Source organism: Frondihabitans sp. PAMC 28766 (assembly GCF_001577365.1).
Lineage (GTDB): Bacteria > Actinomycetota > Actinomycetes > Actinomycetales > Microbacteriaceae > Frondihabitans.
In genome coordinates this window covers 619,607-729,390 of the sequence record NZ_CP014513.1, presented here as the reverse complement: position 1 = coordinate 729,390, position 109,784 = coordinate 619,607, and the positions used below count along the sequence as shown (strand labels likewise).

General features: G+C 69.9%; 121 protein-coding genes and 1 pseudogene (1 of these 122 cut by a window edge). 65 read left to right on the top strand and 57 right to left on the bottom strand.

Features of this window, described 5'->3' with window-relative positions; genetic code table 11:
- The 3 genes from AX769_RS03575 to AX769_RS23625 form a co-directional block, all read left to right on the top strand.
- Positions 1–601, top strand: partial view of an iron ABC transporter permease gene (locus tag AX769_RS03575; RefSeq protein WP_066276042.1) — the final stretch only. The gene continues 1,169 nt to the left of window position 1, outside the view; 601 of the gene's 1,770 nt are visible here — the last part of the coding sequence; its start codon lies beyond the left edge, outside the window; the stop codon is at positions 599–601.
- Positions 598–1,749: an ABC transporter ATP-binding protein gene (locus tag AX769_RS03570; RefSeq protein ID WP_066276039.1), complete on the top strand. Its 1,152-nt coding sequence runs from the start codon at positions 598–600 to the stop codon at positions 1,747–1,749. Before AX769_RS03575 ends, AX769_RS03570 begins: the two co-directional genes overlap by 4 nt.
- 102 nt (positions 1,750–1,851) lie before the next feature.
- The gene (locus AX769_RS23625; protein ID WP_157887423.1) at positions 1,852–3,003 is read left to right on the top strand and encodes a COG4280 domain-containing protein; all 1,152 of its coding nucleotides are present in this window, start codon (positions 1,852–1,854) and stop codon (positions 3,001–3,003) included.
- A gap of 44 nt (positions 3,004–3,047) precedes the next feature.
- On the opposite strand, the gene AX769_RS03560 is transcribed toward AX769_RS23625, so the two are convergent.
- Genes AX769_RS03560 through AX769_RS25645 form a run of 4 tightly spaced genes read right to left on the bottom strand, consistent with a single transcriptional unit; the run spans position 3,048 to position 4,471 of the window.
- Entirely contained in the window at positions 3,048–3,617 is a 570-nt protein-coding gene (locus AX769_RS03560; RefSeq protein ID WP_066276037.1) for a Chromate resistance protein ChrB, read from the bottom strand.
- 55 nt (positions 3,618–3,672) lie between these two features.
- Positions 3,673–3,978 (bottom strand): hypothetical protein, encoded by a 306-nt coding sequence (locus AX769_RS03555; RefSeq protein ID WP_066276034.1) that lies wholly within the window; start codon positions 3,976–3,978, stop codon positions 3,673–3,675.
- A gap of 11 nt (positions 3,979–3,989) precedes the next feature.
- On the bottom strand, positions 3,990–4,304 hold the full coding sequence (locus AX769_RS03550) for an alkaline phosphatase family protein (RefSeq protein WP_066276027.1): 315 nt from the start codon (positions 4,302–4,304) through the stop codon (positions 3,990–3,992).
- Positions 4,305–4,342: 38 nt separating this feature from the next.
- Entirely contained in the window at positions 4,343–4,471 is a 129-nt protein-coding gene (locus AX769_RS25645; RefSeq protein WP_255359419.1) for a hypothetical protein, read from the bottom strand.
- A 221-nt stretch (positions 4,472–4,692) separates the two neighbouring features.
- Here AX769_RS25645 and AX769_RS03545 point away from each other — a divergent pair, with 221 nt between their 5' ends.
- The 7 genes and pseudogenes from AX769_RS03545 to AX769_RS03515 all read left to right on the top strand — a co-directional run bounded on the left by AX769_RS03545 (position 4,693) and on the right by AX769_RS03515 (position 13,157).
- On the top strand, positions 4,693–5,130 hold the full coding sequence (locus AX769_RS03545) for a response regulator (protein WP_066276024.1): 438 nt from the start codon (positions 4,693–4,695) through the stop codon (positions 5,128–5,130).
- A gap of 270 nt (positions 5,131–5,400) precedes the next feature.
- Positions 5,401–5,487, top strand: coding sequence for a K(+)-transporting ATPase subunit F (gene kdpF / locus AX769_RS03540; protein WP_066276023.1), 87 nt, complete (start codon positions 5,401–5,403; stop codon positions 5,485–5,487).
- Positions 5,487–7,166 carry a potassium-transporting ATPase subunit KdpA gene (kdpA, locus tag AX769_RS03535; protein WP_066276020.1) on the top strand — a complete coding sequence of 560 codons (1,680 nt, stop codon included), beginning with the start codon at positions 5,487–5,489 and terminating at the stop codon, positions 7,164–7,166. Before kdpF ends, kdpA begins: the two co-directional genes overlap by 1 nt.
- 86 nt (positions 7,167–7,252) lie before the next feature.
- Positions 7,253–9,321: pseudogene (kdpB, locus tag AX769_RS03530) on the top strand (potassium-transporting ATPase subunit KdpB).
- 26 nt (positions 9,322–9,347) lie between these two features.
- Entirely contained in the window at positions 9,348–9,953 is a 606-nt protein-coding gene (gene kdpC, locus AX769_RS03525) for a potassium-transporting ATPase subunit KdpC (RefSeq protein ID WP_066276018.1), read from the top strand.
- A gap of 5 nt (positions 9,954–9,958) precedes the next feature.
- Positions 9,959–12,457 carry an ATP-binding protein gene (locus tag AX769_RS03520; RefSeq protein ID WP_066276016.1) on the top strand — a complete coding sequence of 833 codons (2,499 nt, stop codon included), beginning with the start codon at positions 9,959–9,961 and terminating at the stop codon, positions 12,455–12,457.
- A 1-nt stretch (position 12,458) separates the two neighbouring features.
- Positions 12,459–13,157 (top strand): response regulator, encoded by a 699-nt coding sequence (locus AX769_RS03515; RefSeq protein WP_066276013.1) that lies wholly within the window; start codon positions 12,459–12,461, stop codon positions 13,155–13,157.
- 8 nt (positions 13,158–13,165) lie between these two features.
- Here AX769_RS03515 and AX769_RS03510 read toward each other — a convergent pair whose 3' ends face one another.
- Complete coding sequence (locus tag AX769_RS03510) at positions 13,166–13,708, bottom strand: DUF6611 family protein (protein WP_066276012.1); 543 nt, start codon at positions 13,706–13,708, stop codon at positions 13,166–13,168.
- Positions 13,709–14,144: 436 nt separating this feature from the next.
- Between AX769_RS03510 and AX769_RS03505 the strand changes: the two genes are divergently transcribed.
- Positions 14,145–14,981 (top strand): alpha/beta fold hydrolase, encoded by an 837-nt coding sequence (locus AX769_RS03505; protein ID WP_066276010.1) that lies wholly within the window; start codon positions 14,145–14,147, stop codon positions 14,979–14,981.
- Between the two features lie 58 nt (positions 14,982–15,039).
- On the opposite strand, the gene AX769_RS03500 is transcribed toward AX769_RS03505, so the two are convergent.
- Positions 15,040–15,645: a TetR/AcrR family transcriptional regulator gene (locus tag AX769_RS03500; protein WP_066276009.1), complete on the bottom strand. Its 606-nt coding sequence runs from the start codon at positions 15,643–15,645 to the stop codon at positions 15,040–15,042.
- Between the two features lie 55 nt (positions 15,646–15,700).
- Positions 15,701–15,916, bottom strand: coding sequence for a hypothetical protein (locus AX769_RS24495; protein ID WP_066276006.1), 216 nt, complete (start codon positions 15,914–15,916; stop codon positions 15,701–15,703).
- Between the two features lie 218 nt (positions 15,917–16,134).
- Here AX769_RS24495 and AX769_RS03490 point away from each other — a divergent pair, with 218 nt between their 5' ends.
- On the top strand, positions 16,135–17,091 hold the full coding sequence (locus tag AX769_RS03490) for a helix-turn-helix domain-containing protein (RefSeq protein ID WP_162269004.1): 957 nt from the start codon (positions 16,135–16,137) through the stop codon (positions 17,089–17,091).
- Here AX769_RS03490 and AX769_RS03485 read toward each other — a convergent pair.
- Entirely contained in the window at positions 17,088–18,017 is a 930-nt protein-coding gene (locus AX769_RS03485; protein WP_204249310.1) for a heavy metal-binding domain-containing protein, read from the bottom strand. The genes AX769_RS03490 and AX769_RS03485 overlap by 4 nt on opposite strands.
- Positions 18,018–18,141: 124 nt before the next feature.
- Between AX769_RS03485 and AX769_RS03480 the strand changes: the two genes are divergently transcribed.
- Entirely contained in the window at positions 18,142–18,609 is a 468-nt protein-coding gene (locus AX769_RS03480) for a VOC family protein (RefSeq protein WP_066283141.1), read from the top strand.
- Positions 18,610–18,697: 88 nt separating this feature from the next.
- Here the strand turns inward: AX769_RS03480 and AX769_RS03475 are convergent, their stop codons facing one another.
- The gene (locus AX769_RS03475; RefSeq protein WP_066276001.1) at positions 18,698–19,315 is read right to left on the bottom strand and encodes a TetR/AcrR family transcriptional regulator; all 618 of its coding nucleotides are present in this window, start codon (positions 19,313–19,315) and stop codon (positions 18,698–18,700) included.
- 83 nt (positions 19,316–19,398) lie between these two features.
- On the opposite strand from AX769_RS03475, the gene AX769_RS03470 reads away from it, so the two are divergent.
- Both AX769_RS03470 and AX769_RS03465 read left to right on the top strand, forming a co-directional pair.
- On the top strand, positions 19,399–20,907 hold the full coding sequence (locus tag AX769_RS03470; RefSeq protein ID WP_066275998.1) for an FAD-dependent monooxygenase: 1,509 nt from the start codon (positions 19,399–19,401) through the stop codon (positions 20,905–20,907).
- Between the two features lie 312 nt (positions 20,908–21,219).
- Complete coding sequence (locus AX769_RS03465; protein ID WP_066275995.1) at positions 21,220–21,591, top strand: hypothetical protein; 372 nt, start codon at positions 21,220–21,222, stop codon at positions 21,589–21,591.
- Positions 21,592–21,623: 32 nt separating this feature from the next.
- On the opposite strand, the gene AX769_RS03460 is transcribed toward AX769_RS03465, so the two are convergent.
- The 3 genes from AX769_RS03460 to AX769_RS03450 form a co-directional block, all read right to left on the bottom strand.
- A complete protein-coding gene (locus tag AX769_RS03460) occupies positions 21,624–22,103 on the bottom strand; it encodes a hypothetical protein (protein WP_157887421.1) in 480 nt (159 codons plus the stop codon).
- 62 nt (positions 22,104–22,165) lie between these two features.
- A complete protein-coding gene (locus tag AX769_RS03455; protein WP_066275991.1) occupies positions 22,166–22,969 on the bottom strand; it encodes a phosphotransferase in 804 nt (267 codons plus the stop codon).
- Positions 22,945–25,560 (bottom strand): excinuclease ABC subunit UvrA, encoded by a 2,616-nt coding sequence (locus AX769_RS03450; RefSeq protein WP_066275988.1) that lies wholly within the window; start codon positions 25,558–25,560, stop codon positions 22,945–22,947. Before AX769_RS03450 ends, AX769_RS03455 begins: the two co-directional genes overlap by 25 nt.
- A gap of 112 nt (positions 25,561–25,672) precedes the next feature.
- Between AX769_RS03450 and AX769_RS03445 the strand changes: the two genes are divergently transcribed.
- Together AX769_RS03445 and AX769_RS03440 are read left to right on the top strand one after the other, a co-directional pair.
- Positions 25,673–26,668 carry a YafY family protein gene (locus AX769_RS03445; protein ID WP_066275986.1) on the top strand — a complete coding sequence of 332 codons (996 nt, stop codon included), beginning with the start codon at positions 25,673–25,675 and terminating at the stop codon, positions 26,666–26,668.
- On the top strand, positions 26,665–27,966 hold the full coding sequence (locus AX769_RS03440) for an MFS transporter (RefSeq protein WP_066275984.1): 1,302 nt from the start codon (positions 26,665–26,667) through the stop codon (positions 27,964–27,966). Before AX769_RS03445 ends, AX769_RS03440 begins: the two co-directional genes overlap by 4 nt.
- A gap of 34 nt (positions 27,967–28,000) precedes the next feature.
- On the opposite strand, the gene AX769_RS22840 is transcribed toward AX769_RS03440, so the two are convergent.
- From AX769_RS22840 to AX769_RS03395, 10 genes are all read right to left on the bottom strand, one after another.
- Positions 28,001–28,162 carry a YqaE/Pmp3 family membrane protein gene (locus AX769_RS22840; RefSeq protein WP_082763456.1) on the bottom strand — a complete coding sequence of 54 codons (162 nt, stop codon included), beginning with the start codon at positions 28,160–28,162 and terminating at the stop codon, positions 28,001–28,003.
- 51 nt (positions 28,163–28,213) lie between these two features.
- Positions 28,214–28,621, bottom strand: coding sequence for a hypothetical protein (locus tag AX769_RS03435; protein ID WP_066275978.1), 408 nt, complete (start codon positions 28,619–28,621; stop codon positions 28,214–28,216).
- Positions 28,618–29,082 carry an Asp23/Gls24 family envelope stress response protein gene (locus AX769_RS03430; RefSeq protein WP_066275975.1) on the bottom strand — a complete coding sequence of 155 codons (465 nt, stop codon included), beginning with the start codon at positions 29,080–29,082 and terminating at the stop codon, positions 28,618–28,620. Before AX769_RS03430 ends, AX769_RS03435 begins: the two co-directional genes overlap by 4 nt.
- 35 nt (positions 29,083–29,117) lie before the next feature.
- Positions 29,118–29,918, bottom strand: a complete 801-nt coding sequence (gene aqpZ, locus AX769_RS03425; RefSeq protein WP_082764003.1) for an aquaporin Z — start codon at positions 29,916–29,918, stop codon at positions 29,118–29,120.
- Between the two features lie 117 nt (positions 29,919–30,035).
- Positions 30,036–30,641 carry a hypothetical protein gene (locus tag AX769_RS03420; RefSeq protein WP_066275972.1) on the bottom strand — a complete coding sequence of 202 codons (606 nt, stop codon included), beginning with the start codon at positions 30,639–30,641 and terminating at the stop codon, positions 30,036–30,038.
- Complete coding sequence (locus AX769_RS03415; protein WP_066275969.1) at positions 30,641–31,216, bottom strand: DUF6286 domain-containing protein; 576 nt, start codon at positions 31,214–31,216, stop codon at positions 30,641–30,643. The genes AX769_RS03420 and AX769_RS03415 overlap by 1 nt, the downstream gene beginning before the upstream one ends.
- A complete protein-coding gene (locus AX769_RS03410) occupies positions 31,213–31,614 on the bottom strand; it encodes a hypothetical protein (protein WP_239451928.1) in 402 nt (133 codons plus the stop codon). Before AX769_RS03410 ends, AX769_RS03415 begins: the two co-directional genes overlap by 4 nt.
- Positions 31,611–31,799: a DUF2273 domain-containing protein gene (locus AX769_RS03405; RefSeq protein WP_066275966.1), complete on the bottom strand. Its 189-nt coding sequence runs from the start codon at positions 31,797–31,799 to the stop codon at positions 31,611–31,613. Before AX769_RS03405 ends, AX769_RS03410 begins: the two co-directional genes overlap by 4 nt.
- Positions 31,796–32,242 carry an Asp23/Gls24 family envelope stress response protein gene (locus AX769_RS03400; RefSeq protein ID WP_066275963.1) on the bottom strand — a complete coding sequence of 149 codons (447 nt, stop codon included), beginning with the start codon at positions 32,240–32,242 and terminating at the stop codon, positions 31,796–31,798. The genes AX769_RS03405 and AX769_RS03400 overlap by 4 nt, the downstream gene beginning before the upstream one ends.
- Positions 32,243–32,416: 174 nt before the next feature.
- On the bottom strand, positions 32,417–33,409 hold the full coding sequence (locus tag AX769_RS03395; RefSeq protein WP_066275961.1) for a helix-turn-helix domain-containing protein: 993 nt from the start codon (positions 33,407–33,409) through the stop codon (positions 32,417–32,419).
- A gap of 407 nt (positions 33,410–33,816) precedes the next feature.
- Between AX769_RS03395 and AX769_RS03390 the strand changes: the two genes are divergently transcribed.
- From AX769_RS03390 to AX769_RS03380, 3 genes are read left to right on the top strand one after another with little or no spacing between them, the layout of a single operon-like run.
- A complete protein-coding gene (locus AX769_RS03390; RefSeq protein ID WP_239451927.1) occupies positions 33,817–34,263 on the top strand; it encodes an RNA polymerase sigma factor in 447 nt (148 codons plus the stop codon).
- A complete protein-coding gene (locus AX769_RS03385) occupies positions 34,254–34,856 on the top strand; it encodes an Asp23/Gls24 family envelope stress response protein (protein WP_066275954.1) in 603 nt (200 codons plus the stop codon). The genes AX769_RS03390 and AX769_RS03385 overlap by 10 nt, the downstream gene beginning before the upstream one ends.
- Positions 34,853–35,203 (top strand): hypothetical protein, encoded by a 351-nt coding sequence (locus AX769_RS03380; RefSeq protein WP_066275951.1) that lies wholly within the window; start codon positions 34,853–34,855, stop codon positions 35,201–35,203. The genes AX769_RS03385 and AX769_RS03380 overlap by 4 nt, the downstream gene beginning before the upstream one ends.
- A gap of 281 nt (positions 35,204–35,484) precedes the next feature.
- On the opposite strand, the gene AX769_RS03375 is transcribed toward AX769_RS03380, so the two are convergent.
- A complete protein-coding gene (locus AX769_RS03375) occupies positions 35,485–36,183 on the bottom strand; it encodes a VOC family protein (protein WP_066275949.1) in 699 nt (232 codons plus the stop codon).
- Between the two features lie 59 nt (positions 36,184–36,242).
- Between AX769_RS03375 and AX769_RS03370 the strand changes: the two genes are divergently transcribed.
- Positions 36,243–36,758, top strand: coding sequence for an ATP-binding protein (locus tag AX769_RS03370; protein WP_066275947.1), 516 nt, complete (start codon positions 36,243–36,245; stop codon positions 36,756–36,758).
- A 1-nt stretch (position 36,759) separates the two neighbouring features.
- Here AX769_RS03370 and AX769_RS03365 read toward each other — a convergent pair whose 3' ends face one another.
- Together AX769_RS03365 and AX769_RS03360 are read right to left on the bottom strand one after the other, a co-directional pair.
- Entirely contained in the window at positions 36,760–36,996 is a 237-nt protein-coding gene (locus AX769_RS03365) for a uracil-DNA glycosylase family protein (RefSeq protein WP_204249309.1), read from the bottom strand.
- 31 nt (positions 36,997–37,027) lie between these two features.
- On the bottom strand, positions 37,028–37,630 hold the full coding sequence (locus AX769_RS03360) for a TetR/AcrR family transcriptional regulator (RefSeq protein ID WP_066275943.1): 603 nt from the start codon (positions 37,628–37,630) through the stop codon (positions 37,028–37,030).
- Positions 37,631–37,693: 63 nt separating this feature from the next.
- Between AX769_RS03360 and AX769_RS03355 the strand changes: the two genes are divergently transcribed.
- The 8 genes from AX769_RS03355 (at position 37,694) to AX769_RS03325 (ending at position 43,967) form a co-directional block, all read left to right on the top strand.
- Complete coding sequence (locus AX769_RS03355; RefSeq protein ID WP_066275940.1) at positions 37,694–38,554, top strand: oxidoreductase; 861 nt, start codon at positions 37,694–37,696, stop codon at positions 38,552–38,554.
- Between the two features lie 121 nt (positions 38,555–38,675).
- On the top strand, positions 38,676–38,822 hold the full coding sequence (locus tag AX769_RS25905) for a hypothetical protein (protein WP_369824061.1): 147 nt from the start codon (positions 38,676–38,678) through the stop codon (positions 38,820–38,822).
- Positions 38,823–38,989: 167 nt separating this feature from the next.
- Positions 38,990–39,286 carry a helix-turn-helix domain-containing protein gene (locus AX769_RS03350; protein WP_157887420.1) on the top strand — a complete coding sequence of 99 codons (297 nt, stop codon included), beginning with the start codon at positions 38,990–38,992 and terminating at the stop codon, positions 39,284–39,286.
- Positions 39,283–40,545, top strand: a complete 1,263-nt coding sequence (locus tag AX769_RS03345; protein WP_066275931.1) for a type II toxin-antitoxin system HipA family toxin — start codon at positions 39,283–39,285, stop codon at positions 40,543–40,545. The genes AX769_RS03350 and AX769_RS03345 overlap by 4 nt, the downstream gene beginning before the upstream one ends.
- A gap of 84 nt (positions 40,546–40,629) precedes the next feature.
- Complete coding sequence (locus AX769_RS03340) at positions 40,630–41,580, top strand: NADP-dependent oxidoreductase (RefSeq protein WP_066275929.1); 951 nt, start codon at positions 40,630–40,632, stop codon at positions 41,578–41,580.
- Between the two features lie 79 nt (positions 41,581–41,659).
- On the top strand, positions 41,660–42,220 hold the full coding sequence (locus AX769_RS03335) for a GNAT family N-acetyltransferase (RefSeq protein ID WP_082763452.1): 561 nt from the start codon (positions 41,660–41,662) through the stop codon (positions 42,218–42,220).
- Positions 42,204–42,992 (top strand): nucleotidyltransferase domain-containing protein, encoded by a 789-nt coding sequence (locus AX769_RS03330; RefSeq protein ID WP_204249308.1) that lies wholly within the window; start codon positions 42,204–42,206, stop codon positions 42,990–42,992. The genes AX769_RS03335 and AX769_RS03330 overlap by 17 nt, the downstream gene beginning before the upstream one ends.
- Positions 42,993–43,022: 30 nt before the next feature.
- Positions 43,023–43,967, top strand: coding sequence for an aminoglycoside phosphotransferase family protein (locus AX769_RS03325; RefSeq protein ID WP_239451926.1), 945 nt, complete (start codon positions 43,023–43,025; stop codon positions 43,965–43,967).
- 24 nt (positions 43,968–43,991) lie between these two features.
- Here the strand turns inward: AX769_RS03325 and AX769_RS23615 are convergent, their stop codons facing one another.
- Both AX769_RS23615 and AX769_RS23610 read right to left on the bottom strand, forming a co-directional pair.
- Positions 43,992–44,318, bottom strand: a complete 327-nt coding sequence (locus AX769_RS23615; protein ID WP_066275926.1) for a zinc ribbon domain-containing protein — start codon at positions 44,316–44,318, stop codon at positions 43,992–43,994.
- Between the two features lie 203 nt (positions 44,319–44,521).
- Positions 44,522–44,836, bottom strand: a complete 315-nt coding sequence (locus AX769_RS23610; protein ID WP_066275925.1) for a hypothetical protein — start codon at positions 44,834–44,836, stop codon at positions 44,522–44,524.
- Between the two features lie 187 nt (positions 44,837–45,023).
- Here AX769_RS23610 and AX769_RS03310 point away from each other — a divergent pair, with 187 nt between their 5' ends.
- Positions 45,024–45,773: an alpha/beta fold hydrolase gene (locus AX769_RS03310; RefSeq protein ID WP_066275917.1), complete on the top strand. Its 750-nt coding sequence runs from the start codon at positions 45,024–45,026 to the stop codon at positions 45,771–45,773.
- 63 nt (positions 45,774–45,836) lie between these two features.
- Complete coding sequence (locus tag AX769_RS03305) at positions 45,837–46,451, top strand: dihydrofolate reductase family protein (protein ID WP_066275914.1); 615 nt, start codon at positions 45,837–45,839, stop codon at positions 46,449–46,451.
- A 6-nt stretch (positions 46,452–46,457) separates the two neighbouring features.
- Here AX769_RS03305 and AX769_RS03300 read toward each other — a convergent pair whose 3' ends face one another.
- Together AX769_RS03300 and AX769_RS03295 are read right to left on the bottom strand one after the other, a co-directional pair.
- On the bottom strand, positions 46,458–47,210 hold the full coding sequence (locus AX769_RS03300) for a sulfite exporter TauE/SafE family protein (protein ID WP_066275911.1): 753 nt from the start codon (positions 47,208–47,210) through the stop codon (positions 46,458–46,460).
- Complete coding sequence (locus AX769_RS03295; protein ID WP_082764002.1) at positions 47,207–48,007, bottom strand: GntR family transcriptional regulator; 801 nt, start codon at positions 48,005–48,007, stop codon at positions 47,207–47,209. The genes AX769_RS03300 and AX769_RS03295 overlap by 4 nt, the downstream gene beginning before the upstream one ends.
- 165 nt (positions 48,008–48,172) lie before the next feature.
- Between AX769_RS03295 and pgi the strand changes: the two genes are divergently transcribed.
- Positions 48,173–49,897, top strand: coding sequence for a glucose-6-phosphate isomerase (gene pgi / locus AX769_RS03290; RefSeq protein ID WP_066275905.1), 1,725 nt, complete (start codon positions 48,173–48,175; stop codon positions 49,895–49,897).
- A gap of 135 nt (positions 49,898–50,032) precedes the next feature.
- On the opposite strand, the gene AX769_RS03285 is transcribed toward pgi, so the two are convergent.
- Positions 50,033–50,650: a TetR/AcrR family transcriptional regulator gene (locus AX769_RS03285; RefSeq protein WP_066275901.1), complete on the bottom strand. Its 618-nt coding sequence runs from the start codon at positions 50,648–50,650 to the stop codon at positions 50,033–50,035.
- Between the two features lie 82 nt (positions 50,651–50,732).
- On the opposite strand from AX769_RS03285, the gene AX769_RS03280 reads away from it, so the two are divergent.
- From AX769_RS03280 to AX769_RS03270, 3 genes are all read left to right on the top strand, one after another.
- Positions 50,733–51,614 (top strand): NAD-dependent epimerase/dehydratase family protein, encoded by an 882-nt coding sequence (locus tag AX769_RS03280; protein ID WP_066275899.1) that lies wholly within the window; start codon positions 50,733–50,735, stop codon positions 51,612–51,614.
- A 97-nt stretch (positions 51,615–51,711) separates the two neighbouring features.
- Positions 51,712–52,911, top strand: coding sequence for an MFS transporter (locus tag AX769_RS03275; protein ID WP_066275897.1), 1,200 nt, complete (start codon positions 51,712–51,714; stop codon positions 52,909–52,911).
- 205 nt (positions 52,912–53,116) lie between these two features.
- Positions 53,117–53,569 carry a MarR family winged helix-turn-helix transcriptional regulator gene (locus tag AX769_RS03270; RefSeq protein WP_066275891.1) on the top strand — a complete coding sequence of 151 codons (453 nt, stop codon included), beginning with the start codon at positions 53,117–53,119 and terminating at the stop codon, positions 53,567–53,569.
- 78 nt (positions 53,570–53,647) lie between these two features.
- Here the strand turns inward: AX769_RS03270 and AX769_RS03265 are convergent, their stop codons facing one another.
- Entirely contained in the window at positions 53,648–54,517 is an 870-nt protein-coding gene (locus AX769_RS03265) for an oxidoreductase (protein WP_066275889.1), read from the bottom strand.
- Positions 54,518–54,619: 102 nt separating this feature from the next.
- Between AX769_RS03265 and AX769_RS03260 the strand changes: the two genes are divergently transcribed.
- From AX769_RS03260 to mtnN, 4 genes are all read left to right on the top strand, one after another.
- Complete coding sequence (locus tag AX769_RS03260) at positions 54,620–55,507, top strand: helix-turn-helix domain-containing protein (RefSeq protein ID WP_066275887.1); 888 nt, start codon at positions 54,620–54,622, stop codon at positions 55,505–55,507.
- A 144-nt stretch (positions 55,508–55,651) separates the two neighbouring features.
- Positions 55,652–56,836, top strand: coding sequence for an XdhC family protein (locus AX769_RS03255; protein ID WP_082763450.1), 1,185 nt, complete (start codon positions 55,652–55,654; stop codon positions 56,834–56,836).
- 19 nt (positions 56,837–56,855) lie between these two features.
- Positions 56,856–57,308 (top strand): S-ribosylhomocysteine lyase, encoded by a 453-nt coding sequence (locus tag AX769_RS03250; RefSeq protein ID WP_066275884.1) that lies wholly within the window; start codon positions 56,856–56,858, stop codon positions 57,306–57,308.
- Between the two features lie 91 nt (positions 57,309–57,399).
- Complete coding sequence (mtnN, locus tag AX769_RS03245) at positions 57,400–58,104, top strand: 5'-methylthioadenosine/S-adenosylhomocysteine nucleosidase (protein WP_066275883.1); 705 nt, start codon at positions 57,400–57,402, stop codon at positions 58,102–58,104.
- A gap of 459 nt (positions 58,105–58,563) precedes the next feature.
- Here mtnN and AX769_RS03240 read toward each other — a convergent pair whose 3' ends face one another.
- Complete coding sequence (locus tag AX769_RS03240) at positions 58,564–59,286, bottom strand: gamma-glutamyl-gamma-aminobutyrate hydrolase family protein (RefSeq protein ID WP_066275882.1); 723 nt, start codon at positions 59,284–59,286, stop codon at positions 58,564–58,566.
- A gap of 374 nt (positions 59,287–59,660) precedes the next feature.
- On the opposite strand from AX769_RS03240, the gene AX769_RS03235 reads away from it, so the two are divergent.
- Complete coding sequence (locus AX769_RS03235) at positions 59,661–60,602, top strand: LysR family transcriptional regulator (RefSeq protein WP_066275881.1); 942 nt, start codon at positions 59,661–59,663, stop codon at positions 60,600–60,602.
- A gap of 129 nt (positions 60,603–60,731) precedes the next feature.
- Here AX769_RS03235 and AX769_RS03230 read toward each other — a convergent pair whose 3' ends face one another.
- Entirely contained in the window at positions 60,732–61,181 is a 450-nt protein-coding gene (locus tag AX769_RS03230; RefSeq protein ID WP_066275879.1) for a MarR family winged helix-turn-helix transcriptional regulator, read from the bottom strand.
- Positions 61,182–61,217: 36 nt separating this feature from the next.
- Between AX769_RS03230 and AX769_RS03225 the strand changes: the two genes are divergently transcribed.
- On the top strand, positions 61,218–61,853 hold the full coding sequence (locus AX769_RS03225; RefSeq protein ID WP_066275873.1) for an MBL fold metallo-hydrolase: 636 nt from the start codon (positions 61,218–61,220) through the stop codon (positions 61,851–61,853).
- A 100-nt stretch (positions 61,854–61,953) separates the two neighbouring features.
- Here the strand turns inward: AX769_RS03225 and AX769_RS03220 are convergent, their stop codons facing one another.
- Positions 61,954–62,511 carry a PaaI family thioesterase gene (locus tag AX769_RS03220; protein ID WP_066283129.1) on the bottom strand — a complete coding sequence of 186 codons (558 nt, stop codon included), beginning with the start codon at positions 62,509–62,511 and terminating at the stop codon, positions 61,954–61,956.
- Between the two features lie 235 nt (positions 62,512–62,746).
- Entirely contained in the window at positions 62,747–63,937 is a 1,191-nt protein-coding gene (locus tag AX769_RS03215) for an MFS transporter (RefSeq protein ID WP_204249307.1), read from the bottom strand.
- A gap of 115 nt (positions 63,938–64,052) precedes the next feature.
- On the opposite strand from AX769_RS03215, the gene AX769_RS03210 reads away from it, so the two are divergent.
- The 3 genes from AX769_RS03210 (at position 64,053) to AX769_RS03200 (ending at position 67,234) form a co-directional block, all read left to right on the top strand.
- Complete coding sequence (locus AX769_RS03210) at positions 64,053–65,756, top strand: AlkA N-terminal domain-containing protein (protein WP_082763448.1); 1,704 nt, start codon at positions 64,053–64,055, stop codon at positions 65,754–65,756.
- Positions 65,753–66,268 (top strand): methylated-DNA--[protein]-cysteine S-methyltransferase, encoded by a 516-nt coding sequence (locus AX769_RS03205; protein WP_066275870.1) that lies wholly within the window; start codon positions 65,753–65,755, stop codon positions 66,266–66,268. Before AX769_RS03210 ends, AX769_RS03205 begins: the two co-directional genes overlap by 4 nt.
- Before the next feature lie 249 nt (positions 66,269–66,517).
- Positions 66,518–67,234, top strand: a complete 717-nt coding sequence (locus tag AX769_RS03200) for a DUF1992 domain-containing protein (protein WP_066275867.1) — start codon at positions 66,518–66,520, stop codon at positions 67,232–67,234.
- Between the two features lie 16 nt (positions 67,235–67,250).
- Here the strand turns inward: AX769_RS03200 and AX769_RS03195 are convergent, their stop codons facing one another.
- Entirely contained in the window at positions 67,251–68,381 is a 1,131-nt protein-coding gene (locus tag AX769_RS03195) for an AI-2E family transporter (RefSeq protein ID WP_082764001.1), read from the bottom strand.
- Between the two features lie 151 nt (positions 68,382–68,532).
- On the bottom strand, positions 68,533–70,809 hold the full coding sequence (locus AX769_RS03190; RefSeq protein WP_066275866.1) for a transglycosylase domain-containing protein: 2,277 nt from the start codon (positions 70,807–70,809) through the stop codon (positions 68,533–68,535).
- A gap of 146 nt (positions 70,810–70,955) precedes the next feature.
- Between AX769_RS03190 and AX769_RS03185 the strand changes: the two genes are divergently transcribed.
- From AX769_RS03185 to AX769_RS03165, 6 genes are all read left to right on the top strand, one after another.
- Positions 70,956–72,041 carry an acetamidase/formamidase family protein gene (locus tag AX769_RS03185; RefSeq protein WP_066275864.1) on the top strand — a complete coding sequence of 362 codons (1,086 nt, stop codon included), beginning with the start codon at positions 70,956–70,958 and terminating at the stop codon, positions 72,039–72,041.
- Positions 72,034–73,644 (top strand): AtzH-like domain-containing protein, encoded by a 1,611-nt coding sequence (locus tag AX769_RS03180; protein WP_066275862.1) that lies wholly within the window; start codon positions 72,034–72,036, stop codon positions 73,642–73,644. Before AX769_RS03185 ends, AX769_RS03180 begins: the two co-directional genes overlap by 8 nt.
- A 120-nt stretch (positions 73,645–73,764) precedes the next feature.
- Positions 73,765–74,481: an alanine--glyoxylate aminotransferase family protein gene (locus AX769_RS25010; RefSeq protein WP_239451925.1), complete on the top strand. Its 717-nt coding sequence runs from the start codon at positions 73,765–73,767 to the stop codon at positions 74,479–74,481.
- Complete coding sequence (locus tag AX769_RS25005; RefSeq protein ID WP_239451924.1) at positions 74,367–75,194, top strand: alanine--glyoxylate aminotransferase family protein; 828 nt, start codon at positions 74,367–74,369, stop codon at positions 75,192–75,194. Before AX769_RS25010 ends, AX769_RS25005 begins: the two co-directional genes overlap by 115 nt.
- Positions 75,082–76,344, top strand: coding sequence for an allantoate amidohydrolase (locus tag AX769_RS03170; RefSeq protein ID WP_066275860.1), 1,263 nt, complete (start codon positions 75,082–75,084; stop codon positions 76,342–76,344). The genes AX769_RS25005 and AX769_RS03170 overlap by 113 nt, the downstream gene beginning before the upstream one ends.
- The gene (locus AX769_RS03165) at positions 76,341–77,174 is read left to right on the top strand and encodes a MurR/RpiR family transcriptional regulator (RefSeq protein ID WP_239451923.1); all 834 of its coding nucleotides are present in this window, start codon (positions 76,341–76,343) and stop codon (positions 77,172–77,174) included. The genes AX769_RS03170 and AX769_RS03165 overlap by 4 nt, the downstream gene beginning before the upstream one ends.
- 90 nt (positions 77,175–77,264) lie before the next feature.
- On the opposite strand, the gene allB is transcribed toward AX769_RS03165, so the two are convergent.
- From allB to AX769_RS03130, 8 genes are all read right to left on the bottom strand, one after another.
- Positions 77,265–78,599 carry an allantoinase AllB gene (gene allB / locus AX769_RS03160; protein WP_066275858.1) on the bottom strand — a complete coding sequence of 445 codons (1,335 nt, stop codon included), beginning with the start codon at positions 78,597–78,599 and terminating at the stop codon, positions 77,265–77,267.
- A 24-nt stretch (positions 78,600–78,623) separates the two neighbouring features.
- Positions 78,624–79,166 (bottom strand): O-acetyl-ADP-ribose deacetylase, encoded by a 543-nt coding sequence (locus tag AX769_RS03155; RefSeq protein WP_066275852.1) that lies wholly within the window; start codon positions 79,164–79,166, stop codon positions 78,624–78,626.
- A 54-nt stretch (positions 79,167–79,220) separates the two neighbouring features.
- Complete coding sequence (locus AX769_RS03150) at positions 79,221–79,844, bottom strand: hypothetical protein (protein ID WP_066275851.1); 624 nt, start codon at positions 79,842–79,844, stop codon at positions 79,221–79,223.
- A gap of 88 nt (positions 79,845–79,932) precedes the next feature.
- A complete protein-coding gene (locus AX769_RS03145) occupies positions 79,933–80,514 on the bottom strand; it encodes a pyridoxamine 5'-phosphate oxidase family protein (protein ID WP_066275849.1) in 582 nt (193 codons plus the stop codon).
- A gap of 106 nt (positions 80,515–80,620) precedes the next feature.
- A complete protein-coding gene (locus AX769_RS03140) occupies positions 80,621–81,436 on the bottom strand; it encodes a creatininase family protein (protein ID WP_066275846.1) in 816 nt (271 codons plus the stop codon).
- Positions 81,433–82,758, bottom strand: a complete 1,326-nt coding sequence (locus AX769_RS03135) for an FAD-binding oxidoreductase (RefSeq protein ID WP_066283123.1) — start codon at positions 82,756–82,758, stop codon at positions 81,433–81,435. The genes AX769_RS03140 and AX769_RS03135 overlap by 4 nt, the downstream gene beginning before the upstream one ends.
- 89 nt (positions 82,759–82,847) lie before the next feature.
- Complete coding sequence (locus tag AX769_RS23605) at positions 82,848–83,003, bottom strand: hypothetical protein (RefSeq protein WP_157887418.1); 156 nt, start codon at positions 83,001–83,003, stop codon at positions 82,848–82,850.
- Entirely contained in the window at positions 83,000–84,331 is a 1,332-nt protein-coding gene (locus tag AX769_RS03130) for an amidohydrolase family protein (RefSeq protein ID WP_239451922.1), read from the bottom strand. Before AX769_RS03130 ends, AX769_RS23605 begins: the two co-directional genes overlap by 4 nt.
- A gap of 367 nt (positions 84,332–84,698) precedes the next feature.
- Here AX769_RS03130 and AX769_RS03125 point away from each other — a divergent pair, with 367 nt between their 5' ends.
- Together AX769_RS03125 and AX769_RS03120 are read left to right on the top strand one after the other, a co-directional pair.
- A complete protein-coding gene (locus AX769_RS03125; RefSeq protein ID WP_066275844.1) occupies positions 84,699–85,112 on the top strand; it encodes a helix-turn-helix domain-containing protein in 414 nt (137 codons plus the stop codon).
- Positions 85,109–86,137, top strand: a complete 1,029-nt coding sequence (locus AX769_RS03120; RefSeq protein ID WP_239451921.1) for a PDR/VanB family oxidoreductase — start codon at positions 85,109–85,111, stop codon at positions 86,135–86,137. Before AX769_RS03125 ends, AX769_RS03120 begins: the two co-directional genes overlap by 4 nt.
- 329 nt (positions 86,138–86,466) lie before the next feature.
- On the opposite strand, the gene AX769_RS25640 is transcribed toward AX769_RS03120, so the two are convergent.
- Both AX769_RS25640 and AX769_RS25635 read right to left on the bottom strand, forming a co-directional pair.
- Complete coding sequence (locus tag AX769_RS25640) at positions 86,467–86,991, bottom strand: amidohydrolase family protein (protein WP_255359418.1); 525 nt, start codon at positions 86,989–86,991, stop codon at positions 86,467–86,469.
- A gap of 20 nt (positions 86,992–87,011) precedes the next feature.
- The gene (locus AX769_RS25635) at positions 87,012–87,827 is read right to left on the bottom strand and encodes an amidohydrolase family protein (RefSeq protein ID WP_255359417.1); all 816 of its coding nucleotides are present in this window, start codon (positions 87,825–87,827) and stop codon (positions 87,012–87,014) included.
- Between the two features lie 292 nt (positions 87,828–88,119).
- Here AX769_RS25635 and AX769_RS03110 point away from each other — a divergent pair, with 292 nt between their 5' ends.
- Together AX769_RS03110 and AX769_RS03105 are read left to right on the top strand one after the other, a co-directional pair.
- Positions 88,120–88,959, top strand: a complete 840-nt coding sequence (locus tag AX769_RS03110) for a xanthine dehydrogenase family protein subunit M (RefSeq protein WP_066275842.1) — start codon at positions 88,120–88,122, stop codon at positions 88,957–88,959.
- Positions 88,956–91,757, top strand: coding sequence for a molybdopterin-dependent oxidoreductase (locus tag AX769_RS03105; RefSeq protein ID WP_066275837.1), 2,802 nt, complete (start codon positions 88,956–88,958; stop codon positions 91,755–91,757). Before AX769_RS03110 ends, AX769_RS03105 begins: the two co-directional genes overlap by 4 nt.
- Before the next feature lie 59 nt (positions 91,758–91,816).
- Here the strand turns inward: AX769_RS03105 and AX769_RS03100 are convergent, their stop codons facing one another.
- A complete protein-coding gene (locus tag AX769_RS03100; protein WP_066275834.1) occupies positions 91,817–92,497 on the bottom strand; it encodes an NTP transferase domain-containing protein in 681 nt (226 codons plus the stop codon).
- Positions 92,498–92,601: 104 nt separating this feature from the next.
- Between AX769_RS03100 and uraD the strand changes: the two genes are divergently transcribed.
- Entirely contained in the window at positions 92,602–93,108 is a 507-nt protein-coding gene (uraD, locus tag AX769_RS03095; RefSeq protein WP_066275832.1) for a 2-oxo-4-hydroxy-4-carboxy-5-ureidoimidazoline decarboxylase, read from the top strand.
- A gap of 13 nt (positions 93,109–93,121) precedes the next feature.
- Positions 93,122–93,445 carry a hydroxyisourate hydrolase gene (uraH, locus tag AX769_RS03090; RefSeq protein WP_066275830.1) on the top strand — a complete coding sequence of 108 codons (324 nt, stop codon included), beginning with the start codon at positions 93,122–93,124 and terminating at the stop codon, positions 93,443–93,445.
- Between the two features lie 219 nt (positions 93,446–93,664).
- Here uraH and AX769_RS03085 read toward each other — a convergent pair whose 3' ends face one another.
- From AX769_RS03085 to AX769_RS03070, 4 genes are all read right to left on the bottom strand, one after another.
- On the bottom strand, positions 93,665–94,180 hold the full coding sequence (locus AX769_RS03085; protein ID WP_369824060.1) for a nucleoside deaminase: 516 nt from the start codon (positions 94,178–94,180) through the stop codon (positions 93,665–93,667).
- A 71-nt stretch (positions 94,181–94,251) separates the two neighbouring features.
- Positions 94,252–95,145, bottom strand: coding sequence for a factor-independent urate hydroxylase (gene pucL / locus AX769_RS03080; RefSeq protein ID WP_066275826.1), 894 nt, complete (start codon positions 95,143–95,145; stop codon positions 94,252–94,254).
- 126 nt (positions 95,146–95,271) lie between these two features.
- Positions 95,272–95,868 (bottom strand): hypothetical protein, encoded by a 597-nt coding sequence (locus tag AX769_RS03075; protein WP_157887417.1) that lies wholly within the window; start codon positions 95,866–95,868, stop codon positions 95,272–95,274.
- Between the two features lie 103 nt (positions 95,869–95,971).
- On the bottom strand, positions 95,972–96,862 hold the full coding sequence (locus tag AX769_RS03070) for an SDR family NAD(P)-dependent oxidoreductase (RefSeq protein WP_066275824.1): 891 nt from the start codon (positions 96,860–96,862) through the stop codon (positions 95,972–95,974).
- A gap of 101 nt (positions 96,863–96,963) precedes the next feature.
- Between AX769_RS03070 and AX769_RS03065 the strand changes: the two genes are divergently transcribed.
- Together AX769_RS03065 and AX769_RS03060 are read left to right on the top strand one after the other, a co-directional pair.
- Positions 96,964–97,524, top strand: a complete 561-nt coding sequence (locus AX769_RS03065) for a TetR/AcrR family transcriptional regulator (RefSeq protein ID WP_066275822.1) — start codon at positions 96,964–96,966, stop codon at positions 97,522–97,524.
- A 78-nt stretch (positions 97,525–97,602) separates the two neighbouring features.
- A complete protein-coding gene (locus tag AX769_RS03060) occupies positions 97,603–98,595 on the top strand; it encodes a DUF3105 domain-containing protein (protein ID WP_066275819.1) in 993 nt (330 codons plus the stop codon).
- Here AX769_RS03060 and AX769_RS03055 read toward each other — a convergent pair.
- Positions 98,483–98,830 carry an MmcQ/YjbR family DNA-binding protein gene (locus AX769_RS03055; protein WP_066275816.1) on the bottom strand — a complete coding sequence of 116 codons (348 nt, stop codon included), beginning with the start codon at positions 98,828–98,830 and terminating at the stop codon, positions 98,483–98,485. The two genes, AX769_RS03060 and AX769_RS03055, sit on opposite strands and share 113 nt — an antisense overlap.
- A 103-nt stretch (positions 98,831–98,933) precedes the next feature.
- Between AX769_RS03055 and AX769_RS03050 the strand changes: the two genes are divergently transcribed.
- From AX769_RS03050 to AX769_RS03030, 5 genes are all read left to right on the top strand, one after another.
- The gene (locus AX769_RS03050) at positions 98,934–99,284 is read left to right on the top strand and encodes a LysR family transcriptional regulator (RefSeq protein WP_066283118.1); all 351 of its coding nucleotides are present in this window, start codon (positions 98,934–98,936) and stop codon (positions 99,282–99,284) included.
- A 94-nt stretch (positions 99,285–99,378) separates the two neighbouring features.
- Positions 99,379–100,107 (top strand): SDR family oxidoreductase, encoded by a 729-nt coding sequence (locus AX769_RS03045; RefSeq protein ID WP_066275814.1) that lies wholly within the window; start codon positions 99,379–99,381, stop codon positions 100,105–100,107.
- A 195-nt stretch (positions 100,108–100,302) separates the two neighbouring features.
- Entirely contained in the window at positions 100,303–101,712 is a 1,410-nt protein-coding gene (locus AX769_RS03040; protein WP_066275812.1) for an NlpC/P60 family protein, read from the top strand.
- Positions 101,713–101,952: 240 nt separating this feature from the next.
- The gene (locus tag AX769_RS03035) at positions 101,953–102,831 is read left to right on the top strand and encodes an alpha/beta fold hydrolase (RefSeq protein WP_066275811.1); all 879 of its coding nucleotides are present in this window, start codon (positions 101,953–101,955) and stop codon (positions 102,829–102,831) included.
- Positions 102,828–103,766 carry an alpha/beta fold hydrolase gene (locus AX769_RS03030; RefSeq protein WP_066275808.1) on the top strand — a complete coding sequence of 313 codons (939 nt, stop codon included), beginning with the start codon at positions 102,828–102,830 and terminating at the stop codon, positions 103,764–103,766. Before AX769_RS03035 ends, AX769_RS03030 begins: the two co-directional genes overlap by 4 nt.
- A gap of 97 nt (positions 103,767–103,863) precedes the next feature.
- On the opposite strand, the gene AX769_RS03025 is transcribed toward AX769_RS03030, so the two are convergent.
- The 3 genes from AX769_RS03025 to AX769_RS03015 form a co-directional block, all read right to left on the bottom strand.
- Positions 103,864–105,696 carry an MFS transporter gene (locus AX769_RS03025; RefSeq protein WP_204249306.1) on the bottom strand — a complete coding sequence of 611 codons (1,833 nt, stop codon included), beginning with the start codon at positions 105,694–105,696 and terminating at the stop codon, positions 103,864–103,866.
- Between the two features lie 62 nt (positions 105,697–105,758).
- The gene (locus tag AX769_RS03020; RefSeq protein ID WP_066275805.1) at positions 105,759–106,337 is read right to left on the bottom strand and encodes a PadR family transcriptional regulator; all 579 of its coding nucleotides are present in this window, start codon (positions 106,335–106,337) and stop codon (positions 105,759–105,761) included.
- Between the two features lie 90 nt (positions 106,338–106,427).
- Complete coding sequence (locus AX769_RS03015) at positions 106,428–106,754, bottom strand: SdpI family protein (protein WP_066275802.1); 327 nt, start codon at positions 106,752–106,754, stop codon at positions 106,428–106,430.
- Between the two features lie 55 nt (positions 106,755–106,809).
- On the opposite strand from AX769_RS03015, the gene AX769_RS03010 reads away from it, so the two are divergent.
- Entirely contained in the window at positions 106,810–108,357 is a 1,548-nt protein-coding gene (locus AX769_RS03010) for a cryptochrome/photolyase family protein (protein ID WP_066283117.1), read from the top strand.
- Positions 108,358–108,433: 76 nt separating this feature from the next.
- Positions 108,434–108,604, top strand: coding sequence for a DUF2071 domain-containing protein (locus AX769_RS25000; protein ID WP_239451920.1), 171 nt, complete (start codon positions 108,434–108,436; stop codon positions 108,602–108,604).
- An 85-nt stretch (positions 108,605–108,689) separates the two neighbouring features.
- Here AX769_RS25000 and AX769_RS03005 read toward each other — a convergent pair whose 3' ends face one another.
- Positions 108,690–109,703 carry a glycoside hydrolase family 6 protein gene (locus AX769_RS03005; RefSeq protein WP_157887415.1) on the bottom strand — a complete coding sequence of 338 codons (1,014 nt, stop codon included), beginning with the start codon at positions 109,701–109,703 and terminating at the stop codon, positions 108,690–108,692.
- Between the last annotated feature and the right edge of the window lie 81 nt (positions 109,704–109,784).

Sequence of the window (109,784 nt, the reverse complement as noted above, 5' to 3'; positions counted from 1 at the left end):
CCTGGCGACGATCTGCGCCCGCCTGCTCGCGCGGCAGGGCTCGACCTTCTCGGGGCGCCTGCTCGACCTCGTCCTGCTCGGCGCCGTCGCGCTACCCGGAATCGTCTTCGCAGCCGGCTACATCTTCGCCTACAACCTGCCGCTCACGAACGATCTCGGCATCCACCTCTACGGCACGACCGGTCTCCTGCTCCTGGCCTACATCGCCACGGCCCTGCCCTCCACCTCCCGGGTGCTGGTGGGGACGATGAGCCAGATCCAGGAGTCCATGGGGCACGCGTCGCGCGTGCACGGAAGCGGGGCTCTCCGATCCTGGGCCACCATCGTGCTGCCGATCATCGCCCGGCCGCTGCTCTCCGCCTGGCTGCTCACCTACACGGCGACTCTGCTGGAACTGCCGGTCTCGCAGCTGCTCGCACCACCCGGCAGTGAGCCGATCTCGGTGGGGATCACGAACGCCCTCGGCAAATACGACTTCGGTGGCGGAACGGCGATGGAGGTCCTCGCGGTCCTGTCGGCGCTCGTCGTGGTCGGCGTCGGCTACCTGCTCTTCCGTCTCCTCGCACCGGCGGGCTGGCGCAACCTCGGAAAGGCATCATGACGACCACGGCATCGCGCGACACTCTGAGCGCGCTCGAGTCCCAGGCCCCTCGAGGGCACCACGTTCACGTCCGCGGAGCGCGCCGACAGTACGGGCAGGTCACCGCCCTCGCTGGTGTCGACCTCGATATCGAACCGGGCCGCTTTCTGGTCCTGCTCGGCCCGTCCGGGTCTGGCAAGACGACGCTGCTGCGCGGAATCGCCGGTATCGAGCGCTTTGACGAGGGCTCGATCCGATTCGGAGATCGCGTCATCAGCGACGCTCGCACGAGCGTCCCCGCCGAGAAGCGCGATGTCGCCATGGTCTTTCAGGACTACGCGCTCTGGCCGCACATGACGGTCGCGCAAAACATCGGCTACGCGCTCCGTCGCCGACGTCTGGGGGCATCCCGCACTCGTCAGCTAGTGCTCGAGGTCCTCGACCGGGTCGGGCTCGCGGGCACGGCTTCGCGGTACCCCAACGAACTCTCCGGTGGCCAGCAGCAGCGGGTCGCGCTGGCCCGCGCCGTCGTGGCGGAGCCGTCGCTGCTGCTTTTCGACGAGCCGCTGTCGAACCTCGACGCCGACCTTCGCGAGCGTCTCCGCGTCGAGATCTCGACCCTCACACGCGAGTCGGGCGCCACGGCTCTCTACATCACGCACGACCAGGCGGAGGCGTTCGCCCTGGCCGACGAGATCGCCGTCCTGCGCGCTGGCCGACTCGAGCAGCGCGGCACCCCGGAGGAGATCTTCCTCAATCCGCGCAGCCCGTTCGTGGCACGCTTCACCGGGTTGGCAGGGTCCGTGACCGGTGCGCCGATGGGCCCGCAGGGAGTCCATCTGCGCGTGCGGCTCGGGGAGCACGATGTGCTGGCGCGCTCGCTCGTATCGATCGTCGGCTCCACTGCGCCGGTCGAGGTGCTCATCCGCCCGACAGCGACGCGACTGGTCACCCCGGGGGCCGTGACGGCGGGTCAGGGCGATCGCCCGACGATCCCGGGGCGGGTCATCGACATCGCCTATCGGGGTCGCGGCTACGAGCATGTTGTCGAGACCGCGTACGGGCGCCTCTCGTCCGTCTTCGACGAGACCCCGTGGGGGCGGGGGACTGCCTGCGGCCTGGCCCTGGACCCGAACGGCTGTCTGGCCTTTCCGGCCGAGTCTGCCTAGGGCGCAAAACTGTGCTCCGTCAAAACTAACGACTGTTACACTCGACATCGAACGTACGGCGACTCTCGTAACTCGGGAGTCCGACCTGGAGATCACATCCACATGAACCTGACCGATCCGCAGAACATCGCGCTCTTCTTCTCCGTCCTCATCGCCTGCATCGTCGAGGCGGTCGAGGCGACGACCATCGTCCTGGCCGCCGGCACCAGCCGGCACTGGCGCTCCGCAGCCCAGGGCGTCATCGCGGGCTTGATCGTGCTGGCCGTCGTCATCGCAGTGGCGGGGCCGGCCATCCAGATTCTGCCCCTCAATGTCCTCCGTCTCGTCGTGGGTGGTCTGCTACTCATCTTCGGGCTCCAGTGGCTGCGCAAAGCCATCAACCGCTCGAGCGGCTACCGGCCCCTCCACGACGAGGCCGCGATCTACCAGAAGCAGGTGACCGCAGCTCGGGCCGCCGCCAATACATCGAAGTTCTTCGTCAACGACTGGTACGCATTCACTCTCTCGTTCAAGGGCGTCGTCCTCGAGGGGCTCGAAGTCGTCTTCATCGTGCTGACCTTCGGAACGAACCAGCACAACGTGCCCCTCGCGGCAGTTGCCGCCGGGGCCGCCGTCGTCATCGTGGCGATCCTCGGTTTTGTGGTTCGTGGCCCGCTCTCTCGCGTGCCCGAGAACACAATGAAGTTCGTTGTCGGGATCCTGCTGGCCTCCTTCGGCATCTTCTGGGGCGGCGAGGGCGCGGGGGCAGCCTGGCCGGGAGCTGACATCTCCCTTCTGGTGGTCGCGCCGTCCGTCGCCGTGTTCTGCTTGATCCTTGTGTTCGGGATGCGCGCATACCGGCTGTCGCACGTGTCCTCCCCTGTCGGGGTGTCGCCCGACCTGTCACAGAGCGGGGCGCCGAGCGCGGGGCCACGTTTCGGCGCCGCTGCGGGATCGGCTGCGGTGTCCGTCGCAGGGGGTGTGGCGACGATGGCGCCCGCGGCGGCACCTGCACTGTCGACCGAGACATCCGCTGCTCCGGCGAGCGCCATGATCCTGCCCCCGAGGCCTCACGGTCTCAGCCGGCGGCTTGCTGCAGTCGGGCTGTTCCTCTACGACTTCGTGATCGGCGACGACTGGCAGATCGCCGCGGGCATCGCTGTCGGGCTGATCGTCACAACCGCCCTCGCTCCGATGTGGGGTGCGGCTTTCATCGTGATGCCGGTGTTCGCGGCGGCGCTGCTGCCGTACAGCATCCGTCGGTCGTTGCGGTAGTCAGCTGCCGGCCGTCGCGGACGGCTCTGCCCGGAGCCCGGAGGTCAGTGACCTTCGGGCTCTTCGGCGTACACGCGAGCCGCGTACTCCTCGAGAGCATCGGTGCACTTCTGCAACGCCGCCTCGGCTTCAACACGTCCCGGAGCCACGAACTCATCACGCGCCCGGACTTTCTCGAGCCAGTTCACGAGTTTCGTGTGGTCGACCTCGTTCTCTTCGAGCTCGGCATAAGTGAAGTGGTTCTTGGTGTACTCCTTCTCGACCTCGGAGAGAAAGCCCGTGCAACGGTCGATGATCTCGTCATACTCGTCAGACCGAGCCGCCTGATATGCCTCCAGGATCGTCGAGCCACCAGCTAGCGCTGAGGCGTTCATCAAAACCGCTGTCCCCGACATTTCCAGGATCTCGTGACGCAACTTTCGAAGAGCGCGTTCGGACACGAGATTCTTCGGGAGAGCCGCCACGGAGTTCTGCAGGTAGATGGCCCCCAGCGCTTTCAATCGGCGCCACACGGTCGCCCGCAGTCGAGTCGGCTCGGACGGGATGCGGTAGACGAGGACCAGCCATTCGGAACCACTGATCGGATTGTCGTCGTCCGATGCACCGTCAGCCATTCAGCCAGTCTACCGAGAGGGCTCGCTCGACTCTCGTGTGCGGAGGCAACGCTGCCTAGTCGAGGCTGATGCGGCCCGTCGGCGAGCCGCCTCGGAGGGAACCCCTGTGGGATGCCTCTCGGATGGACAGAACGATGACCAGGGCCAGGATCACGGCCAGGAACAGCACGCTCGTGCCGGTGGTTCCGAGGCCGAGACCGCCGTCCTTCGTGGCCTGCGAGAGGAGGTCGCCGGTGGAGGCCCCGAGGGGCCGCGTCAGGATGTAGGCGATCCAGAACGCCACGACCGCGTTGACCTTGACGACGAAGTAGAGGAATGCGACGACCACGATCGCCGCCGCGAAGACGACGAGCGACAGCACATACCCGAGGTTCAGGCGTTCGGCGAGCAGATCACCTGTTGATGGAGGCCCGCCACGCGCTGACCGGGTCGCAATTCGTCGTCACGATGGAGCCATCCGAAGATGTGACCATACGAGCGGTTCTCGAGCATGAGGACCACGACGTGATCGAACGCGGCAGGACCGGATGCGCGGTTGCTTCCCGCCCCTTCCGTCCGCGCATGCTCGCCTCCCCAGATCTCGCCACAGGTGACGTCGTTCACGGCGAGAAAGCCAGCCGAGGCGAGGCCGACACCCTTGAGAGAGGTTCGTCGTCCGATATCTTGTCCGGGACCGCTCGTGACCATGATCGTCGTCCTCGCTAGGGGTTGGCCTCCCGGCGCTGCTAGAAGAGATCTCGGTCCTCTGCTGACTCGAGCAACTCCAACTGCGCTTCGGCGAGCAGGACGGTCGCTCCCCAAGCCACAGCTGCGCAGATCACCAGGGCGGCCGTGCCAATCAGGATTCCCGACATCTCCATGCCTCCTCCGCGGTCGTCGCCGCACAAAGCGGACTCTTCTCGACTTGCTCACAGATCCGCCTAAGAAAACCCCGTTGGTCGCGCACTCTTGACCGCCGCCAGCGCCACATTCGGGCCGGCAACACGACGAGACCGGGCCGTGCAGGCAGCAGTGCACCGCGGGCCGATCTCGCCGTCTGAGTTGTTTCTTGGAATCAGATGTGGACAGTCATCGCATGGAGCAACGACCGCTGGCCGCCGGCACGAGCGACTACCACTACCGCAAGTTCCTGGTCTGGAATCTTATCGGCGCCGCATCGTGGACCATCATCGTCAGCACCCTGGGTGTGGTCCTCGGACAGATCCCATTCGTCCGAAACCACATCGACATCCTGGCCATCCTCATCGTGATCGTCTCCGTTCTCCCCATCGAAGACGACCCTGCTCTGGGGCCACTGATCCAAGAAGTACTCGAAGAGGCCTATGACGTCGACCGGCGAATCGACGGCCGCGAAGGCCTCATTGCGGGTCTCGACAACGACTATGACGTCATGCTTATCGACCGGCGGCTGCCCTCCATCGACGGTCTGAGCATCGTCCAATCTCTCCGGCAGGGCAGAGTGACCGTACTCATACTCATGCTGACCGCCTACTCCGTCAAAGGACGGACGTAGAGAATTCTCGCCGACGTCCACGGCGCCACCGGCGTTAGGACCTCGTAAGGATTCCGAGTGTCGACGTAGGGATGCCGTTAGGACCGCTCAACGGCCCCGCGCACCGGTGTCTACTGACTGGCTGTGCCCTCGCGGGGTGCCGGGCTCCGATCGGGGCCTCGACAGTTCGTCTCCGGTTGGAGTTGTTGTGCTCGACATCGTCTACATAGTCGCCACGATCGCCGTTTTCACGGTCATCGCTCTCGTAGCGAACGGGGTGGAGAAGCTGTGATGGTCTTCAACATCATCGCGGCCGTCCTGGCCGTGGCCGCTCTCGTGTATCTCGTCTACGCGCTGGTGAAACCGGAGCGCTTCTGATGAGCGACGCTCTCGCGGGGATCCTCCAGATCCTCACCCTCGCCGTCGTGCTCGTGCTGATCCACCGGCCTCTCGGCGACTTCATGGCGTGGATCTTCACGTCGAAGCGCGACTGGAAGATCGAGCGCGGCTTCTATCGCCTGATCGGCGTCGACGCATCGAGCGAGCAGACCTGGCGCGCGTATCTCCGCGGCGTCCTGATCTTCTCGGTCGTGGGCCTGCTCTTCGTCTACATCCTCCAGCGCCTGCAGGCGGTGCTGCCCTACTCGCTCGGCTTCCCGGCCATCCCGGCCGGCCTGTCGTTCAACACGGCCGCGTCGTTCGTCACCAACACCGACTGGCAGTCCTACAGCCCGGACGTGACGATGGGCTACGCGGTGCAGCTCGGCGGTCTCGTCGTGCAGAACTTCGTCTCGGTGGCGGTGGGCATCGCGGTCGCCATCGCGCTGATCCGCGGTCTGGCACGCATCAAGAGCGGCACGCTCGGCAACTTCTGGGTCGACCTGACCCGTGGCATCCTGCGCCTTCTTCTTCCGCTCGCTTTCATCACGGCGATTGTGCTGATCATCGGCGGAGTGATCCAGAACTTCAACGGGTTCGAGCACGTCACCACCATCACCGGTGGCTCGGCGGCGATTCCGGGGGGCCCTGTGGCGTCTCAGGAGTCGATCAAGGAGCTCGGCAACAACGGCGGTGGCTTCTTCAACGCCAACTCGTCGCACCCGTTCGAGAACCCGTCCGGCTGGACGAACCTCTTCGAGATCCTGCTGATGCTCGCCATCCCGTTCTCGCTGCCGCGCACCTTCGGCAAGATCGTCGGCGACACCCGCCAGGGCAACGCCATCGTCGCGGTCATGACCACGATCTTCGCCGTCTCGCTCGCCGCGATGACCTGGTTCGAGCTCAGCGGCGCCGGCACGGCCACGAAGCTCGCCGGGGGGGCGATGGAAGGCAAGGAGACCCGCTTCGGCATCTGGTCATCGACCCTCTTTGCGAGCACATCCACCTTGACGTCGACCGGAGCCGTCGACTCGGCGCACGACTCGTTCACGTCGCTCGGCGGAATGATGGCCCTGATCAACATGATGCTCGGCGAGATCGCGCCAGGCGGCGGCGGATCAGGCCTCTACGGTCTGCTCGTGCTCGCGATCATCACCGTGTTCATCGCGGGTCTGCTCGTCGGCCGCACGCCGGAGTACCTGGGCAAGAAGATCGGGCCGCGCGAGATCAAGCTCGCATCGATCTACATCCTGATCACCCCGACCCTGGCTCTCGCCGGGACGGCGCTCAGCTTCGCGATCCCCGCCGTGCGCAAGAACGTCGAGACCGTGTCGATCTGGAACCCGGGCCTGCACGGCTTCACCGAGGTGCTCTACGCGTTCACCTCGGCCGCCAACAACAACGGGTCTGCGTTCGCCGGCATCACGGCGAACACCCCGTGGATGAACACGTCTCTCGGCGTCGTCATGCTGCTCGGCCGGTTCCTGCCGATCGTCTTCGTCCTGGCCCTCGCCGGCTCGCTGGCGGCGCAGGACAAGGTGCCCGCCACCTCCGGAACGCTTCCGACCCACCGCCCGCAGTTCGTGGGCCTCCTCCTCGGAGTCTCGATCATCGTGACCGGACTCACCTACTTCCCCGTGCTCGCACTGGGACCGCTCGCTGAAGGGCTGCACCGCTGATGACCACTCTGATCGACGCACAGGCGTCAGAACAGAAACCCGAAGACGGCTCGCCGCAGAAGAAGAGCGGCTTCACCGTCGCCCAGATGATCGAGGCCCTGCCGGGGGCGCTGAAGAAGTTGAACCCGCGCGACATGTGGCACAACCCCGTCATGTTCATCGTCGAGGTCGGTGCCGCCTACACGACGGTCCTCGCCATCGCGGCGCCGTTCACCGGCGGCCCCGGCACCTCCGGCGGCTCGGTCGTCCCCGGGTCGTTCACGTGGGCGATCGCCATCTGGCTCTGGCTCACCGTGCTCTTCGCGAACCTCGCCGAGGCTGTCGCCGAGGGCCGCGGCAAGGCGCAGGCCGAAAGCCTCCGCAAGACTCGCACCTCGACGAGCGCGAACAAGGTCGACAGCTACGATCCGGCGCAGGATTCCGGGGCAGAGCGGGCCACGCTGGTCTCGGTGTCGTCGGCCGACCTCACTCTCGGCGACACGGTGGTCGTGGTCGCCGGCGAGCTGATCCCCGGTGACGGCGACATCGTCTGGGGCATCGCCTCGGTCGACGAGTCGGCCATCACGGGCGAATCCGCACCGGTCATCCGCGAGTCGGGCGGCGACCGCTCGGCCGTCACCGGCGGCACCCGGGTGCTCTCCGACCGGATCGTCGTCACGATCACGTCGAAGCCCGGCGAGACCTTCGTCGACCGCATGATCAAGCTCGTCGAGGGCGCCAGCCGCCAGAAGACGCCGAACGAGATCGCGCTGAACATCCTGCTCGCGTCGCTCTCGATCATCTTCGTGGTCGTCTGCCTCATCCTCGATCCGATCGCGGCGTACTCGAAGGCCGCCGTCAGCGTCCCGGTGCTGATCGCCCTGCTGGTCTGCCTCATCCCGACGACGATCGGCGCACTGCTGAGCGCGATCGGCATCGCCGGCATGGACCGGCTCGTGCAGCGCAACGTGCTGGCGATGTCGGGCCGCGCGGTCGAGGCCGCCGGTGACGTCACCACGCTGCTGCTCGACAAGACCGGCACCATCACCTACGGCAACCGTCAGGCGGCCGAGTTCACCGCCATGGACGGCGTCGCCGACGGCGAGCTGATGGAGGCCGCTGCAACGTCGTCACTGAGCGACCCGACGCCCGAGGGCAAGTCGATCGTCGACCTGGCCGTCACGAAAGGCTATGTGCGCCGCGAGAACGTCGCCGGCGAGATCGTCCCGTTCACCGCGCAGACCCGCATGTCGGGCCTCGACATGCCGGACGGCTCGCAGATCCGCAAGGGCGCCGGCAACTCGGTCATCGCGTGGGTCGAGGAGGCGAAGCCGATGGCGTCCAGCCAGCACGCCGAACTCGAGGACGCGATCGACACCATCTCGAACGCCGGTGGCACGCCGCTCGTCGTCGCGACCAAGAGCGCCGACGGGACTGCCAGGATCCTGGGGGTCGTCTACCTGAAGGACATCGTCAAGACGGGCCTCAAGGAGCGGTTCGCCGAGCTGCGGCTGATGGGCATCCGCACCGTGATGATCACGGGCGACAACCCGCTGACGGCGAAGGCGATCGCCGCCGAGGCAGGCGTCGACGACTTCCTCGCCGAGGCCACCCCGAGGACAAGCTCGCCCTGATCCGCACGGAGCAGGACGGCGGCAACCTCGTCGCGATGACCGGCGACGGCACCAATGACGCCCCGGCCCTGGCTCAGGCCGATGTCGGAGTCGCCATGAACACCGGCACGTCGGCCGCGAAGGAGGCCGGCAACATGGTCGACCTCGACTCCGACCCGACCAAGCTCATCGACATCGTGCGGATCGGCAAGCAGCTGCTCATCACCCGCGGTGCGCTCACGACGTTCTCGATCGCGAACGACGTGGCGAAGTACTTCGCGATCATCCCCGCGATGTTCGCCGGGATCTTCCCGGGCCTGCAGTTGCTGAACATCATGCAGCTGCACTCGCCGGCCTCGGCGATCCTGTCGGCGGTCATCTTCAACGCGATCATCATCGTGATCCTGATTCCGCTGTCGCTGCGGGGTGTGAAGTACCGGGCGGCGTCCGCCTCCTCGATCCTCACGCGCAACATCCTGGTCTACGGCGTCGGCGGCATCATCGCGCCGTTCATCGGCATCAAGATCATCGACCTCATCGTCTCTCTCATCCCTGGCTTCTGAAGCCTCGTACTGGAAAGGAAAGCATCATGAACACACGCACCATCGCCCGCCAGTACTGGGTGGCGATCCGCGCGATGATCGTCTTCACGGTCGTCCTCGGCATCGCGTACACCGCAGTCGTCACCGGGATCGGCCAGCTCGTCGACCCGTCCGCCGCCAACGGGTCCGTCGTGAAGGTCGACGGCAAGACGGTCGGCTCTGCTCTGATCGGCCAGTCGTTCACCGACAAGAAGGGCAACGCGCTGCCCGAGTGGTTCCAATCACGGCCCTCTGCGGCCGGTGACGGCTACGACGCCACCGCGTCCAGCGCCAGCAACTACGGCCCCGAGAACAAGGATCTGATCGCTGCCGTGCAAGCCCGCAAGGCCGCCATCGCCAAGGACGACGACGTGTCTCCGTCCAGCATCCCCGCCGACGCTCTGACGGCCTCGGCGTCGGGGCTCGACCCGCACATCAGCCCCGCCTACGCGCTGCTGCAGGTCGACAGGATCGCCGCCGTCCGCAAGCTGCCGGTGGCCAGCGTGAAGGCGCTGGTCGAGTCGACGATCCAGGGCCGCGACGCCGGCTACCTCGGCGAGAAGACGGTCAACGTGCTCGAGCTGAACATCGCACTGGCCGAGTTGAAGGGTTAGGACCGATGAAGAGAGGGCGGCTCCGAGTGCTGCTCGGCGCCGCCCCGGGCGTCGGCAAGACCTACGCCATGCTCGAAGAAGGAGCGAGGCTCCGCGACGAGGGCAAGCACGTCGAGGTGGCCGTGGTCGAGACCCATGGTCGTGCCGCCACCGCGGCGGTGCTCGGGGGTCTCCCGGTCATCCCGCGGACCATCTCGGATCATCGCGGCGTCCGGCTCACCGAGATGGACCTCGCCGCTGTCCTCGACAGGCACCCCGACATCGCCCTCGTCGACGAGCTCGCCCACACCAACGCCCCCGGCAGCGCCAATGAGAAGCGCTGGCAGGATGTCGAGACTCTCCTCGACGCCGGCATCAACGTGATCTCGACCGTCAACGTGCAGCACATCGAATCGCTCAGCGATGTCGTCGAGCAGATCACGGGGGCCCCGCAACGAGAGACGATCCCTGACCAGGTCCTCCGGGGCGCCGACCAGATCGAAGTCATCGACCTCGCCCCCCAGGCACTGCGCGATCGGCTGGCCGAAGGGAACGTCTACCCGGCAGCCCGGATCGACGCCGCCCTGTCGAACTACTTCCGGCTCGGCAACCTCACCGCGCTGCGCGAACTGGCTCTGCTCTGGCTGGCCGACGAAGTCGACTCCGCCCTCAAGGCGTACCGGACCGAGCACGGCATCGACAGCAAATGGGAGGCCCGCGAGCGCGTAGTCGTGGCCCTCACGGGCGGCCCCGAAGGGGAGACCCTCATCCGTCGCGGAGCCCGAATCGCCGCCCGGTCGTCGGGCGGGGAACTCCTCGTCGTGCACGTCAGCCGCCAAGACGGCCTCGCGGACGCTCACCCCGGTGCCCTCACCGCGCAGCGCGCCTTGACGGACAAGCTCGGCGGCACCTACCACCAGGTCATCGGCGACGACATCCCCCACGCTCTGGTCGACTTCGCCAAGGCCATGAACGCCACCCAACTGGTCATCGGCGTCAGCAGGCGCTCCCGGATCGCCGCCGCGCTCACCGGCCCCGGCATCGGCGCCACGGTGATCCGCGAATCCGGGGTCATCGACGTCCACATCGTCACGCACTCGAACGCCGGCGGTCACTTCACCCTGCCCCGAGTCGGCGGGGCCCTCACGCTGAAACGTCGCATCGTCGGCGGGGCCCTCGCTCTCGCCCTCGGCCCGCTCGTCACCCTTCTGCTCGTGACCTTCCGAAGCCCCGACACCCTCACCAGCGACGTCCTCGCCTTCCAGCTGCTCGTCGTCATCGTCGCTCTCGTCGGAGGCATCTGGCCCGCACTGTTCGCCGCCGTGCTGTCGGGTTTCACCTTGGACTTCTTCTTCGTCACCCCCATCGACAGCATCACGATCGCACGACCTCTGCATCTGCTTGCACTCGTGCTGTACGTCGTCAACGCGCTGCTCGTCAGCTACGTCGTGGATCAAGCGGCCCGCAGATCGCGCTCGGCGGCTCGAGCCCTCGCTGAGTCGGAGTTGCTCGCCACGATCGCCGGGAGCGTCCTTCGCGGCCAGGACGCTCTCCAGGCGCTCATCACCCGAACCCGGGAGGTGTTCGGTCTCAGCAGCGTCCAGATCATCTCCGGCCAGGACACCCTGTACTGCACCGGCGAGCCGAAAGCCGACGATCACGTGACTCGGATCGAGACCGGAGAGCACGGCACCCTCGAACTCCGGGGCCCCGACCTCGAAGCCAGCGAACGGCGCCTGCTGACCGTCATCGCCGCTCAGGTCGACACCGCCCTGGAGCGGAATGCCCTGAGCAAGACGGCCGAAGAGGTCAAACCGCTGGCGCAGGTCGACCAGATGCGCACCGCCCTCCTCGCCGCCGTCGGGCACGATCTCCGCAGACCCCTCGCGTCCGCGACCGCCGCCATCGGCGGCTTGCAGACTTCTGACCTCACGTTGAGCGCATCCGACCGCAGGGAGCTGCTGGCGACAGCGTCCGAAAGCCTGGAGTCTCTTGCAACCCTCGTGACGAACCTTCTCGATGTCAGCCGCGTTCAAGCGGGAGCACTCGCGGTGTCGCTCACCGCCGTCGACGTCGACGACGTCATCATGGGCGCCCTCGACGAGCTCGGCCTCGGGCCCGACCACGTCGACCTCGGAATCGAAGAGAATCTCCCGCCCGTTCTCGCGGATTCCGTTCTCCTCCAACGCGTCGTCGTGAACCTTCTCGACAACGGCTTGCGTTACAGCCCGGCAGGATCCAGGATCCACATCTCGGCCAGCAGTTTCGCCGGCAGCCTCCAGATCCGCATCGCCGACCGCGGGCCCGGCGTCACTGACGAGCGTCGGGGAGACATCTTCGTGCCCTTCCAACGGCTCGGCGACACCGACAACACCACGGGCCTCGGCCTGGGCCTGGCTCTCTCCAAGGGCTTCACCGAAGGGATGGGCGGCACCCTCGATGCCGACGACACGCCTGGCGGCGGCCTGACGATGGTCGTGTCCCTCCCGCTGGCGACAGCCGACTCCTCTTCCTCGAAGGCATGACATGAAGATCCTCATCGCAGACGACGACCCACAGATCATCCGTGCGCTCAGGATCACCCTCGGAGCCGCCGGCTACGACGTCATCACCGCCACCACCGGCATCGAAGCGCTGGACCAGACCACGCGTCAGCATCCCGACGTCGTCATGCTCGACCTCGGAATGCCGCACCTGGATGGCATCCAGGTCATCGAGGGCATCCGCGGCTGGTCCCAAGTGCCGATCCTCGTCGTCTCCGGGCGCACCGGCGCCGCCGACAAGGTCGAAGCCCTTGATGCCGGCGCCGACGACTACGTGACGAAGCCCTTCGCGATGGATGAACTGCGGGCGCGCATCCGCGCCCTGACCCGACGGATCGCCTCCGTCGAAGACGAGCCTCATGTGAACTTCGGCGATGTCCGAGTCGACTTCTCGGCCAAGACCGTCGTCCGGACGTCCGAAGGCTCCACGGGTCGGATCCGGTTGACGCCGACGGAGTGGCGACTTCTGGAACTGCTGACCCAGAGCCCCGGGAAACTGATCACCAGAGAAACCATCCTGACTCAGATCTGGGGCCCCAACCACTCGAAAGACAACGGCTACCTGCGGCTCTATATGGCGCAGCTGCGGAAGAAGCTCGAGCCCGTCCCGGCGTCACCCCGGTATCTGGTGACCGTACTCGGCATGGGGTACCGGTTCGTCCCCGCGGGAACCGTGGAGTAGGCCAGGCTTCACCTCGCCGGGTGATCCTCGCGGCGGTCGGTCGACCGACTCGTGTCCACCGAAGTCGGGATGTCGTCGTAGACCCTCGACCAACCTGCTTCGAACTCGACAGGGCTGATCGCGCCACGACGACGGGCCTCATCCATGTCGGTCAGGATCGTCAGACACGCGCGCAAGAGATGGAGGTCTCCGATGCGCTCGTAATGGTCGCCGAGATCCACCATCGAGACACGGATGTGGCGACTGGTTCGTCGAAGCCTCTGTGTGGACTGGAGAAGGGGCCAGAAGCCCGCGGCGTAGAACACGACACCGGCGCCGAAGCCGCCCCAGGCGGGAACGCCGCGCAGAAAGGACATCAGCAGCAGACCGAGTAGTGCTCCGAGGAGGGGCCACGCGTGCAGCAGACGCAGCCGTCGACGCTCTGCCGAGTTCGTACCGGGGGCATACACGGTGACGTGGGTGCGGCTCCACACGGTGCGGTTCGCCGGGCTCACATCGACGGTGCCCCAGAGATGCTCGCCGTCGGACACGCGCCGAACGACTCGGCTCATGAGGGATGGGTGAACCGGGGCACTGGGCCCCTGGTCGTGAAATGGTGCGATGGCCACCCTCAGACCGTAGAACTCGCGGAGCCGCGTTTCGAGGGCCCTAATGGACTTCTTACGCCGCGGCCGCGGAATCTAACGACATCCATACGCCTAGCGGTCTCGCTACGCCGATAGCCCCGATCCTCACGACATCCATACAGAACGTGCCCCCCGGCGCGGCGACGAGACTGCGGGCGGCACGTCGACGGGCCGCGCGCCACCGAAACGAGGCAGGCGCTCCGAGCCGCGGATGAATCGCAGGTCAGCGGCCCGGCGCATTCCGTCGCTCGGGGGACGAACTGCGCCGAGGGGACAGCGCCGGCGCCCTCTGTGCTGTCACACGGACGGCGACGAGTAGGACTTGGGGAGCGCTGCGGACGCAGCACGCGAAAGGAGCATCATGCCCGAGGTCACTGCTCACCACGGTCTGTTCAAAAACACGAACCTGCACGTCGACGACACCGGCGGATCCGGTCGCCCGATCGTTCTCATTCACGGCTGGCCGCTGTCGGGAGAGTCGTGGAAGCACCAGGTGCCCGCTCTCGTCGACGCCGGCTACCGCGTCATCACCTACGACCGCCGCGGTTTCGGCCGCAGCGACAAGCCGAAGACCGGATACGACTACGACCACTTGACCGAGGATCTCCACGCCATCGTCACCGAGCTCGACTTGAACGACGTCACCCTGGTCGGGTTCTCGATGGGTGGTGGCGAGGTCGCCCGCTGGTTCTCGAAGTACGGCGCCGAGCGCCTGCACAGCGTCGTGTTCGCGTCCGCCGTTCCGCCCTACCTGCTTCAGAGCGGTGACAACCCCGACGGCCCCCTTCCGAAGTCGCAGGCGGCGGAGATGACTGCCGGTCTGACGAAGGACGAAGACGCCTTCTACGACGACTTCGTCACGCAATTCTTTTCGGTCGACGGTGAGCTCAAAGTCACCGAGGCGGACCGCCAGGAAGCGATCGCCCTCACGAAGCAGGCGTCGAAGGCGGCGGCACTCGAGGCGATGGCATCGTTCGCGAACACCGACTTCCGCGACGACCTCACCAAGGTCACGGTGCCCACGCTGGTCATCCACGGCGACGGCGACGGCGTGGTGCCGCTGGAGGGTTCCGGTGCACGCACGCACGCGGCGATCGCGGGCTCCGAGCTCTACGTCCTCAAGGGCGCCCCGCACGGTGTCACGGTGAGCGACGTCGACGAGTGGAACCGCGTGGTCCTGGAGTTCCTCGGCAAGTAGGGCGGAGGAGGTACCGGGCGCCCGAGGTCGGAATCGACTTCGGGCGTTCGCATCCGGGCTAGAACGCTTCGATGCTCGGGTCGTCCTTGTAGACCGACATCAACATGGCGGCCGCGAGACGAGCGGATCGTGCAGGGCCCGCATTGTGATGGATGCCCGCCTCGGCCCGTGCGCCCTGAATCAGGATCGTGAGGGCGTCGGAGACGTACTGGGGCAACTCCGCGCGCACGCAGAGGGCCGACATGTGCCGTTCGACCTCGGTGAAATGCTCGAGGGCGAGCGTGGCGATACCCTCGTCTTCTCGGCCGATCTCGGCGTAGGCGTTGACGAAGCAGCAACCCCTCCAGGTGGTGTCGGCGAAGCACTCCTCCAAGTAGGAGAACACCTCGAGAATCTCATCGCGTGGGTCGTCAGTGCGGGCGCCGTTGTGTTGCAGGCGATGCACCCACCCCTCATGCTTGTAGGCAAGCACTGCGATCAGCAGGTCGCGCTTCGTCGCGTAGACCCCCGTCACATCCTCGATCTCCACCCCGGCGCGGCTCGCAACGCCCTCGAGGGTCATGAAGGCGATGCTGTGCTCGGTGAACAGAGTGTCGGCGGCGCGCAGGACGGCGCGCTGACCATCTGCTGAGACGACGGACATGAGGGAGATGGTGGCGGTCATGGCTCAATTCGCGGTCGGTGAATCCACTGTACGGTCAGGCCGAGAATTCGGCGCTCTAGGATGCGCGGACCATCGGGCTGTTCTGAAGCGCTGTGGCAGCGCCTGCAAAGAAGTCCGCATAGCGAACCTCGGGGTGGAATGCGGGGGAGTGCGCGACGCCCGGCGTCTTCCAGACGAGACGAGTGTCGCTCATGCTCCGGCGTTTGGGGTAGACCCCGATTCGAGCGCGAGGCACGTCGCGGTTCGACACGTACATGCTCACAGTGGTCATCGTCCGGTCCTTCTGAGGCGAGATCTTCTTCGTCCGAAATGTCGTCGTCGGTCAATGCGACAGTAGAAGCCGCCGATCCGCCGAAGACCGTTTTCTTCGACCCCGGCTCGATGCCGCGTTTAGCGGCTATCTCGACAGCGCAAGGCGTCCTTTCCCGCCCCTCGCGTTTTTCGGCTATCAGGGCGGATCGGCTGCACGCGACGTGTCACAATTCGTGCGTGACCGAAGCCGCCAACCCCCGCGTGCGGATCGAAGCGGAGGGGACCGACCTCGAGCAGGCGCTCGACCTCTTCCGTGTCGCGTACAACGGGGGCGGAGAGTGGTCGGGTCATGTCACCGACCGGGACTTCTCGTACCGCCACACCGCTGTCGGCGACGGGGACATGACGCTGCGCAACACTCGGTTCTTGGGCCGCATCTGTGGCGAGATGGCACCCGAGGACGACTACGTCGTGTCGTGGGTCACCGAGGGGTACGGCTTCTTCGACACGGCCGGGGAGAAAAAATCACTCACGCCGGGCCTGCCGTTCCTGTTTCCCACCGACCGGCCCGTGTCTTTCGACATGGCCGACGTCGAGCAGAAGCTCGTCCACTTCCATAAACCGCTGCTCGAGCGTGTTGCGGCCGAGCACTACGGCACCGCCCCAGGAACCCTTCACCTCGAGACGGCGGCGCCGACCGAGAGCTCGGTGCGAGCGTGGAGGAATGCGCTTTCGCTGGTGTCCCGCACGATCGTCGACGCTGACGCGAGCGCTATCCTCCGCGGGGAGATGGCGAGACTGGCCGCGGTCTCCCTGCTGGGCATGTTCCGTCCAGAGCTCACCTGCCTCCCGCCGGCGCTGCTCGTGCCCTCACACGCCCGGCTGCGGGTCGCCGTGGAATTCATTCACGCCAACGCGCACCTGCCGATCACCACCACCGCCATCGCCGCGACGGCGGACCTGAGCCTTCGAGCACTGCAGGAGGGGTTCCGGCGTCACCTGGATGTGACTCCGAACGCATATCTACGCCAGGTTCGCCTCGACCGTGTGCATGAGCAACTCGCCCAAGGAGCAGCCCTGACCGTGGCGCAGGTCGCCGGTTCCTGGGGCTTCACGCACCTGGGCCGCTTTGCCCGCGCGTACCAGGAGCGTTTCGGCGAGCAGCCGCATCAGACGAAGGCGCGTGTGCGCTAGCTGTCGAGGCCCAGCGTGAAGGTCGGCTGGTTGAAGGTCGCGGACGCGTGGCGGCCGCCGGCGAGTGGGCGCACGGCGGTGCCGAGGCTCAGGAACTCGGTGGCGTGCTCACCCCAGACGTGGTTCAGCACCTGCAGGCGCACGCCGAGCACACCCGAACCGCCGGCGCCGACGACCTCGGCCTGCATCCGATTGAGCGCCAGCTCGCGCGCCTCGTAGACGCCCTGGGTGAACTGCGGCATCTCTTGGTTGACGCCCATCTGGCGGAGCGACTGCAGGACGCCCTGGTGGGCGATGTGATAAACGCAGGTGCCCATGACGAAGGCCACGGGCACGTTGCCGGTCTGCAGCAGGCGGTAGAAATCCTGCACCGAGAGATCGGTCGAGAAGGCCTTCCCGTTCGGGGCCTTGTGTACGCCCTGGCCCTCGAGCGCACGGATGGCGGTGCCGGTCGCCACGAATTCGAGCACCTCCTGGCCCCACACGTAGCTCTGCATGCGAAGGGTCACTCCGACCACACCGTCGGCGCCCAAGCGATCCGCTTCGGCCTGCATGCGATCCATCGCGAGCTCGCGAGCGGAGTACATCGCCTGCGTCAGCACGGTGAGCTCTTGGTTCTGGCCCCACCGCGCCACCTGGATGCCGATGTGATAGATCGAGGATCCGAGGACGAAGCCGAGCGGCTCGAATCCTGCCTCTTGCAAGAGCGCGAACTCCGAGACGCTGAGGTCGGACGAGAAGGTGCCCTGCGCATTCGCACCCAGGGTGTTCGCGAGGCGGGGGCTCGACGCCTCGGGCAGCCACGAGGCGGCTGCGTTGCCGCCCGCGGGTGCGGCGTTCGGGCCCGAGTTCTGGCCTGCGTTCGGGTCTTGGTTCTGGCCCTGGTTTTGGCCCTGATTCTGGCCCTGGTTGCCGAAGAATGCCACGGTGCTCCCCTTCGAAGCGGCTCGGGAAGGGCCCGAACCGGTGCGGACGTCGCCAGCCTAGAGTTTGCATCCTGCGCTGCGATAGCGTTCGCGCAAGGATCGGATGACTGCGAAGGAGCCTCTCATGCCCGGACTCACCGCCCCCCGGGCGTGCCTGTGGTTCGACGACAACGCTCGTGAGGCCATGGAGTACTACGTCGACGTCTTCCCGAACTCGCGGATCACCTCCGTTCAGGAGTACCCCGACGAGTCGCTCGACGAGCACTTCACCGGCATGGCGGGCAAGGTGCTCAACGGCGAGTTCAGCCTCGACGGCGTCGACTTCGTCTGCCTCGACGGGGGCCCGCTCTTCCCCTTCACGAATGCCGTCTCGTTCGTGGTGACCTGCGCCGACCAGGCCGAGATCGATTCGTTCTGGGTGAGGCTCTCGCACGACCCCGAGGCCGAGCGGTGCGGCTGGTGCCGCGACCGCTTCGGGGTGAGCTGGCAGATCATCCCCGTGAACATGGGCGAGCTGCTCACGACGCCTGCGAAGATCCAGGCGATGATGGGTCAGAAGAAGATCGTGATCCAGGATCTCGTCGACGCGTAGTCGTCGCCGGCGTGACGTCGCGGCTGAGCATTCGCCGCTTGCGGGCGCAACCGTCCGACCCCCGGGCGAACCTCGAAAGCGCCGATACTCAGTGCGCTGTGGCGGCGGTTCGGCCTCTTGCGATGGCGGGCCCGAAGCAGTCGTCCACGATCGCCCGAATGCGCTCAGCGCTCGGCGGCACGAGGTTCATCAGGAGGTCGAGCCGCACGAGGTCGAAGGGCATCTCGAGCACGACCTCGGGCACCCGGTCGAGGTCGATCTCGCCTCGGGCGGCCGCACGCTGGTAGACGGGCCGGTCGTGCCCCGTCAGCTGGTTGCCCATGAGCCGATCGCGGACCTCCGTCGGGGTCGTCGCCCCGGCGATGGAGAGCCCCGCGTAGGCAGCGGCCATCGTGATCGCGTATAGGCCGGCGCGGGCGACGGCGGAGGCCGTGAGGTCGGCCATGAGGTCGCCTCGAAGCGACCCGGTGTCAGCGAACGTGATCGGATTGGCTGCGCGACGGTGTTCGATCGCGGCGATCACGAGGGCATCCTTATTCTCCCATCGCCTGTACAGCACCGGTTCGCTGGTCAGCGCGCGCCTGGCAATCGTGCCCATCGTGAGGCGCCCGTAGCCGACCTCGACGAGTTCGCCCCACGTCGCCTCGAGGATCGCGTCTTCGAGCTCTGCGCCACGTCGGCGTCGGTTCGGTGCGGCGTTCGTCATGAAGCGAGTTTAGAAAGTATTGCCTTTCTTGACAAGTCGTCGTATCTTCTTTGGAAAGCAATTACTTTCTTGAGGAGCGAGACGTGACCGAGACGACCACCACCACCGTGCTCATCGTCGGTGCCGGGCCCACAGGGTTGACGCTGGCCTGCCAGCTCGCCCGCCGGGGCGTGCCGTTCGAGATCATCGAGGCCTCGGAGGGCCCGCAGGCAGGATCACGAGGCAAGGGCCTGCAGCCCCGGTCGCTCGAGATCTTCGAGGATCTCGGGATCGTCAAGAAGGTGCTCGCCCATGCGCAGGTCATGCCGATGGACGCGATCGCGCCGGACGGGTCGTCGCGACGCGTCGGCGAGGTGCCGGACTCGCTTCTCAACAGGCCCGACGTCCCGTACCCGGCGAGTGTCATCACGCCGGAGTGGCGCGTCGAGGAGTCTCTGCGCACTCTGCTCGGGGAGCTCGGCGGCAGTGTCCGGTTCGGCTCTTGGCTCGACTCGTTCGTCGAATCGGGCCAGGAAGTCGTCGCCACGGTCACGAGAGGCGGCGCGCAAGAGAGCATCCGGGCGCGCTGGCTCGTCGGCAGTGACGGCGGGCACAGCGTCGTCCGCAAGCAGTCGGGCATCTCGTTCGTCGGCGAGACTCGCGACGACGTCCGGATGCTCGTTGCGGACGTCGCTGTCGAAGGCCTCGACCGTGACTCGTGGCACATGTGGAGATCTGACGACGACATGGCCTCGCTCTGTCCCCTCCCCTCCACCGACCTCTTCCAATTCCAGGCGGGCCTCGCCCCGGGCGTCGAGCCGGACCTCGGCCTCGCGAGCCTGCAGACCGTGCTCGAGCGGGTGTCGGGCCGCAGCGACGTCCATCTCGTGGACGCGCCGTGGGCCTCGGTCTGGCGCGCGAACATCCGGCTCGCCGACCGCTACCGGGTCGGCAGCGTCTTCCTTGCGGGCGACGCCGCGCACATTCACTCGCCGGCGGGCGGCCAGGGCATGAACACCGGCATTCAGGATGCGACGAACCTCGCGTGGAAGCTCGCGGCCGTCGTGGGCGGCGCCGACGAGTCGCTCCTCGAGACGTACGATGCGGAGCGTCGCCCGGTCGCAGAGCACGTGCTCGCGATGTCGAACGAACGGCTGGCGTCGATGATCCGCGACCGCGTCATGCCCACGAGGCGCGACATCAGCACGATCCAGCTCGACATCGGCTACCGCGACTCAGCGCTCGCCCGCGACGACCGCGACGGCCGCAACGACAGTTCGACTCTTCGGGCCGGCGACCGAGCACCCGACGCGACCGGGCTCACCACTCGGGACGGCCTCACGCACCGGCTGTTCGAACTCACCGCGGGCGGGTCGTGGTCGCTGCTGAACTTCGGCGCCGCTCCCCTTCCTGCCATCGAGGGCGTCCGCCTCATCGACGCCCAGGACTCGGACGGCTCGCTGGCCGCGGCCTACGCGCCGACGCAGACGACGCTCGTCCTCATCCGCCCCGACGGCTACATCGCCGTCATCTCCGACGCCGGTGACCTCGGCGCGGTCACGGCCTATTTGCGCGACTTCGATCTCACCCCGTCGAGCCCATCTCGCGGATAAATCGCGTCCACACCGACCGGCATCTCGGGCGGGGCCCACAGCCCGATGCCAGCGACGCAGTTCTCATTTATTGTTGTGAATTCGAAACTACAGATGTCAGAATTGATCCGTGCTCGTCCCAGAACAAGTAGCGGTAAGAACTGACGAAACAGTCGAGTGCCTCCGACAGGGTCGTTGGGTGACGTTCGGCGCCGGTTCGACAGCGCGCTGGCAGCCGCGCTGAACCGAGAACGTTCAGAGGCGGTATGGACAGAGATCGGGCTCACCATTCGACCAGCCGAAGTGAGCGACTAGCGCGTGCCGTCACCGCCGATGGCTCGCATCGATCTCGAGGCGGACTACCTCGTGATCACTCCGCGCGGGCGGTGGAAGGTGCTGGGGTTTCGCCGGCGGATGCGGATCCCGTTGTGGACGGTAGCGAAGGCGTTCCGCTCGACGCGGCCCGAGATGGGGCGGGCGGCGGGGCGGCGTTGGCCGGGGACGGCGGCGATGGGTGGGATTGCCGGGCTCATGAAGGGGCCGTCGGGGCGCTCGTGGTGGCTTTATCGCTATGGGGCGCCCGCACTGGTGGTCGAAATGAACGGCGGCGAATTGAGCTTCGTCGTGGTCGACGTCGATGATCCGGAAGCCGCTGCGGCAACCATCGAAGCGGCGGCGCACAGGCGCAACAGCGAGCCGGCCTAAGCCGAGAGCGGCCGCGACGACTGATCGAGCCTTCAACGACCGGAAGTCGACCCCTGAATTCGGGCGACGGCCTCCGGCGGGAAGATCGCAGCCGGCACGAACGTCCACACCGGCGCGATCCGGTTCAGGAGCATCACCCACCGGCCCTCGATACGAACCCGGCGAAAGGCCGAGTAGTCGTACCGCTGCTGCCCCTTCGGCGTTGTCAGAGTGAACCCGGCGTATCCGAACGCCGTCGAGAACATTCCGCCGGGGACGAAACCCTGCCGGAGGTTCGCGACCGAGCGTCGCACCCTCGACCACATCGTCAGCGGGAAGAGCACCAGGAACACGATGCCGCCGATGACAAACGACAACTCACTCGTCAGAAGCCCGTTGATGATGCCGAGAACACCGGCACCCATCCACACCCACACCACCCATTGCCGCAGCATCATGAACCGGACGTAGGTGCGAACCACGTCGTCCTGGTCGGCCTGGGTGACCTGAAAGGGCCGAACCGAATCATCCAAGCCAGAAGGCGCCCCCGTAGTCATGCCTCGATGCTATTCGACGCCCGCGGCGCCGGGATGCGTCAGCCCCACCGCTCCTGCAACCAGGCGGATCCGGCCAACGCCTCCGTGCGCTGGAAGTCTCGCAACGTCGGCATGTCGGGCGGAGCAGGGCGACCGGCCTTGGCGAAGAATCCGCCGGTGACAGCGGACAACACCGCGTCGATGCTCGAGTCGGCGACGCCGTCGAAGAGCGGGTGAGTGCCGAGGATCTCGTCGGCATCGACCGTCTCGCCTCGCACCCTGCAGTCGAACAGATACATCAGACCGTCGACCCACCTCGCTCCGACGCCGGCCCACGGCCAGTCGATGATCCAGGCTCGAGACCCCGCGTCGACGAGGACGTTGTCGGCGCGGGAGTCGAGGTGCTGGAGGTACTCGCCGTCGACCTCGGCCGGCGCCGAGTCGGCCGCGCGCTGCAGGGGCCCCAGGTGATCGCGGACCCACGCGGGCAAGGCCGACGCCGCGTCGCCCGCAGTCAGTTCACGCCACCCGTGCGCCTCGTCGGCGATCTCGTCAGAGACGCGGGGGAGTCTTGCTCGCTGCGTCGGCTCGAGGAGGGGGAAGGTCGCGAATGCGTCCAGGACGGCGTGTGCGTCGGAGCCATCACCGGCACGACCAGGATGGCGTCCTTCGATGTCTGAGAGAACGAGCGCCACCCACCCGTCTTCGTCGTACGACCCGAGCAGCGCGGGCGCGCTGACCGTCGGAGGCAACACCGACATGACGGCGATCTCCCGGCGGTGCAGGTCGAAGGCCCCTTGATTGAGGTCGCGGCGGACGAACGGCGGCGTCGGCGAGGTCAGTTCGCCTGTCGAGTGCGCCACTCTGCGCGGCCGTCGCCACCGAGTGCGGCGCGCAAGAACGGAGCCGTCACACTCGACTTATGCGCCGCGACCTCTTCGGGCGTCCCCTGCGCCAACACCCGCCCGCCGGCGGCACCGGCGCCGGGCCCGAGGTCGATCACCCAGTCGGCTTGGGCGACGACGCGCATGTCGTGCTCGACGATGATGACGGTGTTGCCGCTGTCGACGAGATCCTGCAGGTGGCCGATCAGGCGGTCGGAGTCGGCCGGGTGGAGGCCCGAGGTGGGCTCGTCGAGGAGGTAGAGGGTGTCGCCGCGCTGGCCGCGACGCAGCTCGGTGGCCAGCTTGACGCGCTGGGCCTCGCCGCCCGAGAGCTCGGTCGCCGACTGGCCGAGCGAGACGTAGCCGAGGCCGACGTCGAGCAGGGCGTCGAGGTGCCGGGCGACCTCCTCGTCGGAGGCGAAGAACTCCGCCGCGCGGTCGACGCTCAGGGCTAAGACGTCGGCGATGGTGCTGCCGTCGAGCAGGATCTCGAGGGTGTCGGGGTTGTAGCGCGAGCCGTGGCAGGCACTGCAGACCGCGTGCACGGTGGGGAGGAACAGCAGCTCGACCTCCATCGTGCCCTCGCCCTTGCAGACGGGGCAGCGCCCGGCCGGCAGATTGAACGAGAAGCGGCTGGCGCCGTAGTGACGTCGACGCGCCTCGGGGGTGGCGGCGAAGCGGGCCCGGATGCGATCGAAGAGGCCGGTGTAGGTCGCGACGTTCGACCGGGGCGTTCGGCCGATGGGCTTCTGGCTCACCTGCACGACGCGGCGGAGACGGCCCTCGGGGCCCGAAGCGCGGCCGACAGTGACGTCGGGTGCGGCCGACAAGAGCGGATCCTGCCCCGACGTCGTCGGCTCGTCGTCGTCGGAGGCGGCCTCGGGGTCGACCTCGCTGGCGAGGCTCGCCCGCAGCAGGTCGGGGATCGCGTGGGTGACGAGGGTCGACTTGCCCGACCCCGAGACGCCGGTCACGGCGGTGAACGCCCCCAGCGGGAAGGCGACCGACACGTCGTCGAGGTTGTTGCGGGTCACGCCGACGAGCTCGAGCTGCCCGTCGCCGGGTCTCCGAGCACGGGCAGTGCTGGCCCCCGCGAGGTCACCGAACAGATACCGCCGCGTGACCGACGCCTCCGCCTCGCGCAGCCCCTCGAGCGGGCCCGAGTAGACCACTGTGCCGCCGGTCGATCCGGCACCGGGCCCGATGTCGACGATCCAGTCGGCCTCTCTGATGACGTCGAGCGAGTGCTCGACGAAGAAGACCGTGTTGCCCGACTCCTTGAGGGTGCGCAGGATCCGGATCAGAGACTCCGTGTCGGCGGGGTGGAGCCCTGCCGAGGGCTCGTCGAGCACGAAGACGACGCCGAACAGTCGCGACAAGACCTGGGTCGCCAGGCGCATCCGCTGCAGCTCGCCCGACGAGAGGGTCGGCGTGGTGCGGTCGAGCGAGAGGTAACCGAGGCCGAGATCGACGATGGGTGCCAGCCGCGAGAGGAGGTCGGCCGCGAGCCGCTGAGCGGCGAGACGCGTCTCGGGGGCGATGACGGTTGCGCGGTCAGAGCCCCACCCCGGCAGTAGCACTTTCTCCATCAGCCCGGCGACGTCGTGCAGCGGCATCGCCGACACCTCGGTGATGTCGTGGCCCTCCACCGTGACGGCCAGGGCGTCGGGCTTCAACCGTCGGCCTGCACAGGTGGGGCACACGACGCTGACCATGAATTCGGCCGCGCGCTCTCGCATCCTGGCGCTTTTCGACCCGGCGAAGGTGTCGAGCACGTACCGCTTCACGCCGAGGAAGGTGCCCATGTAGGAGTGCGGGGCCTTGGCAGCGACGGCCTTCCGCACCTGTGCGGGCGAGAGGTCGCGATAGATCGGCACCTGGGGAGACTCGTCGGTGTAGAGCGCCCAGTCACGCTGATCGCGGGGCAGGTCTCGCCAGGGGATGTCGATGTCGTAGCCGAGCGAGACCAGGCTGTCGCGGAGCTGCTTGCCGTGCCAGGCGGTGGGCCACGCGACGATGGCCTTGTCGCGGATCGAGAGGGTGTCGTCAGGCACCATGAGCTCTTCGGGCACGTCGTAGACGCGGCCGAGCCCGTGGCAGGTCGGGCAGGCGCCCTGGACGGTGTTCGTCGAGAAGTCCTCGGCCAGCAGCATCGGGGCGCCGGGCGGGTATGTGCCGACGCGCGAGAAGAACATCCGCACGACGTTGGCCAAGGTGGTGGCGCTGCCGACAGTCGAGCGGGCCGTGCCGCCCGTGCGCTGCTGCGGCAGGGCGACGGCGGGTGGGAGCCCGTCGATCCTGTCGACGTCGGGCGCGCCGACCTGGTCGATGAGGCGTCGCGCGTAAGGCGCCACCGACTCGAAGAATCGGCGCTGCGCCTCGGCGTAGAGGGTACCGAAGGCGAGCGAGCTCTTGCCCGAGCCCGACACCCCTGTGAACGCCACGAGGGCGTCGCGCGGGATGTCGACGTCGACGCTCTGAAGGTTGTGCTCTCGCGCTCCGCGCACCTCGACGCGCCCGAGCCCGGGCCGGTGCGGCGAGTCGGAGACGGTCGGAGACGTGCGGGGCATGAACCCAGTCTGAGGTCTCGCCAGCCGGGATCCGGACGAAGTCGGTCCTCAACGATCGACGGTGGGCGAATTGCGGACGGCTAACGTCCGGATCTTCTCCTAGCCTTGCACCATGGATGGGATAGCAAGCCCGACTGCCCGAGCGATCAGGGCTCTCGACATCCTGAGGCTGCACCCGGGCATCTCGGCCGAGAATCTGGCGGAGCGGCTCGGTGTGACGGAGCGTGCAGCGCGACGGTACGTCGCGACGCTTCGCGAGGCGGGGATCACGATCGAGGGGGCCCGGGGGCCGTCCGGCGGGTATCGGCTGGGGCGCGGCACCACGCTGGCCCCGGTCGGGTTCACCGAGGAGGAGGCGCTCGGGCTCGTCTTGCAGGTGCTGCGGGGCAGGCCGGCGGCCGGGCGGGACGACGACCTCATCGGCGGGGCCCTGCACAAGGTCGTACGGGCACTGCCCGATGCCGTCGGCAGGCAGGCCGCTCTGCTGCGCGAGGTCGCGGCGGCGACTCCGGACGGCTATGCGGATCAGGAGCCGGACCCGATGGTGGCGAACGAGCTCATCGAGGCGATCGCGGCGAATCGAGGCGTGGTCCTCGACTATCGCAGCGAAGCGGGCCGAGAGATGACGGTGGATGTCGACCCGTGGAGCGTCGTCGCGCGCACCGGGCGCTGGTACCTGCTCTGCTACGCGCACCACGCCGCGGCGGTGCGCACGTACCGCGTCGACCGCATCCGGTCGGTGACGCGGACGACGCGCCGGTTCGACCTGCCGCGCGACCTCGATCCTGTCGCCGCGCTCGGCGAGCACCTCGGCGTCGGGTGGCGCTACGCGACCCGCGTCACGTTCGCGGCTCCGCTCGACGAGGTGCAGAAGTGGATCCGGCCGCCGATGGGGCGACTCGAACCGCACGAGGCAGGATGCGTGCTGGTCGGCACGACGGACGACCCCGTCGGGTACGCACGGGAGTGGCTGTCGGTGGTGCCCTTCCCGTTCCGCGTCGAGGGCGGCGACGAGCTTCGTGCGGCCGTTGCGGACGTCGGTCGACAGTTCACCGCCGCCGTCACCGACCAGGCTGCAGCCGTCATCGACCCGGAAGAGGACGCATGAGCGAGGGTCGCGCCGACTGGTCGGTGCAGGAGGTCGCCGCTGGTCGTCGGGCGTACCGGCTGGTGCTGCTCGGCACGCTCGTCTCGGCACTCGGCGAGGGCCTGACGCTGCCCTTCCTGTTCATCTACCTGCACGACGTGCTCGGGGCGAGCCTGCCGCTGGCCGGTGTCGTGGTGGCCCTGTCAGCCGCCGCTCAGATCGTGGCGACCGCAGTGGCCGGCCCGCTGGGCGACCGGTTCGGTCTCGGCCGCGTCGTATTCGTCGGGCTGGTCGTGCAGGCCGCGGGCACGGCGCTGCTCGCTTCGGGGGTCGGGCTCGGGGGCGCGGTCGCCGCCGTCGCGCTGATGGGGATCGGCGAGGGGTCGATCTGGCCGGGCTTGAACGGCCTGATCGCCTTTCAGGTCCCGCCCGCGGGTCGGTCGCGGGCGTACGCGCTGCGCTTCGGCCTGAACAACGGCAGCCTGGGCCTCGGCGCCCTGATCTCCGGCCTGATCGTGTCGGTTGCCGACCCGGGCAGCTTCCGGATGATCTACTCGATCGACGCGGGGTCGACCCTCGTCTTCGCGCTGGTGGTCGCCATCGGTCTGCGCCGCACGCCGGGGTTCCGCCCCGTGACGCATCGAAAGCCCGCGTCTCTTCCGCTGCCGAAGTCCGCGTCGCGAGCGGCGGACCGGCGCGGCTACTGGGCGGTGCTGACGGACCGGCCCTTCGCCGCGTATCTCGTGCTCGGGCTGGCGATGGGTGTCTTCGGCTACGCGCAGATGAACGGCCCGTGGGCGGCGTTCGTCACGGGTGCCGGCGGTGCGAGCACCCGCATCGTCGGGCTGGGCTTCGCGGCGAACACGGCCGTGATCGTCGCACTGCAGCTGCCGGTCGAACGCGTCACCCGGCGTCTTCGCCGCAGCCGACTGTTGATCCTGACCTGCCTGATCTGGGCGGCCGCCTGGATCATGAGCGGCCTGGCCGCACTGCCGGCCCTGCACGGGCCGGTCGGTGGCGTCGGCTTCGTCGTCTCGCTCGGAGTCTTCGGCCTCGGCGAGACCTTCCTCAGCCCGGTCGACGGCGTCATCCCGAACGACCTCGCACCCGACGCTCTCCGCGGGCGGTACAACGCGCTCGCGGGGTCGACCCTCCCCGTCGGTGGCCTGATCGGGCCGCCCCTCGCCGGGCTGATCCTCGCGGGCCCGATGCCTGGCGTGTGGATCGTGGCGATCGCGGGAGGAGCGGTCGCCTGTGCCGCGGGAGCCGTGGTGCTCGGGCGTCTGCTGCCCGCACGCGTGGAGCGGCCTGCGACGTGACGTCGCGAGCGGGCGCGCGGGCGACGACGACGCGTCAGTTGCGCGTGACCCGGTAGATGCCGTAGATGACGCCCGGAACGTGGCCGAGCAGCTGGAGCAGGAACGCCCAGAGCACCTTGAGGCTCGGGCCGTCGTGAATCAGCACGGCGACGAAGGGGAAGAAGAAGCACAGGATGATGAGGAGGATCTTGCCCATTGCGATGTCCTTTGTTTGGTGTTCAGTGAAGTTCAGGGGCTGGTGAAGTGTTCAGTGGCCGGTGACGCGACCGATGAGGTCCTGGATGAACGGGATGACGTCTTGGACCTGGGTCACGCTCGAGAACGCCGTGGCGAAGAGCGGCCACACCGAGCCGGCGAGGGTGGCGATGACCGCCGCGACGGCGGTCACCCAGGCGAGGGCCCCGAATCGGGCGAGGAAGGTCAGCACGAGGAAGCCCAGACCGACGAGATAGCTGATGACGAGAGCGACCGCGATCCCGCCCACGGGCACGTGCAGAGTGCCGAACGTCGTCGCGTGCGCTGCCCCGATCAGCCCGAGGACGGGCAGCAGGACGCCCACCACGATCAGTGCACAGAGCACGACGCCGGTGATCAGCGCGACCCACGCGGCCCGGGGCTTTCGGCGCTTGCCGTAACCGCGGGTGTGGGTCCTCATCGGGCCTTCTCGCCGGCCTGGTCGACGGCGTCCTGCACGGCCGGATCATGATCGAACGGGCCGTGGACGTCGGCGACCGTGATGTTCACCGTGATCGGCCCGTCGACGAGTTGACGCGCGGCGTGTGACACCTGCGTTCGGAGGTTCTCGACGACATTGCCGATCGGGCACGGGTACTCCGCGACGAGATCGAGGTCGATGACGGTCGCGCCGTCTTCGGTGGCGACGGTGACCCCGGGTGCACTGGACGTACCGAGAACCTGTCGGCGTGCTCGGTCGAGGGTGCGAGCGACAGTGCCGCCGAGGTGGTGCACGCCCGTGACGCCGAGCGCGGTTTCGGCGACGGTCGTGCTGATCAGGTGTTCCGGCGTCTCCTTCTCGGTGTGGTGCGGGTCGATGCCCGTGAGGTCGACGGGTGCGGGCTGGGGGCGCGTGGCGTCTCCGGTGACGGCGTCAGTCATGTGCTTCTCCTTCGTACGGCTCGATGGGGCTAGGGCTATTCACTCGAGGCGAGGGCTCGGGTGCGAGAGAACTGGCGGTGCAGCAGCCCGCCGACGGCAGCACCGACGAGCGGCGCGACGATGAACAGCCACAGCTGGGACAGCGAGGTCGGGCCGCCGTAGATGGCGGTCGCGATGGAGCGCGCCGGGTTCACGGACGTGTTGCTGATGGGGATGCTGATCAGGTGGATCAGGGTCAGCGTGAGACCGATCCCGATGGGCGCGACCGCCTTGTACTCGGGCTTGGCGGTGATCGACAGGATCACGGCGACGAAGACACCAGTGAGGATCAGCTCGGTGAGGGCGACGCCCACGAGCCCGAAGTGCCCGGGCGACGCGGCGCCGTAGCCGTTCGAGGCGAACCCGGTCTTCTCGGCGGAGGCGAGGTAATTGCCGGGCCCACTCCGGGCGATGGCTGCCAGAGCGCTGGAGGCGATGATTCCGCCCACGATCTGGGCGACGACGTAGCCGGGCACGTGGCGCCACTGGGTGCGGCCGGCGATGGCCAGGCCGACGGTGACGGCCGGGTTGAAGTGGCCGCCGGAGATGTGCCCGACGGCGTAGATGCCCGCCATCACGGTCAGCCCGAAAGCGAGGGCGACACCCAGGTGTCCCACACCGACGGCATTCTGCGCCGTGGGGAATGTCGACGCGAAGAGTGCTGTGCCGACGCCGCCGAAGACGAGGAGGAACGTGCCGAAGGCTTCGGCGAGGAGGCGCGACATCGCGGGGTAGGTCTGCGCTTGCTGACGGCGTTGCTCAGCGGTGGAACGGCTGACAGGGCGAGCGGAACTCATGGGGACGGCTTTCGTGTTGACCTGCGAGAACAAGACATGCTCGTGCGACGACAGGTGGGAGTGGGGGGCCGGCTCCCGCTCCGGGTTCGGGCGGGGCCGGACGGATCCGGTTCGGTGCTACTGGACGCGACTGGCGCCGCTCCGTTGGCTGCGGATGCCGCCGACGATCTGGATGACGACCGGCGTCTCCTGGCCGAGCAGCGCGTCCCAGTCGGCGACGGCGTGGTCGATGGATTTCCGCACGTCGACGGGCGACGAGCCGCGGAGGGTCTGCGCCGTGATGCGGAGCACGTTCTGCTTCTTCACCTCGAACGCGGCGACGTCGACCGACACGATGGACGGATCGCGCGCGAGCGACTCTTCGAGCACCTGCTCGGCGACCTTCGCGTCGATGGTCAGGGTGCCGCCGGTGGGCGAGCCCTTCCCGTCGCCGCTCGTGACCGTCAGCAGTGTGCTCGTGCGACCGTGACCCTGGCGGAAGACGAACCAGAGCAGCAGCAGGATCAGCACGAGGGCCGCCGCGGCGGTGACCCACAGGATCCAGGGCTGGCCACCTGAGAGGGCGTCGGCCGTCGGATTCGTCGCGTTCTCGGCATCCTGCGCCACGGGCTTCTGGACATCGGGCACGAGAGCGCCGGCAGCGACGACACCGCCGGCCACGACCAGCACGAGGCCGATCACGAAGACCAGGGCGCGATTGAGGAACCGATTCGTGTTGGTCATCAGGCGACCGTGCCTTTCTTCGACATGCGCACCGTGCCGCGAAGGCTCGGGCGGTAGTCGTACGACGACAGCTCGTCGTCGACGGCCTGCTGGATGCCTCGGACGTCGGCCGTGCGACCCGAGGTGCGGGTGACGTCGACATCGACGGAGCGTCTGCCGACCGAGACCTTGACCTGGCTCGGTTCGACGTCGCCGGCGTAGCTGGCGGTGCCGGCGATGCTCTGCGCGATCACGCGGTCGTCGACCAGGGCGGCCGTCCGATCGGACGTGGCGCCGCGGCGCCCGCGGCGACCCGGGGCGAGCGACACGACGATCAGGATGATCCCGATCACGGCGACGACGGCCCCGGCGGCAGTGAGGAGGCCCACGGGGGCGCTCGCCGCGGCGAGGACCGTGACCGCAGCGTCCTTGGGGGACGCGAGCAAGGCCGGCTGCTTGAGTGCGGATAGCACCGCCTCGACACCGATCCACGCGAACACCAGCATCAGGATCACCGCGATGACGATGGCGATGCCGGATCGGGACGAGTGGGTCTCGCGACGCACGACTCGGCGGTAGATGCCCGGGGTCGTCATGACACTCTCTTTCGTTCTGTCAGATCGACGCCCGTGATCCTGAGGTCGACCTGCCCGATGGTGGAACCGGTCAGCTGCAGGCAGCGTTCGCGGATGGTCGTCTGGGCTGCTGTCAGGCGCTCGAGCAGGGTTCCGCGCGAACGTCGCGCGACCTCACCCAGAGGGGTGACGTGGATGGGCGTCTTGGCGATCACCGTCAGCGAGCCGTCGACGTCGGCGAGCTCCACCGAGACGTCGGAGGCGCTGACGCTGAGAGCGTCCGCGGTGACGGCCGACACGACGCGGCGCACCGCGCGCGGCGCGATCTTCGTGCGGCCGTGGAGGCCCTGGATCGCCGGTACAGGCGCGGCCAGCACGGTCGCTGCCGGCCGAGCGTCGCCCGTCACCGCCGCGGTCACGAGGACCGCCGCCCGCGGAGGGTGTCGGTCAGGCCCTTGAGGTCGAGCTTGCCCTCGACGACGCGGCCGACGCCCCAGCCGATCACGATCGCGACGGCGACCAGGATCATGGCCCAGAACCCGAAGGTCACGGCGGAGATCGCGAGGACCGCGCCGATGATCATGCCCTTGCTCGACGTGGTCACTGGACGCGGCTCTCGGTGCTGTTGTCGTCGTTGTCGTCGTCCGAGGGGATGTAGACGTCGGAGACGGTGACGTTGACCTCGGTGACCTCCATGCCGACGACGGTCGAGATCGCATCGGTGACGGCGGAGCGCACGCTGTCCGCGAGCTGCTGGAGGGCGACGGGGTATTCGGCGACGACGATGATGTCGGCGGCGACCTGCTTCTCGCCGACCTCGACCTTGATGCCCTGGCCGCGGTCCTGCTGGTTGATCGCCGAACGGATCGCACCGATCGCGCGGGCTGCACCGTTGCCGAGGTCGTGGACGCCGGGGACCTCGCGGGCGGCGATCCCGGCGACCTTCTCGACGACGCCGTCGGCGATCGTGTTCTTGCCGGCGGCGGTACCGGAGGCCGGGCTCTTCGTGGCGACCGAGCTGCTGGTGGTGGGGGCGACGTTCGTCATTGCGTTTCTCCTTGACATGGTTCGCGCTCCCCGAGGGCCGGGGAGCTGCACCCGATCTCGTCGGGCTTCATCATTCAGACGCATCGACTGCTTCGGGCGTCACGCCCGTCTCGAAATCTGTTCGAAACATCCTTCCTCGGTTCGGTTTGCGGCCAGCCGAAGGCGCGTTCCGGGCTAGCGGCACCGAAGGGTCTCGTTCGGTTTCTCGCCGAATCGGGCCTGGTACGCGGCCGCGAAACGGCCCAGGTTTCCGAAGCCCCAGGCCCGGGCGAGGTCGCTGACGGTCGCGGTCTCGGGATCGTGTTCGACGAGGTCGCGGCGTACTCGATCGAGTCGGACGCAGCGGAGGTATTCGGTCGGAGACATGCCGAGGTGGCGCTGGAAGGCCGTCTGCATCGACCGGGTGTGAAGACCTGCGGCCGCTGCGGCGTCGGCCGGGGTGATGGGGAGGTGCGCGTTGTCGTGAAGGAACTCGACGGCTTCTCGCACTCGTCTCAGCCGCGGCATCAGGAGGACGGGCGCGAGATGGTCGGTATGCCAGGCGAAGACGGCGAGCATCGACCTGGCCACCGCCATGTTCGCTTCCATCCGGATCAGCGGCGAGGCCTCCGGGTCGGTGATCACCGGGGTGGCGGATGCGATCGTCTGCCGCCAGGAGGCGCTCCCTTCGTCGGTCGGAGAGACGCGATGCTGGAAGGCGATCGGTTGGGCCGGGCCGCCGTGGAACTCGGTGGCGATGTCGTCGAGGAAGGGCCGAGCCACGTGGACGAGGTTCTGTCGCCCTGGAAAGACCTCGAAGGTGAACGACGATGCCGACGGCAGGACGAAGGGTCGGCCGACCGGCAGATCGATCGAAGCCCCTCGGGTGGTGACCGTGCCGCCCCCGGTGCGGAACCAGGTGACCACGTAGTCGTCCAGTCGCTCCACTTCGCCGACGATGCCCGCTGTGAGCGTGGAGAGACGAAGGGCCACCTGCTCGTCGCCCAGGGACGCGAACCGGAACGGGAACGGCCGACCCACGTCGGAGTCGACGGCACGGATCCGTGCCCCACCGTAGAAGCGGCCCGCCAGGCGGTTCAACTCCTCGAACTCCGTCCCGGACACCTCGATCCGGTCGAGGCACGTGTCGCCGAGGGGGCCGACCTTCGGGGGCAGGGTGGTGCTCACGTCTCTCCTCCTTGCGATCGACCAGCGATCGGCGTTTCGGGGCGACAGATTCATCGCCGCTATGAGGACGAGTCGTCGGGCACGAATGTCACGAATTGGTGCCTGAATTTGTTCGTCGACCAGCCACCAGGCGGATGGCCGCGGCAGTCCCCCAAAAGGCGGGCAGAACGAACAGTCTCCAGGCCGGGCTGCCCGGATGCGCTCGGTGCCCGGCCATCGGGATCGGCTCTCGCATTCGGAGGTGGTATCCATGACCAAGCCACTCGTCCACGCCGCAACGACCCCGGGAGACCGTCATCGTCGACCACGACCCGCTCCTCGAGGCGGCCGATGCCACTCTCGCCGCCCGTGCGGCGGACGGCGACGTACAGGCGTTCGAGATCCTCGCTCGTCGACACGGGCCGCTGATGCGCGTCTACTCGGCGAAGCTGCTCGGCTCGGACATCGAATCGGACGACGTGGTGCAGGAGGCCTTCCTCACCGGGTGGCGGCAGATCGGCGACCTCGACAGCCCGAACCACATCCGCAACTGGCTCATGCGGATCGTGACCCGCAAGGCGATCGACCGGATCCGGGTTCGGCGCGACCACGACGACATCGCCGAGTGGGACCCGCCGGCGCCGAGCGTCGACTCGCCCGAGCGCATCGTCGAGGCTCGGATGCAGCTCGACGCCGTCTGGGAAGCGCTCGACAAACTCCCGACCGACCAGCGACGGTGTTGGCTACTACGAGAAACGGCCGGCTACTCGTACCAGGAGATCGCCGACGCCCTGCAACTCCCCCTTCCCACCGTGCGAGGCCTCCTCGCGCGGGCCCGCAGATTCGTACTCCATGAAATGGAGGCATGGCGATGACACCCGACGTGAACGCTGTGCCGGCCGAAGACGACCTCGACGGCCACACCATGGAGGAGCTCGGCGACTACCTGGATCGAGACCGGACACCCGTCGATCCGTCGATCGAGAACTCGGCAGCGTGCCGACTCGCTCTGACGAACATGACGCGTCTTCGAGAGCTGTCGTGGAGTGCGCTCGTGCGCGATGCGCAGCGTGACCCAGAAAGGGACGACGCCTGGATCACTGGGCTGCTCGACACGATCAAGGCCGAGGTCAGATCTGGCCGGGACATTCCCATCAGCCACCCGGATGCGACGTTGCGGCTCGCGCTCACCGAAGCCGCCGTCCGAGGCATGATCCGGCGTGCCGGCGACACGTTGGGCGGCATCATCATGCGCCGCTGCGCTCTCGACGGTGACGTCACCACCCCCGGCGAGCCCATCCGGGTCGACGTCTCAGCGAGCATCGAATACGGGCTGTCGGTCGAGGCGGTGGCCGAGCAGCTCCGTGAACGGATCCGCGCTGCGCTCGCCGAGCACACCGAACTCGCGGTCGTCGGGATCGACGTGACCATCGACGACGTCTACCCGCGAGAGAGGGGGCGCTCATGATCGACGACGCCGCTCTGTCGCGCCGACTGACCGCCGCCATCCGGGACACCGAGGGCGTGGCCGGCGTCTACCCAGCTCAACCGATCGTCGAGGCGGCCGCCGGGGCGATCGCCGTGAAACTGGCCCTGCGGATGCCGGACATCCTCGTCGACATCGAGCGTGCCGACGGCTTCACGACGATCAGCGCTCACATCGCGACCTTCGCGGCCGTCCCCGCGCCGAGCACGGTGCGCCGGGTCGGCGAACTCATCCGCACCGTCGTGACGGCCGAAGGTGAATCGATCGGCGACCTGGCCGTCACCGTGAAGGTCCGGCTCATCGAGGACGGCGTGCTGCCCGTCGCGTAACCGATCGATCGGGCCCACGAGACGACGTCGCTCGTCACCGCTTCGCCGAAACCGCGACCGCGAAAGCGCGGCAGCGTGACGACTTTCGCGAGACGCACGGCCCGGCCGAAACCGGCTGCGCGGCGGAAGGTAGGTCAGATTCACGAAAAGAGCCCGTCTACACACGGGCTTTTTACATGTTTCCAGCCGGGCGGGCCGCGCAGTCACCCGCCTGCGTCAATTCTGTGAGGACGCCCTGACACACGAGCGCGGCTGATCCTGACCTGTGGGTAACTTTTCGCTCACTCCTCGCGCAGGCCTTCCCAGTCGCCGGGCGTGAGGATGAGCGTGCTGCCGCCGATCCCGTATCGGCCGGGGCGACCGCCCACGGCGTGGACGGCGATCGCCGAGGCGGCGGCGGTCCGGTCGTCGGTCGGGAACCACGTCCTTCCCTCAGCGACCAGGATCAAGAGACCCTCGACCGTCCCGACCGGGGCGAACGTGGGGCCCGGCTCGCCTCCGTACGGGCCGACCCCGGCTGACGTCGAGAGGTCGCGCGCGGTGGCCGGCACGGACGGCGCCGTCATCCCGACCTCGCTCACGTCGACGATGTCCGATGCCGTGAACGGGCCCGGCACCCCGTGCGGCAGGGCGCGACGGGCGATGAATTCGAGCACGGAGCCGTCGGGGCCGTCGAAGTAGACCGAGTGGGCGTCCCAGGCCGGCGAGCACTCGACCTCGTCGGCTCCGTCGACGAGCAGGAGCGCTGCCCGGCGGTCGAGCCACTCCTTGGCCTCGTCCAACTGCGCCTCGGGGATGGCGAACGCGAGGTGGTGATCACCCTGCTGCCCGGCATCCTGCCGGAAGTCGACGGTGCTGGTGCCGACATGGACGGTCGGGGATGCGTCGGGGCGGGCACGAGGCGCGCCGAGGACGTCGCTGAAGAAGGCCAGCCACTCATCGGCAGCTCGGACAGGAAGGGAGACGTGGGTGATTCGCATACTGCAACCATGCGATCCCACGTGCGGGTGAGGTCAAGGGGGCGCGTTAGAGTCCCGTCATGATCGTGTGGATCAACGGCACCCACGGCGTCGGTAAGACGACGACGGCCGCGCTCGTACAGCAGCTGCTGCCCGACTCGCGGGTGCTCGACGCCGAGAAGGTGGGCGTCGTGCTGATGGACATCACGCCGGGCCTGCCCGCGACCGACAACTTCCAGCACTGGGCACCGTGGCGGCCGCTGGTCGTCGAGACGGCGCGGCGCGTGCTCGAGTTCACCGGGGGCGCCCTCGTGATGCCGATGACGGTGCTCGTCAAGGGCTACTGGGACGAGATCAGCGCGGGGCTGGCGGCCTACGGCATCGAGGTGCGTCACTTCGTGCTTCACGCCGACCAGGAGACGCTGCGCGACCGCATCGAGAACGACCCGGTGCTCGGGCCGTCCGACTTCCGGCGCGCGTACGTCGAGCCCTACGCCGAGGCTGCCCGCACCTGGCTGCACGCCGCGGCCGAGGTCGTCGATACGACGTACCTCACGCCTGAGCTGGTTGCTCAGGCGATCGCCGACCGGCTCTAGGTCACAGCGAACGGTCGTCGGGGCGGTATCCCTGTGACGCGTCGATGAGGCGGTCGGTGATGCCGGCGCGGAAGAGCGCCGGGTAGAACCGGTTGCCGCGGCGCGCGAAGTGGGCCTGAACGGCCACGGTGAGCAGACCCGGGTTGATGCCCACGATCAGGAGTCTTGTCGGCCGGGGCAGGAGATCCGGCAGTGTCTGGCCGCGGAATGCGGCGAGCTCGTCACGCGTGAAAGTCATCCGCTCGGCCTCTCGTTCGGGCGATTCGCCGTCATCGACGGGGGACAGCGCGGTGCGCCAAAGGCGAACCGAGGAGGACGTCGACCGCGTCGTCGACGATGGCGTCGCCCTGGTCTCGGCTGACCCGTCGCGACGCGATGAGGGTGGCCGTGCCCTGCATCGTGGCGGCGAACAGCAGCTTGAAGCGGTCTCGATCGTCTGCGCCGGGCGCCCCGGCGGAGGCATCCGCCATGGCCGCGTCCAGAGTCGCGAAGAGGCGGCCGGCGGCCTGCTCGACGTCGGCGGCCGGGTCGCTCACCTTCGCGGCGAACATCAGCTCCATCAGGGCCGCGTCATCCACGGCGAAGTCGACGTAAGCGTGCCCGACAGCCCGGAATCGCCGCTCGATCGACGCCTCACTCGCCAGAGCAGCTCGGACGGCCTCGGTCAGCCGCTCGAACCCTCGCACGGCGAGCGCGTCGAGAAGGGCCTGCCGGTCGATGAAGTGGCTTCGGGGCGCCCCGTGGCTGACCCCCGCGTGCCGCGCGAGCTCGCGAAGCGACAGGCCGTCGGCACCGCCTGCGCGCAGCAGGATCTCGGCCTGCTCGAGCAGCACGGCGCGCAGATTGCCGTGATGGAAGGGCCGCACCGTCATCCCCTGAGTATAAGCGCTAACTAGCCATTGACTAGTTACTAGACAGTGCCTAGTCTTGCCCGCATGCCTTCTTCCACTCCGAATCTTCCCGACCTCAGCGGCCGCACCGTCATCGTGACCGGCGCCACGAGCGGCATCGGCCTCGCCACCGCGCGGGCGCTGGCTCAGGCGAATGCCCGTGTGGTTCTCGCCGTCCGCAACGTGCAAAAGGGCGCGGACGTGGCGTCGTCGATCGCCGGGGACACCGTGATCCTGCCCCTCGATCTCGCCGACCTGGCTTCGGTGCGCCGCTTCGCGAGCGCGTGGCACGAACCGATCGACACTCTCGTCAACAACGCCGGCGTCTCGTCGGCCTCGCTGCAGCGCTCGGCCGACGGCTTCGAGCTGCAGTTCGGCACGAACCACCTCGGCCCCTTCGCGCTGACGAACCTGCTGCTGCCGCACATCACGGGCCGCGTCGTCTCGCTGTCGTCGCAGGCCGAGCGCATGGGCCGACTCGACCTCGACGATCTGAACGCCGAGCGTTCTCCCTACAAAGAGTCGCGAGCGTACGCATCGTCGAAGCTCGCGAACATCCTCTTCATCGCAGAGTTGCAGCGGCGACTCTCGGCCGTCGGTTCGAGCGTCACCGCGCTGGCCGCGCACCCCGGGTTCGTCGCGACGAACATGACGGGAACCTCGACCGGCGTGACCCGGGTGCTGACTCGTCTGCTCGCGCAGAGCCCCGAAGAGGGTGCTCTGCCCGTGCTGCTGGCCGCGACCGGCGACCTCCCCGGCGGCAGCTTCACGGGCCCCGAACGGTTCATGCACATGCGCGGCGGCGCCGAGCTCATCGGGCGATCCAAGCGAGCGCAGGATGCCACGCTCGCCTCTCGACTCTGGCAGAAGTCCGAGCAGATGACGGGTGTCTCGTTCCCTCTCTGAGCCATCCGCCGAGAGCGGAGGCGGAAGAGAACGCGGCGGCGCCCGTTGGCGTCAGGGTGCCTTCCGACTCAGAGATATCAGCCCCGCCCGCCCGCACTGCGCTCGTCGTGGGAGCAACGCCATGAACATGGGTCTGACGATCGCGGTGCAGGCGACTCTCGCCCGAGAGCTCGGCCTCGACTTCGTCTTCCCCGTCAGCGCGGCCCAGTGGAACGGGCTCACCGACATGACCGACGCCGGCGTCCATCGACATGGGCAAGAGCCGTGACGCCGGTTTCGTCGCGTACCGCCGCACCGAGCAGGCCTTCGTCGACCTCTTCGAGCGGTATCGACGCGAGCGCTTCATTCCCTGAGTGTCTACCCCGACCATTCCCTTGACCGAAAATCATGCCAGATTTGCCTATTTATGGCATGATTTTCGACCAGGAGGCCTTCATGGTGCAACGCTCTTCGCCCCGGCGGCGGCGGCAGCTCGCCGACTTCGGTGAGAACATCCGCCGCTGGCGCGCGGTCAACGGGATGTCGGCGTCCGAGCTGGCCGACCGGGCGGCCGTCTCACGCCAGACGCTTCGCGCCATCGAGGCCGGCGAGGGTGGCCGCATCGATTCCCTCTTCGCCGTCCTGGGGGCGCTCGGCATCGCCGACACCGCCGTCGCCGGCATCGACCCCTACAAGAGCGAGGTCGCCCGGGTGCGGATCGACGAGATCCTCCGCAACGGCGGCACGCTGTGATCGATCAGCACGACGTCCAAGTGTGGACGACGACCGGGGCGCAGGATCGCCGCGTAGGGACACTGCGCCCGTCGTTCGCCGGAGGGCGGAACCTCGCATCCTCGTCGTTCGAGTACGACGCGTCGTTCCTCACTGACGGCTGGCAGATATCCCCCGATCTCCCCCTCCGACCCGGGCGCATCTATACGGCGGCGAGCAGCACGCTGCCGGGCGCTTTCAGCGACGCCGCGCCCGATGACTGGGGTCAGAAGCTCATCCGAGTCGTCCACGCGCGACGTCGACAGGACGACCCCTCGCTCCCCGCACGGCTCGGCGAATTCGACTACCTGCTCGGCGTCTCGGATCACACGCGGATCGGCGCGCTCCGATTTCGAACGGACGACTCGTGGGTGTCCGACGTGCCCGGGGTGGCGAACATCCACGACCTCGAGCGTGTCATCGACGCGGCACAGCGCTATGAAGACGACGAGGCGACCGACGACGACCTCGCCTACCTCGGCGACATCGCGACGTCTCCCGGTGGCGCCCGGCCGAAGGCGAACGTCGTCACTGATGCGGGGCGTCTCGCGATCGCCAAACTGCCCCACTCGAAGGATGGCCGGCACGACGTCGAACGGTGGGAGGCAGTGGCGCTGACCCTTGCTCGTGCCGCGGGCCTGCGGACTCCGACCTGGACTGTCGCGTCTCCCGGTGCCGGCCGGGCGGTCCTGGTGTCAGAGCGCTTCGACCGAGACGCCTCCGGATCCCGACTCGGCTACATCTCGGGGAGGACGGCGCTCGAGCTCGGGGCGCACGACGACGGCTCTCGCCGAACGTATGAGGACTTCGCCGACGCCATCGATCGATGGAGCGTCGAGCCCGCCGACGACCTCCACGAGATGTTCGGCCGAATCGCCCTGTCCGTCTTGGTCAACAACGTCGACGATCACTGGCGCAATCACGCCTTCCTGCATCCCGACGACGGGTGGCGCCTGTCGCCGCTGTTCGACGTGAACCCGAGCCGTCAGCGCGGAGTGATCGACTCGAGGCCGATCAACGGCTCGGACGACCCGGGGGATCGGCAGCTCACGCATCTTCTCGACAGCGCCGATGTCTTCCGGCTTCGGCCGGCGGGGGCCAGCGAGATCATCCGCCGCGTAGCGGAGGCCGTCGGCGAGTGGCAGAGGACGGCGGCCGCTCTCGGCATCGTCCCGGTCGACCAGGAGGCCTACCGAACTGCCTTCGAGGGGCCGCAACTCACCTGGGCCCTGACGTTGTGACAGTTGCTGACGTAACGTGGTAACGTCTGTGACTGACGCTACGAGGCAGAATTGTCTCGTAGGCACGTCGCGAAGGAGAGCGTCATGAGCGCAGTCGAGTCACGAGCCGTCCGATTCCACGAGGTCGGCGAACCCCTGGACGTCCTGGTGCAGGAGCAGGTGGAGGTGCCAGACCCCGGTGCGGGCCGCATCCGCGTGCGCGTGAGAGCAGCAGGCCTGAACCCCGCCGACTGGGAGCTCTGCCGCGGCTTCATGCCCGGCGCCCTGCCGCGGGGCATCGGATTCGACGTGGCCGGCACTGTGGACGCCATAGGCGATGGAGTCGACGACGTCTCGGTCGGCGACCTCGTGTTCGGGTCGGCCGACTTCGTCGCGCAGCCGAGTGCGGGCGTCGCCGACATCGCGATCCTGAACCTGTGGTTCGCGGTGCCCGAGGGGCTCGACGCCGCTCGAGCCGCGGTGCTGCCGATGGTGCTCGAGACCGCGGTGTGGACCCTCGACCTGATGGACATCCAGCCCGGCGAGACGGTGCTCGTCCACGGCGCGGGCGGCATGGTCGGCTTCGCCGCCGTGCAGGTCGCGCTCGGCCGCGGCGCGCGCGTGATCGCCACGGCCGGCCCCACCTTCGCCTCCGACCTCGAGGCCTTCGGCGCGTCGGTCACCGCTTACGGCGACGGGATGGTCGACCGGGTCCGGGCGCTCGCCAACGGCGGGGTCGATCACGCTCTCGACGTATCGCGGCCCAACCCCGGCGCGATCGCCGCCCTCATCGAGATCACTGGCGACCCGAGGCGCGTCGTCACGATCAGCAACCACGACGAGGCCCGCGGCCAGGGCGCCCGCGTGAACGTCGACGAGCTGATGGCCGCCGGCGGCTTCCCCAGCGCCGACTTCCTGGCCGACTACGCGGCGCTCGCTGCCGCCGGCGACTTCACGGTCCCCGTGGTCGCGACGTTCCCGTTCGACGAGTGGCGAGCCGCCGCCGAGCTGAGCCTGTCGGGCGCGCCGCACGGCAAGGTCGTGCTCGTCCCGTAGCGGACGGCGGCCGACTCCCGGCGGCGCCCGCCGGCCACACCCGTAGCGCACCGCCGTCGACTCTTCTAGGGTGGGGCGAATGAGTACGCCACCGGGGGCCGTGACGCTGCGGCCCGTCACCGGCGCCGACCTCGACGTGCTGTTCGAGGTGGCGGCCGACCTCGCCTCCTGGGAAGAACGCGGCCCGTCGCGACCCGCCCCGCTGACGCGAGCGGCCTTCGACGAGAAGCGCGCAGCCGCCGACCTCGACACGTCGGGCAGCCGCGTGCGCTTCGTGGTCGACGTCGACGGGGTCGCCGTGGGCAGCGTGCAGCTGTTCGGCTTCGACGACCTCGCGCATCACGCCGAGGTCGGCATCGCCCTGTCGCAGGATGCGAGGGGTCGCGGTGTCGGGACGGCCGCCATCAAGCAGATCGTCGCGTTCGGCTTCGTCCGCAGCAACCTGCGGCGCATCCACCTGCAGGCCATCGAGTCGAACGTGGCCGCGCTGCGCGCGTACGAGAAGGCCGGCTTCGTCGTCGAGGGGCGGCAGCGCCAGCACGCCTGGGTACGCGGGCGGTACGAGGACATCGTGCTGATGGGCATCCTGCGGTCGGAGTGGAGCGCGGCGGAAGGGCGAGACGGTGCCCTCGGATCCTGACCGCTCGTCCGTGGCGTTCGCCGAACTCGACGTGGTCGCCGACGCGCTCGTCGCGCTGCCCGGCGCCCGGGCCGTGGCGCTCGGCGGCTCGCGGGCGCAGGGCACGAACCGGCCCGACAGCGACTGGGACGTCGCCGTCTACTATCGGGGCGGCTTCGATCCGCAGGGCGTCCGCGACCTCGGCTGGCCCGGGCAACTGAGCGAGATCGGCGGGTGGGGTCGGGTCTTCAACGGCGGCGGCAAGCTCAGCGTCGACGGGCAGGTGATCGACGTGCACTATCGCGACCTCGACCTCGTCGACGCGATCCACGACAATGCCGTGCGCGGCGAGTTCACCATCGAACCGCTGCTCTTCCACCAGGCGGGGCTGCCGAGCTACATCCTGCTGGCCGAGCTCGGCATCGACACCACCCTCCGCGGGCAGCTGCCCGAGTGGGGCTACCCGCCGGCCCTCCGCGCGTCGGCGCCGCCGATCTGGTGGGGCAACGCCGTGAACACCCTCGAGTACGCCGACGCGCACGCCCGCCACGGGCGCGTGGCACAGTGCGCGGGGCTGCTGAGCGAGGCCGCGTGCCACGCCGCCCACGCGATCCTGGCCCATCGCGGCGAATGGGTCACCAACGAGAAGCAGCTGCTGACCGCCGCGGGGCTGCGCGGCATCGACAGGATCATCGGGCGCATCGGCACCGAGCCCTCGACCCTCGTCGTGGCCGCGACCGAGTCGCGCGAGCTGCTGGTGCAGGCCGGCCGCGGCGAGGGTCTGCCGTGGTGACGGCGCTGCCTTGGTGACCGGGCTGCCCTGATGGCCGAGCGCCCGAGCATGCACGACGACGAGGTGCCCATCGATGCAGGCCTCGTCCGGCGCCTGGTCGACGAGCAGCTGCCCGAGTGGCGCGACGAGCCGATCCGCGAGGTCGTGCACGACGGCACGGTCAACGCCATCTATCGGCTCGGCTCGGGCCTCGCCGTGCGGCTGCCGCTGCAGTCCGCCGACCCCGAGGTGAGCGCCGACATGCTCGCTCGCGAAGTGTCGGCGATGCGCGAACTCGCCGGGTGCTGCCCCGTCGCCACCCCGCATCCTGCCGCTCAGGGGGTGCCGGCCCAGGGCTACCCGCTGCCTTGGTCGGTGCAGACCTGGCTGCCCGGCGAGGTCGCGACTCCCGACGGCCTCGCCTCGTCGGCGGTCTTCGCGCAGGATCTCGTCGCGCTGCTCACCGCCCTGCGCAGCGCCGACACCAAGGGGCGCCGTTTCGCAGGATCGGGTCGGGGCGGCGACCTGCTCGACTCCGACGGGTGGATGGATACCTGCTTCGCGTCGAGCGAAGGCCTGCTGCCGGTCGATGACATGCGCGCGCTCTGGGCCGTCTTTCGCGCTCTGCCCCCGGCAGGGCCAGACGTGATGAGCCACAGCGACCTGACACCGGCCAACCTGCTCGTCGAGGGCGAGCATCTCGTCGGCGTGCTCGACGGCGGCGGCTTCGGGCCGGCCGACCCGGCGCTCGACCTCATCGCGGCGTGGCACCTGCTCGACGCCGAGCCGCGGGCCGTGGTGCGGGCCGGGCTCCGCTGCGGCGACGTGGAATGGCGGCGCGGGGCGGCGTGGGCCTTCGAGCAGTGCATGGGCATCGTCTGGTACTACCGCGAGTCGAACCCGGGCATGAGTGCGCTCGGGCGCAGCACGCTGCGGCGGATCGCCGAAGACCCCGAGCTGGCTGCGCTCGCGGGGCTCTTGTCTCCTCCGCAGTAGCCGCTTCAGCCCGCCCGCCGGGCGCTACTGGCCGTCGCTGCTCTGCTGCTCGGCGTCGATCCGGGCGCTCTCGTCGGCGAGGATGCGGTCGGCAGCAGCGCTGACCTGCAGCGCCTCGTAGTCCGCGATGAACTTGTCGGCGTTCTCACGCGTCAGCCCGTAGGCGTTGCCGCAGTAGGCGCACGCCACCGAGTACGACCCGTGCCCGAACGGGAAGATCGGCGCGAAGAACAGCGTGAACCAGGTGCGTCGACGCACCAGCCGCTGCCCGGCCTTCTGGTGGCAGACGGCGCAGACGAAGATGAGCAGCGCGACGACTTTCGACGTGGTGCGAGACCCGAAGATGATCATGGTTTCCCCCCGATGATGCGATGACGAGACCCTAGCCCGGAGTCGCCCGTCGCCGCCACACTTCGCCCCGTTTGCGGGGTGCCCGCCTGGCCCTGTTTTTCGCGCGCTTCGCCGAGGCACCTCCGATCCGACACGAATAGCGCCACTGGGGCCGCGATTCCGTCTGATCCGTGGTGCCTCGGCGAACCCGCGAGGCGAGCGCGTCACTGCCCGGCCGCCGCCTCGCGCTCGAGCGCGTCGAGCACCGCGCGACCGGTCTCGAGGAGGGCCCCGGGGATGGTGGCGCCCCCGAAGATGCCGCCGGCTGTGGCCGCGACCCGGATCTCGCATCCTGCCGGGCCGTGATCGTGGAAGGTGAAGCGCGTGGTCTGCGCCTGCGTCACGAAATTCGTGGTGTAGCTGATCAGCGCGCCGTCGCTCGAGACCTCGATGAGGTTGGCGCGCGGCACAGACGCGACGGCGCGTGTCGTCAGCTCGGGCAGGGACTGACGCGGTACCTCGAGAACGATTCGGGCCATGGGTTCAGGAAACTCCTGCCGCGTGCTTCGCTCCCGAATGCGACGACTGCGACCGCTTGCCGCGTCGCAGTTGTCGCAATCGGGCGCGATGCGGCGATGCCGCGACCCCGGGGCGGCACGAGGGAAGGCGGATCTGCCCTGAGCGGATCGCCCGGCCGCCGCAGCGCCGGGGCCGTACGGTCGAGGCATGCGACTCCTCTTCGTGCACGGCGCCCTGGTGCGTGACGGTCAGTGGTGGTGGCAGCCGACGGCCGACCTGCTCGAGCAGCGCGCCGGCGTCCTGAGCCGCGCGGTGCTCCTCCCCTCCTGCGGCGAAGGCGAGCCGAGCGCGGGCGATCCGAGCGCGGGCGAGCCGAGCGCGGGCGCGACCACACCCGGCCTGGCCACCGACGCGGCAGCCCTCCGCACCGCGCTCGACGAGGTCGAAGCCGCCGGCGACCGGGCCATCGTCGTCGCCCACTCGTACGGCGGCACCGTCGTCGCCGAGGCGGGGCACCACCCCGCGATCGCGCATCTCGTCTACGTCTCGTCGTACCTCCCCGACGTCGGCCAGTCGCAGGGCTCGATCATGAGCGGCGAGACCGATCCCGTGCAGGTCGCCGACACCGGCGACGGCCGCCTCGCGGTCGCGGGGCTGGACGCCTCGAGCTTCGCCGCGCGCTTCCTGCAGGATGCCGACGCCACGACCCAGCAGGAGGCGTGGCAGCGCGTCACGCCCCAGGCCGTCGGCGCATTCGTCACCCCGACCACCGCCGCCGGCTGGCAGGGCGTCGACTCCACCTACCTCGTGGCGTCGCAGGATCGGAGCACCTCCGTCGCCCTGCAGCGCTCACACGCGGCGCGCGCCACCCGCACCGTCGAGGTGCCGACCGGCCATCACCCGTTCGTGACGCGCCCTGATCTCGTGGTCGAGCAGATCCTGCCGCTTCTCGGATAGAAGCCAGCACGTCGGGCAGCCGAGGGGCTGGACACCGAGCCGGCCCAGGAGGACGCTGTCGGCATGAACGACATCGTGGTCCAAGCGTTCGTCACCCTCGATGGGGTCGTGCAGTCGGTCGGCGGCCCCGACGAGGATCGCGACGGCGGCTTCGACCTCGGCGGGTGGCAGGGCGACCGCGATCTCGGCGACCTCGTCCTCGACTGGGAGAGCCGCACCGAGGCGCTGCTGCTCGGACGTCGCACCTACGAGATCTGGTCGAGTTACTGGCCCTTCGCCGACCAGAGCGACGCAACCCCCTTCGGCGATCTGGCTCGACGGTACAACCGCGTGCCGAAGCGGGTCGCCTCGCGCACTCTCTCCGACCTGACCTGGCAGGGCGCCGAGTTGCTCGGCCCCGACCTGCCCGCCGCGGTCGCAGCGCTGAGGAGCGAGCTGAGTGCTGCCGGCACCTCGCCGGAGGGCGAGATCCGCCTCTGGGGCAGCACCGGGCTGATCAAGTCGCTCGCCGAGCACGATCTGGTCGACGAGTATCGGCTCGTGGTCTACCCGATCGTGCTGGGGCGCGGCAAGCGGCTGTTCGCAGAGGGGTTCCCGACGTCGACGCTCGCGCAGGTGAGCTCGGAGGCTCTGCCGTCGGGCGTGACCGTCAGCACCTATCGGCGGGGCGGCGCGTAGTCGAACTCAGGGGTGCAGCAGGAGCCAGCCCGCGAGGCCGAACCCGCATGCCGCGATCAGCACTCGCATCAGGGCGGCCGGCACGCGGCGGGCGACTCGCGGGCCGACGAGGCCGCCGAGCAGAGCGCCGATGCCGAGCGCGACGGTCGCCTGCCACTCGATCCTGCCGAGCACAATGAAAAGCACGGCGGGCAGCACGTCGGCCGAGATCAGGATCGCGTTCTTCAGAGCGTTCGCCCGCGGCAGCTTCGGCTCGATCGACAGCATGAGCAGCGCGATCATCAGGATGCCCGACCCCGCCCCGAAATAGCCGTTGTAGAGCGCGACCCCGGCGCCGGACGCACCCACGGTGGCGCGGGTGAGAGTGGCCCCGCGGCGGGCCTGCCAGCGGGCGATGGCCGGCTGGCACAGCAGTGCGACAGCGCCGAGCAGCACCAGATAGGGCACGATCCGGCCGAAGACGTCGCCCGGGGTGACGACGAGCAGCACGGCTCCGGCGAGGCTCATCACAATAACGGGCGGCATCCAGCGGCGGAGGGTCGGCGCGTGGCCCCGCAGCTCGGGGCCCGAGCTGAGCGCCGAGCTGAAGCCCGAGCCGACCAGGGCGACCGAGCTGCTGACGTTGGCCGTGAGCGGCGGCAGGCCGACGGCGAGCAGAGCGGGGTAGGCGACGAGCGAGGTGATGCCGCCGGCCGTGCCGGTGATGCCGGCCACGATGCCGGCGGCCACGAGGAAGGCCCACTCGGCGAGGCCGGTCACGAGCCGCCCGTCCGTGGCGCCGCTGCCGCTGCGGCTGCCGCTGCCGCGTGCGGAGCGGGCATCGCGTTGCGCGCGAACGGCGTGCGCACGTCCGAGGTGTTCTCGAGCGAGAAGCTGACCACCTCGGGCAGGTAGCGGTCCTCGTCGTACTCGAGCACCTCGCCTTCGGCGTTGCGGGTGACGCGTCGTTGGCGCAGCAGCGGAGTGCCGAGGCCGACGCCCAGGTGCAGCGCGTCGACGGGGTCGGCGGCGACGGCGTCGATGACGTGTCGCGCCGAGGCCATGTGCTCGCCACGAGAGCGAAGGCGACTCCACTCGGATCCTGAATCGGTGTCGAAGTCGACGAGAAGGCGGCCGACGCGCTCGATCCAGCTGGTCCGCTCGAGCATCGCCGGCTCGCCGTCGAGGAGGCGCAGGCGCAGCTGCGTCACGACAGGATCCCCTTCGGCCAACTCGAGCCGCGAAGCCGTCTCGGCGTCGGCAGGATGCGGCGCGAACTCGATCGTGCGCTGGCCGGGCGTGCGGCCGATCGACTCGACCCACGCCGAGTACGACAGCAGCGTGTCGAACGGCTGCGCCAGTGTCGTCGCAGCGACAACGGGGGGCTTGCCGCGGCCGCCTTCGATGAGGCCTTCGGCTCGCAGAGTAGCCAGCGCCTGGCGCACGGGGCCGCGCGACGAGCCCCACTGTCGGCAGAGAGACGACTCCGAGGGCACAGGATCGCCGACGCTCAAGTCGCCGTGCACGATCCGGCCGCGCAGGTCGTCGGCTATCGCGCCGTGCAGAGGTTCGCTCACGCACTTGACCATACAAGTGACGTCGCCACTTGTCTAGACAAGTTATCCACTGCTTGCCCCGTCGCGACCCGGCGTTCACCTCACGGGAATAGAGTTGAGGGCGGTCCGCCAGGCAGCGCTGCGTGAGTCGCGGGCCGCGCAATCCTTGGCATCCAGGAGGACCCCTTGACCGAAGAAGCCCCCGTCGACCCGACCTCGACCGACGCGTGGAAGGCGCTCGCCGGCATCGCCGACGGGTTCTCGCCCGACCTGCGCGGCTGGTTCGACGCCGACCCCGACCGTGCGAGCCGCTACACGTTCCAGGCGGCCGACCTCACGGTCGACCTGTCGAAGGGTCTCGTCACCGAAGAGATCCTGGGCCACCTGCTGCAGCTGGCGAAAGACTCGGGCGTCGCCGAGCGCTACGAGGCCATGATCTCGGGCGAACACATCAACGTGACCGAAGACCGCGCCGTGCTGCACACCGCCCTGCGTCGCCCCGCGACTGGCGAGCTCACCCCCGCGAAGCCCTTCGTGGTCGACGGCGAAGACGTCGACGTCGAGGTGCACAAGACGCTCGACAAGGTCTTCGGCTTCGCCGAGAAGGTGCGCTCGGGCGCGTGGACGGGCGTCACCGGCAAGCGCATCGAGACCGTGGTCAACATCGGTATCGGCGGCTCCGACCTCGGGCCCGTCATGGTCTACGAGGCACTCAAGCCCTACGTCCAGAAGGGTCTCGAGGCACGCTTCGTGTCCAACATCGACCCGAGCGACATCTACGAGAAGACGGCCGACCTCGACGCCGAGACGACGCTGTTCATCGTCGCGTCGAAGACCTTCGGCACGCTCGAGACGCTGACCAACGCACGCCTCGCCCGCGAGTGGCTGTGGAAGCAGCTGGGCGACTCGGGCGCTCTGGACGACAGCGACGAGGCCCGCAACGGCGCCGTGGCCAAGCACTTCGTCGCCGTTTCCACCGCTCTCGACAAGGTCAAAGCCTTCGGCATCGACCCCGAGAACGCGTTCGGCTTCTGGGACTGGGTGGGCGGCCGCTATTCGGTCGACTCCGCCATCGGCACCTCCGTCGTCATCGCGATCGGGCCCGACAACTGGACCGAGTTCTTGAACGGCTTCCACGCCGTCGACGAGCACATGCGCACCACGCCGCTCGAAGAGAACGTGCCCGTGCTGATGGGCCTCCTCAACGTCTGGTACTCCAACTTCTTGAAGGCCCAGAGCCACGCGGTGCTGCCCTACACGCAATACCTCCACCGCTTCCCCGCCTACCTGCAGCAGCTCACCATGGAGTCGAACGGCAAGATGGTGCGCTGGGACGGCTCACCCGTCACCACCGACACCGGCGAGATCTTCTGGGGCGAGCCCGGCACCAACGGCCAGCACGCGTTCTACCAGCTGATCCACCAGGGCACGCGCCTCATCCCCGCCGACTTCATCGCCGTCGCCAACCCGGCGCACCCGCTGAAGGACGACACCGGGGACGGCGCCGCTGTGGCGCCCGGCCAGGACGTCCACGCGCTGTTCATGGCGAACTTCTTCGCCCAGACGAAGGCGCTGGCGTTCGGCAAGACCGCCGACGAGGTTCGTGCCGAGGGCACCAAAGAGGCCGTCGTGCCGGCTCGCACCTTCAGCGGCAACCGGCCCACGACGTCGATCCTGGCGCCCGAGCTCACCCCGAGCGTCGTCGGCCAGCTGATCGCGCTCTACGAGCACATCGTCTTCACCGAAGGCACCATCTGGGGCATCGACTCGTTCGACCAGTGGGGTGTCGAGCTCGGCAAGCAGCTCGCGCTGCAGATCGCCCCGGCGGTCGACGGCGACGCATCGGCACTCGAGTCGCAGGACTCGTCGACGAAGGCGCTCATCGCGCGGTACCTGGAGCTGCGCAAGTAGCATCCGGCCCTTCTGAGCCGAAACACTTCGAAACGGCCACCGCACCCCGCCTAGGCAGGGTGTCGTGGCCGTTTCGTGGTGTTGGGCTGGCCGCGCGAGAGGTCAGTCTCGCGCGAGAGGTCAGCCTCCGCGCAGTCAGCCGAGCTGCGCGACCGCCGAGCGCAGCCGCTCGAGGGCCTCGCGCAGCAGTGTCTCGAGGTCGGAATCGCCGCTGCTGCTGCTCGTGCTGCCGTCGGCACCCTCCGGGCCGTCGGCACCCTCGGCGATCCACTCGCTGAACGCCTCCTTGAATGCCAACAGGCCGAGCTCGGCAGCGGTCGACGCCACGCGGTCGTCGACGCCCCGAGCCCGGAGCGCATCCGACATCGCCTGGGCCATGCCGACCTGCTTCTGGGCGGCGCGCTCTTGCAGCTCGCTGTTCGTCGCGATGACGGCCTCGATGCGCGGCGCGAGCGCTCGGTTGAACGGCGTCATCGCGCCGGCGGCGTTGTCCAGGCCGGCCGCGACGGCGGTGAGCGGGCTGGCGTCGGCGGGCGCCCCGGCGATCCCCTCGGCGAACAGCCGTGAGAGAGTCTCCTGCCCCGCGGCCAGCACCTCGCGCTTGTCGCTGAAGTGGCGGAAGAAGGTGCTGCGGGTGAGACCCGCCCGCTCGGCGATCTGGGCGACCGTCGTGTCGTCGTAGCCCTGGTCGGTGAAGAGCTCGAGGGCAGCGGCGACGAAGCGCTCGCGTGCGTCGGGTTCCCATCGGGCCATTGCTCAATCATACTGATGCGACACGAGTCCCATCACGGTGCTACAGTGATGGGACATCAGTCGCATCACTAAGGAGTCACTCATGCGCGTATTCGTCACCGGAGCATCCGGCGGTATCGGGTCGGTCGTCGTCGAAGAGCTGGTCGCCCACGGGCACGAGGTGCTCGGCCTCGCGCGGTCTGCCGCCTCCGCCGCGAAGGTCGAGGCTGCGGGCGGCACCGCCGTGATCGGGGGTCTCGGCGACCTCGAGATCCTGACGTCGTCCGCCCGCGACACCGACGCGAGCATTCATCTCGCCTTCAGCAACGACTTCAGCGACCTCGAGCGCAGCATCGCCGAAGAGGGCCTCGCGATGGACACCATCGGTGCGGCCCTCGTCGACACCGGCAAGGCGTTCTCGATCGTGTCGGGCACCACCTTCTCGCCGGGTCGACTTGCCACCGAGCAGGATGCGATGTCGACCACCGGCCCCGTCGGCGGCCGCGGCATCAACGCGCAGCGTGTCCTCGACCTCTCGTCGCAGGGGGTCCGCACTTCGGCCGTGCGTCTGCCTCGTTCGGTGCACGAGCGGTACGTCGCCTACGGGTTCGCCGGCATCCTGATCGCCGCGGCGCAGCAGTCGGGCGTCTCGGCCTACGTCGGCGACGGCGGCCAGCGCTGGCCGGCCGTGCACCGTCGCGATGCGGCGTCGCTCTTCCGTCTCATGGTCGAGGAAGGCGAGCCCGGCACGGCCGTCAACGCCGTCGGTGACGAGGGCGACACCATGCTGTCTCTCGCGACGATCATCGGCGAGCAGCTCGACGTGCCCGTGCAGCAGGTGCCGGCCGAGACCTTCGGCCCGCTCGGCACCATCTTCGCGATGGACCAGCCGGCGACCAGCGCCTGGACTCAGCAGACCTACGGCTGGCAGCCCACCCACCCGAGCCTCGTCGACGACCTGCGCGCGGGCGACTACCCCGCCTGATCGGCGCCGACGCGAGGGGGCACAGCAGTGCCTCCCTCGCGACCGGCGGGCGCGCCTAGCCTCGAGGCAGGACCCCGACGCCGACCGAGAGCAGACCGTGACCAGACGCCTCACCCTCCTCTTCGCGATCGCCGGAGGGGCCGCCGTCGGCAACCTCTACTGGTCGCAGCCGCTGCTCGACTTCATCGCGCGCGACCTCAAGACGGGCACGAGCGCGGCCGGCTGGCTGGTGACGGCGACCCAGCTCGGCTACGCGATCGGTGTTCTGCTGTTCGTGCCGCTCGGAGACGTGCTGAGCCGTCGCATCCTGGTGCCCATCGCCCTGCTCTGCGCCACCGCCGCCCTGCTGGCGAGTGCGCTCGCTCCGACGTTCGGCGTGCTGCTGGTGACCCTGTCGCTGGTGGGGCTGACGACGGTCTCGGGGCAGATCCTGGTGCCGCTGGCAGGTGATCTCGCCGACGACGAGAACCGCGGCAGGATCGTGGGGACGGTCGTCTCCGGCATCCTGATCGGCATCCTGGTCTCCCGCACCGTCGCAGGGCTCGTCGCCGGGGCGGCCGGCTGGCGGGCCATCTACTTCGCGGCGGCGGCGCTCGCGTTCGTGCTGGCGATCCTGGTGTTCTTCGCGGTGCCACGCCTGACGCCTCGCGCGACGATGCGCTACCCGGCGCTGATCGGCTCGGTCTTCGCGATCGTGCGGCGCGAGCGGGTGGTGCGTTGGAGTCTCGTGCTCGGCGGGACGTCGTTCATGGTCTTCACGATGTTCTGGACGTCGCTGACCTTCCTGCTGAGCGCCCCGCCGTTCTCGTTCTCGGTCACGCTGATCGGGCTGTTCGGTCTCGTCGGGCTGGCCGGAGCGGCGGCGGCGCAGCGCGTGGGGCGGCTCACCGACCGCGGGCTCGGGCTGCCGGTGATCGGGGTGGCGTGGGCGTTGGTGGTCGTCGCGTTCGCGGTCGGGGGCCTCGGTCAGCGGTCGGTGCCGGTGATCATCGTCGCGATCCTGCTGCTCGACGTCGCGATTCAGGGGCACAACATCACCGTGCAGTCGCGGATGTTCCAAGTCGACCCGCAGGCGCGCAGCCGGCTCAACACGGCTTTCGTGACCAACAACTTCATCTGGGGCGCGGTCGGGTCGGGGCTGGCGACCTTCCTGTGGGATCACGGCGGATGGGAGGCCATCATGGTCGCCGCCGCGGTGCTCAGCGGGTTCGCGCTGACGGTGTGGGCGCTGGGGCGGCGGGGTCCGCTGCTGCTGGCGGCCGAGGCCGACGCGGCGGCGGAGGCTGCCCGGGCCTGACCTGTGGTCGCGAAATCGCGACCGATTCGACCTGCGAGTCACAGGCGTTACTGCCGCCGGGCGGTGTGGCGCCGGGATCAGTCGCGATTTCGCGACCGAGCCGGTGCCCGGCGGCGCCACGAGCGCTCGGGCGGGCCCCAGGGCGCGCGCCTACGGTGCTGCTTGCGAGCGCGGCTTATGCGCTCGCGACCAAGAGGAGGCCGCATTGGGCGTCGAAGACACCGCCGTCGAAGTGCGTGCCCAAGGTTGGCGCACGCTCGCTGCCCTGCACGACCGCATCGAAGCCGACCTGGCGGCCGCCCTGCAGAAGCAGGCTCGGCTCTCGGTCGTCGAGTTCACGATGCTCGACGTGCTCAGCCGGCAGCCCGGCTCGTGGCACATGCGCATGCAGCAGGTCAGCCGCGCCACCGCCCTCAGCCCGAGCGCGACGACCCGGCTGGTGACCCGGCTCGAAGACCGTGGCCTGCTCACCCGCGTGCTCTGCGTCGACGACCGCCGCGGCATCTACTCCGAGCTCACCCCCGCCGGCAAGCACCTGCTCGACGAGGTGCGCCCGGCTTACGACGCCGCCCTCGAGGCCGCGCTCGCGTCGGCCCGCGAGATCCCCGAGCTCGCCCCCTTGGTCGATGCGCTGAGCTCCCTCCCTCACCTCACCTGACGGGCCCCGGCCGGTGAGTGGCATGTTCGTGCGGCGAATCGGCCCAAAAGCCGCACGGACTTGCCACTCACCCTGCGGCTAGAGGGAGTTCAGTTGGGCGAGAGTCTCGTCGTCGAGGACGAGGCCCGCGCCGGCGATGTTGTCCCGCAGGTGGGCGACGCTGGAGGTGCCGGGGATCAGCAGGATGTTGGGCGAGCGGTGCAGCAGCCACGCGACCGCCACGGCCATCGGCCGGGTCCCGAGCCGCTCCGCCACCGACGAGAGCGTCGACGACTGCAGCGGCGAGAACCCGCCGAGCGGGAAGTACGGCGCGTACGAGATCCCTTGGGCTGCGAGCGAATCGACCAGGTCGTCGTCTTCGCGGTTGGCGATGTTGTAGAAGTTCTGCACCGTCACGATCGGCGCGATCGCCTGGGCCTCGGCGATCTGCGCGGCGTTGACCGTGCTGAGCCCGAGGTGCTTGACGAGGCCTTCGCTCTGCAGGGCTGCGGCGCCCTCGAACACCGAGGCGATGGAACCCTCCTCGGGGCGGTCCTGACCGCCGACACGGACGTTGGCGACTTCGATCTGGTCGAGCCCGAGGTTCTCGAGGTTGCTCTCGATCTGCTCGCGCAGCTGCGAGGCCGAGCGGGCGTGCAGCCAGTTGCCCTGGTCGTCGCGCACCGAGCCGATCTTCGTGACGATGTGGAGGGACTCCGGGTAGGGGTGCAGCGCCTCCTTGATCAGGCGGTTGGTGACGAACGGGCCGTAGAAGTCGGCCGTGTCGATGTGCGTGATGCCGGCCTCGACAACGGCGCGCAGCACCGCGAGGGCCTCGTCGTGGTCTTTCGGCGGGCCGAAGACGCCGGGGCCGGCGAGCTGCATCGCCCCGTAGCCGAGCCGGGTGACGGTGAGGTCGTCGGCCATCGTGAACGTGCCGCCGGGAAGTGTGGTCTCTGTGTTAGCCATGCCACCACTGTGCGCCCGAAACGTGTGCGCAGGCAGGGCCGCGCTGATCCTGGGAGTCGGAGGAACAGGCAGGATCGCGCGAGCCCGGGTTACGGTGCTGTCATGGACGATCCGAACCCCCTCGGCGACTACCTCAAGGCGCGTCGCGAGCTCGTGCAGCCCGCCGACGTCGGCATCCAGTCACTCGGCCTCCGCCGCGTGCCGGGGCTCCGCCGCGAGGAGGTCGCGATGCTCGCGGGCATCTCGTCCGACTACTACCTGCGGCTCGAGCAGGGCCGCGACCGCAACCCGTCGGTGCAGGTGCTCGAGGCGCTCGCCCGGGTGCTGCAGCTCGACTCTGCGGGGGTGGGGTATCTCGTCCAGTTGGCCCAGCAGCGACCGCGCCGAGCGCCCCGGGCGAGGCGCGAGTCGGTGCCGAGTGGCATCCTGACGCTGCTCGACAGCCTCGACCTGCCGGCCTTCGTCGAGGGGCGCTACTTCGACGTGCTGGCCTCGAACCCGCTTGCCGAGGCACTGTCTCCCGGCATGGCGAAGGGGGCGAACCGCATGCGGGCCTTCTTTCTCGACCAACGCGAGCGCGACCTGTACGCGCCGCACTGGGAGCAGGCCGCGGGCGGGCTCGTCGCGAGCTTCCGGGCGTCGGTCGGCACCGACACGACCGACCCCGGGTTCGCCCAGCTCGTGGGCGAGCTGTCGCTCGGCAGTGAGGCCTTCCGCAAGCTCTGGGCGCGGCACGACGTGAAGGTCCCGGACGGCGGTTCCGTCATGATCCGGCACCCGCAGGTCGGCGATCTGGTGCTGCGGCGCGAAAAGCTCGTGGTGCGCGAGGCCGACGGCATGCTGCTCGTGATCCACCACGCTGATCCCGGCTCGGAGGCCTGGGGGCTGCTCGGGTTGTTGCGGCAGATCTCCGCCGGAGCCGAGAGCGTGGGGCAGGATGCGACGGCTCGGCCGGCCGACGGTGTCGACACCGACTCGACCCACAAGTAACCCGGGCGAAACACACTCCGAGTATCGTCACGGCATGGCAAATCCCTGGAAGCGCGGCGCGATCGCCCACGGCCGACTCTGAGGCGCACGACTCTTCGCCCACTTCAGCCGCGCCCAGAAGGTCGCCGACGTCAGGATCCTGCCATGTTCGAGCTCGCCTCCGAGCTTGTCTCGCTCGTCGATGCCGGTCGCCGCACAGCCGTCGTCACGGTCACCCATGTGCTGGGCAGCGCGCCTCGAGCACTGGGGTCGTCGATGGCCGTCGACGACACCGGGGCCGTCGTCGGCAGCATCTCGGGCGGCTGCGTCGAGTCGCAGGCGTACGCGCTCGCCGACGAGCTGCTCGCGACCGGGCTGACCGCGGCCGACCACTTCGGCTTCGACGACGACGCGGCGTTCGCGGCCGGGCTCACCTGCGGTGGGCAGATGCGCGTGTTCGGCACGACGATCAGCGCGGCCGACACGGCGGTGGTGTCACAGTTGCGCGCGGCGGCGTCGGGTCGAGCCGCGGGGCTCGCACTCGTGATCGCAGGGCCCGCCGGGGTGGTCGGGCGAGTCGTCACCGACGACGGGGTTCCGGCGGCAGACGACGTGGGGCGTCGCATCCTGCACGATCTTCGCGGTTTCGTCGGCGCCGGTCGCTCGGCGAGCGTCGAGACGGAGTGCGACGGGGTGACCCTCGAGGTGCTGCACCTCGTGCACGCCGTGCCGCCGCGGCTCATCGTCTTCGGGGCGGTCGACTTCTCGGCGGCGCTCGCCGATGCCGCGGCACTGCTCGGCTATCGCGTGACGGCGTGCGACGCCCGCCCCGTCTTCGCCACGGCAGCACGGTTCCCGTCGGCCGACGAGGTCGTCGTCGCGTGGCCGCACCGCTACCTCGCGGCCGAGGCGGCAGCGGGCCGGCTCGACTCGCGCACGGTGCTGGCCGTGCTCACCCACGACGAGAAGTTCGACGTGCCGGTGCTCTCGCTCGCCCTGTCGTTGGCGGCCGACGGCGCGGTGGGCTACGTCGGGGCGATGGGATCGCGGCGCACGCACGACCGGCGGCGGCTGCTGCTGCAGGATGCCGGGGTCGGGTCACGCTCGCTCGCCCACCTGCACTCGCCCATCGGGCTCGACATCGGCGCCGCCACCCCGCAGGAGGTCGCCCTCTCGATCCTCGCGGAGGTCGTGCGCGCTCGCACCGGCGCCGGCGGGCAGTCGTTGACGGAGGGGGACGGGCCCATTCACTCGGGGCTCCGAGATCCTGCGCCTGCGCCTGCGCCTGCGCCTGCGCCCGCGCCTGCTGCCGCTGCCTGGGCGTCACGCCTGACAGCCGAGGTACCCTGAGGCTGTGGAAAAGTCACGTATGAACGTCGAGTCATTCAATCTCGACCACCGCACCGTCGCTGCCCCCTACGTGCGTCTCGCCGACCACAAAGAGCTGCCGACCGGCAGTGTGATCGACAAGTACGACGTGCGGTTCACCCAGCCGAACCAGGCGCACCTCGACATGAAGTCGGTGCACTCGATCGAGCACCTCTTCGCCGAGTACTCGCGCAACCACTCCCCCAACGTGATCGACTTCTCGCCCATGGGCTGCCAGACCGGGTTCTATCTCACCCTGCACGGCGAGCCCTCGTACGACGACGTGCTGGCGCTGGTCGAGGCGACCATGACCGACATCCTGTCGGCGACCGAGGTGCCCGCGGCCAACGAGGTGCAGTGCGGCTGGGGTGCGAACCACTCGCTCGAGGGTGCGCAGCGCGACGTCGGCACCTTCCTCGACCACCGCTCGGAGTGGGGCACCGTCAGCGCATGAGCTCGGGTCTTCCGCTGGTGTCGCCGGCTCCCCGGCTTCGTCTGCGTTCTCCGCTGGTGATCTTCGCGTCGACGCCTGCGTTCTCACCGCGATGGACGACGAGGCCGCGCCCTTCCTCGAGCGTGCCTCCTCGGTCGGCCCGCAGCAGCGCTTCGGCAACGCCGACCACCGCGTTGTGTCGATCGACGGATTCGAGATCCTGCTGATCCGGGCCGGAATCGGGCTCGTCAACGCGGCGGGTGCTGCGACCGAGGCGATCCTGCGGACCGCGCCTCGTGATGGTTCTGCCGGGCCCGGGCCTCTCGTGATCAGCGCGGGGTCGGCGGGCGGTGTCGGGCTCGACGTCTCGGTTGGAGAGGTCATCGTGGGCTCGTCGTACGTCAATGCCGACGCCGACGTGCGCGTCTTCAATTACGCGGTCGGGCAATCGCCGGGGATGCCCGCCAGCTACTCGGCTCCTGCCGACGTGCTCTCCGCGCTCGCGGGCCTCGCGCCGCTGCCCGATGCCGCCGGTGTGCCGATCCCCGTGCGATCGGGCCTGATCGTCTCGAGCGACACGTTCGTCAGCGGGCAGCTAGTCGACGGCATCCGCTCGTCCTTCCCCGGCGTGCTCGCGACCGACATGGAGTCGCTCGGCATGGCGCAGGTCTGCCACGTCTACCGCCGGCCGTTCGTGTCGATCCGCGGAATCTCCGACCTCGCCGACCCCACCGCCGTCGGCGACCACCTGACACACGTCGACGACGCGTCCGACCGCTCGGCGCGGGTGGTGCTCGCGCTGCTCGCGGCGCTCTAGCCCCCCCCCCCCCCCCCCCCCCCCCGCAGGCAGAGCTCCTCTCAATTGCGAGGAGATTTTGGCCGGATGGGCTCGCAATCCGCGTAAGTCGGGGTCGGATGAGCGGATCTCCTCGATGCTTCACGCGGCCGCCACAAGATGGCGGGAATGACCGGAACGCGGGGGCGCGTGCCGCGGGATTCGGCGGTTCGATCGTGCGGCGGCTGCGGCGGCGGCTGCGGCGGCGGCGGCGGCGGCGGTTGGCTCGGCGCGTTGGCGGCTGATCGAGCCACGCGTTCCGGGTCGAACCGCGGAAATGGATGGTTCGAAGGGGATCCCGTGGTGCGGCGGCGGAGACGGAGACGGCGACGGCGGCGGCGGCGACGGCGGCGGGTAGCGCGGTGGTCGGTGCGGGGACGCGGCGGCGCGGCGGCGCGGGCGGAGGCTACGGGCGCGGCGCGAGGCGAGCGCGGGCGGAGGCTACGAGCGCGGCGCGAGGCGAGCGCGGGCGGCGGCCAGCAGGTCGACGAGAACAGTGCCCGTCGATCCTGCGTCTTCGGGGTGCCACTGCACGGCCCACAGGGGAGATGTCGCGTGCTCGATCGCCTCGACGGTGCCGTCGTCGGCCCGCGCTACGACGCGCAGATCACGGCCGACGGTGCCGACGGCCTGGTGGTGCGACGACTGCACGTCGAGCTCGGTCGCGCCGAGCAGCCGGGCGAGGGCGCTGCCCTCGACAAGCGACACCGCGTGCGCGACCATGCTCTCGGCCGGGTTGGGCGCCACGTGCCCGCCCTCGTGCAGGTGCTGCACGAGGTCGCCGCCGAGCGCCACGTTGATCACCTGCATGCCACGGCAGATGCCGATCAGCGGCACTCCTTCGTCGAGGGCCTCGCGCACAAGCGCGACCTGGGCCCGGTCGGCGTCGGCGAAGATCTGGTCACGGTGCGGGTAGCTCTCGGCTCCGCCGTAGAGGGCAGGATCGACGTCCTCGCCTCCCATGAGCAACACGACGTCGGCGCGGTCGAATTCTGCCGCCAGGCTGGGGCCGTCGGAGGCCACGCGCCGCACGTCGAACCCCGCCGCAGCGGCAGTCGCGGCCGCGCTGGCCGTGAGCGCCTGGAGTTCGGCCGCGAACGAGGGGTCGCGGCGCTCACGGTCGGTGACGTCGACGAGCAGGAGGCGGGGCTGTTCGGCAGGCACACGTCGATCCTGGCCGAAAGGCGCGGTGCGTGCCAGCCGGCGGCGGACGCAGAAGAGCCCCGGGCCTGCAGGGCAGGAACCGGGGCTCAGCGCTAGTTGCCCACCGCTAGTCGGTCAGCGCGTGTCAGCCAGCGCGTATCAGCCGGCGATCGGCGATCAGCGCTTGACGACGGGGCGAGCGGCGACGCCCTGGCTGGCGCGCTTGGACTCGGCCCAGACGGTGCTGAAGATGCGGGCGATGGGGTTGGTGTTGTTCGAAGCCATGAGTGGGCCTTTCTTTGAGTAGGTGTGGTGCTGAAGTCTTGACTCAATTCTCATCGTGCGCGACCATCGGTACAAGCGGCTCTTACCGAGGGCTGGGGTAAGGAGAAACGATGCTCGATCTGCACCGCCTCGAGATCCTGCAGCGCTTCCGATCGCTCGGCAGCATCAGTGCCGCGGCGGCCGAGCTGGGCTACTCGTCGTCGGCCGTGTCGCAGCAGCTGGCGACGCTCGAGCGCGAGGCCGGCATCGCCCTGATTCAGCGCACCGCTCGCAGCGCGCACCTCACCGCGGCCGGGCGCGACCTCGCCGAGCAGGCCGATTTCATCCTCGGCGCCGTCGAGTACGCGCAGAACCTCATGCGCGAGCGCGCGGGCAGCATCTCGGGCAGCGTCGAGATCCACTGCATCCCCGGGCTCGCGGCCCTTCTGGCGCCGCACTTCGCGCGCCTGCAAGAGGAGCACACCGGGCTCACGATCCTGGCCCGCGAGGCCCACACGACGGCGGGCGGCGTCAGCGCCGTGCTCGACGGGGCGGCCGACCTCGTGGTCACCGACGACTGGTCGCAGGCCGAGCCTGTCGCTCGCGCCGGCCTGACGCTGACAGTGCTGCGGCGCGAGCCCGTGGTGCTGGCCGTCGGGCGGTCGCACGACGCGGCGGCGTTCGCGCCCGAGGCCCCGCTGTCGACCTCCGTACTGCGGAAGATCGTGCCCCAGTTCACCTGGCTCTCGGCGCCCGTCGGCAAAGACAGTCGCGAGGCCGCCGACGCCTTCCTGTCGAAGCTGGCCGCCGACCCGCGCCGCCGCTGGGAGTTCGAGGGCCTCGACGTGCTCGCCGCAGTCGTCGCGACCGGCGCAGGCATCGCCCTGCTGCCCGAGACCATCGCCCGCTCGAACCCCGACATCGTGGCGCTCGACGTGAAGCCCGGCATCGACCGCAGCATCATCGGCCTCACCCGCACCACGAGCCAGCGCGACCCCGCCATCAGCGCGTGCCTCCAGGCCGCGCGCCAGGCTGTCAACGCGCAGGATCGGGCGCTCGCCGCATCGCACTGAGCCGTGCCCGCGAGCGGCGCCTCTCCGGCCGCGCCGCGTCGCACCGCGCCCCGCCGCCCGCCCCCCTCTCAGGCCGCGCCTCTCCGGCCCCGCCGCGTCGCACCGCGCCCCGCCGCCCGGCCGCCCCGGTCACTCGGCGAGCAGCGCCGCGCACAGCTTGTCGAGTGCCACGGCAGCGGTGGCGAGCGTGGCGCGCTCAGCGGGCGACAGCACCCGGTTCGCGGCCTCCAGGATGCGACCCGACCGCCTGATGCGCGACTCGGCGATCATCTCGGATCCTGCGACCGTCAACGAGACGAGCACACCTCGCGCGTCCGACGGGTCGGCCGCGCGCTCGACGAGCCCCTGCGCCTCGAGGTCGGCGACGGTGGCGCTCATGCTCTGGTGGCGAACTCTCCGCAGCCGCGCGAGGGCGGCTATGCTCTGCGCGCCGTCGCGGGCGAGAAAGCCGAGCGCCTCGATCTGCCCCTCGGGCGTCGGCTCGGACCGGCGGATCGCCCGCACGCTCTCGCCGATGGCCCGCCGCAGCTCGTTGGCGTCGTCGAGGGTGAACTCGGGATGTCGGTCTCCAATGGCCATGCGGCAACAATACAGCTTGCCTGTATAGTTGACGGCATGGAACTCACGAAATACACCCACGCCACCGTTGTGCTCACCAAGGGCGACAGCACCCTCGTGATCGACCCGGGCGCTTATACCCCCAACTCCGCCGAGCTCGTCGCCGGCACCACCGCTGTGCTCGTCACGCACGACCACCCCGACCACTTCGACGCCGGCATCCTGAACGCCGCCCTCGACGCTCAGCCCGCGCTGCACGTCTGGGCCCCGGCGAACGTGGCCGCCGAGCTCGGCGACCACGGCGGCCGCGTCGTCGCCGTCAAGGCGGGCGACACCTTCGACGCCGCAGGATTCGACGTGGTCGTCTTCGGTGAGAACCACGCGATCATCCACGCCGACATCCCCCTCATGAGCAACGTCGGCTACCTGGTCGACGGCAACGTCTTCCACCCCGGCGACTCGTACTTCGTGCCCGACGCCACGGTCGAGACCCTGCTCGTGCCGACCAGCGGCCCGTGGGCGAAGCTCGGCGAGCAGATCGACTACGTGCGCGCCGTCAAGCCGAAGCGCGCCGTGCAGATCCACGACCTCATGCTGAGCGATGCGGGCCGCGGCTCCTTCGCGCAATTCACCCAGCAGCTCACCGGCCTCGAGCTCGTCACCCTGGCCGACGGTTCGTCGATCACCCTCTGACCCCTGCCCCCTTCCGTTTTACCTATAGGTAGGCCGTTGCCGCACAGAAATTTCCGTGTGCGAGGGCCGCACCTATAGGTAAAACGGAGGGGGTTTCGGCTTACACGGGGAAGACGAGGAGCGTGCTCGTGGCCGTGGCGACGAGCTTGCCCTCGGCGTCGCGCACCTCTCCCTCGGCGAAGGCTGCCCGTCGGCCGGGCTTCGACACCCGGCCCACGGCGGTCAGCACGCCGCTCGTCGCCGAGAGTGCTCGCAGATAGCTCACCTTGATCTCGAGCGACGTGTAGCCCTGCCCCGCGGGCAGCGTCGTCTGCGTCGCGCAACCCAGCACGGAGTCGAGCACCGTGCAGACGAAGCCGCCGTGCACCGCGCCGATCGGGTTGTAGTGCGACTCGTCGGGTGTGCAGCGGAACTCGGCGCGGCCCACCTCGGCTGAGACGGCCTCGAGGTTCATCAGCGCGAGGATGGGCGGCGGCGGCAGCTCTCCCGCGATCAGCGCCTGCATGAACTCGAGCCCCGACATGGTGCGAGCCGCCGCGGCCGAGACGTGCGGGTCGCTCCAGGTGACGGTCTTCTGGCGTGTCGGGGCGTCGGTGGCGCTGGCGGGCTCGGCCGCGCCGGCAGTCTCGGTGGGGCGGGATCCTGCATCGTCGGTCATGTCGACTCCTTCGTCTGGCTTGCGCTGCACAACTCACCCAGCCTAGTTGCCCGGTCGATGCCCCCGCCGCAGCGGCGCGGTGATCCTGTCGCGAAATCGCGACCTCGGCCGGCTGAAAACCACCCGGCGGCAGTAACCAGTGTGACTCGGAGGCCGAATCGGTCGCGATTTCGCGACACCACGGCAGAAGCCCCCGAACGGCAGAGGCACTGGGCCAGCCGATCAGCGACGGCCGCTACGACCGACTGCCGAGCAGCACCCGCGCCAGCCGGACGTGCCGTACGTGGTGCGCCGCCCAGATCAGCAGCCCGACGAACGGCAGCGCCGCCGCGAAGATGCACACGGCGTCCCACCCGCCGACCGCGTAGAGCGTGCCGGTGATGGCCGACGAGATCGCGCCGCCGATGAACAGCGTGAACATGTAGACGCTGTTCATGCGCGATCGGGCGCCCGGGTCGAGGGCGTAGACCTCGTGCTGCCCGAGCACCTGATGCGTCTGCACGGCGAAGTCGAGCAGCACGCCGCCCGCCCCGAGCAGGATGATGTCGCCCTGGAAGACGGCGGCGATCACGAGGGCCACGATCGCCAGCACGAGGGCCGCGCCGCTGGCGATGTGCCCCAGGCCGCGGTCACCGAGTCGCCCGGCAATCGGCGCGGCCAGTGCGCCCGCGGCACCGACGAGCGCGAACAGCCCGATCGCGGTCTGCCCGAACCCGAACTGGGCGATGAGGTGGAAGGCGATCGCCGTCCAGAACGCGGTGAAGGCCCCGAAGATCAGCGCCTGGCTGAGGGCCCGGCGGCGGAGCGGCTCGTGGCGTCGCACCAGCGTCAGCATCGACTTCACCAGGGCCGGGTACGACATCGGCTCGTGCGGGTAGCGCTTCGGCAGCACCCGGAACAGCAGCAGCGACAGCACCACCATCACGCACGCCGAGATCAGGTAGATCGTCTGCCAGCCCCAGGCCGCCGCGACGAAGCTCGACAGCGTGCGGGCCAGCAGGATGCCCAGCAGCAGGCCCATCATGACCTGCCCGACCACGCGACCGCCCTGCCCCGCGGGTGCGAGGTTGGCGGCGATGGGCACGATCACCTGCACGACGACCGAGGTGATGCCGACCAGCACCGACACCGCCAAGAAGACTCCGAACGTGGGTGCGAACGCGGCGACCGCAAGGGCCGCAGCCGTGCCCAGCAGTGTCCACGCCGCAAGACCGCGGTTCTCGACCTTGTCGCCCAGTGGCACCAGCAGGATCATCCCGAACGCGTAACCGAGTTGCGTCAGCGTCACGACGAGGGCCGCCGCGCCCTCCGTCACGTGGAAGTCGCGCGAGATCAGCCCGAGCAGGGGCTGCGAGTAGTAGATGTTGGCCACCGTGAACCCGCACGTCAGAGCCATGACGATGGTGACGAGCCGCAGAGATCTCATTTGTTCCATTGTCCACCCGACAGCTGTCGCGCTCCCGCGGGCCCTGGTGTTCCTGGGCCACTGCCGTGTCGTATTCTCGCGAGTCTTTGTCGGCGGCATGAACGAGGATGGACCCATGCAGCTCGACGACACCCTCTGCCGCGGCGCGGTTCGCAGCCGTGATGCGCGGTTCGACGGCTTCTTCTACACGGCCGTCCACACGACCGGCATCTACTGCCGGCCGAGCTGCCCGGCGCGCACTCCGCGCGACGAGAACATGTCGTTCTACCCGTCGGCCGCCGCCGCCCAGGCCGCCGGCTTCCGCGCGTGCAAACGCTGCCGCCCCGACGCGACGCCGGGCTCGCCCGAGTGGAGCATCCGCTCCGACACGGTCGCGCGGGCGATGCGGCTCATCGGCGACGGCGTCGTCGACCGCGACGGGGTGCCGGCGCTCGCGGCGCGCCTCGGCTACAGCGACCGGCAGGTCGAGCGCCTGCTGCGTGACGAGCTCGGCGCAGGTCCGGCCGCCCTCGCCCAGGCTCAGCGCGCCCAGTCGGCGCGCACCCTCATCGAGACCAGCGACCTCCCGCTCGCCGACGTCGCCTTCGCGGCGGGGTTCTCGTCGGTGCGCGCATTCAACGAGGTGGTGAGGGCGACGTACGCGGCGACGCCGCGCGAGCTGCGGCAGGCGGCGCGTGGTCGCGCCGCTGCTGGCCGCGCCGCTGCTGGCCGCGCCGCGTCGGCTGCGCTGGGCGCGCCCGCGCCCGCCGCCTGGGCCACCCTCCGCCTCCGCCTCTCCTACCGCCAGCCCCTCGAACCGTCCAACCTCCTCGGCCACCTCGTCGCCACCGCCGTGCCCGGCGTCGAGGAGTACCGCGACGGCGCCTACCGCGCCACCGTCCGACTCCCCCGCGGCCACGGCATCGTCGAGGTCCACCCGCCCGAGAACGGCGCCTTCCCGGTCACGCTGCATCTCACCGACGTGCGCGATGTGGGTGCGGCCGTCAGCCGCTGCCGACGTCTGCTCGATCTGGACGCCGACCCGGCGGCCATCGAGGCTGCCCTCGCTTCGGACGAGCAGCTGCGACCCCTCGTCGAGGCTGCCCCCGGGCGGCGGGTGCCTCGCATCCTCGATCCTGAGGCCTTTGCGATGCGTGCCGTGCTAGGCCAGCAGGTCTCGACGGCTGCGGCGCGGACCCACGCCGGGCGTCTCGTGGAGGCGCTCGGCGACCCGATCGTCGACCCGGCCGGAGGCCTCACGCGGCTCTTCCCGACGGGGGCGCAGGTCGTGGCCGCCGCGAGTCGACCGGCCCTGACGGGCTCGGGCGACGCGACCGTCGACCCGGGTGCCGGGCGTGCCGATGCGCCCTCCGAGCTCGACGGGATCCTGCGGATGCCTGCCTCGCGGCGACGGACCCTGCTCGCCATGGCCACCGCGCTCGCCGAGGGCGCGGTCGATCTGGGTGCCGGCTCCGACTGGCAGGTCGCGCGGGCGGCGCTGCTCGCGCTGCCGGGGATCGGGCCGTGGACGGTCGAGACGATCGCCATGCGTGCCCTCGGCGACCCCGACGCCTGGGTCGGCGGCGACCTCGGGGTGCTCAAGGCGGGCGAGTCGCTCGGCCTGATCGAGAGCAGCGGCCTCGCTTCGCGCCCGGCGCTCGACGCGCGGTCGCTCGCCTGGTCGCCGTGGCGCGCCTATGCCGTGCAATACCTCTGGGCGGCGGGAACGCACGCCGTCAACTCCCTCCCCGCCGACTCGCTGCCCGCTCTGCCGACTCTGGCCGCTGCGGTCGGCCTCGCCGGTCTCCCCGACACGAACCCCGAAAGGATTCCCGCATGAGCTACACCGTCATCGACTCCCCCATCGGCCTCCTCACCCTCGTCGCCGACGACGAGACCGACGCCCTCCGTGCGCTGTACATGGTCGAGCACAGGCATGCGCCCGATGCGTCGACCTTCGGGCCTCGGCTCGACAGAGCCGACGCCGACCGCGTCTTCGGCGGGGTGACGGCCCAGCTCGGCGAGTACTTCGCCGGGTCGCGCAGCGCGTTCGACCTGCCGACAGCCCCGGTCGGCACCGACTTCCAGCTGGCCGTCTGGCAGCAGTTGCGGGCGATCCCCTATGGCGAGACCCGCACCTACGGCGAGATCGCCCTGGCGCTGGGCCACCCGAAGGCGGTGCGCGCCGTAGGGCTGGCAAATGGGCGCAACCCGCTCAGCATCGTCGTGCCGTGCCACCGCGTGATCGGTGCCTCCGGTGCCATGACCGGCTTCGGCGGGGGCGTCGAGCGCAAGCAGTGGCTGCTCGGGCTCGAGAAGGCGCAGGCCGTGCAGCCTGCCCTCTTCGCCTAGTCGCCGGGGGCGCTCGCCGGCCCCGTCCCGTCGTCGAACCACGCGATCCCGCTCACGCCACGGGATCGCGTGGTGCGACCCGACGTCGGTGGTTCGAGTGGACCGCGGGCGGGTGAGGTCGGGTGGAACCACGCGATTCCGCTCAAGCCATGGGATCGCGTGGTGCGAAGGGCCGCGCATGGTGCGACATCGGCGGCCAGCGACGAAAACCGTGTCGAAGAGCGACCGCGCCCGGCGTACCGTGGAGGGATGTCGCCCGACCCCGACAAGCCCGCCGAGAACCGCCCGCCCGTGTCACGCGAGGCCATCCGCCGCGAGACCGTGCGGGCCGACCCGTCGGTCGCCGCCGCGCGGTACCGTCTCGCGCGTGGTTCGGGCGCCGGCTGGCCCGCAGCTGCGGGGCCCGCCGCCGCCGCCGGGGATGCAGGTGCGGCAGGGGCGCAGGATCCGACAGCGCAGCCGAGCGAGCCCCCTCGCGCCCCGACCGCCGACGAACTCCGCTCGATCGCCAAGACCCAGCTCGACCTCGCCATCGAACGCGGCGACTTCGACAACCTCCCTCTGGCAGGCAAGCCGCTGCCCGGCCTCGGCGGCACCCACGACCCCGACTGGTGGATCAAGGCGAAGATCGAGCGCGAGGGCCTGAGCGGCGTCGCGCCGCCGGCGCTGTCGCTGCGCACCGAGAATCAGCAGCTCGACGGGTTGCTCGACGGCATGGCCTCGGAGGCCTCCGTGCGGGCCGCCATCGCGGACTTCAACGGCCGGATCGTCGAGGCGCGCCGCCAGCTGACCGGGGGGCCGCCCGTGGTGACGCCCACCCGTGATCCTGACCTCGAAGTGGAGCGCTGGAGTGCCCGCCGCGCCGACCGACGAGCCGAAGCCGCCCGCGCTGCTGCCGAGCTCGCCGAGCAGCAGCCGCGCACCTGGCGCGAGCGCCGCGCCGCCCGCCGCAACCGAGCCCGCTGAAAGAAAGGGGCGCGGCCTACTGCGGCTGATGCCCCGTCTCGGGCACGACCTCCTCGGCCGCCTCCTCCTCGCCGACGTCGCGCGGCCCCATCCCCTCGGTGCCGAGCTCCGGCGTGCCGGGGGTGCCTCGCCACGTGCCGCGTGCGACGTAGGTGACCATCACGTTGACGACGGCGATGGTCGGCACCGCGAACAGAGCGCCGGGCACCCCGGCGATGTAGGAGCCTCCCGCGACTGCGAAGACGACGGCGAGCGGGTGCACCCGCACCGCGTTGCCCATGACGAGCGGCTGCAGCACGTGGGCTTCGAGCAGGTGCACGGCGAGGACTCCGGCGAGCATGATGATCGCGGGCACGGGCCCGACGAACAGGAGCGCGATGAGCACGGCGAATGCACCCGAGACGATCGCGCCCACGACGGGGATGAACGAGGCGAGGAAGACGAGCACGCCGATCGGTACGGCGAGCGGCAGGCCGAGGAAGAAGGCGACGAGGCCGACGCCGAGGCCGTCGCAGGCGGCGACGAAGATCTGCACGCGCACGAAGCGGGTGAGGGTGGTCCAGCCGCTCTGGCCGGCGCCGTCAGCGGCGGCGCGGGCGCGCTTGGGGAAGAGCCGAACGCTCCACTTCCAGACGCCCTCCCCGTCGATCAGCATGAAGATCGTGGCGAACACCGTCAACAGCGCATCGGCGATCACGTGGCCTGCCGTCGACCCGACCGAGACGGCACCCGAGAGGATCGACTTGCTGCTGCTCTGCAGGGCATTCGTCGCGTCGTCGATGTACTTGGAGTAGTCCGACGAGGTGAGGTTGAACGGCGGCCCGGCGAGGAAGTCCTGGATCACCTTGATCCGCGAAGTCGTCTCCTTCTCGAGAGCGGGCAGACCCGAGCGCACCTGCATCACGACGAGCAGCACGAGCCCGCCGAAGACGACGACGGCGGCCAGGATCACGACGATGATCGACACCCACTTCGGCCAGCCGACGCGCACGAGGTCGGTCACGAACGGCTTCAGCAGTGCCGAGATCAGGAGGGCGATCAAGAACGGCACGACGATCTCGGCGAGGGTCGTGATGAGCCAGACCAGCACGGCGAGGCACGCGACGACGACGAGGATCCGCCAGCCCCAGGCCCCGGCGATCTTCATGCCACGGGTGACGGAGTCGTCGGCGCTCGTGGGGTCGGGCGCGAAGTGCCCTCCGCCGAAGAGTTCGAACTGGTGAAGGGAAGTCTCATGGCTGACGCCTGCTGTCTGTGATCGGTGCAGAGTGCCCGGCGCGGTCTGCCACCCCTTGACGCTAGCCCGTCGCCCCCGGTGATGCCGTGGCGCTCGGGTTGGTGGCGCCAGCACCAGTGCCGGTGCCGGTCGACCCGGTGCCCGTGCCCGTCCCGGTGGCGCTGCCAGTGCCCGTGCCGGTCGACCCCGTCCCGGTCGAGGTGCCGTCGCCGCTCGAGGTGCCACTGCCGTAGCTGTTGTACGACCCGTCGACGAGCGACTCGTCCGGCGCCCCGAAGGCCGCTCCCCCGTACGCCGCGTCGAGCGATTGCAGGATGGGCTTCGCGATCGAGAACTTGATGTTGTAGCCGTAGTTGTTGTTGATGTACGTGTTGTAGAAGTCGGTGCTGCCCGACACGTTGCCGACCCAGGTGGCTGTCGCGACCTTGGTGGTCGAGGTGACCAGCCAGTTCTGCTCGGCGTCGTCGTTGGTACCGGTCTTCGCCAGGATCGGGGTGCCGTCGGCGGGGTTCGCGAGGACGCCGGTGGCGCCGGGGCTCGTCAGCACCGTCTGCAGGGCGTAGGCGACGGTGTTGGCGATGTTGGTCGGCATGCCCTGGTGGCAGCTCGTCTTCGTCGGCGTGATCGCAGCGCCCGTGGGGCCGGTGATGCTCGAGATCGCGATCGGGGTGCAGACGACGCCGCCGTTCGCGATGCCGGCGTAGGCGACGGCCATCGTGAGCGGCGAGATGTCGTTGATGCCGAGGATGCTCGAGGGCACGCTCGAGAGGGTGCCGTTCGTCTTGGCGGTATGGACGTCCATGGATTCGGCGATGTTGCGGATCGTGCAGAGGTCGAGCTGCTTGCCCATCTGGGCGAAGACGGTGTTGATCGACTCGGCGGTGCCCTGCAGCACGGACATGCTGCTCGGCACGGACTCGGCGTTCGAGACCTGCCAGTCGGGGCCGTTGACGTTCTCGCACGAGTTGGTGAACTCCGACGTCGGGTAGTCGTGCTGCGTCGTGGTGACGTAGTCGGAGAGCGTGTGGCCGGCCTCCAGCCACGCGGCCAGGGTGAACGCCTTGTACGACGACCCGGTCTGGAATCCTGTCGACCCGCCGTAGGCCTGGTCGGTGTTGTAGTTCACCGCCGACGAACCGGCCGCCGCCGACGCGCTCTGGGTGTAGTCCGTGTTCTGCACCATCGTCAGGATCCTGCCGGTGCCGGGCTCGACCGAGACGTTGCTGGCGCCGACGTCGAGGCCCGCGACCGTCGACGGCATGTAGGCGCTCAGGCTGGTCTGCGCCACCTTCTGCTGCGCGAGGTCGAGGGTCGTGTAGATCTGCAGGCCGCCCTCGGTCAGGGTGTCGGCGCGCGCGGCGGCCGTCTTGCCGAAGGCGGTGTCGTTTTTGATGCTGTTGACGACGTAGTCGCAGAAGTAGCCGGCGTCGTAGGCGGTCGCCGACTGGCAGCCGTTGACCGACTGGGTGATCTTCGGCGTGATGGCTGCCGCCAGGTTGGTCGTCTCGTCGACCTTCGAGATCATGTGGTGCGAGTACTCCTCGCGGATCACGTAGTCGCGGCGGGCCTTCGTCAGCTTGTAGCCGTTCGCCTGGCCGTTGGCGGCGTTCGACGGCAGGTCGATGCGCAGGTTCGACGGGTTGTTGATGATGGCGATCAGGGTCGCCGCCTGGTTGATGTCCAGCTGCGCGGCCGAGACGCCGTAGTAGTACTCGGCGGCGGCCTGGATGCCGTAGACGTTGCCGCCGAAGCCGACGATGTTGAGGTATCCGCGCAGGATCTGGTTTTTGGTGTACTTCTTCTCGACGCTGATCGCGTAGCGCATCTCCTGCAGCTTGCGCTGCGGCGTGACCGCGGTGACCGTGTTGTAACAGGCCTCGGCCTTCTTCGCGTCGGAGTTCTCGGTGGCGCAACGTTCGACGAGCACGTTCTTCACGTACTGCTGCACGATCGACGACCCGCCTTGCACACCGCCGCCGAGCGTGGTCGACAGGATGCCGCGGATCGTGCCCGAGACGTCGATGGCGCCCTCGGTGAAGAACCGCGGGTCCTCGGCCGCGACCGCCGCGTTCTTGGCCGTCGCCGAGATCTGGTTCGAGGCCACGTCGGTGCGGTTCTCGGTGTAGAAGGTCGCGATCTTGACGTTCGTCGAACCGTCTTTGGCGTAGATGTTGGATGCCTGCGCTGGTGGTGTGATCTGAAGGTAGCTGGGCAGCGAGTTGAAGGCGTCCACCCCCGTCTTGACGGAGTCGCCGCCGACGACGGCCAGCGGCAGCGCCATCACTCCGACGAGAAGGCCGGCCACGATGGCCAGACCGGCGAACGACGCCAGAGCCACGAAGATCCGGGGGGACGACGACGGGCGGGGCGAACGACGGGCTGACGCAGGAGCACTCACACTGCACGGTATGTTGCTCGGCATAAGAAAGCACTGAGGCAGCAGCCCGCTTCAGCCAACGTGGGGCCAGTCGATAGGGTTTTGTCATGAACGCAGCCGCCCCTGTCATCCTGCAGCCGGGCGTCGGCCTGCCTCCCGGGGCGCTCTACCTCCCGGCCTCCGCCGAGAACACGCTCTGGGGCCGGCTTCCGTGCGAGTCCGACTCGCCGGTGCTCACGGTCGACCCGGGCACAGTCGTGACGATCGACACCATCAGCCACGAAGGCATCCTCGACGACCAGGGGCGCGACCCGGTCGCGTTCTTCGCCAGACACGGGGTGCCCCGGTCGTCGGTCCTCGACGACGCGATCGAGATCGCCGCGTCGAAGGGTCGCCGAGACGCAGGATCCGACGGCCCTCACGTGGTCACCGGCCCGATCGCCGTCCGCGGTGCCGAGTCGGGCGACCTCCTGCGCATGACGCTGGTGAGCGCCACTCCGCGCGTGCCCTACGGCGTCATCTCGAACCGGCACGGGCGCGGTGCGCTCGCCGGAGAGCTGCCCGCCGGCCCGTCGAACGTCTCGATCTTCGCCGGCGCCGACGTGGATGCCGGTATCGGCATGCTTCCCCGCTTCGCCGGCGGCGACCTCGATATCCGCTTCGCCCTGCATCCCTTCCTCGGCATCATGGGCGTGGCCGTCGCCGGTGACTCTCGGCCCCACTCGGTGCCACCCGGCCCGTTCGGCGGCAACATCGACATCAATCTGCTCGTCACGGGCACGTCGCTGTTTCTCCCTGTGCAGGTTACGGGCGCGCTGGCGTACGTCGGAGACCCTCATTTCGCCCAGGGAGATGGCGAGGTCGCGTTGACGGCGATGGAGGCTTCTCTCAGGGTCGAGGTGCAATTCGACGTCGTCAAGAAGGCCGACGCACTGCGTTCGTTCGGTGAGGTGGCGGGGCCGCTGGCGGAGACCGACGACTTTCTCGTGCCGACCGGGCTCAGCGAAGACCTCGACGAAGCCGTCCAGAACTGCGTGCGAGCAGCACTCTCACTTCTCCATGCCCGGTACGGCATGGACGAGGATCTCGCCTACGCCTATCTCTCGGCCGCGACCGACTTCAACATCTCCCAGGTGGTCGACATCGTCAAGGGCGCCCACGCTCGCATCCGAAAGGCGGACTTCGATGTCTGACGCACCTGCAGCCTCTTCTGTCACGTCCGTCGACGGCGACGTGCCGGCCGGGCTCCTCGAGGCGTTCGACGCCTACGAGGCCGCCCTCGCCTCGAACGGTCAGGATGCCCTCGCGGCCGCTTTCGAAGACTCCCCCGGCTCCCTCCGCGCCGACGCCAACGGCCTGCTCGTCGGCCACGAGGCGATCACCGCCTTCCGCGGTCGCCGCTCGACTGCGCCTGCTCGAACGATGGTCTCGCGACACGTCCGGGTGCTCGACGACACCGCCGCGGTCATCGTCTCGGTCAACGCCCCGGTCTCGGGCGGGCAGGGCGTGCTCACGCAACTCTGGCGTCGGAGTGCCGTCGACGGGGCGTGGCGGATCGCCGTCGCCCAGGTCCAGGCGCCCTCGCCCGTGTTCGATACGCGCATCTGGCGGGTCGTCGGGGCGCCGCTGGTGCCCTCGCCGGCGATCACGGACGACCCGGAGACCTCAGAGCCCGGGCCGCTGGCGGGCGAGACGGTCGCCGTGAAGGATCTCTTCGCAGTCGCCGGGTACGCGATCGGGGCCGGCGTGCCCGCCTACCTGCACGATCAGGATCCTGCGCCCTTCAACGCGTCGGCCGTGCAGGCGCTGCTCGACGCCGGCGCCTCGGTGCTCGGCATCGCGCAGACCGACGAGTTCGCCTTCAGTATCGCCGGGCGCAACTCGGCCTACGGCACTCCCCCGAATGGCGCCGTGCCCGGCGCGATCTCCGGCGGCTCGTCGAGCGGGCCCGCCTCGGCCGTGGCCCTCGGGCACGCGACGATCGGCCTCGGCACCGACACGGGCGGCTCGATCCGGGTGCCGGCGTCGTATCAGGGGCTGTGGGGGCTGCGAACCACGCATGGCTCCGTGCGGCGCAGCGACCTCGTGCCGCTGGCGCCGACGTTCGACACCATCGGCTGGCTGACGCGCTCGGCCCACCTGCTGGGCCGCGCGGCTGCGGCGACGCTCACTGGTGTCTCGGCGCACTCGTCTCGGCAGCAGCAGCCCGTCGAGCCATCGTTCGTCGTCGATCCGCGCCTGCTGGCCTCCGTCGGGGGCGACGTGCGGGAGGCGTTCACAGGCTTCCTCGCGTCGGCGACCGATGCCGGCCGTCTCGCGCGGCCGGCCGAGATCGCGCTCGGAGACATCGCGCACCTCTACGAGCTGTTCCGCGTGATCCAGGCCGCCGAGGCGTGGGCCTCCCACGGTGCGTGGATCACCGCGCACCCCGGCTCGCTGGCGCCCGACGTCGAGGCGCGGTTCCACTTCGGTCAGAGCGTCACCCCGTCGCAGGAGTCGGCCGCTCGAGACGAGCTGGCCGTCCAGCGCGAGCATCTCGACCAGGTGCTGGGCGGCAGGATCCTGCTGCTCCCGAGCGCGTCGAGCGCGGCCCCGCCCCTCGCTGCGACGCCGCCGGAGTTCGATCGTGTGCGCTCCGCCACGCTGGGGCTCACCTGCATCGCCGGGGTCGGCGGCTTCCCGGCGGTCTCCGCCCCCCTGCTCACCGTGCCGGGCGGGCCCGTCGGGCTCTGCCTCGTCGGCCCCCGTGGCTCCGACCTCGCCCTCGTCGAGGTGGCCGCGACCCTCACCCCCTGACCCCCTCCTCCTCCGTTTTACCTATAGGCAAGCCTCTGCCGCATAGATATTTCTATTCGGGAAACATTTACCTATAGGTAAAACGGAAGGGGCGAAACAAGTGTTGCGTAGGATGGGCCTGTGAAACAGACTTTTCAGACTGAGCCGATCAACCCGCCCGCACGCCTCCTGATGGGGCCGGGGCCGATCAACGCCGACCCGCGGGTGCTCCGGGCGATGTCGGCACAGCTCGTCGGTCAATACGACCCGTGGATGACGCAGGCGATGGACGAGACGCAGGCGCTCTACCGCGAGGTGTTCCAGACCGCCAACGAGCAGACGATGCTCGTCGACGGCACGTCGCGCGCCGGCATCGAGGCGGCGCTCGTGTCACTGATCGAGCCGGGCGACCGCGTGCTGGTGCCGATCTTCGGCCGCTTCGGGCACCTGCTGCGCGAGATCGCCGAGCGCTGCGGGGCCGAGGTGCACGTGATCGAGGTGCCGTGGGGCCAGGTCTTCACCGCCAGTGCCATCGAGGCCGCCATCACAGAGGTCAAGCCGAAGCTGCTGGCCGTCGTCCATGGCGACACCTCGACCACCGTCGCCCAGCCCCTCGACGAGCTCGGCGCGATCTGCGCGCGCGAAGGCGTCCTCTTCTACACCGATGTCACCGCGTCACTGGCCGGCAACACCCTCCGCACCGACGAGCTGGGCCTCGATGCCGTGACGGCTGGCCTCCAGAAATGCCTGGGGGGCCGTCAGGATCAGCACCGGTCACCTTCTCGGAGCGCGCCGTCGAGGTCATCACGGCACGCAAGTCGGTGGAGGCGGGCATCCGCTCGGAGGGCGACGAGGTGAGCGCGCATCCGATCCGCTCGAACTACTTCGACCTCGCGATGATCTTCGACTACTGGGGCCCGCAGCGCCTCAACCACCACACCGAGGCGACCTCGATGCTCTACGGCGCGAGAGAGTGCGCCCGGCTGATCGTCGACGAGGGCGTCGACCAGGTCGTGGCGCGGCACGCACTGCACGGCGGCGCGATGCTGCGCGGGCTCGAGGGCCTCGGCCTCACGATCTTCGGCGACACCGCCCACAAGATGAACAACGTCACCGCGGTGATGATCCCCGACGGGATCGACGGCGACGCCGCCCGCGGGGCCATGCTGAACGACTTCGGCATCGAGATCGGCACCTCGTTCGGGCCGCTGCACGGCAAGGTCTGGCGCATCGGCACGATGGGCTACAACGCCCGGCGCGACACGGTCCTCACCACACTGGCGGCGCTCGAAGCCGTGCTGCGGCGCGGCGGCGTGAGTGTCACCGGCGGCGGGGAGTGGGCGCCGCCGACGACGTCTATGCAGACGCGGACGCCGCGGCAGCAGCCGCGGCAGCAGCCGCAGCCGCAGCCGCAGCCACGGCCGCAGACGCGGACGTCACGACCGAAGGGGCCCGCGCATGAGCGCCGACAAGCCCCCGGTCACCGCCCGCCAGATCCTCGAGCGCTGCGACGTCCTCGCCGCCGAGTCATCGAGCGACACCGGCATCGAGCGCGTCTACCTCTCGCCTGAGCACGCCGCCGTCAACCGCCTCGCGGCCGACTGGATGTACGAGGCAGGCCTATCGACGTGGATGGACGCGGCCGGCAACCAGCGTGGCCGCTTCGAGGGGCGGCAGCCGGGGCTACCCGCTCTGCTGCTCGGCTCGCACCTCGACACCGTGCCCAACGCCGGTCGCTACGACGGGATCCTCGGCGTCCTGCTGGCCATCGCGGTCGTGGATCGGCTCCGAGCCGACGAGGTGAAGCTGCCGTTCGCGGTCGAGGTGCTGGCCTTCGGCGACGAGGAGGGCACGCGCTTCGGCACGGCGCTGCTCGGCTCGAGGGCTGTGGCCGGCACCTGGGACCCCGCCTGGTGGGATCTCCACGACAAGGACGGCGTGACGCTGCGGGAGGCGTTCGTCGAGTTCGGCCTCGACCCCGACTCGGTGGGTGACGCGGCCAGCCGCTCGGGCGACGTGATCGGCTACCTCGAGGCGCACATCGAGCAGGGCCCGTATCTCGAGGAGGCCGACCGCTCGCTCGCCGTCGTCTCGTCGATCGCGGGTGCGCGCCGCTTCGCCCTGACGCTCACGGGCGAAGCCGGACACGCGGGCGGGGTGCCCTTCCACCGCCGGCACGACGCCCTCGCCGGGGCCTCGGAGGTCGTGCTGGCCGTCGAGCGCCTCGCGCGCACCGCCGGGGCGATCGCTACGGTCGGTCGGCTGCAGGCGTTCCCCGGCGGCGTCAACGTGATCGCCGGCCGGGTCGAGTTCAGCCTCGACCTGCGCGCCGAGACCGACATCCTCCGCGACGACGTCTGGCAGGCCATCCAAGACGTGATCGCCGAGGTGTGCCAGCGCCGCGGCCTCATTTGCGCCATCGACGAGACCCACAACGCCCCCGCCGTGGTCGCCGCACCCGCGCTCAAGTCGGTGATCGCCGACGGGATCCGCGCCACCGGCGACCTCTCGCCGATGACGCTCTTCTCGAAGGCGGGCCACGACGCCATGGCCATCGCCGACCTCACCGCCTGGGCGATGCTGTTCGTCCGCAACGGCCGTGGCGGCATCAGCCATCACCCCGACGAGACCGTGACGGTCGAGGACGTCGCCATCGCACTCGACGCGTTCGAGGCGGCGGTGCTGGCGCTCGCCGAGACCTACTCGCACCCCACGGCGTGACCGGCCGCGGCTCGCCCGACCCCGAGATCCGGGTCAGGATCGACGCCAACTACGGCACGCTGACCCCGCAGGAAGCGCGGGCGGCCGACTTCATCCTCGACCACCTCGATGATCTGGCGGTCTACTCGGCTACCGAGATCGCTTCGTCGAGCGGGGTCTCGAAGGCCACCGTGTCGCGGCTCTTCCGGCGGCTGGGGTTCGCCGATGCGCAGGAGGTGCGCGAGCACGCCCGGGAGCTGCGGCTGCGCGGGGTGCCCGTCGGCGCGCCGGGGTCGCTCGCGGCGCACGCGGCAGCCGAGCACGAGGCGCTCGAGCGGATGCTGGCGGGCCTCGGCGACGGGCTGCTCGAGGCCGCGGCCGGTGTCGTCTCGGCCGCCGCCGAGGTCGTCGTCGCGGGCTTCCGCAACAGCTACCCGGTGGCGTTGCACCTGCGCGAGCAGCTGGCACAGGCGCGCGGCGCAGTGCGCATCGCGCCGGCACCCGGCCAGTCGGTGGGGGAGGAGCTGGCCGGCCTCGGCCCGTCCGACGCCGTCGTGCTGATCGGCTTCCGGCGCAGGCCGGCAGGATTCGACGCCGTGCTGGCCTCCCTCGGCACCCGCGGCGTGCCGGTGGTGCTGGTCGTCGAGCCGGGCTGGCGTGGCGCCGCGCCCGCAGGCACGGTGGTGCTCACGTGCCCCGTCGATGCCGTGGGGGCCTTCGACTCGTACGCGTCGGCGATGAGCCTCGCCAACCTGCTCGCCACGCGGGTGCTCGCACGGCAGGGCAGCGCCGGCCGGGCACGTGTGGCCGCCATCACCGCCCTTTACGGCGAGCTCGGCGAGCTCGAATAGGCGCCGGTCGGCAATTCAGGCTCTGCGCCGGATTCGACCCCCGAGGGGGCTCGAATCGGGCGCCCCGCCTGAATTACCGACGGGTTCGAGCTAACCGCGGCTGAGCAACTGCCCACCCGAGGTGGCATCGGGCGCAACGAGCCGGCCGGCGAGCCAGACGTGCTCGACACCGCCGCGCAACGTGGTGCCGTCGAACGCGGTGACCGGGTTCTTGTGGGCGAGGTCGGCGGCGTGCACGGTGAAGGTGCTGTCGGGGGCGAACGCGACGAGGTCTGCTCGCGCGCCGACCTCGATCCTGCCGCGGTCTGCCAGCCCGACGAGGTCGGCCGTCGAGGTCGACATCCACCGCACGACGTCGGAGAGCGGGATCCCGCGGGCAACTGCGCCCGTCCAGACCGCCCGGAACGACAGCTCGAGCCCCGAGATGCCGCCCCACGCCAGGTCGAAGTCACCGTCGCCCGCGAATTTCAGAGCCGCCGTGGAGGGGGAGTGGTCGCTCGCGACGAGGTCGATGGTGCCGTCGACGAGCGCCTGCCAGAGCTGCTCTTGGTTGTGGGCGTCGCGAATCGGCGGGCAGCACTTGTACTGCGTCGCGCCGTCGTCAATGTGCTCTTCGTCGAACGTCAAGTAGTGCGGGCAGGTCTCGACGGTGAGGCGCAGCCCCTCGTCTTTCGCCGCGCGGAGCATCGGCAGCGCGGCGGCCGACGACAGGTGCAGGATGTGGGCGCGCCCGCCGGTGCGCCGCACGGCGTCGATCACGTGGGCGATGGCCGACTCCTCGGAGGCGTCGGGGCGTGAGCGCACGAAGGCCGGGTAGGAGGCGCCGAGCACGGCGGGGGCGGCCTCGAGAGTCGCAGGATCCTCGGCGTGCACGATGAGCAGACCGTCGAACGCCGCGATCTCGGCCGTCGCCTCGCCGAGCTGCGCAGTGCTCAGGTGCGGGAATTCGTCAACGCCCGACGGCGAGAGGAAGGCCTTGAATCCGAAGACGCCAGCATCCTGAAGCTCGCGGAGGTGCCCGAGCGACGACGGGATCGCGCCTCCCCAGAAGCCGACATCGACGACGGCCTGAGGCTCGGCGGCCGCGCGCTTGAGCGCGAGCGCGTCGGGCGTGGTCGTCGGCGGGATGCTGTTGAGCGGCATGTCGACGATGGTCGTGACTCCGCCGTTCGCAGCGGCGCGGGTGGCGCTCGCGAAGCCCTCCCAGTCGGTGCGGCCGGGCTCGTTGACGTGCACGTGGGTGTCGACGATGCCGGGGATCAGCACCTCGTCGTCGCCGAGATGCACGTCGGAGGCGGTCTCGAGGATCGCGTCGACCCCCTCGATCGCGACGATGCGGTCGCCCTCGACGGCGACGGCCGCGGGCCTGAACCCTCCGTCGATCAGAACACGGTTGCTGCGGACGACGAGGTCGAAGGGGGGCATGCTCCCGATGGTAAAGCAGTCGCTTTACGGGGAGGTTTCGGGCGTGGCCGCGTCGGCCACGGCGTGCTGCAGCACCGCGAAGTCGGAGGCCGAGTAGGCGACGAGGGTGACTCGCTGCAGCGGTGAGCCGGTGTGCTCGCCCCGCCAGGTGTGGATGGTGGCGACCGCGACGCGCGTCGCATCCTGAAGCGGGTAGCCGTAGACGCCGGTCGAGATGGCGGGAAAGGCGATCGAACCTGCGCCCGCGCCGTCAGCGAGATCGAGCGAAGCGCGATAGCAGGATGCCAGGAGCTCGGCCGCCCGCCCCGGCGAATGCTGCTGATAGACCGGGCCGACCGTGTGGACGATGTGCTGCGCCGTCGTGATGCCGTACGCACCGGTCAGTTTCGCCTCGCCCGTGTGGGCGCCGCCGAGGGTGCGGCACTCGGCGAGCAGCTGAGGGCCGGCCGCGCGGTGGATCGCCCCGTCGACCCCGCCGCCGCCGAGCAGGCTGGAGTTCGCCGCGTTGACGATCACGTCGGCGGGGTACTTCGTGATGTCGCCCTGCCAGGCCAGGAGTTCGCTCATTGCTCTGTTGTAGTCGCGCGGGGGCCGCCGCGCAGGGGCTTCAGGACGCGGCGCTCACGGCGTCGGCGTCGGCGTCGTGCGCTGCATCGGCTCGGTGTGTGCGCACGTCGATGTCGGCCCCGGCACGTAGGCGTCCGCGCGGAGGCCGACGCCGCCGTCCGGCAGCCGCGCCATCGTGAGCTGGAGTGTGGGGCTCGGGCCGAAGGGCTCGGTGGGCGGTTGGGTCTCGTCGACCTCCGAGTAGATGCGCCCGGTCTGCAGCGACTGCCCGGTCTGCACGCGGTAGCCCGGCAGGGGGTTGGCGGCGAACTGCTCGGCGAGACCCGAGACCGAGATGCCGTCCACGATCCACATCCGGGTGTCGTGGACGAGCCCGGTGCAGCCGGGACGGGACCACGACTGGCTGAGCGCGGGCGAGTGCAGGTCGAGGGTCGCCTGCGACATCGACGGGTGGACGAGGCTCGCGAGCTCGAGGGCCTGCTGCTGGGGCGTTCCGCTCAGATGCCCCGGATCCGCGCCGTCGCGGGTCGTGATGACGAAGGACGTCTTCGAGCCCGACGGCCTCGGCGTCGGCTGCGTGGTGACCGAGCCGCTGGAGCACGCCGTCAAGACGAGCGCCGCGCACGCGATTGTCGCCGCGGCCGTCGCGACGATGCCGGTCCGTCTGGTGCCTCGCATCCTGCCCCCCTTGCTTCCCTGCCGACACCCTATGTCGGGCCGCCGTTCTCGGCAATGGGAGTCCGCGCCGAGCCACGTCCGGCCGCGATCAGCCGGGCAGGAGCCGACTGGTCCAGCCGCCGGCGCCCTCGCGCTGCGTGAAGCGGAGGCGGCGGGAGGCGGTTCCGGTGCCGGGGGTCCAGAAGGTGAGCTCAGTGGGTTCGACGACGATGCCGCACCAGGCGTCGGGCTGGTCGAAGCCGTCGGGGTGCTCTGCCGCGAACGCCGCCCAGGCGGCCTTGCGCTCCGCCTCGGGCAGCTCGGCGAACGCGGGCGTGTTGAGCCACGCGAGCTGCTGCAGGGAGGGGCTGCGCGCACGGTACGCCCAGGCGACCTCGTCGGGCGGGGCGATGGCGGCGACGCCTCGGACCACCAGCTGCTTGGGCTCGTCGGGCCAGAGCAGGGTGAGGGCGACGTGGGGTTCGGCGGCCAGTTGCGCGATCTTCGCCGAGCCGATGTCGGTGTGGAAGTACAGGCCGGTCTCGTCGTATTCGGTGAGCAGCACGGCGCGGGCGTCCGGGTAGCCGGCCGGGGTCACGGTCGCGAGTGTCATGAGCGGTCGCTCGGGCTCGTCGTTCGACGGCAGCCACGACGTGAGCAGCGCCCACGCGTCGTCCGGAAGCCGGCTCACAAGCGCCCCGCCCCGCGGCTCGCAGCGCGGCGTCGAGGCACCACCGATCGGACAGGATTCGAGGCCGCAGCGGGCGAATCGCGTCTGATCAGTGGTGCCTCGGCGATCACCGATCCTCCATCCGGGAGGGCGGGAGCACCGGATGCGAGAACGCCGCGATCTCAGCGAGCGCCGCCACCCCGTCGCGCACCGACTTCTCGAACAGCTGCTTGCCCCACAGCGCCGTCGCGCCCGTCGCATCGCCGACCACGCCGTCCGGCCCGAAGTCGTTCGACAGCCAGCCGAAGTGCACGGGGCCGCCGTTGAACTTCACGAACTCCAGCGACGACATGGAGTCGGGGATCCACCGCTCCGCTGCGCTCATGTCGACGAGATCCGGCCGCAGATGCAGGATCATCGACGTCTCGCTGTGCCCGCCGTGCACCCCGAACCCGTGCTCGTCGGGCCCGTTGGCCCCGTCACCGCCCGGGATCGCCGGCCCCGTCAGGAAGGTGCGCAACCCGAACCGCCGCCGCAGCTCGCGCAGCGCGACCTGCAGCAAGGCGATGTTGCCGCCGTGCCCGTTGTAGAAGACGAGGGTGCGGGCCGGGGTCGTGAGCAGCGATCGGCCGATGTCGGTGACGGTGTCGAGCAGCGTGGTCGCGTTCAGCCACACCGTGCCGGGTGCCCACGAGTGCTCGTCGGACTTCGTGTAGGCCAGCGACGGCAGCAGCCAGGCATCCTGCCCTTCTTGAGCCGCGGCCTCGACGATCGCGCGCCCGATGAGATCGGCCATCAGCCAGTCCGTCGAGAGCGGCAGGTGCGGCCCGTGGTGCTCGATGGCGCCGACCGGCAGCACGATGACCGACGAGGACGAGAGCGTCGACGCGACCGCGGGCCCCGAGAGGTGCACGAGGTCCCGAGACGAGCGTGAGCCGCTCACGAGACCTTCGCCCCCGTCGAGAGGGGCGGCGTGACGAGCTTGCCCGGGTTGAGCAGCCCGGCAGGATCCGTCGTGGCAGCGAGCGCGCGCGTCCGGTCGGGCTCGAAGTCCACGTACCACTGGTGCGGGTTGTGATATCCGACCCCCAGGGCGGTCAGGCGGTCGAACCCGGCGTAGACGTCCTCCGCCGAGGTGTACCGCCCGGCGAGCATGCCGATCGGTCGACCCTGCGACGTCTCGATGTGGAGCATGCCGCCAGGGTAGACGCCGTGCACCTCGTCGATCCTGTCGATGAGGGCGTCGCCCTGCACCTCGACATGGAAGTAGGTGTCGGGGTATGCCTTCTGCAGCCACTCGATCGGGTGGTTGTACGAGATCATGCTCAGCTTCATCGCGACCTGCGGCCCCTCGCGCACGTCTTCGACACGGCCCCCGGCCGCCTCCACGAGTTCTCGCGCACGATCGACGGTCGACGCGTCGAGGATCGCCCGCAGCGACGCCCTCCCGGCCGGGATCGCAGGGTCGGTCGGCAGCGCTTCGGCGAGCGTCGCCAGGTCGCCCGACACCAGACGGGGTGCAGGATCGAGGGCACCGAACGCCCGGATCAACGGCAGCAGCCCGTCGAAGGCGTCGAAGCTCGCATAGAACCCCCGCCACGGTTGCAGCGGTTCGAGCGCGATAGTCGCCCGCGCGATGATCCCCGCGGTGCCGTAGTTGTGCACGTAGGTCTGCGCCTCGTCTCCCTCGACGTGGACGAGCGCGGCGTCGGGCACCGCGTGCACGACGTCGAGCGCGACCACGAAGCCCTGGTGGTTCGAGCCGTGCTTGATCGACCCCGTGCCGCCCGAGCCACCGGAGAGGAAGCCGCCGATCGTCGACTGCGCCGTCGACGGGTACATCAGGATCTGCTGCCCGGTCTTGGCCGCGGCCTGCTCGAGCGACACCATCGTGGCGCCGGCCTCGGCCGTCAGCACGCCGTCGTCGACCGAGATGACCGCCCGCGCCTTCGTCATGTCGAGCACGAGCCCGCCGTCGAAGGGGATCGCCTGGCCGTAGTTGCCCGTGCCTTTGCCGCGGGGCGTGATCGGCACGCCGTGCCGCACGGCGGCGCCGACCACAGCGGAGATCTCGTCGGCGCTGGTCGGGTAGGCGACGAGGTCGGCGAGGCCGAGGGGCAGCTGCTGGCTGATCACCGGCGACAGGCGAGAGCCGTCGACCGAGGCCTTCTCGCGGGCGGCGAGCTCGACCGAGACGCCGCGCTCGCCGAGGAGGGCGCGCAGCTCGGCCGCGAGGGCCTCGAGTCGTTCGGGGGATGTCGACATGGGGTGCTTTCTGAGTGCGGTCGCTGCCACGAGGGTCGATGCCTGGGTGAACGCGATGCGACGGGTGCCGCGCGCGGGGTCGGTGGAGGTCAGTGCATGATCATGCCACCGGTGACGTCGATCGCCTGGCCGGTGCGGTGCGGTGCGGTGCGGTACGAGGCGCCGGGCGATCTCGGCGCCGATGCCGCGCACGCCGCCGGTGACGACGGTGCGGCGCCTGGCGAGGCGCTGGCGGAAGGCGTCACGGGAGGGCCGGTTCGGCTTCGGCTGCGGCTGCGGCGTGGGCTGGGGCGACGCTGGGGTCGGCCGGGTCGGCAGCGGGGCGTGACGCTGCGGATGGCAGGGCGACGCTGCGCGTCACGGAGCTCTCCGCGACGAGTTGCCCGCGGTGGATCACGAAACGGTCGGCCGAGGCGTTCGCAACGACATCCGGAAGCGACGTGCCCCGCACGGCGAGCAGCTCGGCCCGCGCCCCCGGCACGACGCCGGCGACGGGCAGCGCCAGCACCGCCCGTGCCCCGTCGCTCACCGCCGTGTACGCCTCGTCGATCGTGAGGTGTCCGCCGGTGACCATGAGCATCGCCGTCTCGAGCGCGTCGCTGCGGCCGAGCGGGTTGAAGGGGTCGCGCACGTTGTCGGCCCCCGCGGCGAATCGCACGCCGGCGTCGAGCAGCTGCCGGGCAGCGGTGATGCCGCGCGGGGTGGAGACGGGGTGCTCCCAGCCCTGCAGGTAGAGGTTGGTGATCGGGTTGGCGATGACCCCGATGTCGGCCCGCTTCACGGCGGCGACGATGCTGTCGCGGTCGGCTGCGGGCATCGTGCCGAGGCGGGTGCAGTGGCCGGCGCTGACGTTCGGCACGGGAGCCCCGTCGCGCGCCGCCTCGTCGCGCCAGCCTTCGACGGCGGAGGCGTACGCGTCGAGGGTGACGGGGCCGGCGAGGCTCTCGTCGGTGTGCAGGTCGACGCCGCAGCCCCGGGAGCGCGCGAGCGCGAGGAGTCTCTGGAGGTCGGCGGTCGGATCCTGCGCCAGATGCGGCGAGCCCCCGACCAGGTCGACGCCGAGGTCGAGCGCAGCCGCGATGTGCTCGGTCGGCACCTCGGGCCCGGCGAGGGCGACCAGCTCGATGTCGATCAGGTCGCGCAGCTCGTCGCGCACCTGCGTCAGCGCGAGCGCGCCCCGCAGAGGATCTGAGCCCTGCAGGATGTCGACGTGGCTGCGGATCGCGGTCGTGCCCTGCCCGAGCATCCGCAGCGCCTGCTCGCGGGCGCGGGCGGCGATGTCCTCGACGGGCATGGTGCGGGCGTACTCGCGCCACGAGGTGATCGCGCGCACGAGGTCGCCCATCGGCGGCCGGATCGCGCCCCACGAGAGGGCCTTGTCGAGGTGGGCGTGAGGCTCGGCCGGGGCCGTCAGCAGGACGAAGCCGGTGAGGTCGAGAGTCGTGTCGGGGGAGGCGTGGCCGGTGGGGGCGTCGGATCCTGCGGGCTGTGTCTGTGTCTGTGTCTGTGCAGCGGCCGGCTGCGCGTCCTGAACCGCCCGCACCGTGTCACCGTCGATCGTGACGTCGACCACATGCCCGTCGGGCAGCGTCGCGTTCGTCAGCCGCGTGAGAACGCGGGGAGTGGCGTCATCGCTGCCTCGATCGATCGTGGACGTTCATGCCTTCAACACCGGTGAATCTACGGAGGCGGCGTTTCGGCCCGGTAACGCGACCGTTTCGACCCGATGAAAGGAGGCGTCGGCGGCTGTCGCGCGTGGTACACAAGCCTGGTCCCTTTGCCCGTCCCTCTCCATCGCCCCGCGGCCCCTGGCTCACCGCCGCAAGGAGGCTCCCGTCACTTCGCTCGCCCCCGCCTCGACCCCGAGCGCCATCGACCAGCAGACGCTGTCGGTCGGGCGCCGCATCCGTCAGCTGCGGCGCGCTCGCGGTCTCACCCTCGTGCAGCTCGCCGCGCGGGCCTCGCTGTCGCACGCGTTCCTCTCGCAGCTCGAACGGGGATTCGGGCGGCCCAGCATGGTCTCGCTCGGGCGCATCGCGTGGGCTTTCGGCTCGTCGCGCGAGTCGTACGGGCAGGCCGAGGCGCGGCTGCTCGTGCACGGCACCCGTCGGTTTCTCCCGATGGAGGTGCGCGGCGCGAACGCCGACCCGGGCGACCACCTGAGCCACGCCGAAGACGAGTTCGCGCACGTCGTCGACGGCACCGTGCTGGTCGATCTCGAAGGCGACGAGACCCGCATCCTGGTGCCCGGCGACTCGATCTACCACACCGGTGGCACCCCGCATCGCTGGTCGGCGGTCGACGAGGGCGGCAACCGTTTGTTCGTCGTCGAAGAGAAGCCGGCGTCGCTGTGAGCCGGGCGTCTTCGTCAGAAGTCGACGGGCTGCACGAGACGCAGTTCGACGTGCGGGTGCTGTCGCGCCGGCCGGGGGCCGACGGCGTCGAGCTGTTCGAGCTGGGGCCAGTCGCCGCTCCGACGGCAGCGGCCTCGGGCGACGGGCGGCAGGATCGGGCGGGCACTCTGCCGGGCTGGACCGCCGGGTCGCACATCGACGTCGCCCTGCCCGACGGGGATGTCCGGCAGTACTCGCTCGTCGGCGCACCCTCCCCGGGCCGGGCCGCCACCTGGACGATCGGCGTGCTGCGAGAGCCGTCGGGCCGCGGTGGCTCGGAGTGGCTGCACTCCACCCTCTTGGCCGGCTCGCTCGTCACCGTGGCCGGCCCCCGCAACCACTTCGAGTTCGTGCCCACGCACGGCACCTCCTCCGTCTTCGTGGCGGGCGGCATCGGCATCACGGCGATCTCGTCGATGGCCGCAGCGGCTCGTCGGGCCGGAGTGCCCTACCAGCTGCACTACGCCGGGCGCTCGCGGTCGACGATGGCGCTGCTCACCGTGCTCACACGGGAGCACGGCGACGCGCTGCGCGTCTATGCCGCCGACGAGGGCGCGCGCCTCGACCTCGTCGGGCTCTTCGCTGACATGCCGCCGTTCACCACGACCTACTGCTGCGGGCCGTCGCGCCTGATCGAGGCGACTGAACTGGCCGGCGCCGGGCGGCAGGTCGTCGTCGAGCGCTTCACGCCGCGCGAGGTCGGGGCGCCGGTGCTCGACTCGTCGTTCGAGGTGGAGCTCGCCGCGACCGGCGTGACGGTCACCGTGCCGCCGTCGCGCAGCATCCTGGAGGTCGCCGAAGAGGCCGGGGCACTCGTGCTGTCGAGCTGCCGCGAAGGGACGTGCGGCACCTGCGAGACCGTCGTGCTCGAGGGCGAGGTCGACCACCGCGATTCGATCCTGACCCCCGACGAGCAGGAGGCGAACGACGTCATGTACGTCTGCGTCTCGCGGGCCGCCTGCCCGCGGCTGGTGCTCGACCTCTAGCGCGCGGCGTGCCTGCCTGCCTCGAGCCACCCGGTCGCGACGCCCCTTCGTCGAATGCGCAAAATCCAGCCCCCCCGAGCCTGTTTCGCACCGGAATCCACGCACTCGACGGCGCGGGCCGCCGAGGGGACGCGAACGCATCGGGCCAGGCCGAGACGGGTGCGTTCATGCCCGTTCGGCGCATTCGACGGCTGCGGCGGGGCGCGAACCGACGGAGCGGCCGCGGGGCACTGCCTCGGGGCAGCAGCCTTACCTTTTCGGCGCGGGCGGGCAGCCCGGGCGAGGCGGGTCTGCCGGAAAGGTAAGGCCAGACGGCCAGCGCGGCCCGGCTAGCGGGGCCGAGGCACCCGCGCGCGCAGCGCAGCCACGAGCGAACCCTCGTCCGCGGTCACCAGCTCGTAGTCGCGCACGACGACGCGCCCCTGCACCACCACGTGGCGCGGGCGACGCCCGGGCGAGGCCCAGAGCAACCCCGCGACCGGGTCGGCGACACCGGCGTCGGCCACGCCCGACACGTCCCACACGCAGAGGTCGGCCCGAGCGCCAGGGCGGAGATGCCCGAGATCCTGCCGCCCGAGCCCCGCTGCACCGCCCGCCGTCGCCATGCCCAGGATCGCGCGAGCCTCGATCGGAGGCCCGACCAGCGGCGCCACCTGCATCGCGAGCCGGGCGTCGGCCAGCAGGTGCCCCGCGTCGTTGCTGCCGCCTCCGGAGGTGCCGAGCCCCACGGTGACCCCCGCCGCCCGGAGCGCCGCGACCGGCGCGATGCCCCAGCCCATCGGCAGGTCGCAGCCGGGCGCGTGGGTGGCCGTGACCCCACAAGCAGCAAGCCGCAGGATCTCGGGTCCGGTCACGTCGCACAGGTGCGCGATCGTCACGTCGGGTGCGAGCCAGCCCCACTCCTCGAGCAGGTCGAGGGCCGGCGGCCGTAGCGTTCGAGGGCGATCGCCGTGTCGACCTGCTCGTTGGCTTGCGTGCGTCGGCGCAGCCCGTGCCGGGCGGCGACCTCGCCGAGCAGCTCGAACGTCTCGCGGCTGTCGCTGTGCACCCCGGCCGGGCCGACCGCGATCTGGAGCATGCCGTCGTCGCGCACACCGCCGGGGGCGCCGGGCACGAGGGCGCCGACGATCGCTTCGGCCGACTCCGCGGCCTGGGCCGGGTCGTCGCGCGCCGACCCCCGCACGAAAACGAGGCGGCCACCCAGCGTCGCTGCCGCATCGGCGACGGCCTGCGCGATCGCCGTGCGGTCGGCGATGGAGGCCTCGGGCCCGGGCCAGTTCAGCTGATGATCGGCCACCGTGGTGACGCCGCTCAGCAGACCCTCGGCGATCCCGACGGCGGCGCTCGCCGCGAGCAGAGACGCATCGATCCCGGCCGTGCCGTACGCCGCCGCCATCGTCGGCAGCCACTCCGCCATCGGCACGCCGCGGGTGCCCGGCAGGGTGCGGAAGGCGCTCTGCAGCAGGTGGTGGTGTGCGTTGACGAGCCCCGGCGTGACGATGCAGTCGGTGGCGTCGAGCGTCTCGTCGTCGGCAACGCCCGACACGGAGCCGGTCTCGACCACGCGGCCGCCGTCGATCGTGACCGTGCCGTTGTCGATCTCCGTCGTCTCGTCGATCACGGTCGTCGTGGCGCCGGTGATCGTCAGCATCCTGGGCTCCGCAGCATCCTGCGTTTCTAGCACTGTCACGTGTCGGGCATGTCACGCGCCCGGCACTCCGCAGCTCGCCGGGGCGGCTCGGGTCGCGCCACGCGTTCCCGTTCGCGCCACTGGATCACGTGGTTCGACCGGCCCCGGGTGGTTCCGGGCCGGGGCGACTCGCCGGGCGTGCTCAGGTCGCACCGCGCACCGCGCACCGCGCACCGCGCGCCCCATTCCGCACCACGGCATCCGGCGGCGCGAGCCGGAGCCCGCGGCGCACCACCCCCGCGGCGCGTCGAGCAACACCCCCGAAACATCCGTGATGTTGACTGGCCGAACAATGGACCTCATCGAAGTGCAGCAGACGCGGGTGCCGCGCACCCGGGCCGAGATCTCGTTCGGGCCGGGCGAGCGCCCGCTCGGCGGCGGCACGTGGCTTTTCTCGGAGGCACAGCCCGGCCTGACCGGGCTCGTCGACCTGACCGCTCTCGGCTGGGAGCCGGTCACGCGCACCGACACCCACCTCGTGATCGCCGCCACGTGCACGCTGGCCGAGCTGACCCGCATCCTTCCCGATGCCGACTGGGCGGCCCACCCGCTGTTCGGCCTGTGCGCGAACTCGCTGCTGATGAGCTTCAAGATCTGGAACATCGCAACGGTCGGCGGCAACATCGCCACGGCCCTGCCGGCGGGAGCCATGACCTCGCTGATGTCCGCCCTCGACGCCACCGCTCTGATCTGGGGCCCCGATGACAGAGAGCGCAGGATGCCAGTGGCCGAGTTCGTCACGGGAGTGCGCCAGACCGCTCTCGGTGAGGGCGAGATCCTGCGTGCCATCGAGATCCCGCTGGCGTCGCTCCGCAGCCGGTTCGCATTCCGGCGAATCGCCCTGTCGAACCTGGGCCGCTCGGGCAGCCTCGTGATCGGGCGGGCGGACGCCGCCAGCGCGGTGGTGTTCACCGTCACCGCCGCGACACCTGCCCCGGTGCAACTCCGCTTCGACGGCCTCCCGACGGCGGCCGCCCTCGAACATGCCGTGGCCGGCATAGACGTATTCCCGGGATGGTATGACGACCCCCACGGCGCGCCGGACTGGCGCGAGGCGGTCTCGAAGCAGTTCGCCCTCGAGATCCTGGCCGAGCTAAGCGTCTCCGGCGATGCGACGGAGGTGACCGCGTGAGGTTCGACGTCAACGGCGAAGAGCTCGACGCCACGCCCCAGCCGGGCCAGGTGCTGCGCACCCTTCTGCGCGAGCTCGACCACTTCGAGGTGAAGAAGGGCTGCGATGCGGGCGACTGCGGGGCGTGCTCGGTGCTGGTCGACGGTGATCCTGTGCACTCGTGCATCTACCCCGCCCACCGGCTCGACGGCAAGCGTGTGACCACCGTCGCCGGTCTCGGGACGCCAGAACACCCGCACCCGATGCAGCAGCAGTTCGTCGACGCCGCGGGGCTGCAGTGCGGGTTCTGCACCGCCGGCATGATCGTGACCGCCTCGACGTTCACCGACGAGCAGAAGGCCGACCCGACCGACCTGCCCCGCCTGCTCAAGGGCAACCTCTGCCGGTGCACCGGCTACCGCTCGGTGCGCGACGCGATCTGCGGCGTCACGAACACGGTGATGCCGGAGGCCGGCAAGGCGGCAGGCACGTCGACGAAGGCCCCCGCCGGCCTGCGCGTCGTGACCGGCACCGAGGAGTACACGCTCGACTTCAAGTCGCCGACCAAGCTGCTGCACCTCGCCGTACTGAAGAGCCCGCACGCGCACGCCCGCATCCTGTCGATCGACACCAGCCGGGCGGAGGCGATGGGGGGCGTCACGACCGTGCTGACGCACCGCGACTCGCCCGCGACCCTCTTCTCGACCGGGCGGCACGAAGACCGCAACGACGACCCCGATGACACTCTCGTCTTCGACACGGTGATGCGCTTCCGCGGCCAGCGCGTGGCGGCAGTCGTGGCGGACAGCGTGCGGATCGCCGAGCTCGCGTTGCGCGAGATCGACGTCGAATACGAGGCGCTGCCGGCCGTCTTCGATCCTGCCGTCGCCCGCGAGCCCGGCTCGCCGCTCGTCCACGGCGAGAAGGGCCCCGAGTCGCGCATCTCCGAGCCGCACCGCAACGTGGTCGCGCAGATGCACGGCGAGCTCGGCGACGTCGAGGCCGCGCTGGCGAGCGCTCACGCCACGGTCGAGGGCACCTGGCAGACCCAGCGCGTCACGCACGCCGCCCTCGAGACGCACGCCGCGCGGGCGTGGCTCGACGATGCCGGGCGACTCGTGGTGCGGACGAGCACGCAGGTGCCGTTCTTGGTGCGCGACGAGCTCTGCCACATCTTCGACCTCGATCCTGACCGGGTTCGCGTCTACGCCGCCCGCGTCGGCGGCGGCTTCGGCGGCAAGCAGGAGCTGCTCACCGAAGACCTCGTCACCCTCGCCGTGCTGCGCACCAGGCAGCCGGTGCAGTACGAGTTCACGCGTGAAGACGAGTTCACGATGGCGCCGACCCGGCACCCGATGCGGGTGGGCGTCAAGGTCGGAGCGACCGCCGACGGCGTCCTGACCGCCCTCGCCGTCGACGAGCTGATGGACACCGGCGCCTACGGCAACCACGGCGTCGGCGTCATGTTCCACAGCGTCGGGGAGTCCATCGCGGTCTACCGCGCACCCAACAAGCGGGTCGACGCCGAGAGCGTCTATACCAACAACGTGCCGAGCGGAGCCTTCCGCGGCTACGGCCTCGGCCAGGTCGTCTTCGCCGTCGAATCGGCAATGGACGAGCTCGCCCGCAAGCTCGGCATCGACCCGTTCGACTTCCGTCGCCGCAATGTGATCGTGGCCGGCGACCCGATGATCGTGATCGACCCCGACGAAGAGACCGACCTGCTGATCGGCAGCTACGGCCTCGACCAGTGCCTCGACCTGGTGCAGAACGCGCTGGCGGGGCCTCCGCCTGCCGACTCCGGGTCGCTCGTCGGCGAGACCGATGTGCCGGTCGGCCCCACCTGGCGATTCGGCGAGGGCATGGGCATCGCGATGATCGCGACCATGCCGCCGCGCGGGCACTTCGCCGACACCACCGTGTCGCTCGGCGCCGACGGCCGCTACACGATCGGCGTCGGCACCGCCGAGTTCGGCAACGGCACCACCACGGTGCACGCGCAGCTCACGGCCAGCGCGCTCGGCACGACGCCCGACCGCGTGATCATCCGGCAGTCCGACACCGACGTCGCCCGCTACGACACCGGGGCCTTCGGCTCGGCCGGGGTCGTCGTCGCGGGCAAAGCCCTCTTCGCCGCGGCCAACAAGCTCAAGGGCGCGATGCTCGTCCGCGCCAGCGCTCTGGTCACCGGGGTCGGAGACACGGGCCAGGATCCCGCGGTGCCGGCGCACACCATGCTCGCCACCGGCGAGCTCCTACCCGACGGGGTGCTCGTGCCGTCCGGCACCTGGGGTGCGGGTCGGCTGGTCACCTTCGCGGAGCTCCTGGCGGGCGGCCCGCTCGTCGCCGACGGCAGCCACGACGGCACGCCGCGGTCGGTCGCGTTCAACGTGCACGGCTTCCGGGTCGCGGTCGACACGGCCACCGGTGAGGTCAGGATCCTGCGCTCCGTCCAGGCGGCAGATGCCGGCACGGTGCTCAACCCCGAGCAGCTGCGGGGCCAGGTCGAGGGCGGCACCGGGCAGGCGATCGGCACGTCGCTCTACGAAGAGGTGCTGAACGACGGCGCCGGGGCCGTCACGACCACCGCATTCCGCAACTACCGTTTTCCGAAGTTCTCCGACCTGCCGGTCACCGAGGTGCACTTCGCGGCGACCCATGACGAGCTCGGGCCGCTCGGCGCGAAGAGCATGAGCGAGGCGCCCTACAACCCCGTGGCGCCCGCGCTGGCGAACGCCATCCGCGACGCGATCGGCGTGCGACCCCACGAGCTGCCGATGTCGCGCGATCGCCTTTGGCGCCTGCTGCAGCAGCCGTAGCCCGTCGAGACCTCACAATCGACGCGTTTCGGGCTCGTTCTTCCGCCGATTCTGAGGTCTCACGGGGTGTCGACGTCGTCGCCGGGCGAGAGGTCGGCGCATTCGACTGCCGTCACCCCGTGAGCGACGAGGTAGGGGCGCGCGCCGCGGTCGGCCTCGCTCGGTGCGGCGAGCTGCGCCAACAGCGCTGGCCAGTGGTCGCGCCCGATGAGCACAGGATGCCCGGGCCTCCCGCCGAAGACGGCCTGTCTCAGAATGCCGGGGCCCAGGCCGCCGTCGACGACGCGCTGGGCGACCGACACGGGCAGCTCGGGCAGGTCGACGAGGGTGATGAGCACTGCGTCGGGTGCGGGTGCGGCGGGTGCTGCCTCGCCACGCGCGTCGGCGGGGGCGGGTGCGGGTGCGGCGGGTGCTGCCTCGCCACGCGCGTCGGCGGCGGCGGCCTCGCCCCCGCGAGCGACCACCGCCGCGAGCCCCGCGCGCAGACTCGCCGCCTGCCCGGTCGCCCAGTCGGGGACCTCGACTACGAGCGCCCCTGCCGGCACCAGCCCGCGTGCCTCGGCAGCAGCGGCCCCGAGCACGACGGTGACGTCGTCGCATCCTGCGCCTCTCAGCAGCTCGACGGCCGACTGCACCCACGGGTTGCCGGCCCCGTCGCGCATGAGGGCCTTCGGCCGGCCCATGCGCGACCCGGCGCCGGCAGCGAGCACGATGCCGCTCAGTCGCCGTTCGATCGTCATCCCCCCATCCTTCCCCACCCCTTCTTTCGGCAGATCCCCGCCTCCCCGACGGAGGGATCGCGCCGGAAAGGAGGGGCCGGGCGCGGCGCTACAGTGGACGGACCATGAGCGACGCCAACGCCAACGACCTCCGCGACAAGCTCCGGGCCGCCCTTCACGTCGAGCGCTGGGTCGACGCCGTGGCTGCCAAGGCGCCGTACTCCGACCTCGACTCGCTCGTGATGGCCGCCTACGACGCCGCGACGCCTCTGACCCCCGCCGAGATCGACGAGGCCGTCGCCGCCCACCCTCGCATCGGCGAGCAACCCGCCGGCTCGTCGCGCGCGGAGTCGCTCAGCCGCAGCGAACAGTCCGCCCCCGATGCCGACGACGAAGCCCTCGCCGCGGCCATCGCCCGGGGCAACGAGGCTTACGAACTGCGCTTCGGCCGCGTCTTCCTCATCCGCGCCGCCGGCCGCACCCGCGCCGAGGTGCTCGGTGAGCTGACTCGCCGCCTCGAGCTCGACGACGCCACCGAGCTCGCCATCGTCGGCGAGCAGCTGCGCGACATCGCCCTGCTGCGCATCGAGACGATCTTCCAGGCGGGCCTCGCCGAGTCGGGCCTGTTGTGAGACAGGCGCTGCGGTGAGCCACGTCACGACGCACGTGCTCGACTCGAGCGTCGGCCGCCCTGCCGCCAGGGTTGCCGTCGAGCTGCAGGATGCCACCGGTCACCGCATAGCCGCCGGTGTCACCGACGCAGACGGCCGCGTCGCCACTCTCGGCCCCGACCTGCTCGCGCCCGGCCCCTACCGCCTGGTCTTCGCGACGGAGCCCTACTTCGCGGCCAGCGGCACGCCGACCTTCTACCCGCAGGTCACGCTCGACTTCGCCGTCACCGACGAGTCGCATTATCACGTGCCGCTGCTCCTCAGCCCCTTCGCGTACAGCACGTACCGCGGCAGCTGACCCGCTGCGGCGGGTGACCTCCGCGCGCCCGTGGCTCCGCTGCGCGTGGCCCGCCGCTGCGGCGGCGCAGCCGGCCGACGACACTTCGGCCGTAAAGGATCGAGGAGAAACCGTCTCCGCGCGACAGCGCCAAGCCCGAAAACCCTCCGCCGCAGCAGAATCTCCTCGCAATTGAGAGGAGAAAGAGAGAGGGGGGGCGCGGGGAGCGGGCTCGGCGGCTCAGTAGTCGGTGCGCGCCTCGGCAGCGAGCCAGGTGTCGAACGGCAGGGAGGCGTCGGCGGGCCGGGCGGACTCGACGCTGACGCTCCACGTCGATCGGTCGCGGGCGAAGAGCTCGTAGAACTCGAGGTCGTCGAAGCCCCCGCGCGCGGCGTCGTATCGGTCGGCGGCGAAGACCACCCGGTCGACCCGCGACCAGAGTGCGGCTGCGAGGCAGAGCGGGCAGGGCTCGCACGACGTGTAGAGGGTCGCGCCGGCGAGCGAGAACGAGCCGACGGCCTGGCAGGCGGCCCGGATCGCGACGACTTCGGCGTGCGCGGTCGGGTCGAGGTCGCGGGTCACGCGGTTCTGGCCCTCGGCGATGAGGTCGCCGTCGGCGCCGACGATGAGCGCGCCGAACGGGCCGCCGCCGTCGCCGACATTGGCCGTCGCGAGGTCGATGGCCCGGGCGAGCCAGGTCGCGTCGACGTCGGAGGGCACGGAGGCGTCAGGCGAGACGGAGGCGCCAGGAGACACGGAGCCGTCAGAAGGTACGGAGGAGCCAGAAAGCCCGGAGACGTCAGGCGACACGGAGCCACCCGCCCCGCTCACGCCAGCCCCGCCGATGCGCGCCACGCCGAGTGCGCCGCCGGCGCGTCGTCGCGTGTCACCGCCGCTTCGATCAGCCCGTACGGCCGGTCGGCCGCCCAGAAGACCTCCTGCTTGTTCTCGATGCCGAAACGCCCGATGTCGTAGGTGAAGTGGTGCTTGTTCGGGGCCTTCAGCCGCACCTCGGCGATGAAGTCGAACTCTTCGAGCACGGCCTTCCCCATGTGGAAGAGCGTCTGCTGCAGGGCGAGCGAGTGCAGGGTCGCGAAGTGCTTCACCATCAGGGCTTCGACTGCCGGGTAGACCGCCTCGAAGTCGACGTCCACGGTGCTGAACCGCCACTGCGCCTGAAGCGCCGTCGCCATGATCCTGTCCGTCTCCTCGGGCAGGGTCGTGTACTCGTCCTTCAAGAAGCCGGTGAACTCGGATCCTGTGCTCTTGAGCAGCGTCAGGTCTTTCAACCCGCCGATGACGTACTCGCCGGTCTCGTCGACGGTGACGGCGGCTGTGCGCACCTCCTGCCCCGTGCGGAGCCAGGTGTGGTCGTGCTCGGCCCCGTCGACGATCGCGCGCTCCCAGGCGTACTCCTCGACCTCGATGCGGGCGCCGGTGACGGGCTCGACGTCGTGCACGAAGTGTCGGGCCAGTTCGAGCCCGAACGCCTCGGGCGACGTGACGCCCTTCGTCTTGGCGAACGCGTACGCGGTGTTCTTCTGCGTGTCGGTCGGCAGCACGTTCGACTGGTCGCCCTCGAGGTAGGCGTTCTCGAACGGGCCGCGTAGGGCCGTCGTCACGTTGAGGTCGCGGATCTCGTGCCGCGGGGAATCGCGGGTGATGCGCACGAGCCGCGACTCTGCTTTGCCGTACTGGATGTCGCCGAGGATGATCGCCATGGCCGAGAGTCTGTCAACAAAATGTGACCGGGGTGTTTCGTGCGGGTCTCGACCAGCGGTGGCGTCGGCACGATGCGACGGCTGCAGGATGCGGGCACGTCGCGTCGCGCCCCGACCGCACAATCGTCAGCGGTCGCCGGCCTGATCCAGGGCCGCGATCAGCGCAGCGCCGTCGCTCACGTCGAAGAAGCCCATCACCCGCTGGCTGCTGAAGAGGTCCAGCCCGGAGTTGGGCGGCCACCCGCCACGTCGCCCACCGAACATGCCTCCGCCGAACAGCCCGCCGCCGAAGTACCCGCCCCACGCCGAGCTGTTCCACACGACGGTGACATGCGATCGATCCCTCGACCGGGTGGTGGTCCGGTCGACGCTCTTCACGCTCGTGTCGACTGTGGTTCGCCCCGAGACGGTGAACGCTCGACGATCGGTCACGGCGTAGGTCGTCGTGCGCTTCCGGTGGGCTTTGACGAAGAAGCGCCCGACGATCAGGTAGAGGCCGATCACGCAGAACACTCCGCCGAAGAGCGGGAGGAATGAAGGTCCGCCCTCCAGTAATACCTGCGACTCCCAGAAGATCGCGAAACCGCCCCAGAGCAGGCTGAACGGCACGATGAACGCGTCCGACTTCGAGAAGACGACGCGAGGGTCGCCCCGACCCGACCACAGCAGGCGCTCACCCGGTCGGAGCTCGTGGCGGGCGGCAGTGTCGGGCGTCATGGTCACAGTCGGAGGCTATTCGCGGTGGGCCCTGCGCGTCCGCCGAGCCGCATCGTGCAGGACGCAATGGCCACAGGACGCGACGGTTGCAGGATGCGAGGAGGTCGCCTCAGCCCGCCGACCCCACCCCGAGCGGGTCGAGCTGCTCGGGCGTCGCATCGTCGGCGTTGGTCGATGCGCTGAGCTCGCTCCACTCGGCATCTCGTGACGCTAGCGTCGACCCGACCCACCCGGCGACGGTGACCGCGTCGCTGCCGGCGAGCAGCCGGGCCGGCGGCGCGTCGAGGGCGGCCACCGTCAGCACGAGCTGCGCCACCTTGTCGGGGTCGCTGGCGCCGATCGAGTCACCCGTGTGCATCGCGCCCATCGCGCCGACGGTCGGCTCGTAGCCGGGGCTGACGGGCGCGAGCGTCATCGACGATCCGGCCCAGTCGGTGCGCATGCCGCCGGGCTCGATCGCCGTGGCGAACAGCCCGAGGGGCGCGATCTCCTTCGCCAGCACCTCGGTGAACCCGCCGACGCCCCATTTGGCCGCCTGGTAGGCGCTGAGGCCCGGGGTGGACGCGCGACCGCCGACCGACGAGATCTGGATGATGCGACCCGAGCCCTGCGCGTGCATCGACGGCAGCACGGCTTTCGTCAGCGCGATCACGCCGAAGAGGTTCGTGTCGATCTGCCGCCGGAACGACTCGAGCGTCGTGTCCTCGACGCTGCCGAGGTCGGCGTAGCCGGCGTTGTTCACCAGCACGTCGATTCGGCCGAAGTGTGCGAGCGCCGCATCGACGGCATCCGTGACGGCCGAGGGGGAGGCGACGTCGAGCGGCAGCGTCAACACGCGAGCCGGGTCGGGGGCGGCGGCGACGAGGTCGTCGAGCGAGTGCGGGTCGCGCGCGGTGGCGACCAGCCGGTGGCCGGCGGCGATGACCGCGCGGGCGATCGAGCGCCCCAACCCCCGGCTCGAGCCGGTGACGAAGAAGACGGTGTCGGATCCTGAGGTCATGGGTTCTCTCCTAAATGAATACTCATTCAGTAATACCGCTTCCGGCGGGAGACTGTCAACTGAACGTTCATTCAACAAAGAGCGGCACGTAGAATCAGCGCATGAGAACCCGCGACCCCGAGGCGAAGAAGCGCCAGCTCATCGAGGCCGCGACTGTCGAATTCGCCCGGTACGGCATCGCCGGCGCCCGCATGGATCGCATCGCGACCGCCGCCCAATGCAGCGCTGGGCTCGTCTACACCTACTTCAGCGGCAAAGACGAGCTGTTCGACGCCGTCTTCGACCGGATCGTCGCCCGCACCATGAGCGACATCCCGATCACCGTCGACGACCTGCCCGAATACGCCGGCCGACTCTTCGACGGCTACGTCGCGCATCCCACCGTGCAGCGCATCGCCAGCTGGCACCGCCTCGAGCGAACGGCGAGTGCCGGGCTGATCCCCGCGAGCATGACCGAGAAGGCTGACAGGATCCGAGAGGCGCAGGATCGAGGGCAGCTCACGAACCGGTTCGCGGCGATCGACCTGCTGACGCTGATCCTGCAGCTCAGCGGCACGTGGCACACCGCCGAGCCCGAGCTCGACGTGCTGACCGAGGCTCACGACGACGCGCATCGGCGCCAGGTCGTCGTCGACGCGGTCGCCGCCTTGCTGCGCGACTGAGCGCCGAAGCGCCCGGGCGGCGGCACCGCCTCTGCGCGCCTCCCGAATACTTTCAGGGGCAACCATTATGGTCGCCAGGTGGTTTCCAAAGCAGAGCAGGCGGCTCGTCGCCGCGCCAAGGTCGAGGCCTTTCGCAAGCAGGAGGAGGCGACGCAGCGTCGTCGTCTCATCTTCATCATTGCGGGTGCCGTCGTCACGGCGGTGATCATCGTCTTCATCTTCCTCGGCTACAACGGTCGCTTCGGCGGCGGCTACGTCAAGAACAAGCCGTCGGCCACCTCGCAGCAGATCATCCCTGCCGGCCCCGAGAGCAGCACGGTCACGAAGCAGGCGACCGTGACCAAGGTCGCCAACACCTCGGGAATCTCGGGAGTGACCGCCTACGACACCGACGGCTGGCCCGGCGACGGCTCGGCACACGTCGGCGCCCTCGAGCACGACCATGTCACCGGCCCGGTCACCTACTCGATCACGCCCCCGGTCGGCGGCCCGCACAACGCGATCTGGATGAACGCCGGCGTCTACACGAAGCCCGTGCCGACCGAACGTGCGGTGCACAATCTCGAGCACGGCGCGGTCTGGATCACCTACGACCCCGATCTCTCGAAGGCCGACGTCAAGAAGCTCACGGCATTCGTCGGCAAGCAGACCATGATCCCCGAGAGCGAGCAGGGCGTCACCGATCAGGCGAACCGCTACATCGACCTCACCCCGTGGGCCTCCAACACCCTGCCCTCGAAGGTCGTGATCTCGTCCTGGGGCTACCAGTTGCAGGTCTCGAGCCCGACCGACCCGCGCCTGCAGAAGTTCGTCGACACCTTCCGCCACAACGCGAAGTACACCCCGAGTTCGGCGCCGCCGTCGACGGCGTGCCCATCCAGACCGGCGGCCGCCCGGCCACCGACGGCAGCCGCAAGGCGAACCCGTCCGGCAGCGCGAACTAGCGGGGGCCTCGCGCTCAGGCCACCGGCCGCTGCGCCTTCGGGAGCGTGGCGATCACGAGCCGGTACGACTCGTCGATCAGGTCGGCCTCGAGGCCTTCGGGCAGCGAGCCGTCGAGCTCGACCGTGATCCAGTGCCGCTTGTTCATGTGGTATCCCGGCGTGACGGCGTCGTGCTCGCGCACCAGCTCCTCGGCGTCGGGCGGGCTGCACTTGAGAGTGATCGACGCCTGGTCGGAGTCGAGGGGCACGATGGCGAAGACCTTGCCGCGCACCGTGAAGACGGCGGTCTCGAACCCGAACGGGTGCTTCAGCTCGGCGGCCGGCCGGTTCGTGCAGAAGTCGAGCGCTGCATCCTGCTCCATGCCCTCGATCCTGCCGCACCGGCCGCGCCGCGTCGATGGGCCGGTTAGCATTGCGGCGGCCGTGTTCGCGGTCGGCACGACCTCACGAGAACGGCGGTGCGCCATGGCGAAGGTCGCCCAGCTGCGCCACTTCGTGGTCGCGGCCGAAGAGCTGCACATGCCGCGCGCGGCGCAGAGGCTCGACATCTCGCGGCAGAAGCTCAACTCGTCGATCGCCGCCGTCGAGGCCGACTACGGTCGCGCGCTGTTCGACCCGACGGCTGTCGAGACGCGCCTGACGAAGACCGGCGAACGGGCCCTGGCCGACGCGCGTGACGAGCTCGCCAAGCCGTCCACCCCGGCTCCTGCGCCGCCTCGGCCCGCCGGCGGCAAGGCCAAGGCCTCGAAGGGCAAGGGCCGCGCACCCGTGGTCAAGGGCGAGCCCAAACCGTTCAAGAAGCGTCAGGGGCGCTAGGCAGGATCCGGCATCTCGCCCGATCGGGAATCTTTCGTGGCGAGCTGAGTTGCTCTAAACAACTCAGATCGACTCCGAACGAAAGAAGACCCTCATGCCCACGTCACTCGAAAACGCCGTCGTCCTCGTCACCGGTGCGAACGGAGGCCTCGGCGAAGAGTTCGTCGCCCAGGCCCTCGCCCGCGGCGCAGCGAAGGTCTACGCCACCGCTCGCACTCCTCGCGCCTGGGACGACTCCCGCGTGGTGCCGCTCGCCCTCGACGTCACCAGCGCCGAGTCGGTGGCCGCAGCCGTCACCGCCGCGCCCGACACCACCATCCTGATCAACAACGCCGGCATCTCGCGCCGCGAAGAGAACTCGTTCACCGACAACTCCCTCGACGCCGTGCGCGCCCTCTTCGAGACGAACTTCTTCGGGGCCGTGCGCGTCGTGCAGGAGTTCGCGCCAGTGCTCGACCACAACGGCGGCGGCGCCATCGTCGACGTGCACTCGGTACTCAGCTGGATCGGTATCAGCGGGATCTACTCGGCGACGAAGGCGGCGTTCTGGTCGGCGACGAACTCCTTCCGTCTCGACCTCGCGCCGCAGGGCACGCACGTGCTGGGGCTGCACCTCGGCTACACCGCGACGCCGATGACCCGCGGCATCGATGCCGAGATGGGCGAGGCCGCCGACGTGGTGCGCGACGCCTACGACGGCCTGGAGGCGGGCGCGTACGAGGTGCTGGCCGACCAGATCAGCCGCGATGTGAAGGCCGGGCTGGCCGAGCCGCTCGAAGCGCTCTACCCGCAGCTCGTCGGCTCGGGCGTCGCGTCGGCGTAGTCTTCCCGCCGCCACCGGGCCGGGGCGGTGCGCCGTCCGGCGTATCGCCTCGGAGCCGCGGCGGCCCGCCCGGCGAGTCGCCCCGCTGCCGCCGCAGACCACCCCGGCGTGTCGGAGATCGTTCGCCAGGAGGATGCGAGCCTCCGGGCATCGAAGCTTGGTTTCGACCCGGGGTCTCCCCTAGGGTGGAACGCGATGCGCTCGACCGACCCGACTCTCAGCACTTCCGTGTCCGGTATCGCCGACCCCGCGGAGGGCGTCGGTCAGACGCAGTCCGCCCCCTCGATCGAGTCGCCCCGCCGGGCCGCTCGTCGCCGGGCCGAGGTCGGAGCGCCCCCCGCCGAGTCCACCCTTGCCGCTCGAGTCTCTGTGCCCCGCATCGACAGTGCCGTGAGCCCCCGCCGGGCCGCGCGCGCCGCCCGCGAGGCCGCCGCTGCGGCCGCTCTCTCGGCCGGCACGGTCGGCGACCCGCTCGACTCCGTCGCCCCGAACTCGCCGGCGGCTCCCACCGCAGCGCTGCCCGTCGTGCGCACCATGAGTGCGTCGGCTGCTCGCGCCGAGGCCGCGGCTACTGCCGCCGTGCCCACCACGGCCCTGCCCGTCCTCCCGGCCGCGGCGGTCAGCGCTCCCGCCGAGCCCGCCGCCGAAGCTCCCGTCGTCGTCGCGCCGGCCGCTCCAGCCCCGACGATCGCGCCTCTCGCCACGCCGAGCAGCCCCGCGACCGCCCTGGCACCCGCCTTCAGCGCCGGCACCCTCGCCGTCGGGATCCCGGCGCCCGCCTCGTCCACCGGCCGCCGCGTCACGTTCGTGCCGTCGCTCGCCGAGTCGCCCGTCGCCCCCTCGCGCAGTCAGGGCGCGGTCGTGCGGCGTCGCGCGCCCAAGGCTTCGGCCGGGGCGCCCACCGCACCCCGCCCCACTCGCCGTCGCACGGTCGGCTCGATGGTGCGCCGCGGTGCGATCGGGGCCGTGATCTGCGGCATCCTGGCCACCAGCATCCTGCCGGCCCTCGGCCACTCGTCGAGCGCGGCCTACGCCTCGACGAACCCCGACGGCTCGACCACGGTGCACATCGGCGACCAGACGTACGACGTCGCCAAGGGCGTCGACAACCAGGTGCTCGCCCGCGACGGCTACAGCGCGACCTCAGTCGTCGACTACGAGAAGCAGGTCATCGCCAACCGCCTGGCCGACACGAACACCACCTACACCGGGCCCACCGCCGCCCAATACCTGCTGCACCCGCTCTATTCGCACGACCCGCTCGACCGCTCGCAGGTCTTCGACGTCGCACTGCAATATCTCGGCACCCCTTACGTGCACGGCGGAGCCGACCCGTCGGCGTTCGACTGCTCGGGCCTCATCATGTTCGTGTACGCGCAGTTCGGCATCTCGCTGCCGCACTACGTGCCGTCGCAGGATGCCATGGGCACCACGATCCCGCAGTCGGAGGCGGTGCCCGGCGACCTCGTCGTCTTCAACACCGACGACCACGACGGCTTCTACGCCGGCAACGGCATGATCATGGACGCCCCGAAGCCCGGCGGCCACGTCAGCGTCCGTCCGATCTGGGACGCCCCGCACCACTTCGTTCGCATCAACCCGTAGGGGTTCTTCGTGGGCGAGCCGCGCGCGGCTTCGATCAGCCCTCTGGCACCCCGCCGCGTTCGGTCGCGCCGCGGGCTGCCGTGCCCGGCGCGGACCCACCGCGCGCCGCAGAGCACTAGTCCGCGGGCTGGAGCGCACGCCGCAAGCCGGGGTTCAGCGCCGCCGCAGCCACCAGCCGGGCCGATCGCGACCACCCGCCCGAAGTTGACAGCATCGGCCTTTTGATCTGAACATTGGCCCATGGAACCCACTGTTGCGTCCTTCTCGTCCTCCGTCGATTCACTTGGGATCGCCACGTACTCGTGGCCGACGACGGTGGAACCACCGCGAGGGGTCATCCAGATCGCCCATGGAATCGCCGAATACGCCCTGCGCTACGGGCGGCTCGCCGAAGCGCTCACGAGTGCCGGCTGGGTCGTCTATGCGAACGATCACCGCGGCCACGGTGAGTCCACCAGCCCGGCTGTCGCTCTCGGATCCTTCGGTGAAGCGGGCTGGCCCGCCCTCGTGCAGGATGTCGTGACGTTCAGCGAGCAGATTCGCGGGAGTCACCCCGACCTCCCACTCGTCCTTCTCGGGCACTCGATGGGCTCCTTCGCCTCGCAGGAGGTCATCCTCGACCACTCCGACCTCTACGCGGCCGTCGTGCTCTCGGGAACCACCGCGCTGGATCTCCTCGCGCAGGGTCTCGCCGAATCCGCGGGCGACGGACCGGTCGAGCTCACGGCCTTCAATGCGGCGTTCGAGAACCGGACCGGCTACGAGTGGCTCACGCGCGACGAGGCCGAGGTCGACCTCTATGTCGCGGATCCGCGCAGTGGTTTCGACCTCGCCGACGACACGATCCCGCAGCTGTTCGCCTCCGCGGCGCGGCTCGGCGACCCGAACGCGCTCAAAGGGATCGACTCGACCACGCCCATCCTCGTCGTCTCGGGGCAGGACGATCCGCTTTCCGGCAACGGCCAGCTCGTTGAAACCCTTGCTGACCGCTATCGAGACGCGGGGGTCACCGACGTGACGCTGAAGGTCTACCCCGGCGCTCGCCACGAGATCTTCAACGAGATCAACCGCGACGAGATCACGCAGTTCGTCATCGACTGGCTCGCCGAGCGGGTGTGACGAAGGTGAACGACGACGAGGCGAGCAAAGACTTCCGGGCGGCCGAGTCTGCCCTCTACCGGCACTACGGGCTGACGACCTCCGAGTCGTTCGTGAGTGTGGGGCCCCAGCGGTTTTCCGTCCGCGTGGTCGAGATCGGTAGCGACTCCACTCGGCCGCCGATCCTTCTACTGCACGGCATCTCGTCCGTCACCGCCTTGGCCGTCCCGCTTCTCCCGCTCCTCGGCGACAGGCGGATCCTCGCGGTCGATTGGCCGGGGCACGGTCTGTCTGATCCCTTCGTCGTGAAGGCGGGAACCGACCTGCGAACTCACGTGGTCTCGGTGATCGACGCCGTTCTCGAGCACTTCCAGGCCGACACCATCGACCTCGTGGGCCACTCGCTCGGTGGCCAATTCTCGCTCTACTACGTCGAGGCGCGGCCCGAGCGCGTGCGTCGGCTCGTCCTGCTCGGAGCCCCCGGCGCAGGATTCGAGGGCGTGCAGCCGGTGCCGGCCATGCGGATCATGTCCGTGCCGGGGGTCGGGCGAGGTCTCCTGTCGATTCCGTCGTCGCTGCCGTCGTACGCCAAGCAGTCGGACGGCATGCTGGGCGCGAAAGCCCTCGACGGATTCCCGCACGAGATCGCGGTCGTCGGATGGTCGGCGTCGAAGCGCCCCGGCTTCGCGCGGAGTCTCGCGAGTTTCTTCCGCGCGCTGATCACTCCGTTCTCGATGCGTGAGGGAGTCGCCGTGCCGCGCGAGACCCTCGAGCGCTTCACGACGCCGACGCTCATGGTGTGGGGAGATGCGGACGTCTTCCTGACGCCGGCGCGAGGCCGGCACAACATCGATGCGATCCCAGGATCCACGCTGCTGCTGGTCGAGGGAGGCCATGCTCCGTGGCTCAATGAGCTGGAAGCAGCGGGCGACGCCGTCCGTAGCTTCCTCGACTGAGGGGCCGGCGCCGAAAGCAAAGGCGGAGGCGCACATGGAGGCGCCCCGCCGGCTGGATGTCGATGAACGACACCCGGACGGCGGGGCGCCTCGGAGGTCAGACCGGATCCGAGTCGGCGGCGTGGGCGCCGTGAGCCTGGGTGGGCTCGGCGGCGTGCGCACCGTGCCATGCGTGAGTGGGTTCCGCAGGATGCACGGGGTCGGCCGCGTGCGCGCCGTGCGTCAGAGCGGGGTCGGGCTCGCCGACCGACACGTCGGGGCTGGCGGGCGCCTGTGCCGGGCCCGAACCGTCGCCGGCCGACGCGCCGGCGCCTGCGGCACCAGCACCCGGGGCGCCGGCACCTGCGGCGCCAGCGCCCTCGGCGGGCTTCCCGCCGCCGCTGCCGGCCCACTGGTTGACCCGCTTCGGCAGCGCGAACACCAGCGCGAACGCGACCACGGCGAAGATCGCACTGACGAGCATCGCGTGCGCCGAGGCGTTCGTGAAGCCGGTGGCGAGGTTGGCGGCGGCCTCGTGCTTGACCGCTGCGATCGCGGCGGGTGTGTGCGACGTCGGCGCAGCCGGGGCCTTCACCACGAGCGATCCGAAGAGGACCGACCCGATCACGGCGATGCCCACCGCCGAACCCACTCGCTGAATGGCGGCGATCACGGCAGACCCGGATCCTGCGTCTCGACGGTCGACGGTCGCCACGATGAACTGCGCGTTCGGGGCGATGAAAAGGCCGTTGCCGACACCGCCGACGAAGAGCGCGGGCAGCAGCATCCAGTTGGTGAGGTCGGTGCCCTTGATCGTCGAGAACATGATCCACAGCGCGATCAGCGAGATCGCCACGAGGGCAGTGCCGAGGATCAGTACGGTGCGACCGAGGCGGGCCGAGAGCCGGTTGCTCTGTGACGAGCCGAGGATCGACCCGACGGCGAACGGGATCGTGACGGCGCCGGAGGCGAGGGCGGAGTGCGCGAGGCCGGTCTGCCAGAGCAGCGAGATCGTGAAGAAGATCGACGTGAAGGCGGCGAAGTAGACGAGCGCGAGGATGACGCCACCGGTGAACTGCGGGTGCGTGAACAGCGTCGGAGGCACGAGCGGGCTGCCGCCGCGGCGGGCCGTGTGCACCTCCCACAGGGCGAAGACCGCGAGCACGACGACGCCGCCGGCGATGGTCAGGTATGTCCAGAGGGGCCAGCCGTCCTGCTGGCCCTGGATCAGAGGCACCAGGATCGCGACGAGCGCGGCGGAGACCAGGAACACGCCGAACCAGTCGAGGCCGGCGGGCGGGCGAGGAGCCGACTTGTCGCGCTTGGGCAGCCAGATGGCGGCCAGGATCAGCGTCGCGACGCCGATCGGCAGGTTGACGTAGAAGACGGTGCGCCAGCCGTTCGTGTCGCCGAACGCCTGGATCAGCAGGCCACCGATGATCGGGCCGAGCGCGGTCGAGACGCCGATCACGGTGCCCATGATGGCGAAGGCGCGGCCGCGCACCTGCGGCGGGAAGAGCAGCTGGATGAACGCGGTGACGGCCGGCACGAAGATACCGCCGGCGAGGCCCTGCACGACGCGGAAGATGACGAGCTGGGTGTCGGAGGTCGCGATTCCACAGGCGAACGACATGACTGTGAAGAGCGCGATGCCGATGAAGAACACCCACTTGTGGCCCATCCGGTCGCCGATGCGGCCGGCGGGGATCAGCGAGAGCCCGAAGGCGAGCGCGTAGCCCGAGATGATCCACGATAGCGTGGCCTCGTCGGCGTTCAGCGAGGTCTTGATCGTGGGGAGGGCGACGTTGACGATGGTGGTGTCGAGCAGGGCGATGAACATGCCCATGAGCAGAACGACGAGGGCGCGCCAGGCGCCCTTCGGGATGGCCGGGGCTCCCGGCCGGGTGCCGGCAGCGCCGGCGGGGCCGGCGGTGGCAGTGGTGGTTGACATAGCGGTGAAGCCTTTCGTTCCGCGCGGGCGCGGGCGGGGTGGGACGGAAGGGGAGGGGAGGGTCAGGGGGTCGCGCGGTCGGGTTCGACGCGGGCGCGTTCATCGGCGATGATCGCCGGGAGCTGCTCCTGGACGTGCTGAAGCCAGCCGATCTCCGACCGCAGTCGGTGCTCACCGTGACTGATCACGACGTCCTCTCCGACGCTGAGCCACGGGTGGGCTCGCTCGTTGTTGGCAACGGTCTTCGCGAGCAGCGTTTCGTACGTGTCGATGCGCTCTTGGATCGTACGCGGCAGGTCGTCGAGGCGTTCGGGGTCGAGCCTGGCCAGCGCCAGATCGAACGGATCGGGTTTGTAGGTGATCTCGAGCAGGGTCGTCTGGTGCAGTGTCTGCAGCAGCGCGCGACCTGCGTCGGTGATGGCGTAGACCTGGCGCTCGGGAAAGTTGCCCTCGCGCTCGGTCCGCACCTCGGCCAGCAGCCCGTCGGCCGCCAGCCGCTTGATGGCGCCGTAGAGCGCGCCGACGCTGACGTCGGTCCACAGGGCGATCCGCTCCTGCTCCGCCTGCTGGCGCAGCTGGTGCCCGTGCATCTCTCCGTACCGCTCGAAGGCGTCGAGAATGAACAGACGGATGGATGACATACGACTACTCTCGCGTCAGTAGTCAGGTTTTGTCAAGCTGCTGGCAGTGGTCGGATACGACGACGCAGGATGCAATGCCCCGCCAGGAGGTCAGCCCGCGTTTCGCCCCGCCCACCCGGCCCGCACGACGGCGAAGAGCAGCGAGGCGATCAGCAGCAGCACGGTCACTATCAGCACCACCCACGATCCGGGCCGGAGCAGGCACACGAAGCCGCCGGCCACGGCGATGACACCGCCGACGGTCATGGGTAGCAGAGCGGCCAGATGGCCCGCCTCCCACGCCTCCTCCGACTGCATCACTGCGGGGATCCGGATCCCTGCGATGGGGTTGACCTTGAGCAGCCCCACGGCTGCCGCGACGGTGGTCGCCACGATGACGACGGCGACGACGAACAGGGCGATTGCGATGACGATCACGGTCGTCAAGCCTACGGGCCCGCCGGGCCGGCCGTCGCGGGGTACCGTCCACCGCATGCCCGACGCCCCCACCCGCTGGCTTTTCTCCGGCCAGCTCGGCCCGCTCTTCAGCGACGACCACGAAGCCGACGAACACGACAGCGGCGACCACGGCGACGAACACGACAGCGGCGACCGCCCGATCCTCCTGATCGAAGCGCGCTCGCTGATCGCCGGCCGCCCGATCCACCGGGCGAAGGCGCACCTGCAGCTCAGCGCGATCCGGCACCGGGCACGTGAGCTGGGCGATCGGGTGGACTACCACCGCGTCGCCGACTACGGAGAAGCCCTGGAGGCGACCGGGGGCATGAGGGGCCGCAGCGACCTCGAGGTGATCGACCCGACGTCGTACGCGGCGCGGCGGTTCGTGCGCGAGGCGGGGTGTCGCATCCTGCCGTCTCGGGGGTTCGTCACGAGCGAGGAGGACTTCCGGGCGTGGGCCGACGCGCGCGGCGGCAGCCGTCTGCTGCTCGAAGACTTCTACCGGGCGACGCGCGAGCGCACCGGGCTGTTGATGGAGGGCGACCAACCCGTCGGCGGCCACTGGAACTACGACCACGACAACCGCGCGGCGCCGCCGAAGGGCGCGGTGACGCTGGGACTCCCCGACCCGTGGTGGCCGACCGAAGACGACATCGACGACGAGGTGCGGCACGATCTCGACGCCTGGCAGCGCGACGGGCTCGTCACGCTCGTCGGGGCCGACTCGCCTCGCCGATTCGCCGTGACGACCGACGAAGCCCAGCACGCACTCGACGATTTCGTCGAGTCGCGGCTCGGCGACTTCGGCCCGTTCGAAGACGCGACCCTGACGGGCGACTGGACGATGGCGCACTCGCTGCTGAGCGCCCCGCTCAACCTGGGTCTGCTCGACCCGCGCGAGGTCGTCCAGCGGGTCGCAGCCGAGCATGCCGCGGGCAACGCGCCCCTGAACAGCGTCGAGGGCTTCGTGCGGCAGGTCGCCGGCTGGCGCGACTACGTCTGGCACCTCTACTGGTATCTCGGCGAGGGCTACGCCGTCTCGCACAACGCGCTGCACGCGACGGAGTCGCTGCCCGCCGCGTTCTGGCAGTTGCGCCCCGACGAGATCGAAGAGAACTGCCTGCACCACGTCGTCGACGCCGTGCGCGAGCACGGCTGGGCGCACCACATCCAGCGCCTGATGGTGCTCGGCAACTGGGCGCTCCAGCGTGGCTACGATCCGGTCGAGCTCAACAGCTGGTTCATCGACATGTTCGTCGACGGCACACCGTGGGTCATGCCGGCCAACGTCGTCGGCATGTCGCAGCACGCCGACGGCGGCATCGTGGCGACCAAGCCGTACGCATCGGGCGGTGCCTACATCGACCGCATGACCGATTACTGCGGCTCCTGCAGATTCTCGCCGAAGAAGCGCCTCGGCCCCGACGCCTGCCCCTTCACCGCCGGATACTGGGCCTTCCTCGACCGCACCGAGCCCCTCCTCGCGGCGAACCACCGCATGGCGCAGCCCCTCGCGGGCCTCCGCCGTCTCGCCGACCGTGAGCAGGTCGTCGCCCAAGAGCGCGAGCGCGACCCCTTGTGATCCCCACCGCCCCCGCTGCCGCGCCCCCTCCGCCGCACCGCCCCGTCACCTTCCACCGCCAGCGCGACACCTCGGCGTGACGTCCTGGTGGCGCACCGCCCACGAGCCGTGGGCGCTGCAGCACGCCGACGTCGTCGAGCTCGACGAGAGCCTGCTCGCCGCGGCCGGCCTCGGTGTGCTCTCGTCGCGCCCGCCCGATTCTGTGCTCTTCACCGCGGGCGCCGACGTCCGCTACTCCCGCGGCTAGTGCCCTCGAATCGGACTGCGCGCCGCGACCTGACGCGGTGTTCTGTCCGAAGCCCGGCCCGGCGCAGCCCGGCCCAGCCCGGAGGCTACGCGCGGCGGTTGTGCACCAGCGCCTCGGCGTAGGAGGCGAACCACGCGCCGGCCTTGGGCCCACCGTTGCAGGTGCCGTCGCTGGCCCCGGGCGACTTGATCCAGAGCAGGGCGTCGAGCCCGGTGGTGCCGGCCGAGACGTGCGGATCCTGCCCCAGGCCCGTGCCCTCGGGGTTGCACCAGGTGCCCTTCCAGCCCTGGCCGTTGCGCGACACGTCGATCACGTAGTGCGAGTCGCCCGTCAGCTTCGACACCTTCTCGGCGTACGAGCGCTCGTCGTCGACGGGGTAGAAGCTGGCGACGTTGGTGAAGAAGCCACGGGCGTACTGGATGCCGGCCTTCTTCAGCCGCTCTGACATCACCGTGGGCTGCACCCAGTGCGAGTTGCCGGCGTCGAGGTAGGCGGGAATCTTGGCTGCGGCCAGCTCTTCGACCGATTGGCGGATGAGGGGCAGCCGGGTGTCGGCCTGAGAGGGGCAGTTGCTCAGCATGGCGAGCGAATCGGGCTCGACGATCACCACGGCGCGGTGGCCCTTCAGCGCGCTGGTAACCGCTTTCATCCAGACGGGGTACTCCGCGGCGCTGAAGCCCCCGGCCGAGAAGTCGCCGCAGTCGCGGTTCGGGATGGCGTAGGTGACGAACACCGGTGTGGTGCCCTGTTTCTTCGCCGCCTCGAGGTTCTTCGTGATGAACGGACCGACCTGCTTGGTGCTGTAGTTGTCGCCGAGCCAGATGGCGACCGGGGTCTTGGCGATCTCGTTCGCTGCCGCGGCCGCCGTGGTCTTGCCCTCCGCCTCGAGCGCCATCGCGGCATTGTGGGCGACGCTGTCTCTCTGGCGGTAGAGCCCGCCGGCGAAGATCGTCTTGGTCGACTCGGTGCGGATCGTCACGGGTGCCTTCTGGGTCGCGGTGCAGCCGGCGGCGAGGGCCGTCACGGCGACGGCCAGGGCGACGAGGCCGAGCACGCGGCGGCGGAGCGATGGTCTCGCACGGGGTGTCGTCTGAGTCACGCTGGCTCCGATCGGCAGAAGGAGGGGTGGTCACGTCCCGCTTCGCACGCTCCTCTTAGTGCACCACGCCCGAGCGGCCGG

Bases quoted from the DNA above. Each gene is read 5' to 3' on its own strand.
- AX769_RS03570 (WP_066276039.1), top strand. From the start codon at position 598: ATGACGACCACGGCATCGCGCGACACTCTGAGCGCGCTCGAGTCCCAG.
- AX769_RS23625 (WP_157887423.1), top strand. From the start codon at position 1,852: ATGAACCTGACCGATCCGCAGAACATCGCGCTCTTCTTCTCCGTCCTC.
- AX769_RS03560 (WP_066276037.1), bottom strand. From the start codon at position 3,617: ATGGCTGACGGTGCATCGGACGACGACAATCCGATCAGTGGTTCCGAA.
- AX769_RS03550 (WP_066276027.1), bottom strand. From the start codon at position 4,304: ATGGTCACGAGCGGTCCCGGACAAGATATCGGACGACGAACCTCTCTC.
- AX769_RS25645 (WP_255359419.1), bottom strand. From the start codon at position 4,471: ATGTCGGGAATCCTGATTGGCACGGCCGCCCTGGTGATCTGCGCAGCT.
- AX769_RS03545 (WP_066276024.1), top strand. From the start codon at position 4,693: ATGGAGCAACGACCGCTGGCCGCCGGCACGAGCGACTACCACTACCGC.
- kdpF (WP_066276023.1), top strand. From the start codon at position 5,401: ATGGTCTTCAACATCATCGCGGCCGTCCTGGCCGTGGCCGCTCTCGTG.
- kdpA (WP_066276020.1), top strand. From the start codon at position 5,487: ATGAGCGACGCTCTCGCGGGGATCCTCCAGATCCTCACCCTCGCCGTC.
- kdpC (WP_066276018.1), top strand. From the start codon at position 9,348: ATGAACACACGCACCATCGCCCGCCAGTACTGGGTGGCGATCCGCGCG.
- AX769_RS03520 (WP_066276016.1), top strand. From the start codon at position 9,959: ATGAAGAGAGGGCGGCTCCGAGTGCTGCTCGGCGCCGCCCCGGGCGTC.
- AX769_RS03515 (WP_066276013.1), top strand. From the start codon at position 12,459: ATGAAGATCCTCATCGCAGACGACGACCCACAGATCATCCGTGCGCTC.
- AX769_RS03510 (WP_066276012.1), bottom strand. From the start codon at position 13,708: ATGAGCCGAGTCGTTCGGCGCGTGTCCGACGGCGAGCATCTCTGGGGC.
- AX769_RS03505 (WP_066276010.1), top strand. From the start codon at position 14,145: ATGCCCGAGGTCACTGCTCACCACGGTCTGTTCAAAAACACGAACCTG.
- AX769_RS03500 (WP_066276009.1), bottom strand. From the start codon at position 15,645: ATGACCGCCACCATCTCCCTCATGTCCGTCGTCTCAGCAGATGGTCAG.
- AX769_RS24495 (WP_066276006.1), bottom strand. From the start codon at position 15,916: ATGACCACTGTGAGCATGTACGTGTCGAACCGCGACGTGCCTCGCGCT.
- AX769_RS03480 (WP_066283141.1), top strand. From the start codon at position 18,142: ATGCCCGGACTCACCGCCCCCCGGGCGTGCCTGTGGTTCGACGACAAC.
- AX769_RS03475 (WP_066276001.1), bottom strand. From the start codon at position 19,315: ATGACGAACGCCGCACCGAACCGACGCCGACGTGGCGCAGAGCTCGAA.
- AX769_RS03465 (WP_066275995.1), top strand. From the start codon at position 21,220: ATGGCTCGCATCGATCTCGAGGCGGACTACCTCGTGATCACTCCGCGC.
- AX769_RS03450 (WP_066275988.1), bottom strand. From the start codon at position 25,560: ATGCCCCGCACGTCTCCGACCGTCTCCGACTCGCCGCACCGGCCCGGG.
- AX769_RS03445 (WP_066275986.1), top strand. From the start codon at position 25,673: ATGGATGGGATAGCAAGCCCGACTGCCCGAGCGATCAGGGCTCTCGAC.
- AX769_RS03440 (WP_066275984.1), top strand. From the start codon at position 26,665: ATGAGCGAGGGTCGCGCCGACTGGTCGGTGCAGGAGGTCGCCGCTGGT.
- AX769_RS22840 (WP_082763456.1), bottom strand. From the start codon at position 28,162: ATGGGCAAGATCCTCCTCATCATCCTGTGCTTCTTCTTCCCCTTCGTC.
- AX769_RS03435 (WP_066275978.1), bottom strand. From the start codon at position 28,621: ATGAGGACCCACACCCGCGGTTACGGCAAGCGCCGAAAGCCCCGGGCC.
- AX769_RS03430 (WP_066275975.1), bottom strand. From the start codon at position 29,082: ATGACTGACGCCGTCACCGGAGACGCCACGCGCCCCCAGCCCGCACCC.
- aqpZ (WP_082764003.1), bottom strand. From the start codon at position 29,918: ATGAGTTCCGCTCGCCCTGTCAGCCGTTCCACCGCTGAGCAACGCCGT.
- AX769_RS03420 (WP_066275972.1), bottom strand. From the start codon at position 30,641: ATGACCAACACGAATCGGTTCCTCAATCGCGCCCTGGTCTTCGTGATC.
- AX769_RS03415 (WP_066275969.1), bottom strand. From the start codon at position 31,216: ATGACGACCCCGGGCATCTACCGCCGAGTCGTGCGTCGCGAGACCCAC.
- AX769_RS03400 (WP_066275963.1), bottom strand. From the start codon at position 32,242: ATGACGAACGTCGCCCCCACCACCAGCAGCTCGGTCGCCACGAAGAGC.
- AX769_RS03390 (WP_239451927.1), top strand. From the start codon at position 33,817: ATGCGCGTCTACTCGGCGAAGCTGCTCGGCTCGGACATCGAATCGGAC.
- AX769_RS03385 (WP_066275954.1), top strand. From the start codon at position 34,254: ATGGCGATGACACCCGACGTGAACGCTGTGCCGGCCGAAGACGACCTC.
- AX769_RS03380 (WP_066275951.1), top strand. From the start codon at position 34,853: ATGATCGACGACGCCGCTCTGTCGCGCCGACTGACCGCCGCCATCCGG.
- AX769_RS03375 (WP_066275949.1), bottom strand. From the start codon at position 36,183: ATGCGAATCACCCACGTCTCCCTTCCTGTCCGAGCTGCCGATGAGTGG.
- AX769_RS03370 (WP_066275947.1), top strand. From the start codon at position 36,243: ATGATCGTGTGGATCAACGGCACCCACGGCGTCGGTAAGACGACGACG.
- AX769_RS03365 (WP_204249309.1), bottom strand. From the start codon at position 36,996: ATGACTTTCACGCGTGACGAGCTCGCCGCATTCCGCGGCCAGACACTG.
- AX769_RS03360 (WP_066275943.1), bottom strand. From the start codon at position 37,630: ATGACGGTGCGGCCCTTCCATCACGGCAATCTGCGCGCCGTGCTGCTC.
- AX769_RS03355 (WP_066275940.1), top strand. From the start codon at position 37,694: ATGCCTTCTTCCACTCCGAATCTTCCCGACCTCAGCGGCCGCACCGTC.
- AX769_RS25905 (WP_369824061.1), top strand. From the start codon at position 38,676: ATGAACATGGGTCTGACGATCGCGGTGCAGGCGACTCTCGCCCGAGAG.
- AX769_RS03350 (WP_157887420.1), top strand. From the start codon at position 38,990: ATGGTGCAACGCTCTTCGCCCCGGCGGCGGCGGCAGCTCGCCGACTTC.
- AX769_RS03340 (WP_066275929.1), top strand. From the start codon at position 40,630: ATGAGCGCAGTCGAGTCACGAGCCGTCCGATTCCACGAGGTCGGCGAA.
- AX769_RS03335 (WP_082763452.1), top strand. From the start codon at position 41,660: ATGAGTACGCCACCGGGGGCCGTGACGCTGCGGCCCGTCACCGGCGCC.
- AX769_RS03325 (WP_239451926.1), top strand. From the start codon at position 43,023: ATGGCCGAGCGCCCGAGCATGCACGACGACGAGGTGCCCATCGATGCA.
- AX769_RS23615 (WP_066275926.1), bottom strand. From the start codon at position 44,318: ATGATCATCTTCGGGTCTCGCACCACGTCGAAAGTCGTCGCGCTGCTC.
- AX769_RS23610 (WP_066275925.1), bottom strand. From the start codon at position 44,836: ATGGCCCGAATCGTTCTCGAGGTACCGCGTCAGTCCCTGCCCGAGCTG.
- AX769_RS03310 (WP_066275917.1), top strand. From the start codon at position 45,024: ATGCGACTCCTCTTCGTGCACGGCGCCCTGGTGCGTGACGGTCAGTGG.
- AX769_RS03305 (WP_066275914.1), top strand. From the start codon at position 45,837: ATGAACGACATCGTGGTCCAAGCGTTCGTCACCCTCGATGGGGTCGTG.
- AX769_RS03285 (WP_066275901.1), bottom strand. From the start codon at position 50,650: ATGGCCCGATGGGAACCCGACGCACGCGAGCGCTTCGTCGCCGCTGCC.
- AX769_RS03280 (WP_066275899.1), top strand. From the start codon at position 50,733: ATGCGCGTATTCGTCACCGGAGCATCCGGCGGTATCGGGTCGGTCGTC.
- AX769_RS03265 (WP_066275889.1), bottom strand. From the start codon at position 54,517: ATGGCTAACACAGAGACCACACTTCCCGGCGGCACGTTCACGATGGCC.
- AX769_RS03260 (WP_066275887.1), top strand. From the start codon at position 54,620: ATGGACGATCCGAACCCCCTCGGCGACTACCTCAAGGCGCGTCGCGAG.
- AX769_RS03255 (WP_082763450.1), top strand. From the start codon at position 55,652: ATGTTCGAGCTCGCCTCCGAGCTTGTCTCGCTCGTCGATGCCGGTCGC.
- AX769_RS03250 (WP_066275884.1), top strand. From the start codon at position 56,856: ATGAACGTCGAGTCATTCAATCTCGACCACCGCACCGTCGCTGCCCCC.
- mtnN (WP_066275883.1), top strand. From the start codon at position 57,400: ATGGACGACGAGGCCGCGCCCTTCCTCGAGCGTGCCTCCTCGGTCGGC.
- AX769_RS03235 (WP_066275881.1), top strand. From the start codon at position 59,661: ATGCTCGATCTGCACCGCCTCGAGATCCTGCAGCGCTTCCGATCGCTC.
- AX769_RS03230 (WP_066275879.1), bottom strand. From the start codon at position 61,181: ATGGCCATTGGAGACCGACATCCCGAGTTCACCCTCGACGACGCCAAC.
- AX769_RS03225 (WP_066275873.1), top strand. From the start codon at position 61,218: ATGGAACTCACGAAATACACCCACGCCACCGTTGTGCTCACCAAGGGC.
- AX769_RS03220 (WP_066283129.1), bottom strand. From the start codon at position 62,511: ATGACCGACGATGCAGGATCCCGCCCCACCGAGACTGCCGGCGCGGCC.
- AX769_RS03215 (WP_204249307.1), bottom strand. From the start codon at position 63,937: ATGAGATCTCTGCGGCTCGTCACCATCGTCATGGCTCTGACGTGCGGG.
- AX769_RS03210 (WP_082763448.1), top strand. From the start codon at position 64,053: ATGCAGCTCGACGACACCCTCTGCCGCGGCGCGGTTCGCAGCCGTGAT.
- AX769_RS03205 (WP_066275870.1), top strand. From the start codon at position 65,753: ATGAGCTACACCGTCATCGACTCCCCCATCGGCCTCCTCACCCTCGTC.
- AX769_RS03200 (WP_066275867.1), top strand. From the start codon at position 66,518: ATGTCGCCCGACCCCGACAAGCCCGCCGAGAACCGCCCGCCCGTGTCA.
- AX769_RS03195 (WP_082764001.1), bottom strand. From the start codon at position 68,381: ATGAAGATCGCCGGGGCCTGGGGCTGGCGGATCCTCGTCGTCGTCGCG.
- AX769_RS03185 (WP_066275864.1), top strand. From the start codon at position 70,956: ATGAACGCAGCCGCCCCTGTCATCCTGCAGCCGGGCGTCGGCCTGCCT.
- AX769_RS03180 (WP_066275862.1), top strand. From the start codon at position 72,034: ATGTCTGACGCACCTGCAGCCTCTTCTGTCACGTCCGTCGACGGCGAC.
- AX769_RS25005 (WP_239451924.1), top strand. From the start codon at position 74,367: ATGCCTGGGGGGCCGTCAGGATCAGCACCGGTCACCTTCTCGGAGCGC.
- AX769_RS03170 (WP_066275860.1), top strand. From the start codon at position 75,082: ATGAGCGCCGACAAGCCCCCGGTCACCGCCCGCCAGATCCTCGAGCGC.
- allB (WP_066275858.1), bottom strand. From the start codon at position 78,599: ATGCCCCCCTTCGACCTCGTCGTCCGCAGCAACCGTGTTCTGATCGAC.
- AX769_RS03155 (WP_066275852.1), bottom strand. From the start codon at position 79,166: ATGAGCGAACTCCTGGCCTGGCAGGGCGACATCACGAAGTACCCCGCC.
- AX769_RS03150 (WP_066275851.1), bottom strand. From the start codon at position 79,844: ATGCGAGGCACCAGACGGACCGGCATCGTCGCGACGGCCGCGGCGACA.
- AX769_RS03135 (WP_066283123.1), bottom strand. From the start codon at position 82,758: ATGTCGACATCCCCCGAACGACTCGAGGCCCTCGCGGCCGAGCTGCGC.
- AX769_RS03110 (WP_066275842.1), top strand. From the start codon at position 88,120: ATGGACCTCATCGAAGTGCAGCAGACGCGGGTGCCGCGCACCCGGGCC.
- AX769_RS03100 (WP_066275834.1), bottom strand. From the start codon at position 92,497: ATGACGATCGAACGGCGACTGAGCGGCATCGTGCTCGCTGCCGGCGCC.
- uraD (WP_066275832.1), top strand. From the start codon at position 92,602: ATGAGCGACGCCAACGCCAACGACCTCCGCGACAAGCTCCGGGCCGCC.
- pucL (WP_066275826.1), bottom strand. From the start codon at position 95,145: ATGGCGATCATCCTCGGCGACATCCAGTACGGCAAAGCAGAGTCGCGG.
- AX769_RS03070 (WP_066275824.1), bottom strand. From the start codon at position 96,862: ATGACCTCAGGATCCGACACCGTCTTCTTCGTCACCGGCTCGAGCCGG.
- AX769_RS03065 (WP_066275822.1), top strand. From the start codon at position 96,964: ATGAGAACCCGCGACCCCGAGGCGAAGAAGCGCCAGCTCATCGAGGCC.
- AX769_RS03055 (WP_066275816.1), bottom strand. From the start codon at position 98,830: ATGGAGCAGGATGCAGCGCTCGACTTCTGCACGAACCGGCCGGCCGCC.
- AX769_RS03050 (WP_066283118.1), top strand. From the start codon at position 98,934: ATGGCGAAGGTCGCCCAGCTGCGCCACTTCGTGGTCGCGGCCGAAGAG.
- AX769_RS03045 (WP_066275814.1), top strand. From the start codon at position 99,379: ATGCCCACGTCACTCGAAAACGCCGTCGTCCTCGTCACCGGTGCGAAC.
- AX769_RS03040 (WP_066275812.1), top strand. From the start codon at position 100,303: ATGCGCTCGACCGACCCGACTCTCAGCACTTCCGTGTCCGGTATCGCC.
- AX769_RS03035 (WP_066275811.1), top strand. From the start codon at position 101,953: ATGGAACCCACTGTTGCGTCCTTCTCGTCCTCCGTCGATTCACTTGGG.
- AX769_RS03025 (WP_204249306.1), bottom strand. From the start codon at position 105,696: ATGTCAACCACCACTGCCACCGCCGGCCCCGCCGGCGCTGCCGGCACC.
- AX769_RS03020 (WP_066275805.1), bottom strand. From the start codon at position 106,337: ATGTCATCCATCCGTCTGTTCATTCTCGACGCCTTCGAGCGGTACGGA.
- AX769_RS03010 (WP_066283117.1), top strand. From the start codon at position 106,810: ATGCCCGACGCCCCCACCCGCTGGCTTTTCTCCGGCCAGCTCGGCCCG.